This is a genomic window from Xanthomonas campestris pv. asclepiadis (genome assembly GCF_020784175.1).
Lineage (GTDB): Bacteria > Pseudomonadota > Gammaproteobacteria > Xanthomonadales > Xanthomonadaceae > Xanthomonas > Xanthomonas campestris_D.
Map to the genome: position 1 here is coordinate 1 of NZ_JAJGQM010000014.1, position 91,425 is coordinate 91,425.

A 91,425-nucleotide genomic window follows, 5' to 3' on the forward strand; every position below is an offset into this window, starting at 1 on the left:
CGGGCAAGGGCCAGTCAAGATGATCGGTGTGCTTGGTTTTTATAAGGTAGCCGAACAACCGTCTGGTGCGGTGTCCTCGCCGATTGCGGGACCGTGTGGCGGCATGGATGCCGCCACCGAGCCCCAAGGGACCGGTTCACGGCGTGTCCCGCAAGCGGTGAGGACACTGCGCCCTAGACCAATCGGCTTTTCAAGTTCATCCGCTACATCAGTCGCACGACGCCTCAATGACCGCCCCCATCCAGCGCCTTCAGCTCGCTGACCAGCGCGCCGGCCGCTTCCGCGCCATCGCCGTACAACATGCGGGTGTTGTCGGCGTAGAACAGCGCGTTTTCGATGCCGGCAAAGCCGGTGCCCTTGCCGCGCTTGATCACCACCGTGTTCCTCGAATTGACCACGTCCAGAATCGGCATGCCGTAGATCGGGCTGGCCGGGTCGGTCCTGGCCACCGGGTTGACCACGTCGTTGGCGCCGATCACCAGCGACACATCGGTGCTGGCGAACTCGGGGTTGATGTCGTCCATGTCGGCGATCAGGTCGTAAGGCACGCCGGCTTCGGCCAGCAGCACGTTCATGTGTCCGGGCATGCGTCCGGCGACCGGGTGGATCGCGAACTTCACCTTGACCCCGCGCACAATCAGCCGCTGCGCCAGCTCCCAGATCTTGTGCTGCGCCTGCGCCACCGCCATCCCGTAGCCGGGCACGATCACCACCCGCTCGGCAAACGCCATCATCGCCGCCACGTTGCCGGCCTCGATCGGCTTCTGCGCGCCGCTGATTTCCTGCGCCTGCCCGCCGCCGCCGAAGTTGGAGAACAACACCCCGCTGATCGGCCGGTTCATCGCCTTGGCCATCAAGCGCGTCAGCAGGATGCCGGCCGCGCCGACCATCATGCCGGCGATGATCAGCCCCTCGTTGCCCAAGACATAGCCTTCGAACGCGACCGCCAGGCCGGTGAACGCGTTGTACAGCGAGATCACCACCGGCATGTCGGCGCCGCCGATCGGCAGGGTCATCAACACGCCCAGCGCCAGCGCGACCAGGAAGAAGGCGATGATCGCCAACGGCTGCAGACTGCTGGCCGCCCAGATGCCAAGCACCAGCACCGCCAGTGCCACCACCAGATTGAACGCTTGCTGGCCAGGAAAGCTCACCCGGCGGTCGAGCCGGCCATCCAGCTTGGCCCAGGCCACGATCGAGCCGGACAGCGACACCGCGCCGATTGCCGAGCCGACCACCGCCAGCACCACGGTGGTGGTATCCGGCCGCCGCGCCGCCAGTTCGGCGATGGCCTGTGCGCTCCAGTGGGTGGTGTCGCGGTTGGCGAAGAAGGCAAAGCGCAGCAACTCCACCGCCCCGATCGCCGCCGCCGAGCCGCCGCCCATGCCGTTGTACAAGGCCACCATCTGCGGCATGTCGGTGATGGCGACCTTCCTGGCCGACCACCACGCCACCCCGGTGCCGATCGCCAGCGCGGCCAGGATCAACGGCATGTTATGCAGCTCGGGCAGGAAGAACGTCGCCACCGTGGCGATCAGCATGCCCAGCCCGGCCCAGCGGATGCCGCTGCGCGCGGTCAGCGGCGAGGCCATGCGCTGCAGCCCGAGCAGAAACAAGGTCGCCGCGACCAGGTAGCTGGACTTCACCAGCCACGCCAGCAACTCGGCGGTGGAGACGTTCATGGCGCGTCCCCGCCCGGCGGCTTCTTGCTGGACTTGAACATGTCCAGCATCCGCTCGGTCACCACGTAACCGCCGGCCGCGTTGCCCGCCCCCAGCATCACCGCGACACATCCCAGCGCTTTTTCCAGCGTGGTATCGGCATGCCCGAGCACCACCATCGCGCCGATCAGCACGATGCCATGGATGAAGTTGGAGCCGGACATCAGCGGGGTATGCAGGATCACCGGCACCCGCGAGATGATCACGTGGCCGGCGATGGCCGCCAGCATGAAGATGTACAGCGCTACGAATCCGTCGCTCATCGTCGTTCGCTCCACTGGCCGGTGCGGCCCGCCGATCATACCCACGCCGTACGCGCTCGGGCGCGTGTCAACCGAATCGGCGCTCGCCCGTTGACGTCGTATCGTCTCCGCGGAGCTACGCTGTGCTGGTGGGAACCCCTTTCGATCCGCAACCTGCCGCACCGGCCGCCACCGCGCCCGTTTCGCTGGACGCCTTCCTGGCCGGCATCGGCCCGCGTGCGTTCCGGTTTGCCGAGGCCGGCCTGCGGCACCGCGAGGATGCGCTGGACGCGGTGCAGGACGCCATGGTGAAGCTGCTCGGCTATCGCGAGCGCCCGGCCGCCGAATGGACGCCGCTGTTCTGGAGCATCCTGCGCAGCCGCATCATCGACCTGCAGCGCCGGCGCAGCTTCCGCCTGAAATTCTGGGCGCCGGCCGAGCGCTCCGACGACGAAGGCACCATCGACTGGGCCGACCCCGGCACCGGGCCGGTGGATGAACAACAGCATCAACAGGCCTACCAACGGCTGGTCGAGGCCTTGCGCAGCCTGCCGGCGCGCCAGCGCGAAGCGTTCACGCTGCGGGTGCTGGAAGACCTGGACGTGGCCACCACCGCCAAGGCGATGGGCTGCTCGGAAGGCTCGGTCAAAACCCACCTGTCGCGTGCGCGCGACGCGTTGCAAACACAGTTCGAGGATTTCCTGTGAACCGCTCTCCTAACCCGGCCGAGCTGGATGCGCGACTGCGCCAGCTGCATGCCACCGCACTCACCAGCCTGCCGCCGCAGACCCTGGCGCGCCTGCGCCAGGCTCGGCATGCGACCGCTCCCTCGCGCGCCCGACGCGGCTACTGGTTGCTGGCGACCGCGTGTTCCGGGCTGCTGGCGGTCGGCATCGGCCTGCAGCTGCGTCCGGGCGAGCGCGCCTCGCTGGACCGCGCTCCGACCCAGCTGGTCGCCGGCACCACCACCGATACCGACGACATGCTGACCCAGAATCCGGACCTGTACGTCTGGCTGGGGTCCGACACCGCCCTGGCCATGGAATAAGCACGATGACCCGCACCACCCGCCTGTTGTTGACCCTGCTGCTGTGCGCCGCGCCCTGCGCCTCCTTGCTGGCCCAGGCCCATTCCCCGGGACCGCCGGGACCGCCACCGCCCGATGGCCCCGGCCCGCGAGGACCCGGACCGCGCGAGGCAGACACGCCGATGCCCGAGTGGGACAAGCTCACCCCGCAGCAGCGGCAGGTGCTGATCGATGCGCTGCGCGAGCGCTGGAACGATGTGCCGGAAGAACGCCCGCGCATGTATCGCCATGCGCGCCGCTGGCTGGACATGACCCCGGAGCAGCGCAAACAGGCCAAGGCCGGCATGGACCGCTTCCGCAACATGAGCCCCGAGCAACGTCGCGAGGCCAAGGCCTTGTTCGAACGCATGCGCACGCTCAACCAGCAACAACGCAATGAGCTGCAGCAACGCTGGCAGAAGATGAGCCCGGCCGAGCGCAGCACGTGGCTGCGCGAGCATCCGCCAACCGACGATTGACGGCAGCGCCGCCGCGGCGAGCGCGACACGCCATCGCACGGGTGCGCCCCGGTCGCAGGCGGACGTGCGTGCGGCCACTGTAGGAGCGCGCTGGCGCGCGATGGAGCTTTATCGGTAACGCTCCATCGCGCGCCAGCGCGCTCCTACCCAGAACATCAACGCTCAAGGCTCAGCGGCTCAGCGGCTCAGCGGAGCTATGCAGCCGATGTCGCCGACCAGCGGGTTTTCGCCAGCAGTTCGTCGTCCCAGTCGAACGACAGCGCGCCATTCTTGATCAGCAATGCGGCGAACGCGTAGACATTGCGCGCGAACATCTCGCTGGCATGCACCGCGCCCTGGCTGGCCAGATCGAGCGGGCCGGCGATCACCACGCCGTCCAGCTCATAGGTATCGCCGGGCCGGGTGGCGGCACAGTTGCCGCCGGTTTCCGCGGCCAGGTCGACGATCACGCTGCCGGCGCGCATGCCGTGCAGCATCTCCCTGCTCAGGATCTTGGGCGCCGGCCGGCCGGGCACGGCGGCGGTGCAGACCACCACGTCCACGCCCTTGAGATGGTCGGCCAGACGGCGTTGCTGTTCGGCACGCTCCTCGTCGGTGAGCTGGCGCGCATAACCGCCCTCGCCGGCCGCGCTCACGCCAAGATCCAGGAAGCGCGCGCCCAGCGAGGCGATCTGCTCGCGCGTTTCCGGGCGCACATCGAAGCCTTCGACCTGCGCGCCCAGTCGTTTGGCGGTGGCGATCGCCTGCAGCCCGGCCACGCCCGCACCGATCACCAGCACCTTGCACGGGCGCATGGTGCCGGCGGCGGTGGTCAGCATCGGAAAGAAGCGTGGTGCCAGTTGCGCGGCGATCAGCATCGCCTTGTAGCCGGCCATGCCGGCCTGCGAACTCAAGACGTCCATCGATTGCGCACGCGTGGTGCGCGGCAGGCGCTCCAGCGGAAACGCCACCAGCTCACCGGTGGCAATCGCCTGCGCACGTGCCGGGTCGGCGTCCGGTGCCAGCATGCCGATCAGCACGGTGTGGGGCTTGCACTGCTGCAGCGCCTCGGTCGGCGGTGCCTGCACGCTCAGCAGCACCTCGGCCTGGGCCAGCGTCTGTGCCGTGGCAAGCTGCGCCCCGGCCTGCAGGTACGCCGCGTCGGCCATGCTGCTGGCGCCACCGGCGCCCGGCTCGATCCACACGCTGGCGCCAAGCGCGACCAGTTTCTTGACCGTTTCCGGCGTGGCGGCGACACGCCGCTCGCCTGCCGCGTGTTCTTTCAGCACCAGCACCTGCACAGCCATGCGTTGCTCCAGTCGCGCGCCTATCGTCGCGGCGATGCTAGCAGAGCACGCGCGGCTGCCACGCTCAGGGCGTCAGCAAGGCCGGCAGCATCGGGGCGAGCAACTGCTCGGGCGGCGCCAGCGCCACCGCGTCGGTGCGGTGGTCGATGGCCAGACACGCATAGCCATGTGCCGCGCTCCAGGCCAGCAACACCCGCTGATGCAGCAATTGCGCATCCGGCGCGCTGCCGTGCCGGGCCAGCCAGGCCGCATGCAAGGCATCGCGCAGACAGGCCATCGCCGCGTCGGTGGCCGCCAGCAGGCGCGGCAGGCTGCGCCGCTGCGGCTGCAGGCTCTGCATCAGGCGAAACTGCTGCGGGTAGGCGATGGCGAACCGGACGTAGCCCAGGCCGCCGCCCAGCAATGGGTCGACCTCGCGCTGGGCCTGGACGATCCACTCGACCATGCATTCGTAACCGTCGGCGACCAGTTCCACCACCAGGCCTTCCAACGAGCCGAAATGATGTGCCGGCGCGGCGTGCGAAACGCCCGCACGGCGGGCGCACTCGCGCAGGCTCAGCCCGCGCGGGCCCGATTCGCCGACGATCTCCCAGGCAGCCCGGCGCAGGGCGGCGGGCAGATCGCCGTGGTGATACGTCGCTGGCTTGGACGCGCGGGACATGGCGGCTTCGCAATTCGGGATTTCATTGGAGCAGGGAATCTTGACGCTGACAAGATTGGCGGTGCAGACTCGCCTCCGCATCTTGCCAGCGTCAAGATTTGGCGGCGGATGCAGCCCTTCCCCCAGCGAGTGTTCCCATGGCTAAGGCATCCTCCCGCTGGCGCATGCGCCTGACCCGCGCGCTGTTCGGGTTGGCCAGCCGCCTGGCCCCCGGCCCGACCGGTCGCCTGCTGGCGCGCCGCTTCGTGACGCCGGATGCGGCATCGCGCCGGCACGCCGCCTCCACCCTGGCCACGCTGTCCGACGTCGGCCGCGACAGCCTGTCCATCGATGGCATCGACATCGCGGTGTATGTCTGGGGCGATCCGGCGCGGCAACCCTATGTCCTGCTCTCCCATGGCTGGTCCAGCTATGGCCTGCGCTTCGCCGCCTGGGTGCCACGGCTGCAGGCGCTGGGCTATGCGGTGGTGGCCTTCGACCAGGCCGGGCACGGGTTGAGCGGTGGACGCATCAGCTACATGCCGCACTTTGTCGAGGTGCTGCGCCAGATCGGGCGGCAGTTCGGCCAACCGGCCGCCTTCATCGGCCATTCGCTGGGCTCGGCATCGATCGTGTTCGCCGACGAAGCCGCCTGGCAGCCGGCGCGCTACGTCCTGATCGCGCCATTGCTGGCCCCGGCCGACGCTGCGCACCGCCAGTTCCGCGCCTTCGGCATCGCGGCCAGGACCTTCGTCCCGTTCGAGAATCTGCTGCACAAAATCACCGGCAAACGCTTTGCCGATTTCGATGCGTCCCCGCATCTGCCGCGCTTCCAGCGCCCGGCCCTGATCATCCACGACCGCCGCGACCGCGAGACGCCCTGGGAAGAAGGCGCGCGCTTCGCGGCGCTTTGGCCGCAGGCGCAGTTGGTGACCACCGACGGCCTGGGGCACAACCGCATGGTCGACCATGCCTCGGTCATCGAGGCAGCACTGCGCTTTATCGGCCCGGCACAGGCCTGAACGCGCGGCGATGCGTCGGGCGCATCGCCCCCGCTAATGCACGGTGCTGTTGTGCAGCGGATCCAGGCGGTCGATGACACCCTGCATGGCGCTGTCGAAGGCACCGTCGTTGATGTGTTCGCGCAGCCGGCCCAGGCGCACCATCACCGCCAGTTCCTCCGGCGAGGCGACGCAGAAACGCACGCCGCGGCGATTGACGAACAGCAGCCGCTGCGAGATCGGACTCACCCACGACAGCTTGCCCGCCTGCACCTTGCCGTCCTTGTCGACAAAATCCAGCCAGGTGCCGATATCCATCGCGCGAAAACGCTCGGCATCGGCGCTGTCGATGCTCTGCGCCACCGCCTCGGCGCCGAGCACCACGCTGACGCTTTCGGCAGCCGGCGGCGGCAGGTTGACCTGCGGCAGCTCCGGCAAGGCCTTTTCCAGCTCGGGACGCGCTTCGGCAATCGCCTGCAGGGTGTCGTGCAGTGCGCCGATCGCCACCACCACCGCATCGCCGTGCAGGCCGATGCTGGCAAACACGCGATGCAGGGCCGGCTGCCAGACCTGCAGCCACGGCTTGCCGACGATATGGCGACGCGCTTCTGCCAGTTCTTCCAGCACGCCATCGGCCAGGGCCAGGGCCTCGACCGTGCCGGGACCTTCGTCGCCGTCGCGCAGGATCGCCATGGTCAGGTGGTGCAGCCACGGCTGACGCAGGAAGTCCTCCACGGCCTTGGGCAGCGGCGTGGCGGCCTGGGCGCGCTGTTCTAGCTCCGACAGCGCGCGGCTGCGTGCCAGCTCGAGCTTTTCCTGGCCGCGCTGGGTTTCGGTGGCGCGGCGCTCGGCGATCTCCACCCGGCGCCGGTGCTGGGACAGAAAATCGCGGAATTCCTCTTCCAGGGTCAGGAAGATCGCCAGGTTCTCGTTGAATTCGGCCACCAGGCGGTCGACAATTTCCTCGACCTTGCCCATCAGCACGCGCTCGGCGGCGCTGTCGCCGTTGTTGCCTTCGCAGGCCTCGGCCAGCGAATTGAGCAGGCGCCGCGCGGGATGGGTCTTCTGCACGAACATCTTGCGGTCCAGCAACGCGACCTTGACGAAAGGCACCACCAGGCGGCCGATCATTTCGCGCGAGCGGTTTTCCAGGTCGCGTTCGTCCAGCATCACGTCGAACAGCATGCCGACCAGATCGATCGCATCCTCGTCCATCGGGTCCAGGCGCGCGGTCGCCGGGTCCACGCCCAGCCGCGTGGCGCTGGACAGCACTTCGTTCTTCAGCCGCTGGGCCAGCGACTCGGTGTCGTCGCCGATCGCCGCCTGCAGCGTCGCGCTCGGCGTGGCCTGCAGCAACGACAGCACAGACATCATTTCGCGCTGGCTCAGCGGGCGTTGCTGGCCCACCGCCACCGACGCGGCAGAGGCGGTGTTGTCGCGCACGCTGCGGGTCTGCTGCAGCAATTCGTGCAGCGCTTCCAGCAGCATGCCCTGGCTGCCGCCGGGATGATCGGCCTCGCCACTGTCCGTGCCGCCCGCACCGTTGCCGCCGTCGGCCTGGCCACGCTGGGTGGCCGCCTGCATGCGGCCGCGGCTATGCGCCCAGCGGTCCAGAAAACGGTTGGCCCAGGCCGGTGCGTATTGGTCGTTGAGATCGTCACCGCCCATCTGGGCCGCCGCGCCCTGGGCCTCGACCTGCGCGCGCTCTTCGGGCGTCTCGCCGCGGGGCTGCGCGCGCGGTGGCGGGCGCTTGGGCTGGGAGATTTCCGGCATGACGCCGGCCTTGGCCAGCGTCTCGTCCAGACGCGCATACAACTTACCGATCGGCTCGGCCAGGTCGCGTTCGCACAGCTTGATCAGCACCAGGCGCACTTCCGGCGCCAGGTCGCAGGTGGCGAAGGCTTCGTGGATCGCCACGCCCAGATGTTCCGGACCCAGCGGATTGGTGTCGGCCACCAGCTCCAGGCCGCCGGCGATCCAGCCCAGGCGGCGGTTCACCCGCGCCAGCACCTGCTTGAAGTCGCGCAGCAGCACGGTGGCCAGATTGCGCACCGCCAGCCGCGATTCGAGTACGTGTTCGGGCACCAGACTCAGCGGGCCGGTGCCGATGTCGCCTGCCAGGACCACCTCGGCCGACAAGGGCTCGCCCAGCAGCAGCGCCTGCCAGCCGTCGTCCAGCTGCTGGCGGAACTGCGTGGCCACCTCATCGCGCTTGCGGCGCAATTCGCGCATGCCATCGAGAAACAGCAACTGTGATGCGCCCGCGGATTCGGCGCGATCGAACAGCACATCGTCAAAGTGTGCGACTGCAGCTGCGAACACCTGCGCCAGTGGGGGCACGAACACGGCGTGCGCCTGTTCGAGCAAGCGTTGGTCACGGCCCGGATGTCCCGACGGACTGGGCTGAAAAGTCATGCGCAAAGGCTCCCCGCCCCTGCAGGCGTGAAAATATTCAAACGAGAAAAAACAGACGCGGCCCCAAATTCCGCCATCGCATGGTAGGCGTTTCGCTCGTTTGTTAAGTGTGACAAAGTTCGCACTTTACTCGTGACCGCCCAAGGTTTGCGTGTCAAGCCAACATCCTAGCTGCATCGTTGCGGTGGCGCTTGCCAACGCACGTTCATCGCCTGCGGGGGTTAAGCCTTCAGCCGCTGACGCCGGCTCGGCGCATCGACCACGTCCTGCATCGCGCTGCCAGGCATTGGCCAGATGCACAAGAAACCGTGCAGTGATCGGCTTACGCTGCTGCCGCGCCGCCTGGACGACTTCCAGAAGGTCGTTCTGTGCCGCGCCGGCATCGGCCGCCAGTCGGAACAGCGCCTCGGCCAAGGCGTCCTGGAAGTGGACGCCTGCATCGGCCAGCGGCACCAGCACGCTCTCGCGCACCTGATCAAGCAGGTGCGGATTGCGGCTGGACAACACGGGTGTGGACACGAACTGGGTCATCGGGCGGCGCACAGGACGAACACGGAAGGGAGTCACGGTTGGGCCGGCATCGGCCGGCCGGCCATGATGCGGCGGGCGTTGGGAAGGGCCCGTCTATAATTGCCCGCATCCTCGCCTCGACCCGAAATTATGCCCGCACCGTATTCGCTCCAGGCGCTGGACGCGCGCCGCTCGGTCCCCTCCAAACAGTTGGGCGAACCCGGCCCGGATGAAGACACCCTGCTGCGCATGCTCGCCTCGGCAGTGCGCGTGCCCGACCACGGCAAGCTGGTGCCGTTCCGCTTTCTGCGTATCAGCGGCGACGCACGCCAGGCACTGGGCGATTTCCTGGCCGAGCGCACCCAGGCCGCCGACCCGCTGGCGCCGCCCGCAGCAGTCGAAAAAGACCGCAACCGTTTCAATGATGCGCCGCTGGTGATCGTGGTGATCGCCGCGCTGCGCCCCGGGCACAAGGTGCCCGAGCAGGAACAGCTGCTCACCGCCGGCTGCGTGTGTTTCGCGCTGCTGCAGGCCGCGCAGGCACATGGTTTCGGCGCGCAGTGGCTGACCGCATGGATGGCCTACGACCCGGCGGTGACCGGCTACCTGGGCCTGGAGCAGAACGAGCGCATCGCCGGTTTCATCCATATCGGCACCCCGCGCATGCAGGTGCCAGAGCGCGAGCGCCCGGACCCGCGTGCGCTGCTGCGCGACTGGACCCCGTGACCACGCCCCCCCCCACGCTTGCGGGCGCGCCGCTGGCGATCAGTCGCCCGACCCCGCTGTATCTGGTCGACGCCAGCCTGTACGTGTTCCGCGCCTGGCATTCGATCCCGGATGAATTCCAGGATGCGCAGGACTGGCCGACCAATGCCGTGCACGGCTTTGCGCGGTTCCTGCTCGACCTGCTCGAGCGCGAGGACCCCGCGCACATCACCATCGCCTTCGACGAGGCCCTGGACAGCTGTTTTCGGCATGCGATCTACCCGGCCTACAAGGGCAATCGCACCCCGGCACCGGATGCGTTGCGGCGCCAGTTCGCGCATTGCAAGGCGCTGTGCGCCGCGCTGGGCCTGAGCGTGTTGGCGCACCGCGATTACGAGGCCGACGATCTGATCGGCAGTGCCTTGCACAGCGTGCGCGCGCATGGCCTGCGCGGGGTGATCGTGTCGGCCGACAAGGATCTGTCGCAGTTGCTGCTCGAGCACGACGAGCAGTGGGATTACGCGCGCAACCTGCGGTGGGGCATGGACGGGGTCAAGGCGCGCCACGGCGTGCATGCGCATCAGATCGCCGACTACCTGGCGCTGTGCGGCGATGCGATCGACAACATTCCCGGCGTCACCGGCATCGGCGCCAAGTCGGCGGCGGTCCTGCTGTCGCATTTCGGCAGCCTGGATGCCTTGCTGGAACGCATCGACGAGATCCCGTTCCTGCGCCTGCGCGGCGCGGCGCAGATGGCCGCGCGCCTGCGCGAGCAACGCGAACACGCACTGCTGTGGCGTCAGCTCACCACCATCGCACTTGACGCGCCGTTGGCGCTGACCGATGCCGGCTTCACGCGCGCGCAAGCCGATGCGGACATGCTGGGTGGATTGTGCGAGAGCCTGCGCTTCGGCCCGCTCACCCGGCGCCGGTTGCTGGCCGCGTGCAGCGGCGCGCCGGCACCGCGCACTCCCGTTTCCCTGGAACAAGGTCTGCATCCATGAACCGACACGACACCCCGCCCACCGTGGTCTACGAAGGCAAGTACCAGCGCATGGTCGTGCGCGGCACCTGGGAATATTCCGAGCGCGTGCATGCCGGCGGCCTGGCCGCGATCATCGTGGCGGTGACTCCGGACGATGCGATGTTGTTCGTCGAACAGTTCCGCGTGCCGCTGCAGGCACGCACCATCGAAATGCCGGCCGGCCTGGTCGGCGACGTGCATGCCGACGAGTCGATCGAACTATCGGCCATTCGCGAGCTGGAAGAAGAAACCGGCTGGACCGCCGAACACGCCGAAGTGCTGATGATCGGTCCCACCTCGGCCGGCGCCAGCAGCGAGAAGATCGCCTTCGTGCGCGCCACCGGCCTGCGCAAGGTCGGCGCAGGCGGCGGCGACGCCAGCGAGGACATCACCGTGCACGAGGTCCCGCGCGCGCAGGTCGGCGCCTGGCTGGTGCAGAAGATGGCCGAGGGCTACCAGATGGATCCCAAGCTGTGGGCCGGGCTGTATCTGGTCGATCACGCACTGGACGGCACCCCGCGTGGCTGAAGCGACCGCTGCCCGCCTGCTGGGTGCCGGCGATCCCGCAGCATTCAGCGTACACAACCCGCAGGCCGCCTCGCCGTGGCTGTTGATTGCCGACCACGCCGGTCAGCGCGTGCCGGCGCGGCTAGCCAATCTCGGCTTGCCGCAGCACGAACTGGACCGCCATATCGGCTGGGATATCGGCATTGCCGAGGTCACCCGCCTGCTGGCCGATGCGCTGGATGCCATCGCCATCGCGCAGACCTATTCGCGCCTGGTGATCGACTGCAATCGTCCGCATGGTTCGGCCACGCTGATACCCGAAGTCAGCGACGGCACATCGATTCCCGGCAACCTGCAGCTGTCGGCCGACGCGCGGCAGCAACGCATCGACGAGATCTTCGCGCCCTACCACGCGCGCATCGCGGCGGAACTGGATGCACGTGCGCAGCGCGAGCAGCCGACCTTGCTGGTGTCGATGCACAGCTTCACCCCGGTCATGGCCGGCAATGCAAGGCCCTGGCATGCAGGCGTGCTGTACCACCGCGACACCCGGCTGGCGCACCGGCTGCTGCAGGCCTTGCGCGAGGAGCCGGATCTGGTGGTCGGCGACAACCAGCCCTACGCGATCAGCGACACCAGCGACTACGCGATTCCGGTCTACGGCGAAGGCCGCGGGCTGCTGCATGTGGAACTGGAACTGCGCCAGGACCTGATTGCCGATGCCACCGGGCAACGCGCCTGGGCGCAGCGCCTGGCACGCATCCTGCCGCCGCTGGCGCAGGCACTGCTGCCGCACTCAAATCGGCAATCACCGTAGGAGCGCGCCTGCGCGCGATGGGGCGTTATCGGTAACGCCTCATCGCGCGCAAGCGCGCTCCTACGGGGCATGCGGCGGCCGCGCTGATCCGCAGCCTCGGTGACGACGGTTACCTCGTAGGAGCGCACCCGGGCGCGACAGGCCGTCCCGTTACCCTACGTCGCGCCCAGGTGCGCTCCTACCGCTGGCACGCGAGCGCTGCTGCAGCTTCCCGTGCACGCTCCCGGTTGCGCTCAGGCAAACCCATCGGTCGCGCGCACCAGCGCATCGATATTTTCCGGCTCGAATGCCGAATGACCGGCGGCCGGGCTGACCTGCAGCTGCGCCTTCGGCCAGGCCTTGTGTAGATCCCAGGCGCTTTGCATCGGGCATACCACGTCGTAACGCCCCTGCACGATCACGCCGGGGATATCGGCGATGCGGTGCGCGTCGCGCAGCAGCTGGTCTTCGACCTCGAAGAAACCGCCGTTGACGAAGTAGTGGTTCTCGATGCGCGCGAACGCCAGTGCAAAGTGCGCGTCCTCATGCCCTGTGACGAAATCGTCGTCCACATGCAGGAAGCTGGTGGCACCTTCCCATACGCTCCACGCCTTGGCTGCGGCCAGGCGCGTGGCTTCGTCGTCGCTGGTGAGGCGGCGATGGAAGGCAGAGATCAGATCGGCGCGCTCCACCAGCGGAATCGCGTTGATGTAGTGCTCCCAGGCATCCGGGAACAGCCGGCTGGCGCCTTGCTGATAGAACCATTCCAGCTCGAAGCGGCGCAGCAGGAAGATGCCGCGCAGCACCAGCTCGGTGACCTGCTGCGGATGGGTCTGCGCGTAGGCCAGCGCCAGCGTCGAGCCCCAGCTGCCGCCGAACACCTGCCAGCGCGCGATACCCAGGTGTTCGCGCAAACGCTCGATATCGGCGACCAGGTCCCAGGTGGTGTTGTTCACCAGATCGGCATGCGGGGTGGAGCGGCCCGCGCCACGCTGATCGAACAGCACGATGCGGTACCTGGCCGGGTCGTGGAAGCGCCGCATCTTGGTGTTGCAACCGCCGCCGGGGCCGCCATGCAACATCACCACCGGCTTGCCCTGCGGATTGCCGCACTGCTCGAAATACAGGGTGTGGCGGTCGTCGACCTGGAGGGTGCCGTGGTCGTACGGCGTGATCTCGGGATAGAGCGTGCGCATGCGTCGGTCCTGCGGGAAACCGCTAGTGTATCGGCAGCCGGCGCACCCACGCCGGGCGCACCCACGCGATCGACCAGGGCCAGGTGCGGGGCGGTACACGAAGGCCTGGTGCAGCTCACCAAGACGCCCGCACACGCCGCCAGGCAGGCGCGGTTGCCGCCCGGAACGGACTGCCCCATGCGCCTGGCCCGGGGCAGAGCGTGCCGTCTGCACCCACCTGACGACCGCTTTTAACTGTGGCTAGCCTAACTGTGGCTAGCCGCCTAGTCCGTCCGCAGCGCGCGACCAGCGCCCGAGCGTCACCCGGTCGCGCTGTTCCAGGTCCTGATGGGTTGCCACCGCATCGAAGCCGCGCGCCCGCAGCAGCTCGGCCACCGCCGCGCCCTGGTCCCAGCCGTGTTCGAGCAGCAGCCAGCCGCCCGGCAGCAGATGCGCAGGCGCATCGGCGACGATCAGGCGGATGTCGTCCAGGCCATCGGGGCCGGACGCCAGCGCACTGGCCGGCTCGTAGCGCAGATCGCCCTCACCCAGATGCGGATCCTGCGCGGCGATATACGGCGGGTTGCTGGCGATCAGATCGAAGCGCTCGCCAGCCAGCGGCGCGAACCAGCTGCCCTGCCGGCAGTCGACATTGCGCAGCCGGTGGCTGTCGGCATTGCGCTGGGCAACCGCCAGCGCCGCCGCACTGGCGTCGGTGGCGATCACCTGTGCCTGCGGCCGCTCGCTGGCGATGGCCAGCGCGATCGCGCCGCTGCCGGTGCCCAGATCGGCGACACGGCGGCCAGGCAAGGCGTCCAGGCGCTCGAGTGCCAGCTCGACCAGCAGCTCGGTGTCGGCGCGCGGGATCAGCGTGGCAGCGGAGACCGCCAGCTCCAGCGTCCAGAACCCACGCGTGCCGGTCAGATACGCCACCGGTTCGCCGGCCTGGCGCCGCTGCACCAGCGCTTCGAACGCCCGGGCCACAGACGGGTCGACCGGATCGCGGCCATGCGCGAACAACCAGGCGCGGTCGCGGCCCAGCGCGTGCAGCAGCAGCGGCTCGGCGTCACTGCGGTCGATCCGCTCGACTGCCCGCCGCAACAACTGCTCGGCGGCAAGACCGGCTGGGTCCTCGCTCATACGGATCATTCACTCATGCGCAACATCGGCCGCCCATTATCGGAGATGGAATCTGCCCCTGCAGCGGCAGACGCCGTCTGCGCACTCGATAGCCACAGCCTATCTATACAATTCCATCAATCGATTTTAGAAATCTATCGATCCTGTCTACCATGGCGACTGTTCCATCCCCCGTCCCCTTCACCGCACGAGGAAACTCAATGTCTCTCATCAACACCCAGGTCCAGCCGTTCAAGGCGAATGCGTACCACAACGGCAACTTCATCGAAGTCACCGAGGCCAGCCTGAAGGGCAAGTGGTCGGTGCTGATCTTCATGCCGGCCGCCTTCACCTTCAACTGCCCGACCGAAGTGGAAGACGCCGCCGACAACTATGCCGCGTTCCAGAAGGCAGGCGCCGAGGTCTACATCGTCACCACCGATACGCACTTCTCGCACAAGGTGTGGCACGAAACCTCGCCGGCCGTGGGCAAGGCGCAGTTCCCGCTGATCGGCGACCCGACCCACAAGCTGACCCGCGCGTTCGGTGTGCACATTGAAGAAGAAGGCCTGGCCCTGCGCGGCACCTTCATCATCAATCCGGAAGGCGTCATCAAGACCCTGGAAATCCACGACAACTCCATCGCCCGCGACGTCACCGAGACGCTGCGCAAGCTGACCGCTGCCCAGTTCGTCGCCAACAACCCTGGCCAGGTCTGCCCGGCCAAGTGGAAGGAAGGCGCCAAGACCCTGGCTCCGTCGCTGGACCTGGTCGGCAAGATCTAAATCGACCATCCCTTGCGGCCTGTCCCCAGGCCGCAAGGACATCTCCGGCCCAGCACTGGGCCGGGGGTGAACCGGAGCCGGTGCCGGGCTGCCCGCCAGCCATCGCCAGCACGCATTCCCGACATCGCGCCGGCTGCGGTTCATCCCCTCCTCCCCGGCGACCTGCCCCACCGCAGCGACGCCACGCCCTCCCCTTGCCCATTCCCAGGAGTTCTCCATGTTGGATGCCAACCTCAAGACCCAGCTGACCGCCTACCTGGAACGGGTCACGCGGCCGATCCAGATCAATGCCTCGATCGACGACAGCGCCGGCTCGCGCGAAATGCTCGACCTGCTCGAGGACCTGGTGCTGCTATCGGACAAGATCAGCCTGGACATCCACCGCGACGACAACCAGCGCAAGCCTTCGTTCGCGCTGACCACGCCCAGCCAGGACATCTCGCTGCGCTTTGCCGGCCTGCCGATGGGCCACGAGTTCACCTCGCTGGTGCTGGCGCTGCTTCAGGTGGGCGGGCACCCGTCCAAGGCTGCCGCCGACGTGATCGAGCAGGTGCAGCATCTGGATGGCGACTACCAGTTCGAGACCTATTTCTCGCTGTCGTGCCAGAACTGCCCGGACGTGGTGCAGGCGCTGAATCTTGCCGCCGTGCTCAACCCGCGCATCAAGCACGTGGCCATCGATGGTGCGTGGTTCCAGGACGAGGTCGAGACCCGCCAGATCATGTCGGTGCCCACCGTGTACTTGAACGGCGAGCTGTTCGACCAGGGCCGCATGACGCTGGAGCAGATCGTCGCCAAGCTCGATACCAATGCGGCAAAGCGCGACGCCGCCAAGATCGCGGCCAAGGACGCCTTTGACGTGCTGGTGGTCGGCGGTGGCCCGGCCGGCTCGGCAGCGGCCGTGTACGCCGCACGCAAGGGCATCCGCACTGGCGTGGCCGCCGAGCGCTTCGGTGGCCAGGTGCTGGACACCATGTCGATCGAAAACTTCATCTCGGTGCCGGAGACCGAAGGCCCGAAGATGGCTGCCGCGCTCGAGCAGCATGTGCGCCAGTACGACGTGGACATCATGAACCTGCAGCGCGCCGAGCAGCTGATCCCGGCCGGTGCCGATGGCCTGATCGAGATCAAGCTGGCCAATGGCGCCTCGCTGAAGAGCAAGACCGTGATCCTGTCCACCGGCGCGCGCTGGAGGCAGATGAACGTGCCGGGCGAAGACCAGTACAAGAACAAGGGCGTGGCCTATTGCCCGCATTGCGACGGCCCGCTGTTCAAGGGCAAGCGCGTGGCGGTGATCGGCGGCGGCAATTCGGGTGTCGAGGCCGCGATCGATCTGGCCGGTATCGTGGCGCATGTCACGCTGGTGGAGTTCGACGACAAGCTGCGTGCCGACGAAGTACTGCAACGCAAGCTGCGCAGCCTGCACAACGTGCGCATCATCACCAGCGCGCAGACCACCGAGGTGCTTGGCGATGGGCAGAAGGTCACCGGCCTGGTCTACAAGGACCGCACCGGCGGCGACATCCAGCACATGGATCTGGAAGGCGTGTTCGTGCAGATCGGCCTGCTGCCCAACACCGAATTCCTCAAGGGCTCGGTGGCGTTGTCGCCACGCGGCGAGATCATCGTCGACGACCGTGGTCAGACCAATGTTCCGGGCGTATTCGCTGCCGGCGACGCCACCACGGTGCCGTACAAGCAGATCGTGATCGCGATGGGCGAAGGTTCCAAGGCTGCGTTGAGCGCGTTCGATCACCTGATCCGCTCCAGCGCACCGGTCAGCGCCGACAACGTCGCCCAGGCTGCGTAAGCGTACTCAAGCCAGCGCCCGGCCAGGCCGGGCGCTAAGCTCCAGGCGTACCCCGTCACCGCAATGAGGGCTGCTGCACATGAATCTGCGTGACCTGAAATATCTGGTCGCCCTGGCCGACCACAAGCATTTTGGCCGTGCCGCGACGGCGTGCTTCGTCAGTCAACCGACGCTGTCCACACAGATCAAGAAACTCGAAGACGAGCTTGGCGTGCCGCTGGTGGAACGTGCACCGCGCAAGGTGATGCTGACCCCCGCCGGCCGCGAAGCGGCGATGCGCGCACGCGGCATCGTGGCCGAAGTGGAACAGATGAAGGAAGCCGCGCGGCGCAGCCAGGATCCGGAAGCCGGCACCGTGCGGCTGGGCATCTTTCCCACCCTGGCGCCGTATCTGTTGCCGCATGTGGTGCCGCGGATCCGCGAGCGCTTCCCGCGCCTGGAACTGCTGCTGATCGAGGAAAAGAGCGATCAGTTGGTGCACCAGCTGCGCGAGGGCCGTCTGGATGCGGCGCTGCTCGCACTGCCGTTGCAGGATGAACAGCTGCATGCCGAATTCCTGTTCGAGGAACCCTTCGTGCTGGCGGTGCCGGAAGGTCATCCGCTCTCCCGCCATGACAGCATGACGCTGGACGATCTGTCAGAGCAGCGGCTGTTGCTGCTGGAAGACGGTCACTGCCTGCGCGAGCAGGCGCTGGATGTCTGCCATCTTGCCGGCGCCCTGGAAAAATCCGAATTCCAGGCCACCAGCCTGGAGACGCTGCGCCAGATGGTGGCTGCCAATGTCGGTGTGACCTTGCTGCCGCTGCTGGCGGTCAAGCCGCCGGTTGCACGCTCGGAGAACATCCGCCTGATCCGTTTCCGCGAAGACAAGCAACCCAGCCGCCGCATCGCCATGGCCTGGCGCCGCAGCTCGGCCATGACCGCGTTCCTGGAGCAGCTGGCGCAGTTGTTCAAGGAGCTGCCGGAGAGCCTGTTTACGCTGGACCAGCCGGCAACTGGGCCTAAGGCGGTTGCGGCCTGAGGAATCGGGAATCGGGAATCGGGAATCGGGAATCGGGAATCGGGAATCGGGAATCGGGAATCGGGAATCGGGAATCGCAAGATCGTTTCATGGCTGCGGTTGCTTGACGTCATGTTTTTTCACCTGTTCTCGGACATAAGCGACGCGCAAGCGTCGTTTTTTGTTTGCCCGCTGGTGACGATGCGATGCATCTGGACACGGCCGGCGGCTGCGGCGTCATTGACGCGCGACGGACTCCATCCCCGTCGCAGGGCGCTGATGCGCGCGTCGGTGTGCTGATGTATTGCCGCGCTTGCCGGATCCCTGGCCACGGCCCACGACGCGCGGTGCCGCGCCGGCCTCAACCGGTGCCATAGGCTGCGCCCATCTCGCCATGCATTGCGATCGAGCAACGGCGCCCTCATCTGGTGAGTGACGCTTGCCATGTCGGCGAGCGGTAGTCATCAAGGAGATTGCCATGACTTCGCAGCACCACAGCGGCTTGCCGCCGTCCATCCTGGTTTCCAGCCATGACCTCGCCCGGCTTGAGGCCCTGCTCGATTCCCCCGCGTTCAACAAGCACCCGGCCGCCACCGCGCTGAGTGACGAACTGGGCCGCGCACGCGTCGTGCCGCCCGACCAGATTCCCGGCGATGTCGTCACCATGCACTCCCGCATCGATTGCGAAGATGAGCTGCATGGCGAACGGCATACGCTCACCCTCGCGTATATCCGCACGAAGCCGATGTGCAGCACGGCCGCATCTCGGTGCTGGCGCCGGTCGGCAGTGCGCTGCTTGGCCTGTCGGTCGGTCAGAGCATCGACTGGCGCACGCCCGACGGGCGCGACCTGCGTCTGCGTGTCAGCGCCGTGCACGATCAACATGCCCTGGCCGGCGCCTGACTTCCCACGCCAGGCGCGCTACCGTAGCGCGCTGCGTCCTATCCACGACCCGTTCCACGATTCGAGAGAACCCGCATGACTGCATCTCCCTCCAAGCTTGCCCAGTTGCGTGACCTGTCCGTCGTCGTTGCCGACACCGGCGACTACGACGCCATCAAGCGTCTGAAGCCGGTCGACTGCACCACCAATCCCACCCTGTTCAAGAAAGCATTGGATCTGCCGGTGTATGCCGACCTGATCGAGCGCGAACTGGCCTGGGGCCGCGAACACGGTGGCGAAGACCGCACCGCCACCGTCAACGAAGTGGCCGACCGCCTCACCATCGGTGTCGGCGTCAGGCTGGCCGAACTGGTGCCGGGACGTGTCTCCACCGAAGTCGATGCCGACCTGGCGCACGACACCGAGGCGACCATCGCCAAGGCGCGCAAGTTCATCGCGATGTATGCCGAGCGTGGCGTGTCCAAGGACAAGATCCTGATCAAGGTCGCGGCCACCTGGGAAGGCATCGAAGCCGCCCGCCAGCTGCAGCGCGAAGGCATCGACTGCAATCTGACCCTGATCTTCAACCGCTCGCAGGCACTGGCCTGTGCCGAGGCCGGCGTGTTCCTGATCTCGCCCTTCGTCGGGCGGATCCTGGACTACTACGTCGCCCAGGGGCAGACCCCGGCCAGCATCGACGAAGACCCGGGCGTGGTGTTCGTGCGCACGGTCTACAACGAGTTCAAGCAGCGCGGCTCGTCCACCGTAGTGATGGGCGCCTCGTTCCGCTCTACCGCGCAGATCGAAGCCCTGGCCGGTTGCGACCGGCTGACCATCTCGCCGGAGCTGCTGGAAAAGCTCGACGCCGAATATGGCGAACTGCCGCGCAAGCTCTCGCCTGCGCAGGCCGACAACGCGCAGATCACCCCGATCGACAGCGACAGCTTCGCCACCGATCTGGCGGCCGACCCGATGGCCACCGAAAAGCTGGCCAGCGGCATCGATGCCTTCGCCAAGGATCTGCAGGCACTGCGCAAGACCATCACCGACAAGCTCGCCGGCTGATTGCAGCGCCACAGTTCGCGCCAACGACGCCTGCAGCCTCCTGGCTGCAGGCGTTTTGATTTGCATCGTCTGGCTGGGCGACATGCTGCAGCCACCACGCGTGGCGATGCCGGCCGATCGATGACTTTCTCGAAGGCGAATACACCCGTTCACCGCGGCCACTTTCGCCCAGCTCGGCGTGCGAGGCTGGCGCGGGAACTGCGGCTGGCCAAGGGTGGCCTTGCCGGGCATCGGTGAGCGTGTGGGCACGTTGACGCCTGCGCAGCCGCCACCGGGCTGCCACGCGATTGTGTTGGTTTGATCGGTGCGCGCATCAACGTCGCTCTCCACACGTCGCTTACACCCGCCGGACCCGCACTGCCTAGAATCCGGGTTCCTCAACTGGCGTAGCGGACAATGGCAAACATTGCAGTGGTGATGGTCGACGGCGTGGCAGACTGGGAAATTGGCGTCGTGCTGCCGGCGGCGCGCGAATGGTTCGGCGACCAGGTCGCCATCGCCAGCATCGATGGCCAGCCGGTGCAGTCGATCGGCGGGCTGCGCATCACCCCGGACTTCGCCCTCTCCGATCTGGCGCCACTGGACGCCGATCTGTGGATCCTGCCCGGCAGCGAGCGTTGGCAAGCCGGCGAAATTCCCGGCCTGAGCGGCCTGTTGGTCGAGCGCGTGCAGCATCAGCGCCCGGTCGCCGCGATCTGCGGTGCCACCATCGCCCTGGCCTATGCCGGCCTGCTCGACGAACGCGCGCATACCAGCAACGCGCTGGCCTTCCTGCAGGAACACGTGGTGCCCTACGCCGGTGCTGCGCAATACCGGCACGAAAAGGTGGTGACCGCCGACGGCGTGATCACCGCGCCCGGCACCAGCCCGGTCGGCTTCGCGCTTGCCTGCATGCGACTGCTGCATCCCGAACGCACCGACATGCTGGCCCAGCTGCGCGGCATGTTCGCCGGTGAGTTCGTCTGATTCCACGGATTCAGGCACGCCTGGCGCATTGGCTGCACTGACTGGATGCAGTGGGTCGCCGCACCGATTCATTGCACCGATTGGCTGTCGTGATTGACCGCAATGATCCGCCGGGCCGGTTCGCCTCTCAGCCACCGGCGGCGGTATCGGCGCGTCTTGGCCACGCCGCAAAAAAAAAGATGGCCACGTCGTCTCCGACGTAGCCATTCAAGTTGCCTGGCATGCACTCGCATGCGCTGCCTGATCGTGATAACGCTGCCGGTCACTGTTGGCCATCGGCACGCCGCCACGATCACGTGGATGACAGCGCTTCAATCCGGCCCGCCTTTCCGTCAGGCATCCAGCCCGATCGGGCAGCTCACTCCCGTTCCGCCAAGCCCGCAATAGCCATTGGGATGCTTGGCGAGATACTGCTGGTGATCGTCTTCGGCGTAATAGAACGTGGGCGCCGGGAAACGGATCTCCGTGGTGATCGCGCCATACCCGGCGGCGTCCAGTTGCTGCTGGTACGCATCGCGGCTGGCAAGCGCAGCGTCGTATTGCGCCTGTGTCGTGCAATAGATCGCCGAGCGGTACTGCGTGCCGACGTCGTTGCCCTGCTGCATGCCCTGGGTGGGGTCGTGGCTTTCCCAGAACGTGCGCAGCAACTGTGCGAACGACACCGACGCTTCGTCGTACACCACCAACACCGCTTCGGTATGGCCGGTCTGCCCGGAACACACTTCGCCGTAGGTGGCGTTGGGTGTTTCGCCGCCGGCGTAACCCACCGCCGTGGTGTACACCCCTGGCAGGTTCCAGAACTTGCGTTCTGCACCCCAGAAGCAGCCAAGCCCGAATTGCACCTGGGCCAGGCCGGTGAACTCCCCGCGCAACGGATGGCCGTTGATCAGGTGGGTGTTATGGAGCGGTAGTGCCTGCTCGCGTCCGGGTAACGCCTCGCCCGGACGTGGCATGCGTTGTTTGAAAGCGCCGATTCCCAGCATGGTGCAACTCCGCAATCGTGAGGATTGCCTGCTGGATGGCGCCGGCCGTAGCGGCTTTCAAGCCACTACGGCCGATGCGACATCACTTCTTGGTCAACGAGGCGGTGGCGGTGTCCACTTCCGGCATCGCCGAGCTGTGGTGGTTGATGATCAGCCACTTGTCGTTGCGCTTTTCGTACACGAAGGTGTAACGCGCCTGCACCTTGCTCTTCTTGCCGTCCTTGTCGGTCAGCGTGAAGGTGTAGACGCCGGCATCCACCGCGCTGTCGTCATCGAGCACACGCACGGTGCGGTAGTTGACGACGCCCTGCGGCTTCTTGGTCAGGAACATCTCGAAGTACTTTTCGATCTGCTCGCGCGAAGCGCGGACTTCGTTGGAAACGGTCGGCAGCAGCACACCGTCCGGGGCATACAGATCGGCCACCTTGTCGGGATTGCCGGTCGCCAGTGCCGCGTTCCAGGTGTCGAACAGCGCGGCGACTTCGCGTTCCTCGCCGCCTGGCGGCAACGTGGCCTTGTCGGTGTAATGCATCACGCCGCCAGCCAGCGCCGGGGTGGCAGCCAGAGCCAGAACCAGAGAGAACAGAGTGCGACGCATGGGAAATCTCCGTGTGGTAGATGGGGGGTGCCTCAGCGGGCAAGCTCAGCATCGAAATCAAGCGGCCCCAACAATTCTGCCGAGTGGCATATACTCAAATATGCTGATCGGCCTAGAGCGAACTCATGGAAACCCCTACCAATGCTGGCGATTGGCGCCTGACGCTACGACGCGAGGCGTCCGACAGCGCGCGCTGGCAGGCACTCTGGGAGGCCGCGGTGGCACTGCGCCAGGCACAGACGCCGGAACAGGCCTGCGACGCGGTGCTGGGCCGGGTGCTGCTGTTGCTTGGACTGGAACATGGCGCGGTGCTGGCACAGCGCGGGCCGCGCGCGCAGGTGCTGGCCAGCCGTGGCCGCGCATTGCCGCCCGGAGCCAGCGCAGCCGGCGACAGCCATGAGGCGGCCTGGCTGATGCCACCGCGCCCGGCCGATATCCGCGAGGCCAAGGTGCCGATCCATGCGCTGGGCAGCACCCTCGGCATGCTGTGCGTCGCCTGGAGCGACAACCGCCCCGCCCCCGGCAACGATGACGTCCAGGCGCTGCAGGCCTTCGCACTGCTGCTGCCGGCAATGGTGGCCGAACCGGCCAGGCCACTCGCCACGCGTCGGCGCAAGCCGGTGCAGGACGACCGCCTCGGCACGCTCAGCAAGCGCGAGAAGCAGGTGTTGTCATTGCTGCCGCGCGGCCTCACCAATGCCACCCTGGCAGCTGAACTGGGGATTTCTCCCGGCACGGTCAAAGTGCATGTGGAGCGAATCCTGCAGAAACTTGAGGTAAAAGATCGCACCCAGGCCGCGGTGTACGCGGTCCAAGCCGGACTCGCGCTATGAATGCATTGGCGGTGCGTTGGAACGATTGGCCGATCACCCGCAAGAGCCTGGCGGTGGTGACCCTGCCCTTGCTGCTGCTGGCGGTCGCCTTGATGGCGATCTACAGCGTGGAGCGGCAGAACATCGCCGCCGAAAACGATGTGCGGCAGACGCTGGAAGTATTGAGCGATCTGTACGAAGCACATGCGCTATTGGCCGAAACCGCAGCCGGCGTGCGCGGCTATCGGCTGGTGCGCCGCGACGAATTCCTCACCCCGTACCGCGATGCCGAGCCGCGCCTGCAACGGGTGGCCGAGCGGCTGTCGCAACGCATCACCGACCCGGGGCAGGCGCAGCGGTTTGCGCGCATCAAGCCGTTGTTTGCGGAAAAGATGCAGGGCTGGCGCCGTCTGCTGGCGCCGGATCTGAGCCGCGAGGAAGAGATCCGCCAGCTGTGGGATGGCAAGTACAAGCTCGACATCCTGCGTGCCGAACTGCGCGAACTGCGCAATTACGAAACCGCGCAATTGCAGGTACGTACCGCCAAGGCGCAAGGGCTGCGTCAGCGCAACCTGATCATCACCCTGAGTGCGGCAATGCTCGGCGGCCTGGGCGCGGTGTTTGCGGTGGCATGGTTTGCCTCGGCGCTCTCCGGGCGCCTGCGCACCCTGGCCGCCAACGCCGATCGGCTGGGCGAAGGCCTGCCGCTGGCGCCGCAGCCACGTGCCGGCGACGAGCTGGGCCAGGTCGGTCAGCGCCTGGCCCAGGCCAGCGAGCTGCTCGCCGCACGTGCGGCCGAAGCGCAACTGGCGCGGCGCGAGGCAGAAACCGCCAACCGCGCAAAGACCGAATTCCTGTCGCGCAGCAGCCACGAATTGCGCACGCCGCTCAATGCGATCCTGGGCTATGCGCAGGTGCTGGAAATGGATCTGCCCGAGCCCGGGCATCGCCGTCATCTGCAGCATATTCTCGGCGCCGGGCGGCACCTGCTGGGGCTGATCACCGAGCTGCTGGACATCGCGCGGATCGAAGCCGACCAACTGGACCTGAGCCCGGAGCCGATCTCGGTGCGCGCGGCCGTCCACGAGGCGCTGGGCCTGATCGCGCCGGACGCGGACAAGCATGGCATCGCGTTGCAACCGGCGGTCATCGATGGGCCGTGGACAGTGCGTGCCGATGCGCAGCGGCTGCGCCAGGTACTGCTCAACCTGCTGTCGAACGCGGTCAAGTTCAATCGCACCGGCGGCCAGGTGCAGGTGAGCGCGCAGCCGGATGGCGAGCAGGTACGCGTCACGGTCGCCGACCAGGGCGCAGGCCTGACGCCGGCGCAGATCGAGCGGCTGTTCACGCCGTTCGAGCGGCTGGGTGCAGAGCGCTCGGCGGTGGAAGGCACCGGCTTGGGCCTGGCATTGAGCAAGCGGCTGATCGAAGCGATGGGCGGGCGCATCGGCGTGGACAGCAGCCGCGATGGCGCACGCTTCTGGATCTCGTTGCCGCAGGGCGAACCGCAACGCAGCGAGCCGGCGCGCACCAGCGTGCCGACGAGCAATCCGGGCAGCGGCGTGTGCCGGTTGCTGAGCATCGAGGACAACCCGTCCAACCAGGCCCTGATCCGCACCCTCAGCGAACGTCGCCCGCAATGGCAGCTGCTGGAAGCGGCCAGCCTGGCACAGGCGCGCGCGCTGCTGCAGCACGGTGTACCGGACCTGATCCTGCTGGATCTGCATCTGAGCGACGGCAGCGGCGAAGACCTGCTGCGCGAGTTGCAGGAACAGTCGGCCACGGCCGGCGTGCCGGTGGTGGTGATCAGTGCAGACGCCACCACCGCCACCCTGGCGCGCGTCGGCAATCAGGGCGTGCGCGCGTATCTGACCAAGCCGCTCGATGTGGCGGAATTCTTCACTGTGATCGATGGGCTGCTGGCATGACACGCGACGAAATCCTGGGTTCCCGCATCCTCATCGTCGACGACGAGCCGGCCAACGTACGGTTGCTCGAAGACCTGCTGCAGCGCGAAGGCTTCCAGCAGGTCATCGCCACCACCGACCCGCTACGGGTGATGGGGCTGGTGTCGGCATTCGCGCCGGACCTGATCCTGCTGGATCTAAAGATGCCGGAGCTCGACGGCTACGCGCTGCTGGAACAACTGGCGCGGCTGTCCGACCCCGGCCACTTTTTGCCGGTGATCGTGCTCACCGCCGACCCCAGCCGCAGCGCGCGCCATCGCGCCCTGGGCCTGGGCGCCAAGGACTTTTTGACCAAGCCCCTGGACACCTTCGAGGTCGCGCTGCGGGTCTGGAACGTGGCCGAAACTACGGTGCTGTTCAAACGCCTGCGGGCGCTGGCGGCGCCGGAGGCCGCGCCGCCCGGGTGGCGTCAGCCGGGATGATGGGTGCACGTCGTAGGAGCGCACCGGGGCGCGAGGTGGCGTTTACCGGCAAAGCCCTGGTCGCGCCCGGGTGCGCTCCTACGACTGTTGCTGCGCTACAGCGCGCGGGTGACCTCGCCGCACAATCCGATCTCCGCCAGCACCGCCTGCGCCTGGCTAAGGTGAAGGTCGGCCACGCAGACCTGCAGCACGCCGAAAGCGGGCAGCTCGCCCGCACCGCCCAATAGCGATTCGCCGAACACGAAGGCGGTGATGCCGGCATCATCCAGCGCGTGCTTGGCCAGATGCGCGTCGATGATGTGGCTGGCGCGGTACGCGATCTGCATGTCAGCCGCGCTCCAGGCGTTCGCGCTCGGCGCCCTGCTTCCACTCGCGCAGTGCCGGCAGCGCATCCAGTGCGGCCAGGTAATCGCCGGCAGCCTCGAACAGCGGTACGCCGTAGCTGGCAAAGCGCAATGCGACCGGCGCGAACATGGCATCGACGATGCCGAAGTCGCCGCACAGGAACTGCCCGGCATGGCCGTGCTCGGCGCGCAGGCTGGCCCATAGCGCCTGGATGCGGGTGATGTCGCGCTCGGCAGCCGCGTCCCAGTGGGCGGGGCCCGGGGCGCGGGCCAGGTTCATCGGTAGCTGGGTGCGCAAGTCCGCAAAGCCCGAATGCATTTCCGCCGCCGCGGCGCGTGCCTGCGCGCGCACGGACAGCTCGGCCGGCCAGCCGCGACCGTCCAGCCAACGCTCGTTGACGTACTCGCAGATCGCCAGCGAGTCCCACACGTGCAGGGCATCGTCCCAGAGCACCGGCACCTTGCGGGTAGGCGAATACCCGGCAATACGCGCCTGAAACTCGGGCGTATCCAGCGGCAGACAAACTTCCTCGAATGGCACCTGGAAATGCCGCAGCAGCAGCCACGGGCGCAGCGACCAGGAGGACAGGGTCTTGTCGCCGATCACCAGGCGGGGCAAAGGCATGCGCTGCTCGCTGCAGAGGGTCGGCGCAGCGTACGCGTCGGGGCCGGCGACCGCCAGCAGTGGCCGATCGGGCGCTCCCGGCATGCCTTTACCCACCGGCGCGACCACCCCACCGACAGTCACATGTTGCAGCCAATAGCGGCCTTGAGGGATGCCATGGCAGCACTGGATGGCGTTGGCGGCACTGGCCAACGGGCCTGCTGGCGCTTCACGCCGCAGCGGAAAGCACCAGCCCACCACGCAACATCCCCCGCCGCCTACCCCTAAACCGGTGCCACCGCCTAAACTTGCGGTTTACCTATTGCTGATGCGCGCATGTCCGAGACCCTAGCCACCGACGCCACCGCCCCGGCGGAGAAGAAAGACTTCATCCGCCAGATCGTCCGCGAGGATCTGGCCAGCGGCAAGCACACGGTCATCCGCACCCGCTTCCCGCCCGAGCCCAACGGCTATCTGCATATCGGCCACGCCAAGGCGATCTGCCTGGATTTCGGCCTGGCGGCCGAATTCGGCGGGCTGTGCAACCTGCGCCTGGACGACACCAACCCGGCCAAGGAAGACCCCGAGTTCGTGGTGGCCATCCAGGACGACGTGCGCTGGCTGGGGTTCGAATGGGCGCAGCTGCGCCATGCATCGGATTATTTCGAGGTGTACTACCTGGCTGCGGAAAAACTGATCCGCGACGGCCATGCCTTCGTCTGCGACCTGTCCGCCGAACAGGTGCGCGAGTACCGCGGCACGCTGACCGAGCCCGGCCGCAATTCGCCGTTTCGCGAGCGCAGCGTCGAGGAAAACCTGGACCTGTTCCGGCGCATGCGGGCCGGCGAATTCCCCGATGGCGCGCGCACCCTGCGCGCCAGGATCGACATGGCCAGCGGCAACATCAACCTGCGCGACCCGGCGCTGTACCGCATCAAGCATGTCGAGCACCAGAACACCGGCAACGCCTGGCCGATCTACCCGATGTACGACTTCGCGCATTCGCTGGGCGATGCGGTGGAAGGCATCACCCATTCGCTGTGCACGCTGGAATTCGAAGACCACCGCCCGCTCTACGACTGGTGCGTGGACAAGGTGGACCTGGCCGGCCATCCGGAGCTGCTGCAGCCGCTGCTGGACAAGGGCCTGCCGCGCGAGGCCGCCAAGCCGCGCCAGATCGAGTTCTCGCGCCTGAACATCAACTACACCGTGATGAGCAAGCGCAAGCTCACCGCGCTGGTGGAAGAACAGCTGGTGGATGGCTGGGACGACCCGCGCATGTACACGCTGCAGGGCCTGCGCCGGCGCGGCTATACGCCGGCGGCGATGCGCCTGTTCGTGGACCGGGTCGGCATCAGCAAGCAGAACTCGCTGATCGATTTCTCGGTGCTGGAAGGCTGCCTGCGCGAGGATCTGGATGCGGCCGCGGCGCGCCGCATGGCGGTGGTCGACCCGCTCAAGCTGGTGCTGACCAATCTGCCGGAAGGCCACAGCGAGACGCTGGGCTTTTCCAATCATCCCAAGGACGAGAGCTTCGGTACCCGCGAAGTGCCGTTCGCGCGCGAGCTGTGGATCGAGCGCGAGGATTTTGCCGAAGTTCCGCCCAAGGGCTGGAAGCGCCTGGTGCCCGGTGGCGAGATTCGCCTGCGCGGCGCCGGCATCGCGCGCGTGGATGAGGTGATCAAGAACGACGCGGGCGAGATCGTCGAGCTGCGCGGCTGGCTGGATCCGGAATCGCGTCCGGGCATGGCAGGTGCCAACCGCAAGGTCAAGGGCACCATCCATTGGGTCAGCGCCGCGCATGCGGTGGAAGCGGAAATCCGCCTGTACGACCGCCTGTTCTCGGTGGAAAAGCCGGACGACGAGTCCGAGGGCAAGACCTACCGCGATTATCTCAACCCCGCCTCCAAGCGCAGCGTGCGCGGCTATGTGGAGCCGAGTGCGGCACAGGCTGCGCCAGAGCAGTCGTTCCAGTTCGAGCGCACCGGCTACTTCGTGGCCGATCGCCGCGACCACAGCGCCGCCACGCCGGTGTTCAACCGCAGCGTGACCCTGCGCGACACTTGGACCAAGTGAGTCGCGACCGCGCCGGATGCCTGACATCCGGCGCGGTCTTGGCAGCGGGCAACCTCAGCGAGGCCTGGCCTGCGGCGATCGGCGCGCCGACTGGTTGTCACCGCGCGTAATGCACACCAGCGGACCTCGCCTCAGAGCGTTGTCTTCTGAACTAATGAACAAGCGCAATGGAGACTGCGTGCCGCACTTCATTGCATGCTGCATGACATGAAGGAGCAGCACGATGCGTGAGCGCTTGATGGTCGGTGTTGCCTGCGGCATCGGTGCAGGCGCGTTATGGGGACTGGTGTTTCTGGCGCCGCAGTTGCTGGCGGCATTCACGCCGTTGCAACTGGCCGTTGCCCGTTATCTGTCCTATGGCGCGGTCGCCGCCTTGGTACTGGCACCGCGCGCGCGGCAGACCGCTGCACGGCTGGGGCGCGCCGAATGGTGGGCGCTGATGCGTCTGAGCCTGCTGGGCAACCTGATCTATTACGTGCTGCTCGGCAGCGCGGTGCAGTGGGCCGGCAGCGCGGCGACCGCGCTGATCATCGGCCTGTTGCCGGTGGTGGTCACCGTGATCGGCACGCGTGCCGCAGGCGCGGTGCAACTGCGGCGCCTGGCTGCGCCATGCGTGTTGTGCGTCATCGGCGTGGCGCTGGTCGCCCTGGACACCTTGCAACACGATGCCGGTCACCACGCCAGCGATCGTGCCACCCGCATCGCCGGCCTGCTCTGCGCGTTCGGTGCGCTGGCGTCGTGGTCGGCCTATTCCATCGGCAATGCGCGCTGGCTGCGGCGGCGTCCGGACCTGTCCGGAGGCGATTGGTCACTGCTGACCGGCGTGGTCACCGGCGCATTGGCCCTGTTGATGGCGCCGGCCGCACTGCTCGGCAGCGCGCCACATGCGCCGCTCGACTGGGCAAGTTTCTGGGGTATCTCGCTATTGCTGGGCATCCTGGCCTCGGTGATCGGCAACGCCTTGTGGAACCGGGCCAGCCGCGTGCTGCCGCTGACCCTGGTCGGCCAGATGATCGTGTTCGAAACGGTCTTTGCGCTGCTGTACGGCTTTGCCTGGGAAATGCGCCTGCCCACGCCATTGGAGCTGGCCGCCATCGCCTGCCTGCTGGTCGGCGTGCTGTGGTGCGCAGCACTGCATGCGGAAGCGAAATGACGCCGGCAGCTGACGCACGCATCGGCCTAGATTGCGGGCTGTGTCCGCCAACAACGCCGCCATGTGCCTCCCACGACCACGTTCACACCCACCTTCAAACACGCTGCGCAGCGCGGTGTTTTCGCTGTCGATCGGCCTGGCGGCCTGCTCGCCGCAGCCACCCGTCTCAACCGCGGTGACCCCGGCCGAGGTGTTCTGCACGCTGCTTCCGGGTCGGTCAGATGACGAACTGCCCAGCGATCGCCGCGACGAAAGCATGCAGCAACTGGACCTTGCCACGCGCTGCCACTGGGCACTGCGCAGACCGCGTTGACTGCAGTGAAGCTGCAGGCGTGCTTCGCTCACACGCCGGGCCCTGGCCAGCGCCATCAGCCGCAACGCACCCAGGAGCCGGACCCCCTGCGTTTCCGCGGCTGATCCAGCGCTCGCCACATTCCGCGCATCCGGGGCTTACCATGGCCGCTCACCTGTCCTGATCGGAGCGGCCGCATGTCCCGTCTTTTGTCCCGGTGTCTGAGCTCGATGTTGTTGCTGGCCTGTCTGGTGTCGGTCGGCTGCGCCGCACCGCCGGCCGATACGGCCACGCCGCCTCCGGCGACCGGCTCGGCAACCAGCCCGTCAAAAGGCAAGCCGATCACCGTGACCACCACCTGCCGCACCGACGCCGATTGCACGGTGAAGAACGTCGGTAACTGCTGCGGCGCATTCCCGGCCTGTGTCAACGTCAACAGTGCCACCGACCCCAAGGGCGTGCAGGCGCAATGCCAGGCCAGCGGCATGATGAGCGTGTGCGGCTTCCGCGAGATCAGCGCCTGCCAGTGCGTGGCCGGGCAATGTGCCGCAAAGGACGCCCAGGCCGATACACTGCGCCCCGCTCCCCCCTCTACAGAAATGGTCCACTGATGCTTTACGCGCAAGTCCACCTCACCCTGCCCGACTGGATCCACGCGCATGTCGACGACAGCCGCGCCTATCCCAGTGACGAGGACAAGGTGGCGCTGGCAATCGACCTGTCGCGGATGAACGTGCAGGAGCGCAGCGGCGGCCCGTTCGGTGCGGTCGTGTTCGGCCCGGATCACCGCATCATCGCCGCAGCGGTGAACCGCGTGGTGCCGCAGACCACCTCGCTGGCGCATGCCGAAAACATGGCGTACATGCTCGCCCAGCAACGCCTGCAGACGCCGCGCCTGAACGATGTGCTGTCGCCGGTGACGCTGGCCACCTCGGCGCAGCCGTGCTGCCAGTGCTACGGCGCCACGGTATGGGCCGGCATCGACCGCCTGTTGATCGGTGCACGCGCCGAAGACGTGATGGCCTTGACCGAATTCGACGAAGGCCCGCTGCCTGCCGACTGGGTGGGCGAGCTCACCCGCCGCGGCATCGAGGTGGTGCGCGACGTGCATCGCGACCAGGCCTGCGCGGTACTGCGCAACTATGGCGAGGGCGGCGGTGACCATTATTGACCTGCCCCGCAGCGATCGCGCACGCCAGGCACTGCGATGAGCGGCCTGCTGTGTTACTGCCGCCAGGGCTTCGAGCCGGAGCTGGCCGCCGAGTTGAGCGCGCGCGCCGCCTTCGTCGGCATCGCCGGCTATGCGCGTACCCAGCGCAACGACGGCTATGTGCTGTTCGTCTGCGATGAGGCCGCACAACTGGCTGCAAAGCTGCACTGGCGCGAGCTGATCTTCGCGCGGCAGAAGCTGGTGGTGATTGCCGAACTCAAGGGCATCGACCCGAAGGATCGCATCACGCCGATCCTGGCCGCACTGGAAGGCCAGCCGCGTTTTGGCGATCTGTGGGTGGAACACCCCGATTCGGACGCGGGCAAGCCGCTGGCAGGGCTGGCACGCAGCTTCGGCAACGCCTTGCGTCCGGCCTTGCGCAAGGCCGGCCTGCTCACCGACAAACCCCAGCCGCGCCTGGCGCGGTTGCATGTCTGTTTTCTCGATGGCGACCACGCCTTGCTGGCGGTGGCCGACAGTGCCGACAGCGCGCCCTGGCCTCTGGGCATTCCACGTTTGAAGCTATTGCCGGAGGCGCCATCGCGCTCGGCGCTCAAGCTGGACGAAGCCCTGCTCACCCTGCTCGCGCCGGACGAACGCGAGGCGCTGGCCAAGCCCGGCATGCGCGCCGCCGACCTGGGCGCGGCTCCCGGCGGCTGGACCTGGGTGCTCACCCGCCAGCATTTGCATGTCACCAGCGTCGACAACGGCCCGCTACGCGAGCATGTGCTGGAGACCGGCCTGGTCGAGCATCTGCGTGCCGACGGCTTTCATTGGAAGCCTGCGCAGGCGCTGGACTGGATGGTCTGCGACATGGTCGAGCAACCGCGCCGCGTGGCCGAACGCATGGCCACCTGGATCCGCGAAGGCTGGTGCCGCAACACCATCTTCAACCTCAAGTTGCCGATGAAAAAGCGCTGGGACGAGACCCGGCTATGCCTGGACCTGTTCGAGCAGCAGGCCGAGAAATCGCTGATCGTGCGTGCCAAGCAGCTGTATCACGATCGTGAGGAGATCACGGTGCTGGCGATGCGGGGCTAAGAGCCGGGATTCGGGATTCGGGAATCGTAAAAGCGGTGATTGGCGGCCGAATTGCTGTGGGTACTGGCCAGTGGCAGCGTGCTGATGTGCATGACACCACTCCAGGGGGCCCATGCAGAGCACCTGAGTAGGCGTACGGCTCGCAGCAGGCGCTGGTCCCGCGCGGTGGCACGGCATGTGCTCCAGCGTCGGATTGAAAGGCCTCCTCGTACGCGAAGGCCTTTTTAGCCCTGGATGGCGGCAAGCTGGCTTGAGCCAGTCTGCTGTCTCAGATCAGGCCCTGCCCGCTCCGTCGCTCGACGGAGCGGGCCGCGATTACAGCACGATCCGCTTGCTGCCCTCGCGGGCCGAGCGGTAGATCGCATCGACGATGCGGATGTCGCGCAGGCCTTCTTCGCCCGGCGCACGCAGCGGGGTGCCGTTGATGATCGCCAGCGCGTCCTCGTCCATCTGCAGTGCCTGCTGGTGCGGCACCTTGGCGTCGAACACGCGCCCGTCGCTGGCCTTGCCGGTCACGCCCTGGTAGCTCTGGAACGGCGACAACTCGTACCAGCCGCGCTCGCACTCGGCGCGCAGCACATTCATGTTCTTCCCGAAGCTGGTCTTGCACTCGGCACGCACCGCATTCGGGAATTCCAGCGTGAAGTCCATATGCTCGTCGACTTCGTCGAACAGCTCCGGGCGGTCGGTCCAGCGCTTGGCGGTCACGGCCAACGGCTCGCTGCCCACTGTGTAGCGCGCGGCATTGAGTGGATACACGCCCATGTCGTACATCGCCCCGCCACCGAACTGGGAACGCAAGCGCCACGGACGATCGGCCTTGGTCGCATCGTGATAGCCGTTGTACCCGGCCTCGGCACGCGCGCGTTGCATCGCGCCGAAGGGCTTCTCGCTGGCCATCGCGATCAGGCGGCGCGTATTGGGTTCGTGCTGCATGCGGTAACCGATCGCCAGCGCCACCTTGTTGCGCCTGCACGCCGCGATCATGGCCTCGCATTCGCCGGCATGCATCGCCATCGGCTTTTCGCACCACACATGCTTGCCGGCCGCCGCCGCGCGCAGGGTCAGCGGCGCATGCAGGTGGGTGGGCGTGACGATGTACACCACGTCGATGTCGTCGTTGTCGGCGATCCGGTCGAAGTTTTCGTAGTTGTAGACGTTGCGATCGGCGATGCCGTATTTGGCCTGCCACTGCGGAATCTTCGAGGGCGTACCGGTGACGATGCCGGCCAGTCTGCAATGCTTGGTCAGTGCCAGGCCCGGCGCGAGCTGTTCGCTGGCATAACTGCCCAGGCCGGCCAACGCCACGTTGAGCGGTTTGCCAGGCTTTTTCTTCGGCAATGCCCAGCCGGGCGCGGCAAGCAGGATGCCTGCACCGCCGAACGCGGCGAGCAAACGGCGACGTGTGATCGATTCCACGGACATGCAAACCTCCTTGGCAAGATTGAGAGCGGCTGACACCATCGCATGCAGTCGTCAGCCGACGACGCACTCGCACCGGAGTGTCAGTGGGTACATGCCGCACCGCGTCCCAATCGCCCTGCCCGCAGGTGGGCGCAATCGTGCTGCTGGTCGCTGGTCGGCCAATGCTGCCCGGGCACCTTACTTGATCGTGCGTGATCACCGCCATGGCCGCTGCGCACGTTCTGGCACACTGGCAACGATCCCATCTGGAGCATGCCGCATGATCGCTGTCGCCCGCCGTCGTTTCCTGCCCCTGGCATTGCTGTTGTCCAGCTCGCTGGCAATCGCTGACGATGCGCCCTTCGTTGCGCGCGACCTGATCGGCGATGGCGCCTTTACCCACAATGCCGAAGGTCCTGCGGCCGGACCGGATGGTGCGCTGTATGCGGTGAATCTGGGCAAGGACGACACCATCGCGCGCATCGCCCTGCACCCCGATGGCACTGCAAAGGCTGAGGTCTTTGTAACCTTGCCCGATGGCAGCACCGGTAATGGCATCCGCTTCCGCGACGGGACGATGTACGTGGCCGATTACACCGGCCACAAAATCCTGCAGGTGAACCTGCGCACGCGTGCGGTCAGCACCTTCGCCTCGCTGCCCGATGCCGATGGTCCCAACGATCTGGCGATTGCGCCCGATGGCAGCTTCTATGCAAGCGACCCGAACTGGAAGGACAACAGCGGGCGCCTGTGGCATATCAGTCGCGAGGGCGTCGTCCAGTTGATGGAATCGGGCATGACCACGCCCAACGGCCTGGACGTCAGTCCGGATGGCAAGCATCTCTACGTCAACGAAAGCATGTCGCGAAAAGTGTGGGTGTACGACCGCGTCGATGGCGGGTTGCGCAACAAACGCCTGCTGATCAGCTTCCCCGATTTCGGCATGGATGGCATGCGTTGCGATGCCGACGGCAATCTCTTCATCGCTCGCTACGATGCCGGGCAGATCGCGGTGGTCTCGCCGCAAGGCACGTTGCTGCGCACGGTCGCGTTGAAAGGACGCAAGGCCAGCAACGTCGCGTTCGGCGGCACCGATGGCAAGCAGGTGTTCGTCACCTTGCAGGATCGTGGCGCAGTTGAAACGTTCAGGTCCGATCGCCCGGGGCGCGAAACCGGACGCTGAAACTGCTGCGCACGTCGCAACGGTTCTCAGGTCGCGCAACAGCGTCCTGGCATCCTGCAGGTCACCCGTGGAGGACTCCCCATGCAACCGATCGAACTCAAGGACGCGGCCGCCTTCGGCAACGAATTCCTGCGCCTGACCCTGCTGCAGGGATTCCAATCGCTGACCAAGCGCGATCTGGAATTGCTGATCTTCGTGCTGCTCGAACGCGATGGCGCCATCTCGCGCAACAGCTCCAACGCGATGGTCGCGCTGCAGCTGCGGGTGACCTCGGCCAAGGTCAAGGCATTGCGTCGCGACGGCTATGCGCGCTGGCGCTCGTTGGTGCCTGAAGAAGGCGACGCGGCGATGCAGCGCATCGTCGCCAACGTGCTCACCGAAGACAATCTGCGCTCCGGTGCCAAGCACGTCAGCGAACGTAGCCGCAAGGAAGGCTTTCTTGCGGTGCGCATCGAACACCCCGATGACGCGCAGCAATTCGAGCAGGCCATTCTCGATGTCGGCGCCTTGCCGGTGTACGAACGCAATCGCGAAGTGGTCGCGGTGCGCTTCGACACGCTGCTGAAAGTCGCCGAACGCTGGGGCTATCTGCAGCCGGATCCGCAGGCCGCCGTGCGCGAACTGCAAAAGCTCACGCCCACGGCAGAAGAAGTGGCGGATCTGCTGAAGAAGGACATCGCGCAACTGCGTTGGGAAGACGTCCGCCGCGCACTCAACAGCCTCGGTGCCAAGGCCGTGGCCAGCACTGCCGAGGGCGGTCTAAAGGGCTTGTTGAAGATCGTGTTTCCGTTCATCCCCGGCTGAGCGGCGGAGCCGGGTGCAACATGCGAGGCCGCGGTGCGGCGGTGGGTTCCGGCTCCAGTCCCGGTTAGCCGATGCCGCATCTCGTGCCGCACCGACGGTCGCCCCGGCGCACGCAGACGCTGTCGCCGTACGCCGTACGCCGTACGCCGTACGCCGAGCGCCGGGCGCCGGGCGCCATACGCCGGGTGCAACGTGCACGCACCTCAACACGCCCGCCAGCCTCTATGCTTGCGGGCTGTTCCACATCAGGGGGATCTGATGACCACCGTTCGTATCGTCTCGTTTTCCGTCTCGCTGCTGCTCGGCGGCCACGCGCTCGCGCAGCAGGCACCGACCCCGGCCAGCAGCATGCCGTTGATCGAGGTTCCCAATGTGATTCGCACCCAACCGCTGTCCAGCGGCGAGGTCACCCATCAGGCCCAGCTGGAGCGTCCGCGCGGCGAGTCCAGCGTGATCGTGCGCTCAATCCAGCCCAATAGCGTGGTCGGCAGCTACCGCATCGACTTCCAGGCCCTGGATACCGATGGCGACGGCAGCATCAGTCGCGCCGAGGCACAGGCCAACCCGGCACTGGCAGAGGAATTTGACGCGCTCGACACCCATCACAGCGGCCACCTGAGCCGCGAACAGTTGGCCGGCTGGCTGATTCAGTAAGGTATTGGCCAGCATCGTGCGCGCCTGCGCTATGCAGGCACGCACGGCCCTTCGTTTGTGACCGCCACAACCTCTTGCAGTGCCCGCTTCGGTCGGCTAGATTGTATTTAACGGATACAATTTGGACGGATCGATGACTGCTCGCCTGGCCCTTGCCGCAGACCTTGGCTATCAATTGCAACTGGCGACGCTGGCCTCCAGCCACGCCGCGCGCCAGGAACTGGCCAAACTGCATCTGACCCCGGCGCGCGTCACCGCCTTGATCCATATCCGCGACCAACCCGGCTGCGACCAGACCGAACTGGGCAACCGCCTGCTGGTCAATCGCGCTGCCGGCATGAAGATCGCCAATGCACTGGCCGAGCAGGGCCTGATCGAGCGCCTGGCCGGCCGCGACCGACGCAGCAAGGGCCTGTACCTCACCTCGCTTGGCGAGCGCACGCTCGCCACTGCCCAGGGCTGCCTGGCGCGGGCAGTCGCGCGTACCTGCACCGGCCTGCAAGCCAGCGAGCAGCAGACCCTGCTGCGCCTGCTGTGCAAATTGAACGCCAGCGCCACGCTGGAGCGGGCAAACGTGCCGGACACCGCGCTCGCCGAAGAACTGTGATTTCCACTCTGTACCGACTCGAAGGAGACGCCGCTTGAACGAGCATGACGTGGTATCGGTCCGCATCGAAAACCGCATTGCCTGGGTGAAGTTCGCACGCCCCGACAAACGCAACGCGATGAGCCCGGCGCTCAACCGTCGCATGATGGACGTGCTGGACGAGCTGGAATTCGACGACAACGTCGGCGTGCTGGTGCTCGGTGGCGAAGGCACCGCCTGGTCGGCCGGCATGGATCTGAAGGAATACTTCCGCGAGACCGAGGCCCAGGGCCTGCGCGGCGTGCGTCGCTCGCAGCGCGAGTCCTACGGCTGGTTCCGCCGCCTGCGCTGGTACCAGAAACCCACCATCGCGATGGTCAATGGCTGGTGTTTCGGCGGCGGCTTCGGGCCGTTGTTCGCCTGCGACCTGGCGATCGCCGCCGACGAGGCGCAGTTCGGCCTGTCGGAAATCAACTGGGGCATCCTGCCCGGCGGTGGCGTCACCAAGGTCGCGGTGGAACTGCTTTCCATGCGCGATGCGATGTGGATGACGCTGACCGGCGAAATGGTCGACGGCAAGAAGGCCGCCGAATGGCGTTTGGTCAACGAAAGCGTGCCGCTGGAACGGCTGGAAGCACGAACCCGCGAAGTGGCCCAGTTGCTGCTCAAGAAGAACCCGGTCGCGCTGAAGTATGCAAAGGATGCCGTGCGTCGCGTCGGCACCATGACCTACGACGAAGCCGAAGATTATCTGGTGCGCATGCAGGAAGCGGCCAATTCGTTCGACAACAACGCCCGCAAGGAAGGCATCCGTCAGTTCATCGACGAGAAGAGCTACAAGCCTGGCCTGGGCGAATACGACCTGACCAAAAACAGCGCCTGAGCAGTTCCCAGGGCGCCTGAAGCGATGCGTGCACCCCACGCATCGCTGGCGCTGCCAGTGGTTTTCTGCACCGAGGAGGGAGTATGGAAGCCTTGTCCGCAACCCTGCGCGGGATCGCTGCGCGTGGGCCATTGGGCCTGTTCATCGACGGCCAATGGCGCGCAAGCAGCGGCGATCGCGACGTCAATGTGATTGCCCCGCACACCGAAGAACGCCTGCTGCGCTACACCGAGCCCGCGCCTGCCGACACCGAGGCGGCCATCGCCGCCGCGCGTGCCGCGTTCGACACCGGCCCCTGGCCACGGCAATCGCCGGCCGAACGTGGCGCTGTGCTCAAGCGCGTTGCCGCGCAGTTGCGTGCGCGCATGCCGGAACTGGCCGAGGCCTGGACCGGACAGGTCGGCGCCACCATCGGCTTCAGTCGCCGCGCCTCGCAGCAGGCGCCCGGCCTGTTCGACTATTACGGCGACCTGATCGCGACCCACCCGTTCGTGGAGCCGCGTGCACGCGCCAACGGCGGCCACGTGCACATCGTGCAGGAGCCGGTGGGCGTGGTCGCCACGATCACCCCCTGGAACGCCCCGCTGGTGCTGCTCTGCTACAAGGTCGCTGCCGCCCTGGCGGCCGGTTGCACGGTGGTGGCCAAGCCCTCGCCGGAAACGCCGATCGATGCCTACATCCTGGCCGAGTGCATCAGCGCCGCTGGTGTGCCCGATGGCGTGTTCAATCTGCTGCCGGGCGGTCGCGAGGTCGGCGAACACCTGATCCGCCATCCGCAGGTGGACAAGGTGAGTTTTACCGGTTCCACCCAGGCCGGGCGGCTGATCGGGGTTGCCTGCGCCGAGCGTCTGGCGCGGGTCGGGCTGGAGCTGGGCGGCAAGTCCGCCGCGATCGTGCTGGACGATGCAGACATCGCCAAGGTGTTGCCCAGCCTGGTGCCCTACTCGATGCCGATCACCGGCCAGGTGTGCTTTGCGCTCACCCGCGTGCTGGTGCCGGCGCCGCGACGCGACGAAATCCTGCAGGCGTATTGCGCGGCCATCGGCGCGCTCAAGCTCGGCGATCCGTTCGCTGCCGAGACCGGCATGGGTCCGTTGGCGCTTGGCCGCCAGCTCGAACGCGTGCAGTCCTATATCGCACAAGGCAGCGCCGAGGGCGCACGCCTGGTCATGGGTGGCGGCCGGCCGACGCATCTGCCGCGCGGCTTCTTCCTCGAACCGACGGTGTTTGCCGGGGTGACCCCGGACATGACCATCGCCCGCGAAGAGATCTTCGGCCCGGTGGTGAGCTTTATCGATTATCACGACGAGGCCGACCTGATCACCAAGGTCAACGCCAGCGACTTCGGCCTGCACGGCACGGTCTACAGCGAGGATCCCGATCGCGCCTACCGCATCGCCCGCCGCGTGCGCAGCGGCAGTCATGCGATCAATGGCATGTGGGTGGACTTCGACATGCCGTTCGGCGGGGTCAAGCACTCCGGGATCGGCCGCGAAGGCGGCATCGAAGGGCTGCACGCCTTCCTCGAAACCAGGACCATCTATCTCAGCTAAGTCTCCAGCACACCCATCACGCGGCCACCAGAGAGGCGCGGTTGTAATGCGATGCGACAGGCACTGCGTCGTCCATCGTTTCCTGCGGTGCATCCGCACTCTCTGGTGAACGTTCGCCAGATGGTTTTGGCGCACGCATCAACCTTCAGCCGTAGCCGTCGCACTCACGCCAGTCACTCCCCCATCTGCATTCGGAAGACAGCGCCATGACCATGCCGACCGACTCGATCTCCTTCCACGCCCGCCTCACCCCGCACCGGCTTGCCGCCCGCGACCTGCTGCTGGACCAGCAGTGGACGTACGCAGAACTGGACGCCTTGATCGGCCGTCTGGCCGCGTTGCTGCAGAGGCGCGGCTGCATCGATGGCGAACGGCTCGCCGTGCTGGCACGCAACTCGGTCTGGCAGGTGGCGCTGCATTTCGCCTGCGCACGTGTCGGCGCGATTTACGTGCCGCTCAACTGGCGGCTGAGTGCAACCGAACTGGATGCATTGCTGCAACGCGCAGAGCCGCGCCTGCTGTTGGGCGATGACGTTGCTGCGGGGCGGGCCGATGTCGAGGCGCTGGCCGACTTCGTCGATACGGCGAACACGCTGGAACCGGCAGACACGGCATCAATTCCTCCCGAGCGCGTCAGCCTGATCCTGTTCACCTCAGGCACCTCCGGCCAGCCCAAAGGCGTGATGTTGAGCGAGCAGAACCTGCAGCAGGTGGCGCACAACTTCGGTGTCACCACGCGCGTGGATGCGGGCAGCAGCTTCCTGTGCGAAGCGCCGATGTTCCACATCATCGGCCTGGCCACCAACGTGCGCCCGGTGCTGGCGGTGGGCGGCTCGATCCAGGTCTCCAACGGCTTTGAGCCCAAACGGACCCTGGGCTGGCTGAGCAATCAGTCGCTAGGGATCACCCATTACGTCGGCGTGCCGCAGATGATGCAGGCCTTCCGCAGCCAGCCCGGTTTCGATGCGGCGGCGCTGCGGCATCTCACCGCGCTGGTCAGCGGTGGCGCGCCGCATGCCAGCGATGACCTGCTCGGCTGGCTGGACGATGGCATCCCGATGGTCAGCGGCTTCGGCATGAGCGAGGCCGGCACGGTATTCGGCATGTCGGTGGACTGCGCGGTGATCCGCGACAAGCTGGGCGCAGTCGGCATTTCGGCACCGTCGGTGCAGACGCGCGTGGTCGATGGCGACGGCAACGACTGCCCGGTCGGCGTGCCCGGCGAGCTGTTGTTGCGCGGCCCCAACCTCAGCCCCGGCTACTGGCGCGATCCGCAGGCAAGCGCCGACGCACGCGACGCCCACGGCTGGTTCCGCACCGGCGACATCGTGCGGCGCGATGCCGATGGGTTTTTCTGGATCGTCGATCGCAAGAAGGACATGTTCATTTCCGGCGGCGAGAACGTGTATCCGGCCGAGATCGAAGCAGTGCTTGCGGATCATCCGCAGGTGCGCGAATGCGCGGTGGTGGGGATCGCCGACCCGCAATGGGGAGAAGTCGGCTACCTGGCGATCGTGCCGGTAGACGACGCGCCGGATCTGGAGCAGATCCGCGCCTATCTGATCGAACGACTGGCCAAGTACAAGGTGCCCAAGCATTTGCGCGTAGTCCAGGCGCTGCCGCGCACCGCGACCGGCAAGCTGCAGAAAGCGCGCCTGAAAGATGCCCTGGCCAGCGAGGCGTGATGCATGCCGGGTGGATCGCGCCGGGCGCATCTGCCAGCGACCCGCAGCTTCGCTGCCCAGACAGGGCAGCGACCAGTGCCCCGACAGCACAACGGGCAGCCTGAGCTGCCCGTTGTGTGCATGCCTCGCTGCAGCGTCATTCCGACGCAGCCGCAGCTTGCGCCGCGCATACAGCGCTCAATCGATCACGCGGACTCGTCCAGCAACAGGTTGTCCTCGCTGATCTGCTCGTCCACCCACACCGCACCCTGCTCGGCCATGACCGCCAACTGGCGTTCCAGCTCGCGCATTAGCAAGCGCACGCCGGGCTTGTGGATGGCACTGCCATCGCGATAGATCACCCCGCCTGCACGCGCCTGCGACGGCTGCTGCAGCTGGAAGGCCCGCAGCTCGCCACGTGCGATATCCCCGGCCACCATCATGCTCGGCATCACGGCAACGCTGTCGGTGCCAAGCAGGATCTCGCGGGTAAAACTGGCCGAACTGGAACGCAGTTGATCGCGCGTGGCCAGGCCGTGCTCGCGCATCACCTGCGCCACGTCGCGCTCGACATGCTGGCTCAGCGTCGGCAGCACCTGGCGATACGCGGCGGCTTCGCCGATACGCACCTGGCCGTTGGCAAACAGGGGGTGATCGCTGCGCGCCACCAGTGCGATCGGATCCTGGTACAGCACCTTTCGGATCAAGGTGTCATAGCGGGCCAGCGGATACAGCCGGCCCACCACCAAGTCGATCTCGTTGCCGGCCAGCTTGGGCAGCAGCTCGTCGGTACGCCCATGCAGCAGGCGCACCCGCAGCGTGGGTTCGGCGCGATACAAGGCCGCCAGCACGGCCGGTAACAGGCCGCTGGCCGCGACCGGCAACGCACCCACGGTGATGGTGAGCGCGTCATCCTGCAGCAGACCCTCGAAGGTGTCCTGCGCGCGGCGCAACTGACCAAGCACGACATGCGCGGTCTGTACCAGCACCTCGCCCATCGCGTTGGGGCGCACGCCGCGCGAATGACGCTCGAACAGCGGCGCGCCGACGATCTCTTCGATCTCCTGCAGTGCACGCGTCAATGCGGGCTGGGTGACGTTCAATACGCGTGAGGCGCGGAGCAGGCTTTTCTGCCGGTCCAGCGCCTCGATGACACGTAGATGCCGGACCTTGATGCGGTGTTCGAAGAACACGGAGGACATGGTCATGGGGGGGACCTTACGTTGGGAAGTCGGGTAATGCGGCGGGACGGCACCTGGCCCCCGCCTGCAGATCAGCGTGCATCGGGCACACGCCGCGTCTGCATGAAGTCCTCGAAGGACTCGCCACGCATGATGGCGTAGACCTGCAGATTGGTCATGCGCACCACACGGGCGAATTTTTCGATGACGAAGAAGTTGGCGCCGTACTGCACCAGGCCGAGCCAGTCGCGTGCACGGATCAGCGCCTTTTCATGCTCGGTGAGGCCGGCTTCCTGCATCAGGGTTTCGGAATCTTCAACAAAGCGATCGCGCCACGGGGCGCGGATCATATGCCAGAAGAATCGGTTGAGGCGCAATGCGCGGTTGCTGGTACGCAGATCGAACAGGTAGGTCCCGCCGATCTGGTCCATGCCCTGTACTTGCGGATTCATAGGCCGGCCCTCATGCCGCGTTTGCGGTATGCGTGGTGCGCGCGAGCAACTGCGCCGAAGACGGTGCGTCAGCGGCTTCGACGCCCGGCTCGTACAGCACCACCGTCATCGCGGTGGTGGTCATCAGATAGTAGTTCTGATGCAGCTTGCGGATCGGCCCGCCCAGCGCGCCACGCATCGCCAGCCACATGATCTGCTCCACGCTTTCGGCTCCACCCAGGCGCACGTAATCGGTGTGGGTGAGATCGGTCAGTGTTTCCGGCGCATGCTGGAAGCGGTCCAGAAATTCCATGTCCCACTCGGTGTTGTTGAAGCCGGTGCGCTCGCCGTGGATCTGATGCGACAGCCCGCCGGTGCCTACCACCACCACCTTGAGATCCTCCGGATAGGATTCAATCGCCCGCCGCACCGCCTGGCCCAGGCGATAGCAGCGGCGCGCGGTCGGCAGCGGGTACTGCAGCACGTTGATCGCGATCGGCACCACCGTGCCCGGCCAGTCCGGCACGTGCGGCCACAGCAACGGCAGCGGCGCCGCGCAGCCATGGTCGATCGGCTTGTCCTGGAACACGGTCAGATCGAATTCGTCGTTGACCAGGCATTCGGCGATATGCGCCTGCAGCTGCACATCGCCGCGGATCGGCGGCAGATTGCGCAGCCCTGCGCCTTCATCGGCCACCGGAAAACGCTCGCCGATGCCCAAGGCAAAGGTCGGATACAGGTCGAAGAAGAACGTCGTGCAATGGTCGTTGTAGAAGAACACCAGCACGTCTGCCTGCTGCTCGGCCAACCAGGCAGCCACCGGCGTGTAACCGTCGAACAACGGCTTCCACAACGGATCCTGCTGTTTGCCCTTGTCGTAGGCCACCCCGATGGTGGGAACGTGCGAGGTTCCGATGCCGCCGATGATGCTTGCCATGCTGCACTCCTGCGATGCGTGCCGGCCCCTCACGGTGGCCTCTTGCGCATCATTGATTGAGTCGAAATCCGTCCCGCCATGGGATCCCAACAACGCCGAGTAACCACTCCGGACCGCCAAAACGGTATCCTTGGGATCCAAAGTGCCACCAAGCGATCTCGTCTGCAAGGTTTTTATACCGGTATTGCGAGTTTTCCCCCTCGAAGGAACGTGCGCTGCAGTACGGCGCGAGAGAATGGAGCCAATGGCGAACAACCACCGATTGCAAGCGGTCCAACAGCTACGCGAACTGATCCTGTGCGGTACCTTCGCCCCGGGTGAGCGCATCACCGAGGCCGCGCTGGCCGAGCGACTGGCCATCTCGCGCACTCCCATCCGTCAGGCCCTGCCGGCGCTGTGCCAGGAAGGCCTGCTGGTGCAGGCAGGCAACCGCGGCTATGCGGTGCGACGTTTCAGCCAACAGGAAAGCCTGGACGCACTGGCGGTGCGCGCCTTGATGGAAGGCATGGCCGCACGCGCCGTCGCCGAACAGGGCGCCTCCGCTGCACTGCTGGCCACGCTGCATGCCTGTCTTGGCGAAGGCGACCGGATTCTGGCCACGCGCAGCTTGAATCCCGACGACGAGCAGGCCTATGGCGCGATGAATGCCCGCTTCCACCGCGCCATCGTGGTGGCCGCCGACAAACCGATCCTGACCGAGACCGTGGACCGGTGCACCGTGGTGCCCTTCGTCAGCCCGGTCAATGTGGTATTCGGCCAGCGCTCGCCCACCCTGGCCTACGACGATCTGTACTACGGACATCGGCAACACGGCGCCATCGTCTCGGCGATCGAACAACGCGATGGCGCGCGTGCGGAACTGTTGTTTCGCGAACATGCCAATACCCAACGCCACAGCATGGGTCTGTGACGCGCGCACCTGCCTGGCGCGGCAGCCTGCACGGCTTCGGACCTCGGCAGCCGGGTGGCCCGGCCTTGCGCTGCATGCCTCGTTGTCTGCATCAGCGCGATGCATCCGCCTCCGCAGCGCACGCAGACGTGTCAGCGCGCGTTGCGGATCCTGACGCGTTTCCACGCTAGAGAGAGTGCACAAACATCAGGTTGACGCTGGTGCCGGCCACCGAGTTTTTCACTTCCACCGGCAGATAGACATTGAAATTCAGCAGATTATTGGCATCCAGCCGCCAGGACAGCCCCGGCCCAAGATAGAACTGCATGCGCTTGCTGTCCGGTACACGCTGCCCATTGGTGCGATTGTCCTGCAGCTGCTGCAGGTAATACCCGTTGATGCCTAGCCGCAGTTTTTCGCTAACCTTCACCGAGCTGGCCAGATTGGCCCACACCAGGTCGCCGGCCTGACCATTGCGAAAGCGGAACCCCGGGATCGGCGGTACGCCGCCGGCGCGATCGGTGCGGAAATTGTAGAGATAGTTGACCCGCATGCTGATCTCCCAGGTGTCGCTGGGTTGCACGGTGAACGCCCAATGCGGCGCTACCGACCAAAATCCGTTGCTCTGGTTGATGGCGGCATCGCGATCGAACTTGCCCACGGGAGCGAACGCATCGATCGCGAACCGCTGGAAGAACAGGACGCGCCCGTTGCGCATCACCGGGTCGAATTGCAGCGCCGGCCCGAAGGAGATATCGCCCATCCCGAACCCGTTGCTGCGCAACTGCACGGGGCTGTCTGCAGCGAAGGACGTGTCGTAGTTGACCAGTGGCACGATCGTATTGAAGCTCAGCGACGCGCGCTTCCAGCGATAGGGCGTGACGTAGATCAGCTGGGTCAGCAGGACGCTGACACCGACCTTGGGATCGCGAAATGCGGCCGCATCGTCGCCGCGCGCGTTCTTGATCGCGTCGAAGTCGTAATGGCGCAGATACTCGATCACCGTCCAGCCCGGCGTCGACGAGCCGAAGCCATCGAGAAAACTCGTTCCGCCCAGATTGATGCCCTGCGGCGGTGCGGCGGTTTCCGGCACCGCCTGTGCGGATGCCGCAATGGCAGGCCGGCACCCAGCAGCGTTGCCAGGGTCAGGACACGCTGCCGGTACGACGACAACCGTGGCAGTGCAACAGCACAACGGGCAGATGAGCTCACGCGTTCCACTAGGCGATTCTCCAATGCGATGGATGGATGACTGCGGGCGCGACGTGGGGGAGGAAAGCGGTGCTGCGGCAGGCGGCGGCGACGCCATCCGCCTGTGTGTCCAGGAACGGATTCGAGGCAGCCGATCAATCGGCGCCGATGCGCATCAGCAAGGCGCCAAGCCGCTGCTTGAACAGCCAGCGCTCCTGCTCCCGCACCAGCACGTCGTCGAAACTGCCGAGCAACGCAGGCGACTGGGCCGTCCAGGGCAGTGCTGTGGAGGTGTCCGCGGCGGTATAGAGCAGGACCTTGCTGTGCGCGTGCGCCACGGTCGGCGATTGGATGCTGACCAGGGTGTTGAGCATCAGATGGCAAGTGGTGCGCGGCGGGCGCGCGCGGAAGGAGTGCAGGATCGCCTCGCGGCCGTGCACCGGCAGCTCCGGTGCGCTGGGCCGGGCGAACACGCCGTCGGCAGTGAACAATGCGGCAAGGCCTTCATGGTCATGCCGGTCGTTGAGCAATGCGAATTGGCGAATCACCTGCTCGCAGGCAATGATGATCGATGCATCGTCGTGCATGCAGCCTCCTCAAGTCGCTGCTGATAAAGCGGCAAGCCTGGTCAACGACAGCGCACGCGTCGCCGGCCGGACCGGATCGCCATCACGCCTCCTGCAACCAGTCGCGCATTGCTGCGCTGACGGCGGCGGGGGCTTCCAGCGGCGCCATATGCCCGCTGTTTTCGAAGACCACCAGCCGTGCGTGCGGGATCTGCTGCGCCATCTGCTGGTGCTGGGCCAGGGGACTCCAGGCGTCCTGCCGGCCCACGCCCAGCAGGGTCGGGCAGCGAATCTGCGCCAGCACCGGCGCGGCGTCGGGGCGCTCCAGCAACGCGTGGATCTGCCCGGCGTAGGCCTGCACGCTGTGCCGCTGCACCATCGCGATCAGGGGATTCATCAACCCGGCATCGTCGTGCCGGTCCGGATGCAGCATCGGTGGCAGCCATTGCCGTGCGAGCGCCTGCATGCCCTGCGTGTGGGCAAGCTGCACCAGTGCAGCGCGCTGTTCACGCTCGCCATCGCGGCGTGGTGCAATGCCGGTGTCCAGCAAGGCCAGGCGCTGCACGCGTTGCGGCGCCTGGCGCATGATCTCCAGCGCCACCCGCCCGCCCATCGAATGGCCGGCCACGGCGAACTGCGGCGGGGCGACGGTCAGCACGTGTGCGGCCATCCGCGCGATGCTGTCGAAGCCGGCGAAGTCCAGCACCTGCACCGCGGCGAGATCGCTCAGCGCCTCGCGTTGCGGCTGCCAGATGGTGGCATCGCAGAGCAAACCGCAGAGCAGCAGCACGTTGGGCCTGGACGAACGGGTGGCGAAAGATGACATGGCTCGACTGTAGCCACGCCGGCTGCGCCCGTCGTATGGAACATGCTGCCTGCGCTATAAGCGCATCAACATACAAAGACGGGGCCGACGACGGTGGCGTCGGCCGGCATGTCGGTCACGCGCTGCCGGAGGCGCGCTTCCACAGCACATCCACCAGCGGCGGCAACCTGCCGGCCAGCCCGAGGACCGATCCGCGCAACAGCGTCAGATGCATCTCGTCGTTGGAGAACACCGTGTTGATCGCATCGAAGCCATAAGCGGCTACGGTGTTCTCGCTGCGGCGGGTACGTGCCCAGCGCTGCAGCCGATGCGGGGCGGCCCAGTCCGCGCGCTTCGCCTGCGCATTGCGCACCTCGTCGCGCAACGCAGCGACATCGCGCAGGCCCAGGTTGACGCCCTGCCCGGCCAGCGGATGCACCACGTGCGCGGCATCGCCCAGGGTCAGCACGCGGCCGCTGACGTATTGCTCCACCAACTGCCGCTGCAGCGGAAACGCTGCACGTGCAGACACCACGCGCACCTGCCCCAACCGCGCCGCGAAGGCCTGGGTCAGCTCGCGCGCGAAGTCGGCATCGTCCAGTGCCAGCACGCGCCCGGCCTCGGCATCCGGCAAGGTCCATACGATCGAACTGCGGCCATCGGCGAACGGCAGGAATGCCAGCGGGCCGGTGGTCAGAAAGCGCTGCCAGGCAGTGGCCTGATGCGGCTGCTCGGTCTCCACGAAGGCAACCACGCCACGCTGCGCGTAGGCATGCCGCGACACCGGCAGGCCGGCGAGCTCGCGCAAGGTCGATGCGGCGCCATCGGCAGCGATGGCGACCGCCGCTTCCAGGCGGCTGCCATCGTCCAGGCGCAGGCGCACGCCGTGTGCATCCTGTTCCAGCTCGACCACGCGTGCCGGGCAATGCACCTGGATCCCTGCCGCATGCACAGCGGCCCACAGGCGATCGACCAGCACCGCGTGTTCGATGATCCAGCCCAGTTGTTCGCGGCCCAGGGTATCCGCGTCGAAGCGCAGTTCGCCGCCACCGCCGGCGTCCCAGACCCGCATCCGCCGGTACGGCTGCACGCGGGCAGCGCGCACGGCGGCCCATACGCCCAGGCTGTCGAGCAGCGCGGCATTATCGGCAGCGAAGGCATACACGCGCAGATCGGGCTGGTCGGCCCGCCAGCGCGCGGGCTCGCGGCCTTCGACCAGGGCCACGCTCAGGCCGGCATCGGCCAGGGCCAGCGCGCAGGCGGCCCCGACCACGCCGCCACCGACGATCAACGCATCGCGGCTACCACGGCGGCTCATGCCACGCCCCTGCACAACTGCGGCACATCGCCACGGAACCCCATCGCCCCGCCGACCAGCATCGACTGCAGCGGTGCCGCCTGCGAGGTCGCAAGCAGGCCGAGGCTGCGCAGCGGCCGCAACAACGGCGCCGGATTGCCGGTGAGACGCGCCAGCCCGCTGGAAAAGCCGATGGTCTGTTCGCGGTCCACGCGTCGGCGTGCCAGGTACTCGGCCAGCAACGCGCCCGCACCGGCATCGCGGCGATCGTGCTCGATCAATTCGGCCAGTGTCAGCGCATCGCGCAAGCCGAGGTTGAAGCCTTGCGCGCCGATCGGATGCAGCGTCTGCGCGGCGTTGCCCAGCAGCACCACGCGCTCGGCGACCAGCGCGTTGGCCAGCACCTGCACCAATGGATATGCGCTGCGCTCGCCGCTGGCGACAAAACGCCCGGCGCGCCATCCGGCCGCCCGCTGCAACCGGGCAAGCCAGCCGGTCTCGTCGAGCGCGGCCACTACCTCGGCATCGGCACGCGCCACGCAATGGATTGCGCCGTAGTGGCGGTCGCCGCGCGGCAACAGCGCAGTCGGCCCATGCGCGCCGAAGCGCTCCCATGCGGTGCCGTCCGGTGGGCGGGAGGCACGTACCCGCGCCACGAACAAGGTCTGCAGGAAATCGTGCGCATCGCTGCCGATATGCAGCAGCTCGCGTACTGCGCTATGGGTGCCGTCGGCGCCGACCACCAGCCGTGCCTGCACGCGCTGCTCGCCGTCATCGGTGGCGATCCGCAGCGTGAGCAGACCGTCCTGTACCGGCTCGACCCCGATGCAGCGTGCCGGGCGATAGCGGCGCAGCCGGGTCAGCTCGTCCAGGCGGGCCTGCAACGCCTCGCCGAAATCGCGCGCCACCACCACCTGGCCGAAGCTGTCGCGGCCGTAATCGGCCGCGTCCAGCTGCACGCGGCCAAAGTCGCCGGCGCGGCTGACGTGGATGCGCCGGATCGGGCCGGGGGCGCTGCGCAGCTTGGCCATCACCCCCAGCACGCCCAGCGCATTGACGGTGGCGGCGGCAAAACTCAGGTTGCGCTGGTCGAAGACCGCTGGCGGCGTGCCGGCCGGGGTGGCTTCCACCAGCCCGACATCCAGGCCGATGCGGTCCAGCGCAATCGCCAGGCTGGAGCCGACCAGGCCGCCGCCGACGATCAGAACGTCATGTGGATGTGTCATCGCCACATGATAAGCCTTCGCCCATGACCCGTTGCCGCGTCCGGGTGGGACAGCTTGCCGCGCCCGGGCCGGCGTAGCGCGGCCGGCGGCTCACCCAGGTCGCGCTGCCCGACCCTTGCCACTGCAGGGCGCACCCAGGCGCCCACCGGTCTGTATCGGCGGTGAGCGGCGGCAACGGCAGCACTGCCTCGGTCGCTTGCGCCAGGCCGCTCCCGCAAGACCACCAAGGCGCGGGCGTGCCGGGTTCCACGCTACACTCGCCAGCCTGTGATCCGGCCACCTCCGCGCATGACTCCTCGCTCGCACGACACCCTGATTTTGAGCCTGCTCGCCGTGCTGATGGCAGCCACGCGGATCAATCACTTCGCGCCGGTCCCGGACGCGTCCTGGGCGGTGTTCTTCATCGGCGGCTTCCATCTGGCCGCCCGCACCAGGCTGGCCTTCCCGCTGCTGATGCTGCTGGCGGTGGCGGTGGACTGGCTGGTGATCACCAACCAGGGCCTGAGCTTCTGGCAGCACTACTGCGTGTCGCCGGCGTACTGGTGCCTGGTGCCGGCGTACTTCGCGCTGTGGGCCGGTGGGGTGTGGCTGCGCCAGCAGTACCACGGCGCGCAGTGGAGCGCGCTGGCCCGGCTGGTGCCGGCGCTGTTGCTCTCCGTGGCGCTGTGCCAGTTGATCGCCCAGGGCAGTTTCTACTGGATCAGCGCCAGCGTGGCCGAGCCGACGGTGGCCGGCTGGTTCAAGAACTACAGCGACTGGCTGGGCCCGTATCTGCGCAGTGCCGCGCTGTATGTGGCGGCTGCCGCGGCGATCCAGCTGGCCGCCGAGCGCCTGACCAGCGCACACGGCCAGACCCAGGCCGGCTGAGATGGGCAACCGACTGTCACGGATCTATACGCGTACCGGCGACGATGGCAGCACCGGCCTGGGCGACGGCAGCCGTACCGGCAAGGACGCGTTGCGCGTCAACGCCTATGGCACCGTGGACGAGGCCAATTCGGCCATCGGCGTGCTGCTGGCCGCCCCCGGCGTGCCGGAACCGGTTGCCGAGCTGCTGACCACCCTCCAGCACCAGTTGTTCGATCTGGGCGGCGAGCTGTGCATCCCGGGCCATGCGGCGATCGATAGCGCCGATATCGATGCGCTGGAGCGCCACCTGGATCATTTTAACGACACGCTTCCCCCGCTGAAGGAGTTCATCCTGCCGGCCGGTGGCGAGGCCGCCGCGCGCTGCCACCTGGCCCGCACCATCGTGCGCCGGGCCGAGCGCGAGACCGTTGCGCTGTCGCGACAGGAGACCGTGCGCAGCGAGGCGATAGGCTATCTGAACCGGTTGTCCGACCTGCTGTTCGTGCTGGCGCGCGTGCTGGCGCGTGCCGATGGCCAGCAGGAAGTGCTGTGGCGGCACGACCGCCGGCGCGGCTGACCTGCACACGGCACGGCGGACAGGCTAGATTTGCCCCATGTTGGTCTTTACCCATCCCGCCTGCCTCGGTCACGACGCCGGCCCCGAGCATCCCGAGCGCCCCGCCCGTCTGGAAGCGGTAGTGGAGGCGCTGCGCGACGCATTCCCGGACCTGGACTGGCGCGAGGCGCCGCTGGCCAAGCTCGGCGACCTGTGCCGGGTGCACGAGCGCGAACAGGTGGATGCGGTGCTGGAAACCGCCTTCGACGGCCACCATCGGCTCGACGTGGACACCGTGATGTCGCCCGGCTCGCGCGCGGCGGCATTGCGCGCGGCCGGTGCCGGCATCGCCGCGGTGGACGCGGTCATGCAGGACGCCACCCGCACCGCCTTCTGCGCAGTGCGCCCACCCGGCCACCACGCCACCGCGCAGGTGTCGATGGGCTTTTGCCTGTTCAACAACATCGCCGTGGCCGCCGCGCATGCGCGCGACCGGCATGGGCTGGAGCGCATCACCATCGTGGATTTCGACGTCCACCACGGCAACGGCACGCAGGCGATCTTCGAGCGCGACCCGGCCGTGCAGTATCTCAGCACCCACCAGTCCGGGCTCTATCCGCACTCGGGCAGCGTTTACGAGCGCGGCATCGGCAACATCCACAATCTGCTGCTGCAACCAGGCAGCGATGGGCTGCGCTTCCGCAATGTGTGGGAGGACGAGATGCTGCCGCTGATCGATGCCTTCCGCCCGCAGCTGATCCTGATCTCTGCCGGCTTCGATGCGCATCTGCGCGATCCGCTGGCCGATCTGATGCTCGATGCCGACGATTTCGCCTGGCTGACCGGCGCGCTGCGCGCCCTGGCCGAGCGGCATGCCCGTGGCCGGGTGGTGTCCATGCTGGAAGGCGGCTACGACCTGCAGGCCTTGCGCGAAAGCAGCGTGGCGCACGTGGCCGCGCTGCGTTGAACCCCGACGGCGCGTTGCTCGCGCCCCCCATTGCGATGAACCTCGCCCTCCCGACCAGGGAGCTCTTCATTGCCCCTATGCGGGGTATACGGCAAGCTAGTCGCCATTTTATTGGTTGAATCACGCGTGCGCCGAGTTCTCCGCCTGCTGCCCCTGCCTTTGAGCATCGCCATCTGCCTTCCGGCCATGGCTGCCGACAAGCCGTTGAACTGGGGACTGTGCCCGGCCGTGGATCCGCTGCCAGGCTTCGACGGCGCGCCCGCCGCCGATGCCAAGGCCGCCGAGATGCGCCAGCAGTTGCCCACCGACATCGAAGGCGACCAGCTGTCCGGCACCAGCACTACCCCGCAGTACCAGGGCAACGTGGCGCTCAAGCGCGGCGACCAGTTCCTCGGCGCCGACAACCTGCGCATGGACACCGAGACCGGCAACTACATCGCCGAAGGCAATGTCCGCTACCAGGACACCTCCTTCCGCATGGTCGCCGACCGCGCCGAGGGCAATCAGGACACCGACGCCCACAAGGTCAGCAACATCCAGTACCAGCTGGTGGACCGGCGCGGCAATGGTGCGGCCGAGTCGGTGGATCTGCAGGGCCAGGTCGGGCAGATGCACCGCTCGACCTATACCACCTGCGATCCCTCGCAGCCGATCTGGCGCGTGCGCGCGCCGGAGATCGACGTCGACAACGAAGAGGGCTTCGGCACCGCACGCAACGCCGTGCTGCAGATCGGCAAGCTGCCGGTGCTGTATTTCCCGTGGTTCAAGTTTCCGATCGACGACCGTCGCATGACCGGCCTGCTGTTTCCGCAGTTCGGCCTGTCTGGCCGCAACGGCTTCGACTACCTGCAACCGATCTACCTGAACCTGGCGCCGAATTACGATGCCACGCTGCTGCCGCGCTACATGAGCAAGCGCGGTTTCATGTTCGGCACCGAATTCCGCTACCTGTACGAGGGCGGTCGCGGCGAGATCACCGGTAATTACCTACCCAACGACAATCTGCGGAAAAAAGACCGCGGCAGCGTCTTCTATAGCGGCTATCACAACATCAATGATCACTGGCAGGCACGCAGCAGCATTTCCTGGGTCAGCGATACGCGCTATGTGGAAGACTTCACCAGCCGCCTGAACGGCATGGGCTCGGCCTCCAGCCTGCAGAGCACCATCGGCATCTACGGTACCGGCGAGACCTGGACCGCCGGCCTGATGGCCGACCGTTGGCAGCTCACCGACTACACGCTGGACGAGCGGTCTCTGCCCTACAACCGGCAGCCGCGCGCGTATTTCACTTGGGAAAAGCCGTTTGGCATTTTCGAGGCGGGCGTCTACGCCGAAGCCGTGCGTTTCACCCATGACGACTCCTACTTCGTTCAGCCTCCGAGCCCCAGCGCTTCAGGCGAAACAAACAACCGCGACGATAACGACGAGTACGTCCGCACCAACATCCGTAACCAGGAATATGGCAGCGGTTCGCGCTTTGACATCAAGCCCTATATCTCGATGCCATTGTCCGGCGCAGCCTGGTTCTTTACTCCGACCGTGGCATGGCGCTACACCACGTATCAGCTGGATTCGACGCTGGCCAACACCGCGCCGCTGACCGGCGACCGTTCCCCCTCGCGCAGCCTGCCGATCGCATCCGTGGATGCCGGCCTGTATTTCGACCGCGAGACCTCGCTGTTCGGTACCAACTATCTCAATACGCTGGAACCGCGCCTGTATTACCTGTACGTGCCGTACCGCGATCAGGACGACCTGCCGGTCTTCGATACGCGCCCGTTCACGTTCAGCTACGGGCAACTGTTTCGCGATTCGCGCTACACCGGCGCCGACCGCCAGAACGATGCCAACCAGCTGACCCTGGCGGTGACCTCGCGCTGGCTGCGCCAGGAAGATGGCCGCGAGAAGCTGTCGCTGAGTGCCGGCCAGATCCTGTACTTCAACGATTCGCTGGTCACCATCAACAACAGCACCAATTCGGCAGCCGGCAGCGAACAACCCATCGAACAGGGCAAGTCCGCCTGGGTGGCCGATGCCAACTACATGATCAACGATCGCTGGTCGATGGGCGCCACCTACCAGTGGAACCCCAACTCGCGCAAGGAAGACCTGGCCAGCCTGCGTACGCGCTATCTGCTCAACAACGACGGCATCGTCAATCTGGCCTATCGCTACCGCCGCAATCCGACCAACAACACCGACCAGCTCGAGCAGGCCGATTTCTCGTTCCTGTACCCGATCAACCCCACCTGGAGTGCGGTCGGCCGTTACTACTACTCGCTGCTGGACCGCAAGCCGTTGGAAATGATCGGTGGCGTGCAGTGGGACAGCTGCTGCCTGGCGGTGCGCGCGCTGGTGCGCCGGTTCGTGCGCAACCGCGATGGCGAGATGGACAACTCCATCCAGTTCGAGTTCGTGCTGAAGGGCTTGAGCTCGTTCGGGCAGAACACGGACCGCACTTTGCGCCGTGCTATTCTCGGCTATTACCGCGACGACCTCTACCTGGTCCCGCCCAGCAACACCACGACTAATCCGGACGATTACGATCCGAACTTGATTCCATGACCAAGCCTTTCTCTGTTGTTCTCGCCTCGCTGCTGGTAATTACCAGCACGCTCTCGCCGTTGGCCTCGGCGCAGCAATCCCAGCCGCTGGATCGCATTGCCGCCATCGTCGACGAAGACGTGGTGCTGCAGAGCGAGCTCGATCGTGCCGTGCGCAACGTCAAGTCGCAGTACGCCGGCCGGGAAAACCAGCTGCCGCCGGACGATGTCCTGCAGCGTCAGGTGCTGGAGCGTCTGGTCCTGGTCAAATTGCAGGTCGGCCGCGCTGATGGCAGCGGTATCCGCGTCAGCGACGAGGAACTCAACCGCGCCATTGCCAGCATTGCCCAGCAGAACGGCACCACCGTGGATGGCTTGCGTCAGAAGCTGGCGGCCGATGGCATGGGCTATGGTGATTTCCGCGCCTCGGTGCGCGACGAAATCATCGTGCAGCGCCTGCGTCAGAGCTTCGCGCAGAGCCGCATCAGCGTGAGCGAAGGTGAAGTGGACACCGCGCTGGCGCAGCAGGCCACCACCGGCAGTCAATATCATCTGGCACACATCCTGGTTGGCCTGCCGGAAGGCACAACGGCCGACCAGATCGCCACCGGCCAGAAGAAGGTCGATGGCGTGAAGGCATTGATCGACAAGGGCGAGCTGGATTTCTCGGCAGCCGCAGTGCGGTATTCCGACAGCCCGAATGCGCTGGAAGGCGGCGATCTGGGCTGGCGCAGCCTGGACGAAATCCCGAACGCATTCGCCCAGCTGATCCGCGACATGCAGCCTGGCCAGGTGGCCGGACCGCTGCGTGGCCCGAGCGGTTTCCAGCTGCTCAAGCTGGTGGAAATGCGCGACGCCAATGCCGGCGGCGAAAAGAAGCTGGTCACCGAATACAACGCACGCCATATCCTGGTGCGCATCGGAGACAACCAGACCGAGGCGCAGGCAAAGGCCAAGATCGACACGCTGCGTGCGCGCATCACCGGCGGCGCCGACTTCCAGGCCACCGCGAAGGAGTCTTCCGAAGACACCAACAGCCGTGGCCAGGGTGGCGATCTGGGCTGGTTCCCGGCCGATGCGTTTGGCCCGGACTTCGGCAAGCAGGTCGAAGGCCTGGCCGATGGCGCGGTGTCCGAGCCGTTCCGCACTCAGGCGGGCTGGCACATCGTGCAGCGCGTAGGTAGCCGTCAGACTGATGTCAGTGCCGAAAGCCAGCGTGCGCAGATCCGTGAAACGATCGGCCGCCGCAAGCTGGAAGAAGAGTACAACCGCTACCTGCAGGAGCTGCGCGGCGAAGCCTACGTGAGCTTCCGCACCGGCGACCGCGCCGATGGCGATGCCAGCGCCGCACCAGCCAAGCTGGCCGACCCTGCGGCGCCTGCCGCACCGACGCCGCCGCCGGCACAGCCGACGCGCTGATTCGATGCCCCCGTCGCTCGCGCTGGTGCCAGGCGAGCCGGCCGGGATCGGGCCGGAACTGTGCGTCCGGCTCGCCCAACGGCCGCGCTCGGACGCCCACCTGATCGTCTACGCCGATCCGGATACCCTGCACAGCGCCGCAAAGGCGCTGTCTTTGTCTGTGCGGCTGCTCGATCCGGATCAGCGCGCGCGTGCGCCCGGCGACCTGCCGCTGCATCCGATCCGCCAGGCCGTGGCGACCCGCTTCGGTACGCCAGACCCCGCCAATGCCGCAGCGGTGATTGCCGGCCTGCGTGGCGCTGCCGGCGACTGCCTGTCCGGCAAGCTGCAGGGCATCATCACCGGCCCGGTACACAAGGCGGTGATCAATGCCGGCGGCATCCCCTACACCGGCACCACCGAGCTGCTGGCCGAACAGGCGGGCTGCCCGGTGGTGATGATGTTGGCCAATGCCATCGTGCGCGTCGCCCTGGTGACCACCCATTTGCCATTGCGCGCAGTGGCCGATGCCATCACCGCCGAGGCCGTCACGCGCTGCCTGCGCATCACCGACGCCGCGCTGCGACGCGACTTCGGCCTGGAACGCCCGCGCATCGCGGTGCTGGGCCTCAACCCGCATGCCGGCGAAGACGGGCACCTGGGCCGCGAGGAACTGGACATCATCATTCCGGTGCTGGAGCAGCTGCGCGGCGACGGCATGCAGCTGATCGGCCCGTTGCCGGCCGATACCGCATTTTTACCGCAGAAGCTCACCGGCTTCGATGCGGTGATGGCGATGTATCACGACCAGGGCCTGCCGGTGCTCAAGTACAGCGGCTTCGAGCAGGCGGTCAACATCACGCTCGGCCTGCCCTATCCGCGCGTGGCGGTCGATCACGGCACCGCGCTGGAACTGGCCGGGCGCGGTATCGCCGGCCCGTCCAGCCTGATGGCGGCCACCGACCTGTGCGCGCGTCTGGCGGCACGCGGCTGAGCAAGGGCGATTGCCGCGCTGAACGGTGCGCCAAGTGCACGTAGCCCATCTGCCGTGTCTTCCAGGCGCGTAACCGGCACCGCGTGCAGGCGCTGCCACGTTAAACTGCGCGCATGAATCATTCTTTCAGCGCACCGGCCAAGAAGTCGCTTGGCCAGCACTTTCTTGCCGACCGGTATTACATCGACCGCATCGTGCAGGCAGTGGACCCGCGCGCCGGCCAGCACCTGGTCGAAATCGGTCCTGGCCAGGGCGCGATCACCTTTCCTCTGCTGCGCAAGCACGGCGCACTGACCGTGATCGAATTCGACCGCGACCTGATCGCACCATTGACCGAGGCGGCCGCACCGATCGGTGCGCTGAGCATCATCCATCGCGATGTGCTCAGTGTGGATTTCACTGCGCTGGCCGATGGCACGCCGATCCGGTTGGTCGGCAACCTGCCCTACAACATCTCCTCGCCGATCCTGTTCCATGCGCTGGACCATGCAGCAGCGGTGGCCGACATGCACTTCATGCTGCAAAAGGAAGTGGTCGACCGCATGGCCGCCGGCCCCGGCAGCAAGGTGTACGGGCGGTTGAGCGTGATGCTGCAGGCGTACTGCGAGGTGACCGCGCTGTTCGTGGTGCCGCCGGGCGCGTTCCGGCCGCCACCGAAGGTGGACTCGGCGGTGGTGAGGCTGGTGCCGCGCGATCCGGCCACGGTGCTGATCAGGGATCGGCGGCGGTTTGCCGACGTGGTGCGCGCCGGCTTCGGCCAGCGTCGCAAGACCCTGCGCAATGCCTTGTCCAGCGTCTGCGAGCCCGCCCATTTCGAGGCCGCGCAGGTGCGCCCGGATGCACGCGCCGAACAACTCGAGGTCGCGGATTTCATCCGCCTGGCCAATGTCGAGCTGGCTTGAGCGCCGCTCCCACACGGTTTTCTTTAGACTTTCCGCATGCACGATGATCCGCGCTACCGGGTTGAGGTCGAGGTGTCGCCCCGCTTCCTCGCCCATCAATCGACCCCCGACGAAGGCCGCTATGCCTTCGCCTACAGCATCCGCATCCAGAACGCGGGCGCCGTGCCCGCGCGCCTGATCGCGCGTCACTGGCAGATCACCGACGCCAACGGCCGCACCGAACGGGTGGATGGCGAAGGCGTGGTCGGCGAGCAACCCTGGCTGCGTCCCGGCGAAGCGTTCAGTTACACCTCCGGTGTGCTGCTGGAGACCGAGCAGGGACAGATGCAAGGTGACTACGACATGGTGGCCGACGATGGCACCGAATTCACCGCCCCGATCGCCGCCTTCGTGCTGAGCGTACCCAGGACGCTGCACTGATGGATGCTGGACTGATGGAGCGCACGCGATGAGCGTCTGGGCAATTGGCGATCTGCAGGGGTGTTACGACATCACCCAGCGGTTGCTGGAAAAAATCAACTTCGATCCCGCGCAGGACACCTTGTGGTTCTGCGGCGATCTGGTCAACCGCGGCGGTCAATCGCTGGAAACGCTGCGCCTGGTGCATTCGCTGCGCGCGCATAGCGTGGTGGTGCTGGGCAACCATGATCTGTCGCTGCTGGCGATCGGCGCACGTTCGGAAGAAGAACAGCGCAAGGTCAATCCGGATCTGCTGCGCATCGTGCTGGCCGAAGACCGCGACCTGCTGCTCGACTGGCTGCGGATGCAGAAGCTGGCGCATGTGGACCGCGAACTGGGCTGGATGATGATCCATGCCGGGCTCGCACCGAAGTGGACCACGCAGATGGCCGAAAAACATGCACGCGAGGTCGAGCAGCAACTGCAGGGCGGCGGCTATCGCAAACTGCTACGCAACATGTATGGCGATCAGCCGGGCTGGTCGCCGGGCCTGAGCGGGTACGACCGCAGCCGCGCGATCATCAACCTGTTCACGCGTATGCGCTATTGCACCCCACGCGGGCGCATCGCCACCGACGACAAGGGCACGCCGGGTACCCAGGCGCAAGGCCTGTATCCCTGGTTCGAAGTGCCGGGCCGGGTCGAGCGCGACCTGAAGATCGTCTGCGGGCATTGGTCCGCGCTTGGACTGACCATCACCCAGGGCGTGCACGCCATCGATACCGGCGCCGTGTGGGGCGGCAAACTCACCGCCCTGCAGCTGGATACCGACGAACTGCGCGTGGTGCAGGTGCCGGGAATCCCGATCACGCAACCGACGCAGACCGCACAGCGCAACCGTCCGCCGCGCCGGCGTCAACGCCAGCGCGGCGGCGGCGACAACCCGAACGCGAACGCCAGCACTCCCACTGCTCCGAATACGGCGCCGCCCGCTCCCGCTGCAGACTGAGCAGCGCGGCCTGGTCGGCGTACGGGTAGCAACACGCGAGGCAGTGCCTCGGCGAGCGCACCTCAACGTTGACGCGCATTCGCTACGCGACTGGCACGCCCGCACGTTCGGCTTCCAGCGCGCGTACGCGCGGCAGGACTTCGCGGCCGAAGTATTCGACTTCCTCGATGAAGTGCAGGAAGCCGCACAGCACCAGATCCACGCCCACGTCCTGCAGGGCGAGGATGCGTTCGGCGATCTGCTGCGGGGTACCGATCAGATTGGTGCGAAAGCCGTCGTTGTACTGCACCAGATCCTCGAACGTGGAGGTGGCCCAATTGCCTTGGCCTTCCGGAGACGCCTGCCCGGCCTGACGCGCGGCATCCCCGAACGCATTGACCGCATCGACATGCGCATGCGCGATGATCTCCTGCAGCACGGCCTGAGCCTGCGCTTCCGTGTCGCGCGCGATGACGAACGCATTGACGCCGACTCTGACGGTGTGACCGTTGGCTGCCGCCTTGGTCTGGATGTCGTCGATCTGCAGCCGTAACTGCTCGGGCGTATTGCCATTGGTGAAGTACCAGTCCGACACGCTGGCTGCATTGTCGCGCGCCGCGCGCGAACTGCCGCCCTGGAAGATCTCCGGATGCGGTTTCTGCAGCGGTTTGGGACTGAGCGTGTAATCGTTGAAACGATAGAAATCGCCGTGGAAACTGAAACTATCCTGGGTCCATATTCCTTTGAGCACCTGGATGAATTCCTTGGAACGGCGATAGCGTTCGTCGTGTTCCAGCCAGGGCTCGCCGATGGCCACGAACTCGCCCTTGAACCAGCCGCTGACCACGTTGATGGCGATGCGGCCGTTGCTGATGTGATCGATGGTGGCGATCTGCTTGGCCACCACCACCGGCGTCCACGGCCCGGGCAGAATCGCGGCCAGCACCTTCAACCGCGTGGTGGCGTGCAGCAAGGCCTGGCTGAAAGACACCGACTCGTGTTGATGCTCAGCGCCATAACCGGTGGTGAAACGGATCTGGGTGAGCGCGTAGTCGAAACCCGCATGCTCGGCCGCCTGCGCCAGGCGCACGTTGTAGTCCAGACGCCAGTCGGTGCGCTGCGGGATCGTGCTGACGACCAGCCCACCACTGACATTGGGCACCCAGTAGGCAAACGTCAGCGGATTGGTTTTGCTCGAATGGCTCATTGCGAATTCCTCAGAAAGAGACATGGGATCGGGCAGTAAACGTAAGGTGGCGTCGCGCATGACGCGCTGGACCGGACTGCCATGCCGAAACCGCAGCGATCGCGAAAAAGCGATGAATCAGTGCCGACGTTCCAAGCGCATTGGAAGGCATTGCGCTGCGGCCACACTGCACGCACATCGCGTGCCATCGCTGGCGAGACACGAAATCAGCGCACGCAGGTCGTGGGGCGTCGGTAAAACCCACTGAACCCAGCACACTCTTTGCAATTTTCTGCAAAAAACTGCTGATTCGATGTTTCTGCACAAACATTTTTTGTGCCGTTATATCTGCACGCACTTTCGTCATGACATAAACGCCATGTGCTGCGATGGCGAAATTTAAGAACAAGGCGAATTACCGGATTTTTCATCAAGTCATTCTCAAATCTGATAAGCCTTGCGTGCATTTGACGGCTGTGCACCATTGCCATGTCCGGCGACGTGCAGTCAGATGGAATGCCCCGCTGTCGATGCAGAGACAGTGTCGAGGCATCGTTTTTTGTTTCTGCAGCAACACTGTAGCTATCCGGATGGCACGGACATTACGTGACCACCAGACACCGCAACCACAGGACCCACGCATGCGTACTCCGTTGAATGTCGTTGCCGTTTCCGGCGGCACCTCGCGCCCCTCTCGCAGCCTTGCCTTGGCTGAGGCAACGCTTGCCGAACTTGCGCAACGACTGGCGATCAAATCCAGCATCCTGCAGCTCGGCGATATCGCCCGGCCGCTGGGTGCGGCACTGTGGCGCAGCGAGTTGGACGAAACGTCGGAGCAGGCATTGCGCCAGATCGAATCTGCCGACCTGCTATTGGTCGTTGCGCCGGTATATCGCGGCTCCTATCCCGGACTGCTCAAGCACGTGTTCGATCTGATCGACATCAATGCGCTGATCGACACGCCGGTGCTGCTCGCGGCGACAGGCGGCAGCGAGCGGCACGCGCTGGTGATCGATCACCAACTGCGCCCGCTGTTCGCCTTCTTCCAGGCATTGACCTTGCCGATCGGCATCTATGCCACCGAAGCCGATTTCCAGGATTACCGCGTGGTCAGCCCAGCGCTGCACCAACGCATCGCACTGGCTGCCGAGCGCGCCGCCGGCCTGCTCGGCGCCCGCCGCGACGCGCTGCGTCGCATCGCCTGATCACCACAGGCAGCACTCACCGAGACCACCCATGGACATGTTCTGGTTCATTCCCACCCACGGCGACAGCCGCTATCTGGGCACCAGCGAGGGCGCACGCCAGGTCAGCGCCGAGTACGTTACCCAGGTGGCCGTTGCGGCCGACACGCTGGGCTACGACGGTGTGCTGATTCCTACCGGGCGTTCCTGCGAAGACCCCTGGGTGATCGCATCCAGCCTGATCAATGCCACACGCCGGCTGAAGTTTCTGGTCGCACTGCGTCCCGGCCTGATGGCGCCGGCGCTGGCCGCACGCATGGCCGCCAGCTTCGACCGGCTGTCGGGCGGACGCCTGCTGGTGAACCTGGTCACCGGCGGCGACCGCGGCGAACTGGAAGGCGATGGCGTGTTCCTCGACCATGCCGAGCGCTATGAAGCCTCGGCAGAATTCATCCGCATCTGGCGCGAGATCATCGCCCACAGCCACGCCGGCGACAGCTACGACTTCGACGGCAGACATCTGCAGGTCAAGGCGGCCAAGCTGCTGTACCCCACGGTGCAGCAGCCGTATCCGCCGGTGTGGTTCGGTGGCTCTTCCGACGCGGCACACGAGTTGGCGGCCGAGCAGGTGGATACCTACCTGACCTGGGGCGAGCCGCCGCAGGCGGTGGCGGAAAAGATCGCCTCGGTACGCAGCAAGGCCGCCGCGCTCGGGCGCACGCTCACCTTCGGCATCCGCCTGCACGTGATCGTGCGCGAAACCGATGCGCAGGCCTGGGCGGCAGCGGAGTCGTTGATCAGTCACCTCGACGATGACACCGTGGAGCGCGCACAGAGTGCGTTTGCGCGCATGGATTCGGTGGGCCAGCGTCGCATGGCCGCATTGCATAGCCGCGGTCAGCGCCGCACCCACGCCGATCTGGAAGTCAGCCCCAACCTATGGGCCGGGGTCGGCCTGGTGCGCGGCGGTGCCGGCACCGCACTGGTCGGCGACCCGCAGACCGTGGCTGCGCGTATCGAGGAATACGCTGCGCTCGGCATCGATACCTTCATCTTCTCCGGCTATCCGCATCTGGAGGAGGCCTATCGCTTCGCCGAACTGGTGTTCCCGCTGCTGCCGCGCGCGGTCAAACAGAAGCTGCCCGGACAGGCCCTGAGCGGTCCCTTCGGCGAGGTCATCGCCAACACCATCGTGCCACGCGCCTCGGCGCGCTGACTGGAGCACTCATGAAACGCCGCAACCTGCTCAAATTCGGAACCCTCGCCGGCGTCGCGCTCGGCGCCTCGCCGCTGCTGCCCGGCGCCGCCTTCGCGCAAGCCAGGCCCGCCGTTCCCAAGCAATTGCGCCTGGACTACGCCTACTACTCGCCGACCTCGCTGGTGCTCAAGCACTTCGGCTGGCTGGAAGAAGCGCTCAAGGCGCAGGGCACGCAGGTCAAGTGGGTGCTGTCAGCCGGCAGCAATCGCGCACTCGAATACCTGGGCGGCAACAGCATCGACTTCGGCAGCACCGCCGGCCTGGCCTCGCTGCTGGCGCGCGCCAACGGCAATCCGATCAAGGCCGTGTACATCTACTCGCGGCCGGAATGGATCGCGCTGGCGGTGGGCAAGCACTCGCCCATCCGGCAGCTGACCGAACTCAAAGGCAAACGCATCGCCGCCACCAAGGGCACCGACGCCTACCTGTTCCTGCTGCGCGCGCTGCGGCAGGCCGGATTGAGCAAGAACGCCGTGGAGATCGTCCATCTGCAGCATCCCGACGGGCGCACCGCGCTCGAACGCGGCGATGTGGACGCCTGGTCCGGCCTGGACCCGCACCTCGCCGCGAGCCAGATCGAGGCCGGCACGCGCTTGATCTACCGCAACGTCGCCTTCAATTCCCGTGGCTTCTTGAATGTCAGCGAGACGTTCGCTGCTGCTTATCCCGATCAGATTCCGCTGGTGATCCAGGCCTACGAAAAAGCGCGCAAATGGGCGATCGCGCACCCCGACGACCTTGCCGCGCTGATCGCCGCCGAGGCCCGGTTGTCGCTGCAGGTCGCTACGCTACAGCTGCAGCGCACCGACCTGCGCAATCCGGTGATTGGTCCCGAAGAGCGCGCGGCGCTGCACAGCGCGGCGCCCATCCTGCTGGAAGAAGGCCTGGTCCGGCCCGGCACCGATCTGACCAAGGTGCTGGCCGCACTGATCGATCCCGACTACGCCAAACGCGCACGCGTGGCGCAGGGCTGAGCATGGCAATGAACGACACCTCCTTGCACGTCGCGCGCAGCTTGGCGACCACTCCGCGCTCGCGACTCAGACTGCCGGCCAGCAGCCTTGGTTGGCTGTTGCCACTGAGCTTCTTCGGCGCACTCGAAATCGCCTCGGCGCTGGGCTGGACACCGCGCTACCTGCTGCCGCCGCCCAGCCAGGTCCTGACCACGCTGGCAGACGAGGCAGGCCGCGGGCTGGCCAGCCATATCGGCGCCAGCCTGTTGCGGGTGCTGGCCGGCTTCGCCATCGGTGCCGGCCTGGGCTTGCTGATCGGCGTGGGGGTCGGCCTGAGCCGCTGGCTGGAACAGCTGATCGACCCCAGCTTCCAGGCGCTGCGCGCGGTGCCCAGCCTGGCCTGGGTGCCTTTGCTGTTGCTGTGGATGGGCATCGACGAGGCGCCGAAGATCACCCTGATCGCCATCGGTGCTTTTTTTCCGGTGTATCTGGGCGTGGTCAGCGGCCTGCGCCAGGTCGACCGCACGCTGGTGGAACTGGGCGAAAGCTACGGCCTGTCCAAACCGCGTCTGGTGCGGCGGATCCTGCTGCCGGCGGCGCTGCCGTCGATTTTCACCGGGCTGCGCACCAGCCTGAGTCTGGCCTGGATGTTTCTGGTGGCCGCCGAACTGATCGCCGCCACGCGCGGGCTGGGCTATCTGCTCAGCGACGGGCGCGAGACCTCGCGGCCGGACATCGTGATCGGCGCGATCGTGCTGCTGGCCCTGCTCGGCAAGCTCAGCGATGGCGTGCTCAAGGCGATCGAATCGCGCACCTTGCGCTGGCGCGACAACCTGCAGAATCGCAGCATGCCCGCTCACGCAGGAGCCCACACGTGAGCGGCACCGGCCTGCAGCTGCGTATCGCCGCAAAGCAGTTCGGCGCGCGCCATGTGCTGCGCGACATCGACCTGCAATTGGTGCCGGGCGAGATCGTCAGCCTGATCGGTGCCAGCGGCTGCGGCAAGAGCACCCTGCTACGCATCGTGGCCGGCCTGGAACGCGATTACACCGGCGAGGTGGTGCTGGATGGTGCGCGTGTGTGCGGTGTCGACCGGCGCATCGGCTTCATCTTCCAGGAACCGCGCCTGCTGCCGTGGCTGGACGTGGCCGCCAATGTCGCCTTCGCCGACGAAAGCGATCTATCGCCAGCTGCGGCGCGGCAATCTCCACGCGTACGGCAGTTGCTCAGCGAGGTCGGGCTGCTCGACTACGCAAGCGCGCTGCCCAAGCAGCTGTCCGGCGGCCAGGCGCAACGCGTGGCGCTGGCCCGTGGGCTGTACCGGCAACCGCGCGTGCTGCTGCTCGACGAACCCTTCAGTGCGGTGGATGCCTTCACCCGTATCAAATTGCAGGAGTTGCTGCTGCGTCTGGCCAACGAACACGACTTCAGCGTGCTGCTGGTGACCCATGACATCGACGAAGCGGTGTATCTGAGCGACCGTGCGATCGTCATCGGCGGCCAGCCCGGATCGATCGCGCACGCATTGCGGCTGGACACGCCACGTCCGCGCGATCGCCAGGCCGACGAACCGGCGCTGCGTCAGGCCCGTCAGACCCTGCTCGCAGCGCTGCACGACATCCATGTGTTTTGACCGGCGTTCCGGGCTGGAATTCGTGCCCAGGGCGGCGCGCGTCAGCGGCCGCGATCATCTGCAGTCGCGCTGATGATTGCTTCGGCCAGCACTCCTCCTTTCGTATTAGGACAAGGCCATCGCGTATGACCAGCCGTCAACCGCAACCGACTCTGCTCAATCCATTGCAGGCCGCCCAGCGCCTGGCCGCCGACTTCGCCGACACCGCCGTCGAGCGCGATGCACGCGGCGGCACGCCCAAGGCCGAGCGCGACGCGCTGCGTGCCAGCGGCCTGCTCGGCCTCAGCATTCCGCTGCAGTACGGCGGCCTTGGTGCCAGCTGGAGCGAGGTGCTGCAGATCGTGCGCGCATTCGCCAAGGTCGATAGCTCCATCGCGCATGTCTTCGGCTTCCATCATTTGATGCTGGCCACCGTGCGCCTGTTCGGCCAGCCAGCGCAGTGGCAGCCGTGGCTGGAGCAGACTGCGCGCAAGCAATGGTTCTGGGGCAACGCGCTCAATCCGCTGGATACCCGCACCATCGCCGTGCAATGCGAAGGATGGCGCGAGTTCTCCGGCAGGAAAAGCTTCTGTTCCGGCGCGATCGACTCGCAGATGCTGATCGCCTCCGCATTGGACGAACGCAGCGGCAAGCTGTTGATCGGTGCCATTCCCACCGCGCGCAGCGGCATCACGCTGGGACATGACTGGGACAACATCGGCCAACGCCAGACCGACAGCGGCAGCACCACCTTCGAACGCGTGCGCGTGGAAGAAAGCGAGCTGCTGCTCGACCCCGGCCCTTTGAGCACGCCGTTCGCCTGTCTACGCCCCTTGATCGCGCAGTTGCTGTTCGCGCATCTGTTCCTGGGCATCGCCGAAGGCGCATTCGAGCAAGCGCGCACCTACACCCTGACCGAGGCCCGCGCCTGGCACCGCTCCGGGGTCGAGCAGGCCAGTGACGACCCTTACATCCTGGCTCATTACGGCGAGTTCTGGCTGGGCCTGGAAAGTGCCCGGCTGCTCACCGGCCGCGCCGCCGAATTGCTGGACACCGCCTGGCGTAAAGAACACGCACTAAGCAGCGACGAACGCGCGCAGGTCGCGTTGGCGGTGGCTGCCGCCAAGGTCGCCACTACCCGGGTCGGGCTGGAGGTGTGCAGCAAGCTGTTCGAGGTCACCGGCGCGCGCGCCACGCACGCCGCGCTGCGGCTGGACCGCTACTGGCGCAACCTGCGCACCCAGACGCTGCACGACCCGGTCGATTACAAGCTGCGCGAACTCGGCGAATGGGCGCTGCGCCAGCAGCCGCCCACGCCCAGTTTCTACTCTTGAGCCTGCCGATGCTTGGCCTGCACCTGCAATTCGGACCTCGCGTCCCGCCGTGTTGAACCGACGCCGCCTCGCGCCCGTCCTTCCCCCATGCACGAGCCCGTCCCATGTCCGATCTCCGCTTGCTGAGCTTGCCTGCCGCGCAACAGCGCGCGCCTGCCAACCACCCCGTACGCGCCAGCGCGCACGTGTTCGAAGACCCGTCCTCGCAGGCATTGCTGGCACACCTCGAACGCGTGGCGCCGAGCGAAGCCAGCGTGCTGATCGTCGGCGAATCGGGCACCGGGAAAGAACTGGTCGCACGCCACCTCCACAACTGCAGCGCGCGTGCGCGCCATCCGTTCGTGGCAGTCAATTGCGGCGCTTTCAGCGAATCGCTGGTGGATGCGGAACTGTTCGGGCACGAGAAAGGCGCCTTCACCGGCGCGCTCAGCGCCAAGGCCGGCTGGTTCGAGGAAGCCAACGGTGGCACCCTGTTTCTCGACGAAATCGGCAACCTGCCGATGCCGATTCAGGTCAAGCTGCTGCGCGTGCTGCAGGAGCGCGAAGTGGTGCGGCTGGGCTCGCGCCGTAGCGTGCCGATCGACGTGCGCGTTCTGGCCGCCACCAACGTGCCGCTGGATCAGGTGATCGGGCAAGGGCATTTTCGCCAGGACCTGTTCTACCGCCTCAACGTGGTCGGTGTGGAACTCAAGCCGCTGCGCGACCGGCCTGGCGACATTCCGCCGCTGATCCGCCACTTCGTCGACATCTACAGCCAGCGGCTGGGCCACGGCCAGGTGACGATCAGCGCGGACGCCGAACGCCTGCTGGTGGAATATCCCTGGCCGGGCAATATCCGCGAACTGGAAAACGTCATCCACCACACCTTGCTGATCCATCGCGATGGTGTCGTGCATGCTCAGGACATCCGCCTGTCGCAACTGCGACTTCCGGCGCAGGCAGGCGGCGATGCGCATGAAGATGGCCAGGCCTTGCTCGAACGCGCCTTCGACCGCTTGTTCGAAAGTGCCGGCGCCGCACTGCATGCAACGGTGGAAGATCAACTGTTCCGCGCCGCCTATCGCCACTGTCACCGCAATCAGGTCAGAACTGCCGCCTTACTGGGATTGAGCCGCAACATCGTGCGTGCGCGCCTGATCGCGTTGGGCGAGCTGGTGGTGAACAAGCGTATCGGATGATCACGCGCCACTGTTTGCACGTGATCTGCGGACAACGCCGAACAGCTCAGGCACCGCACGCCTTGCCGCAACCGCTGAGCCACCCTCTTCAGTCGAACAAAAGCCTCAGCGCCGCCGATAGTCCACATAGTCGAACGCGAAGGCATGACGGGCATCGGCTGCGTGCTGTTCGCGCTGCACGGCCTCCCACACGGCCGGGTCGATCGGCGGAAAGTAGGTGTCGGTCCGCTCCACGCTGGTGTCCACTTCGGTGACGGCCAGCAGGTCGGCACGTTCCATGGTCAGCCGATACACCTCGCCGCCACCGATGACGCACAGCTCCTGTGCACCGGCCGCCTCGGCCTGCGCAATCGCGGCATCGACCGACGCCACCGCCCGCATGTCCGCAAACGGCACCTGCCCCGAACGCGTCAGCACCAGGTTCAAACGCCCCGGCAAGGCACGTCCCAACGATTGCGCAGTCTTGCGCCCCATCAGGATCGGCTTGCCCAAGGTCAGCGCCTTGAAACGCTTCAGGTCGTCCGGCAGCTTCCACGGCAATTCGTTATCACGGCCAATGGCGTTGTTGCGGTCGAACGCGACGATCAAGGTGATTTTCATGCAGCAGACGATATCCCTTCGAACATCCAATCAATGTGCGGCATCACTCAGCCAGCGAAGCCACGCTTACACCGCCACCGGCGCCTTGATCGCCGGATGCGGGTCGTAACCCTCGATGGCGATGTCCTCGAAGCGGAATGCGAACAGGTCGGTCACGGCTGGATTCAGGCGCAGGCGCGGCAGCGCGCGCGGCGTGCGTGTCAATTGCTCGCGTGCCTGCTCGAAGTGATTCGAGTACAGGTGCGCATCACCGAGGGTATGCACGAAATCACCCACGCCCAGGCCGGTTGCCTGCGCCACCATATGCGTCAGCAACGCATAGCTGGCGATATTGAATGGCACACCCAGAAAGATGTCGCCGCTGCGCTGATAGAGCTGGCAGCTGAGCTTGCCGTTCACCACATAGAACTGGAACAGGCTGTGGCACGGCATCAGGGCCATCTGTGGCAGCTCGCCGACGTTCCAGGCACTGATCACCAGCCGGCGCGAATCCGGGTTGCGCTTGATCTCGTCCACCAGCCATTGCATCTGGTCGATCTCGACGCCGTCCGGGCCGGTCCAGCGCCGCCACTGCTTGCCGTAGACCGGGCCGAGATTGCCATCGGCGTCGGCCCATTCGTCCCAGATGCGAACCTGGTGGTCCTTGAGATAGCCGATGTTGGTGTCGCCCTGCAGGAACCACAGCAGCTCGTGGATGATCGAGCGCAGGTGCAGCTTCTTGGTGGTGACCAGCGGAAAGCCGTGGTTGAGGTCGAAGCGCATCTGCCAGCCGAACACGCTGCGCGTGCCGGTACCGGTGCGATCGGACTTCTCGGCGCCGTGTTCCAGCACATGCTGCAGCAGGTCCAGATAGGGCTTCACTTGGCCGCCTCCACACCCGCGGCCTGCACCCGCACCGGCTGCAGCACCGGCGCGCGGCGCGACATCGCCAGCAACACCAGGCCGCCGATGATCAACGGCAGGCTCAGGATCTGCCCCATCGTCAGCCAGTTGAAGGCCAGGTAGCCGATCGGTGCGTCCGGCACGCGCACGAATTCCACGATGAAACGGAACACGCCGTACAGCAGCGCGAACATCCCCGACACCGCATAGCGTGCACGCGGCTTCATCGAGAAGGTCCACAGCACAACGAACATCACCACGCCTTCCAGCGCCGCCTCGTAGAGCTGCGACGGATGCCGCGCAAACTGGTTCAACGCACCGGTGGCGTACTGCGCCCGGAGTTCTGCCGGCAACTTGCCGGCCAGTTCCGGCGCAAGCGGGAAGATCACGCCCCAGCCGGCATCGGTGAACTTGCCCCACAACTCACCGCCGACGAAATTGCCGAGCCTCCCGAAGCCCAAGCCCAACGGCACCAGCGGTGCCACGAAGTCCATCACGTCGAAGAAGTGCAACCGGTGCTTGCGCGCCCACAGTCCGCAGGCGATCAACACACCCAACAGGCCGCCGTGGAAGCTCATGCCGCCCTGCCACACCTTGAACAGGATCAACGGGTTGGCCAGCAAGCTGTCGAACGCATAGAACAGCATGTAGCCGATGCGCCCACCCAGCACCACACCGAGCATGCCGTAGAACAACAGGTCGGAAAATCCGTCCATGTCCACGCCCGGCAGGCGGCCGCGCAGGATGCGCGAGCGCCCCAGTGCCCAGGCGGAGAAGAACGCAGCCAGATACATCAACCCGTACCAGTGCACCTGCACCGGTCCAAGCGAGAAGGCGATGGGGTCGATGGCGTGCAAATAGATCATGCGGACCGCGGATCACAAAAAAGCGAGGCGTCTATTCTGACACCTCGAACGCGCTCAGCCTAAGAGCTGGGGACGATCGGGCAGCTCGTCTTCATGCTGGGCGCCGGGGGCGGCAGGGAAATGCGCGGTCAACAGCTCGGTCACCGCCTCGATCCCGGCCAGCACCGCCGCCTCGTATTCGCCATCGCGCAGGAACTGCTGCATGCGCCGACACACCTCGGCCCACTGCGCCTCCGGCACCCGGCTGCGCAGGCCGCGGTCGGCGACCACTTCGATGGCGTGGTCGGCCAGCAGCAGGTAGAGCAGTACTCCGTTATTGGCCTCGGTGTCCCAGGTGCGCAATTGCGCGAAGGCCTGTTCGGCGTGCTGGCGTGCGGTCTGCCCGCGCCATAGCGCGCCCAGCGGCAGGTCGGCTTCCACCGCCACCATGATCTGCCCGGTATGGGTGCGCTCGCTGGCAGCAACTGCCGCGGCGATCGCATCCATGCAACTGGCCGGGAAACTGCGCTGCGCCGAGGGCGCGAAAATGTGTCTGAGCCAACGCATCACCAGCTCCCCGAGGCGCCACCGCCTCCCGATGATCCGCCACCACCACCCCAGCCGCCGCCACCGAAACCGCCGCGGCCACCGCCTCCAAAGCCACCGAATCCACCACCGCCCCAGCCACCGCCCCAGCCACCGCCGCCGACAAAGCGCCCCGACGAACCGGACGCCAGGCCTGCCAGCAACCCGATCACCGCAGCGCCGGCACTGGCGAACAGCAGCGAGGTAAACAGCAAGGCCGCGCCACCGGCAGCGACGCCGGTCAGCAACGCACGCAGCGGCCGCGGCAGGGCGCCGAGGATGCCACGCGCCACCATCGCGACCACAAAGCCGATGAACAAGGCCATGATCCAGTCACCGCCTCCGCCCGAACCATTGCCAGTGCCGGCATCGGCGTGCCCGCTGACCGGCGCCGGCAAGGCCTCGCCCTCGATCAGCCCGGCCAGCGTTGCGGTCGCAGCGCTGATGCCGCCTGCGTAGTCGCCCTCACGAAAACGCGGTGCCAGGTACTCCTGGATGATGCGGTTGGCGGTGATGTCGGGGATTGCGCCTTCCAGGCCGTAACCGGGCTGGATCCGCACCCGGCGATCGTCCTTAGCCACCAGCAGCAACACACCATCGTCCACGCCCTTGCGGCCGATCTTCCACTGGTCGAACACGCGCTGGGTGTACTGCTCGATCGCCTCCGGCTGCGTGGTGGGCACGATCAGAATCTGCAACTGCGCGCCCTTGCGCTGCTGCAAGGCCAGCGCCTGCTGCTCGAGTTGCTGGATCTGCGTGGCATCCAAGGTGCCGGTGGTATCGACCACGGGCGAGCGCAGTGGCGGAATGGCTGCAAGATCCTGCGCCAGGAGCGAAGCCGGCAGCAAGAAGAGCGCCATCATCCACAACATCCAGCTGTGCGTTTGCCGCATTGCCTGACTCCTGCCTGGTAAGCGCTGTTACTGCGCAGGTTGCGGCTGCTGCGTAGGCTGCTGCGACGGCGCCTGCTGATTGCCGAAATCCACCTGCGGTGCGCGCGAAATCTGCGCTTCGTTTTCCACGCTGAAGTTGGGCTTGGGCTGATAGCCGAAGATCTTGGCGGTGATCACCTGCGGGAACGAACGGATGTAGGTGTTGTACTCCTGCACCGTCTGGATATAGCGACCACGCGCCACGGTGATGCGGTTCTCGGTGCCTTCCAGCTGTACCTGCAGGTCGCGGAACGACTGGTCGGATTTGAGCTGCGGATAGTTTTCGCTGACCACCAACAGGCGCGACAGCGCGCTGCCGAGCTCGCCCTGCGCCTGCTGGAACTGCTTCAGCGAGGCTTCGTCATCGGCATTGACCTGGATCTGTCCGACCCGCGAGCGCGCATTGGTCACCTCGGTCAGTACCTGACGCTCCTGCTGGGCATAGCCCTGCACGGTGCGCACCAGATTGGGAATCAGGTCGGCACGACGCTGATATTGATTCAGCACCTCCGACCAACCTGCCTTGACCCCTTCTTCCTTCTGCTGGATCGCGTTGTAGCCGCAACCGGACAGCGAGACGGTCAGCATCAGCAACACCAGGGCGCGAATCAGGACGGGCATGCAGGCGATTCCGTTGAAAGAGAGCCGCAGCATGCCACGTGGCCAGTCAAGCCGGCATGCACATGCGCCCGCCTGGCAGGTGATTCCGGCCAGGCGCGAAGAGCCTGGCAACAGGCAGAAGCAGTCACCGCACGCTGTGTGGCCGGCTGACACGACCGCTGGCGCGTTCTGGTGCGTCGCATCGCCACGGACGTGTCCACGCATCCGCCTATCCCATCACCTGCAGAAACCGATCAACGGCTGCGGCTTGCGCAGACGCGCTGCCCTTCAGAACCACCGCGGCAGCAGTATCAGTCCCCAGCAGAGCAGCACATTGATCAGCAGCAGGAACACCGCCGCCGAGCCCATGTCTTTGGCACGGCCGGCCAGCACGTGGTGCTCGGGGCCGTAGCGCTCGATCACCGCCTCGATCGCCGAATTCAGCAATTCGGCCGCCAGTACGATCAGCAGTGGCGCGATCAGCGCGATGCGTTCCAGGCCGGACTGACCGAGCCACAGCCCCAGCGGTAGCAGCACTAACGCCAGGCACACCTCCAAGCGAAACGAGGATTCATGCAGCCATGCCGCGCGCAATCCTTGCCACGACCAGATCGCCGCCTTGAGCATGCGGCGCGGGCCGCGCGGCACGTGTCCCAGTTGATCGGCCATGCGGTCAGTGCTTCCGGCCGCAAGGGCGTGTCTGGGGACGGCTCGAACGCATGGCATGGTCACTGCTGAGGAAAGTGCGAATCTTGCACCGTCGTGCAGCGCGCCGCCAGGGCACTGCCACGCAGTCGAACAGCTGGCGTTGGGCCGGCCGGGCCGTCAGATGCTGCCGCACGGCGCAATCTCTGCCACCTCGTCGGTGCAGGCCGAAGAAGGCGATCTGCGCGCAAGGCGATCGCAGCCGCTGGAGACCCACGGGTTTGCCCTGCGCTTCCAGCCTGTCGCACCATGCTGGTCCGCTCCACTGTCACAGGTTCATTCGCATGAGCAAACACCCCTTGCGCACGCTGCTATGCGCCCTTGTATTGTTGTCCGGCCACCTACACGCCGCCACCCCGCACACCACACCGCAGATACCGGCGCAGGTGTCCAATGCCGCCTGGGAAGCCGACATGCAGCGCTTCGCCACCAGCGACGCGCAAACACCGCCGCCCAGGCACGGCATCGTCTTCGTCGGCAGTTCGTCGATCCGTTTCTGGGACACGCTGGCACAGGATTTCCCCGCCATGCCGGTGATCAATCGGGGTTTCGGCGGTTCGGAAGTGCGCGACAGCACCTGGTACGCCGACCGCATCGTGATCCCGTATGCGCCGCGCCAGGTGGTGCTGTATGCCGGCGACAACGATCTCAACAGCGGCCGCACGCCGCAGCAGGTACGCGACGACGTGCTGGCATTCGTGAAGCGCATCCGCCGCGATCTGCCCAGCACACGCATCAGCTATCTGTCGGTCAAACCCAGCCCCTCGCGCGCCCGTCTGCTGCCTGCGATCGTCACCGCCAACCGCCTGATCCAGGATGCACTCGCGCCGCTGCCGCAGGTGGACTACGTGGACGTCTACACGCCGATGCTCGATGCCGACGGCAAACCGCGCGCCGAGCTGTTTCGCCAGGACATGCTGCATATGACCGCCGATGGCTATGCCATCTGGCGCAAGGCGGTGGCCCCGGTGCTGGAGCAGAAGTAACGCATGGCGGGTCGCTCTGGCGTCGCACTCGCAAGATCGATCGATTGCGCCCCCGATCCCGCAGCTGCATCTGGCGTCTACGGGATATCGGCAAGGCGCGCAGCCTCATTGCCACGTGGCGGAAAACAGCATCATCGGCAACCGCGAACTGCGCCCTGGGCGCGTGCGGTGCATCTCCCTCGTCAGTGGCCGATTCCAGGCAACCACATGCCGCTACGGCCACTGCTCCCTCAGGCCACCACCACCGCAACCGAGGTACCGACACCGGACTCGCTATGCAGTTCGATCCGCCAGCCGAAGCGATCGCACAGCCGGCGCACGATCGACAGGCCCAGGCCGGTGCCCTGCGGGCGGGTGGGATCGGCGCGGAAGAACGGCTCGAACGCGCGCGCGCGCGCTTCTTCGCTCATGCCGATCCCGGTATCGCGCACGATGATGCGGTCCTGGGTGACTTCCACTTCGATGCTGCCGGTGTCGGTATAGGCGCAGGCATTGCGCAGCAGGTTGCTGAGCACCACGCGCATCACCCGCGGCGGGGCGAACATCTGCAGGCTGCGGTCGCCGACCATCGTCAGGGATACCGGCTTGTCGCCCAGCAGTTGGCGGGCGCTATCGACTTCCTCGCTGGCCAGTTCGGCGGCATCGAAGGTTTCGCTTTGCGGGTCGATTTCGGCTTCGCGCGCCAGAATCAGGAAGGCGTCGATCACCGCCTCCATGTCGCGGCCTGCGCGCTGGATCCGGCGCAGGCTGCGCTGGGTGCGTTGCGACAATTCGTCGTCGGCCAGCGCCATGTCGCTGGCCACCCGGATCACCGTCAACGGTGTGCGCAGCTCGTGGCTGGCATCGCGGGTGAAGTTGCGCTCCCGCGCGACATGGTCGCTGACCTTCTGCCCGAGCGCATGCAGGGCGGCAGCCAATTGCCGGGTTTCACCCTGCAGGTCAGCGGGCAGCCGCTCCGGTGCCAGTTCGTCGACATCGGGGTTGCGCGGGTCCCACTGCGACACGCGCCGCGCCAGCCAGCTGATGGGCGAGACCAGCCGCTTGGAAATCCGGTAGGTCACCCAGAACACGCCATAGATCGCCAGCAGCACCAGCATCGCCGGCACCACCCCGAACCAGAGCGTCAGATGGGCCGCACGCGAGCGCGGGAACACCAGATACAAACGCCCTTCCGGACGTTGATCGACATACACCAGGGCGTCGGCGGCAGCCACTTCGCTAAAGCCCGGCGACAATCGCTGCAACGCCGCTGGTGCGGCATCGCGGCCTTGGCCGGCGGGCGAAAAATAGCCCTGGATATTGCGTGTATTGGGCGGCGGGCTGTTCGCTGCGCTCTTGTGCACGCGCCAGAAATGCACCGCCTCGTCGGCCAGCACGGTCCGCACCAGGCTGTACTTGATCACGAAGGACAGCAGATAGCCGCCAAGCACGATCGCCAGGCTCGCCAGGGCGACCTGCAGGAGAAAGGCCAGACGTATTTTTCGTGGAAGCCCGTGCGGCATTGCTGCATCCAGGGGAGAGCGCCGGATTATAGGCAACGCTTCCGTAAGCCCGTCGTGCAGCCAGACGGCAGCGCGCGGAAACGAGCGGCGCGTGGGCGCCTACAGGGGTGGCCGACCGCCAGAACGGCGGCCGGCCGGTGACATCAGGCCATCGGCTGGGCGATGTCGGCAATGCGATAGCCGGCGCTCTGCACGGTGTGCAGCAGCGGGCGGTCGAACGGCTTGTCGATGATCTTGCGCAGGTTGTAGAGATGGCTGCGCAGGGTGTCCGAATCCGGCAACCCGTTGCCCCAGATCTCGCGCTCGATTTCCTGGCGGGTCACTACCCGAGGCGACTCGCGCATCAGGATGGTGAGCAGGCGCAGGCCGATCGGCGAGAGCTGCAGCTCGGTGCCGGCACGGGTGGCGCGCATGCTGACCGGATCGAGCACCAGGTTGGCGACCTTGAGCACTTCCGAGCCCACCTGGCGGCGCTCGCGGCGGATCAGTGCACGCAGGCGCGCTTCCAGTTCCTGAATCGCAAACGGCTTGGTCAGGTAGTCGTCGGCGCCGAAACCCAGGCCGGTGAGCTTGTCGTCCAGCGTGTCGCGGGCGGTCAGCATCAGCACCGGGGTGGACTTGCGTGCGTCGTTACGCAGCCGGCGACACACTTCGATGCCGTCCAGGCGTGGCAGCATGAGATCCAGCACGACCACGTCGTAGCTGTTCTCGGCGGCCAGACGGTAGCCGTCGAGTCCGTCCTGCGCATAGTCGACCTCGAAGCCACGGCCTTCCAGGTACTCGCCGATCATTTCAGAGATATTGCGGTTGTCTTCAACGACCAGCACGAGGCCGGACGTTTCCTTGGTCTGACGCATGGACTTTCCTCGGTCTTCAGCTTTGTGAAACATGCCGGATCGGCAGTGGAAAGGGCGTGAAGACCAACTAACGTTTTGTGACAGAAGGCAGTCGCCGCCGGCTGTCAGCGCCCGAGCAGGGGGCGCAGCGCGGGCCATACCGTTTCCAGCACCCTGGGCTGGGCCGCGGCGGTGGGATGCAGGCCGTCCGCCTGCATCAGGCCAGGCTGCAGCGCGACCTTTTCCAGGAAGAACGGCACCAATGCGGTCTTGTACTGGCTGGACAGGTCGGCATAGGTCGCCTTCAGGCGGTCGCGATAGGCGGGGCCATAGTTGGGCGGCACATCGATGCCGAGCAGCAGCACCTTCGCGCCGGCCTGCTGGCTGAGCTGGATCATCTTTTCCAGGTTGCCCTTCAGCTGGGCCGGGGTCAGGCCGCGCAGCGCATCGTTGCCGCCGAGTTCGATCACCACCACGCCGGGGCGGTGCTTCTGCAGCAGGCCGGGCAGCCGCGTCAATGCACCGGAGGTGGTCTCACCGCTGATGCTGGCATTGACGACCGCCGGTGGCGTCGCCATGTCACGCTTGAGGCGTTGGTCCAGCAAGGTGACCCAACCGGACTGCACCGGGATGTTGTGCGCAGCGCTCAGGCTGTCGCCGACGACCAGGATCGGGGCCGTCGCCACCGGACTTTTGGCAGAGGCAATTCCCGGCGCGAGCAGGGACAGTGTCAGCAGCCACAGGACCAGCGCGCCATACCTCAGTGTTCTTTCACGCATTCGGAGATTCCTCATCGACAGTCTGGCCCCCCGCTCCAGCACCCGCACCGCCATCGACGTCCGCGACGTCGGCAAGTCCGTCAGTGGACCGGAGGGAACACTCCACATCCTCGACAAGGTCAGCTTGACGGTCAGTGAAGGCGACAGTATCGCCATCGTCGGCGCGTCCGGCTCGGGCAAGACCACCCTGCTCGGCCTGCTGGCCGGTCTGGACCTGCCCAGCCGCGGCAGCATTGCGCTGTCCGGCCAGGAGTTGGGCCAGTTGGACGAAGAGGCACGCGCCGCCTTGCGCGCGCGCGAGGTGGGCTTCGTGTTCCAGAGCTTCCATCTGCTGCCGGCGCTGACCGCCGAAGAAAACATCGCGCTGCCGCTGGAACTGGCAGGGCGCGAGGATCCGGCGCGGGTGCGCGAGGTACTGGAGGCGGTCGGCCTGAGCGCGCGTGCGCGCCACTACCCGCGCCAGCTGTCCGGCGGCGAGCAGCAACGCGTGGCGCTGGCACGCGCATTCGTGGCCAGACCGCGCATCCTGTTTGCCGACGAGCCCACCGGCAGCCTGGACCAGACCACCGGCGCGCAGATCAGCGACCTGCTGTTCGCGCTCAATGCCACCAGCGACACCACCCTGGTGCTGGTGACCCACGACATGACGCTGGCGCAGCGTTGCAAGCACATCTACCGCATCGACAGCGGCCGCCTGCACGCCCAGACCGGTCCGGCCGCATGAACGTGCTGCGACAGGCCGCGCGCGCCGTGCGCCGCGAGTTCCTGGCCGGCGATCTGCTGACCGTATTCGCCGCGCTGGTGCTGGGCGTGGCGGTGATGACGGCGGTCGGCACGCTGGTCGATCGGGTGACCCTGGCGCTGACCTCCAGCGCGGCCGAAGTGCTCGGTGGCGATCTGGGCGTGACCGGCCGCCAGGAGATCCCGGCCGACTTCGCCGAAGAAGCGCAACGGCGCGGCCTGCAGAGCACGCGCATGGTCAGCTTCCCCAGCGTTCTGTTTCACGGCGATGCCAGCCAGATGGCCAATATCCGCGGAGTTGGTGCGGGCTATCCGCTGCGTGGGCAGTTGCTGGTGTCCACGGACAGCGCCGGCATGGAAGGCACGCCTGCGGGCGCACCGCCGCCGGGTCAGGCCTATGCCGATCCCCGCCTGCTGGAGGCCCTGGGCCTGCGCGTGGGCGAACAGCTGGAATTCGGCGCCGGCCATCTGACCATCACCGGCGTGCTGCGTGCCGAACCGGATGCGTCCGGCGAGCTGATGCAGCTGTCGCCGCCGCTGCTGGTCAATCGCGCCGATATTGAGGATGCCGGCCTGCTCGGCCCGGGCAGTCGCGCTTCGTACCGGCTGATGTTCTCCGGTGCGCCGGAGGCCATCGCCGAGCTGCGCGCCTGGCTGAAACCGCGCGCCAGTGAATTCCGCCTGGTCGGCATCGAGGACACCCAGCGCGGCATGCGCGCGGCGTTCGATCGCGCGGGGCGCTTTTTGGCCTTGTCGGCCTTGCTGGCAGTGCTGTTGTCCGGTGTAGCGACCGCGTTGGCAGCGAACCGCTTTGCGATGCGCCGGATCGACACGGTCGCGGTGCTGCGCTGCCTGGGCGCACGCCAGCGCGACATCCTGGCGATGCTGTCGCTGCAATTGCTGCTGACCGCGATTCCGGCCTGCCTGGTCGGGATCGGGCTGGGCATGCTGGCGCAGGAAGGCCTGGTGCAGGCGCTGGGAAGCCTGATTCCGAATCGGCTGCCGTTGCCGCAGGCCACCCCGGCCCTGGCCGGTGCAGGCATCGGCCTGGTGCTGTTGCTGGGCTTCGGCCTGCCGCCGCTGCTGCGGCTGCGCAACGTGCCGCCGATGCGCGTGCTCAACCGCAGCTTTGCCGCGGTGCCACCGAGTTCCCTGCTGGTCTATGCAGCGGCATTGGCGGCCACGCTGGCGCTGACCGTGTACGCAACGGGCAACCTGGTGCTGGCCGGCTGGGTGCTGGGCGGCCTGGCCGCATTGGCGCTGGTGGCGATGGCGCTGGGGCTGGGCCTGCTGGCCCTGTTGCGGCCAATCCAGCATCGCCTGCGCGGCGCCTGGAAGCTGGGCCTGGCCTCGCTGACGCGGCGCCGCGGGCTGAGCGTGGTGCAGTTGGTCGGCCTGTCGCTGTCGCTATGCGCGCTGTTGCTGCTGGCAGTGGTCGGCCCCGGCCTGCTTGGGCAATGGCGCGATCGGCTGCCAGTGGAGACGCCCAACTATTTCCTGATGAACATCCAGCCCGAGCAGACCGAACCGGTATTGCAGACGCTGCGCGGCCTGGGCGTCGACGATGCGGCCGTGGAGCCGTTTTCGACCGGGCGTCTGGTGGCGATCAACGACAAGCCGCCGCTGCGCGGCGACCGCGATCCGGCCGACGATGGCGACGGTGACAACCGGCCGGTCAATTTCTCCTGGCGGCATGCATTCCCGCCGGCAAACACCCTGCTGGAAGGCAGGTTCTGGGCGGCCGACAGCACCGCGCCGGAGGCCTCGGTGGAAGAAGGTTGGGCGCAGCGGTATCAGCTCAAACTCGGCGATCGCATCACCTTGTTGCTGGGCGAGCAGCAGCGCAGTTTCACCGTCTCCAGCATCCGCAAGGCCGACTGGGATTCATTCCGGGTCAATTTCTTCCTGCTGCTCAACCAGGGCGCGGTCGGCGATGCGCCGTACAACCTGATTTCCAGCTTCCACCTGCCGCCCGGCAATGCACCCAAGCTGGCGTCGCTGAGCCGCGACTACCCCAACATTTCGGTGCTGGACATCGATGCGATCCTCGGCCGCGTGCGCGAGGTGATCGACCAGGTGGCGCAGGCGGTGCAACTGGTGATGGGTTTCAGCCTGCTGGCCGGCGTGCTGGTGCTGCTGGCGGCCTTGCAGGCCACCGCCGGCGAGCGTCGCTATGACAGCGCGGTGCTGCGCACGCTGGGCGCACGACGCGGCCAGCTGCGTGGCGCGGTACTGGTGGAGTTCGGCGCGCTCGGCCTGCTGGCGGCGACGCTGGCGGTGACCGCCGCCGCGGTGATCGGGGCGGTGGTCGGGCAGAAGGCGTTCGAGATCGCGTTGACGCCGGACTGGCCGCGCCTGCTGCTCGGCGGCGCGTTTGGCCTTGCGCTGAGTCTGCTGGCCGGCTGGTCGGGCACGCGACGCATCCTGTCCACGCCGCCGGCGTTGGCACTGCGGACCGACTAAGGCCGGGTCGGTTGAACCGCGAACGGGCGGCGCGCAGGCGTCGCCCGTTCGCGTTCCGTCACACCGCTGCATATACCGGCAGCGCATAAGCACCTTGCCAATCGTACGTTCGCAGCGGCGACCGGACTGCCTACAGTGGTGTGTCCGGCCGCCGGCCCAGGCGGCCATCCGTTGCCGTCGAGGTGCCACCGTCATGGCCAGCGTCACTTCCGCTGCGCGTGCGCAGCCGCCGCGCGATGCGGTTTCCCCACAGCACTCTTCCAGTGTCCGGATCGTGCCGTTCGATGCCCCGCTGGGCGCCGAAGTGATCGGCCTGGATCTGTCGCAACCACTGGATGCGGAAACCTTCGCGCGCATCCACCAGGCGCATCTGGACTACCACGTGCTGGTGTTCCGCGAGCAGCGCATCACGCCGGCGCAGCAGGTCGCTTTCAGCCGTCGCTTCGGCCCGCTGCAGATCCATGTGCTGCGCAATTTCCAGTTGCGCGGGCATCCGGAGGTGCTGGTGGTCTCCAACATCAAGGAGAACGGCGAGCCGATCGGCCTGGGCGATGCCGGCCACTACTGGCACTCGGACCTGTCGTACAAGGACACCCCCAGCCTGGGCTCGCTGTTGCATGCGCAGGAATTGCCCAGCGAAGGCGGCGACACCTTGTTCGCCAACCAGCACCTGGCTTGGCAGACCCTGCCCGACGCGCTCAAGCAGACGGTGCAGGACCTGCGTGCCGAGCACAGCTATCTGGCCAAGTACGAAGAACTGCGTGCGCGCAATCCGTGGCGCCCGGCGCTGACGCCGGAGCAGATCGCCGAAGTAAAACCCGTGCAGCATCCGATCGTGCGCACCCATCCGGAAACCGGCCAGAAAGCACTGTTTGTCAGCGAGCATTTCACCACACGCATCGTCGGCTTGCCCGACGACGAAAGTGCTGCACTGCTGCAGGCCTTGTTTGAACACAGCACCGGCGATGCGCTGGTGTATCGGCATCGCTGGCAGCCGCACGACATGGTGTTCTGGGACAACCGCTCGGTCATGCATCTGGCCGCCGGCACGCCCGATCACCTGCGTCGTCGGCTCAACCGCACCACCATCGAAGGCGATGCGCCGTTCTAGCCAAGGTGCTGCCTCGCGCGCGTTTGGCAGCACTTAGCTCGCCGGGAAATGCGCCTTCTTCCTCCCCCCTCGACTGGAGCGCCGCATGCGTTTGACCGTCACCTCTCACGCACGTCCGCAGCGCCGACGTTTTTCCCGACGTGTCGCGCTGCTGCTCCTGGCCGCATTGCCGTTGCTGCACAGCGCGCATGCGCAGGCCGAAGGAAAGCTGCGCATCGCCAAACAGTTCGGCATCGTCTATCTGTTGCTGGACGTGGCACAGGATCAGAAGCTGATCGAGCAGCAGGGCAAGGCGGCCGGCGTGGACATCGACGTGCAGTTCCTGCAGTTGTCCGGTGGCGCGGCCGTCAACGATGCCCTGCTGACCGGGTCGATCGATATCGCCGGTGCCGATGTCGGGCCGTTGTTCACCATCTGGGACCGCACCCATGGCCGCCAGAACGTGCGCGGCGTGGCATCGCTGGGCAACTTCCCCTACTACTTGATCAGCAACAATCCGCGCATCAAGTCCATCGGCGATTTCACCCCGCAGGACCGCATTGCGGTGCCGGCCACCGGCGTGTCGGTGCAGTCGCGTTTCCTGCAGCATGCCTCGCAACAGCGCTGGGGCGACAAGGGCACCCATCAGCTGGATCCGCTGCAGGTCGCCTTGCCGCACCCGGACGCGGCCGCCGCGATCATCCGCGGCCGCACCGAGATCACCGCCCACTTCGCCAGCCCGCCATTCCAGGAGCAGGAACTGGCGCGCAATCCGGCCGCGCACATCGTGACCAGCTCCTACGAGATCGAAGGCGGCCCCTCCTCGGCCACCGTGCTGTATGCCACCGAAAAATTCCGCCGCGACAATCCCAAGACCTACCGCGCCTTCGTCGCGGCGCTGGATCAGGCTGCGCGCTTTGTCACCGCCCATCCGGAGCAGGCGGCAGATATCTTCCTGCGTCGCAACGGCTCGAGCATCGATCGCGCGCTGGTGCTGCAGATCCTCAAGGACCCGAAGGTACAGTTCACTGTGGTGCCGCAGAACACGCTGGAACTGGGCAAGTTCATGCAGCACAGCGGCGCGATCAAGCAGACCCCGGGCAAGCTGGGCGACTACTTCTTCGACGATCCGCTGATTGCGGGCGGGAGCTGAGCGATGAGTTCGTCAACACCATTGCTGCAGGTTGATCACGTCAGCCTGGAATACGCCTCGGCGCAACGCGTGGTGCGCGCCACCCATCGCGTGCGTTTCGACGTGCATGAGGCCGATCGCTTCGTGCTGCTGGGGCCGTCGGGTTGCGGCAAATCCACCTTGCTCAAGGCGGTGGCCGGCTTCGTCGCCCCGCGCGAGGGGCAGATCCGCCTGGATGGCAACGCGGTCACCGGGCCGGGACCGGACCGGGTGGTGGTGTTCCAGGAATTCGACCAGTTGGCGCCCTGGAAGACAGTGCGCGAGAACGTGGTGTTCGGCCTGCGCGCGGCACGCAAGCTGTCGCGCGCCGAAGCGCGCGAACGTGCCGACGACAGCCTGGCGCAGGTCGGGCTGAGCGCGTTTGCGCAGGCGTATCCGCACACCTTGTCCGGCGGCATGAAGCAACGCGTGGCGATCGCGCGCGCGTTGGCGATGCGGCCGCGCGTGTTGTTGATGGACGAGCCGTTCGCCGCGCTCGATGCGCTGACGCGTTCGCGCATGCAGGAACAGGTACTGGAGCTGTGGGAGCAGTCGCGCTTCACCCTGTTGTTCGTCACCCATTCGATCGAGGAGGCGCTGGTGGTCGGTAACCGCGTGCTGTTGTTGTCGCCACATCCGGGCCAGGTACGCGCCGAGCTCAACGCGCATGCGTTCGGCCCGCACAGCGCCGGCAGCGTGGCGTTCCAGCAGACCGCGCAGCGGATCCATCGGCTGCTGTTCGACCTGCCCGACGATGCCCTGGATGATGCCAAGGTGGCGCCGCTGCGTCGCCCGGCCGAGCGCCAACGCGAGGCGCTGCCATGAACCGCAGCACCGCCACCGCGCTGCCGCCACTGCCACCGGTGCGGGCCGAGTACGAAGTCGCCCTGCAGCCGCTGGATCCCGCACTGGTTGCCGCCGCCGCGCCGACGCGCTGGCAGGCACCGCCATGGCTGCGCAAGGCGCTGGTGCTGCTGGTGCTGATCGCGGTGTGGGAGATCGCCGCGCGCGTAGTTGGCGACGATCTGATGCTGCCCAGCGCGCTGCAGACCGCACGCGCGTTCTCCGACGGGCTGCTGTCGGGCGAGTTGTTGCGCCGCGTGGGCGCTTCGCTGCGCGTGCTGGCGCAGGGCTACGCGCTGGGCGTGGTGCTGGCGTTCGTGCTGACCGCGCTGGCCGCCTCCACGCGCTGGGGCCGCGACGTGCTCGGCACGCTGACGGCCATGTTCAATCCACTGCCGGCCATCGCGCTACTGCCGCTGGCCCTGCTGTGGTTCGGCCTGGGCACCGGCAGCCTGGTGTTCGTGCTGGTGCATTCGGTGCTGTGGCCGCTGGCGCTGACCACTTATGCCGGCTTCCAGGCGGTGCCGGAGACCCTGCGCATGGCCGGGCGCAATTACGGATTGCGTGGGCCGCGCTACGTGGCGCAGTTGCTGATTCCCGCCGCGCTACCGGCGATCCTGTCCGGGCTGAAGATCGGCTGGGCCTTCGCCTGGCGCACCCTGATCGCCGCCGAGCTAGTGTTCGGCGCCACCTCCGGCCAGGGCGGCCTGGGGTGGTATATCTTCCAGAACCGCAACGAGCTGTATACAGACCGCGTGTTCGCCGGCCTGGCGATGGTGATCGTGCTGGGCCTGCTGGTGGAAGGGGTGGTGTTCCAGGCAATCGAGCGGCTGACCGTGCGCCGCTGGGGCATGCAGCGCTAGCGGGATGACCGCGGGAGCCCCGGGCGCCGCGATGCGTGGTCAGGCGCTTTGCCTGGCCACGCTGCAGATGAACGTATCGCGCCGGCCACCAATGGCCTGAACCCGCGTGCCGGGCTCATCGGCACGGTCGCGTGCGCTTAACGGGGCTGGCTTATGCTGCCGGCCCCTTACCTGCCGTCTGCCGTCATGCCTACTGCCCCCTTCACTGCCTATCTGTATCCGGTGCTGTTGTTGCTCGCCAGCAATGTGTTCATGACCTTCGCCTGGTACGGGCATCTGAAGTACAAGAGCACGCCGCTGATGATCGCGATCCTGGTCAGCTGGGGCATCGCGTTCTTCGAATACTGCCTGCAGGTACCGGGCAATCGCCTGGGAAGCGCAGTGTATTCGGCGCCGCAGCTCAAGGGCATGCAGGAGGTGATCACGCTGCTGGTGTTCGCTGGCTTCTCCACGTTCTACCTGGGCCAGTCGTTGAAGTGGAATCACTGGGCCGCGTTCGGCTTGATCCTGGTCGCGGCGTTTTTGATGTTCAAGGAATAACGGCCTCTTGAAGGGCTAACCGCCGTCTTACCCGTAGGAGCGCACCAGGGCGCGACCTCGCAGGAGCGTCCCGGGGCGCGGCGCGACGGGCGCGATGGGCATGTTGGGCCATGTCGGGCGTGTCGGGAATGCCCGTCGCGCCCTGGTGCGCTCCTACGGCATCGGGGTGGCTAGTTCGCCGGTTCGACCCACTGCGCGAACACCGCGTCCAGCTGCGCGTCCTTGACCCGCTTGCCGTCCTGCGCCGCCTCGGCCTGCTGGAACATCGGCATGATCATCGCCATGCCGTCAGGCTTGGTCTTCAGATGCACGCCCGGCGGCGTGTCGAGGAACCTGGCCCAGCGCGTGCGCACCTTGGCCCAGTAGCCCTGGGTGCCCTTCCAGTACGCATAGGCCGGGGCGAAGTCGACCTCGGTGGTCTTGCGGTAATCGTTGAAACCGAACTCGCGCGCGATCGCTTCCTGGCTGCCGTCGGGCTTGCGCAGCACCTTGGTGTTGAACTGTTCGTGGGTCCAGCCGTTGGGCGTGAGCGTGTGGCGATTGATCACCGCGAGCGCGTTGTAGTCGCTGCGCTTGGTGTACTCGCGGCGCGGCAACGGGCGCCAGCTCATCAGATCGCTGGTCCAGGTGGGATGGCCGTCGGCATAGTCCCAGCGACCGGTGCCGCAATAGCGCGGCGCGTCGCTGACCTCGTAGACGCACTGGGTCCAGGCGCCGGTGGTGACTGCCGGCGGTAGCGCATGCACCGTCCAGGTCTGATCTGCGCTGAATTCGAAACGCTGCGGCGCCTCGTAGATCCAGTCCTGCCGCCAGTGCTTGGTCACGTGCTTGCTTTTTTCATCCACCAGCAAATGCTGCAGCACCAGCTTGCGCGGTGAATCCTCCACCACGATCACCACTTCGCTGGCGCCGCTGCGCATGGCCGATGCACGCTCGTAACCGGGCTTGAGCAGTACCGTCTCGTCAAAGGCAAAGTCCACCGCGTATTCGCCCTGCATCGCCAGGATGCTCTGCCGATCGCGCTGGGCGTCGGCGGCGGCGATCAACGGCAACAGGCTCAGCGTCACTGCGATACAACGGGAAAACGTTCGGCTCATCGGAACTCTCGGGAGTGGTTGGAGACGTCAGCGGCGCAGGCGCACCAGCGACGTCGTCATGTCGGATGGATCAGTATTGCTTGATGAGGTGGAGTCAGCGCGCAAGGCCGCAGCGCGTGCGCAGCAGCAATCATCCACCGCCACGCGTCCGTCGATGCCCTCCTCGCGCTCCAGGCGTGCGGCCACTTCCGCACCCAGTGCCGAGACTGTCGCCAGGCTGGCGACAAACGGTTGTTCGCGAGTGGCGGCGGTCTGCAGACGCAGCGCGCTCAATCGCCACGCCTCACCGCGCATACGGCCGGCCAGACGACGCCACAGCCGCTCGCCGACGCCCAGCTCATGGGTGTCCATCGGCAGCGGCGGCAGGCGCGAGACCAGGCGATCCCAGATCAAAAAATCGCTGTCCGGCAACAGGCAGATCCGCCAGCAGCACTGCCCTTCGGCATCGAAGAACCAGATGCTTTCGCGCACGCCGTCGCTGTCGACCTGCCGGCATGCCGCCGCATCCACCGCGTGCTGCCAGCCATCCAGCTCGTTGCCCAGCGCGGGCCGATACAGACATAGCACCGTGCCCAGGGCCGCCAGCTGCTGCGGACGCGGCAGCGCGGCGCGGGTGGCACGTGCATGCGACAACGACGGCAGCGGGCGGGCGATGGGCATGGCCGCTACCAGCTCACGGCCAGGCTGACCGAGGCGGTGCGCCCGGCGCCGGTGAAGCGGTCGAGCACCGTGCTGCTGGCCAGCGTGCCGTTGGGGAGCGCGTTCCAGTCCACATAGCGGCGGTCGGCCAGATTGAAGATGCCGGCGGTGACCTTGGCGCCGGGTGCAAATTCCCAATGCCCCATCAGATCCAGCGTGGCGTAGCCGGCCGGCGTGTAATAGCTGTCCAGCTGCGGGCGGCGTTTGCGTGCAACCAAGGTGCCGATCAACTCTGCGCCCCAGCTGTCGCTGTCGAAGGCCACCCCGAAGGTGCCACGCAGCGGGTCGACCGAATTGAGCGGCGTGTCATCGGTGAGATTGTCGCCTTCCGAATAGGCGACGGCGCTGTTGAGCGACCAGCCCTGCCAACCCGCCAGCGCGCCCAGATCGACACCGGCACGTGCTTCGGCGCCCTTGATCACCACATCGTCCACGTTGCGCGACTGGAACAGCATCAGCCCATCGGCGTTGAAGCCGGCCGGCGCATACGATTCGATGAAGTTGCGGTAGTCGGTGTAGTACACGGCGACGCCCAGATACCCGATCGCGTCGTTGAAGCGCAGACCCAATTCGCCACCACGGCTGGTCTCCGATTTCAGGTCCGGATTGGCGATGGCGGTGTAGCGCGCCTGCAGATTGGTGAAGCCGATATTGACGTCGTTGTACGGCGGGGCGCGGAAGCCGTGCGCGTAGTTGGCATACGCCGACCACGCATCCGAGAAACGCCACACCGCACCGAACTTGGGCGAGACCTGGGTTTCGTCGATGGTCGCAGCGGCAACGCCGGGATTGTCTTCGCGGAAGATATCGTCCACCTGCGGTGAGAGGCGGAAATAATCCACGCGCACGCCGGGTGTCAGCGACAGCTTGCCGTCGAACAGGCGGATCTCGTCCTGCGCGTATAACCCGAGCTTGGTGGTTTCGCTGTTGGGGAAATCGCGCACCGGGAACACGTCCTGACCGACCCGGCTGGTCACCACGCCATTGGCGAGATTCACCGAATACCCGTCGCGCTTGGCGCGGGTGTCGGTCCAGGTGCCATCCAGACCGTAAGTGATGTCGTGGCTGAGCGTGCCGGTGTCGATGGACTTGTGCGCGTTGATCAGCAGCCCGTACACGCGCTGATCGAAATTGTGTTCGTTGTGGCGGCGCGTGTTGTTGCCGCGCAACTCATCGGTACGCTGCAGGCTCTCGCTATCCTGGCGATACAACTGCCACTGCAGATCGTCGGCGAGCGCCCAATCCAGTGCATCCAGCTCGTGCCGCAGCGAGACGCGCGCACGGGTCTGATGGTCGCGCCCTTCCTGCGACAGAATGCGCAGCGAGGCCATCGCGTTGCGCGGGTCGATACCGGTCAGGGCATCGATGCTGCCGTAGTCTTCGTTGCCTTCCACAGTGAGCTTGAAGCGCTGCTGCGCGCTGGGCGCGTAGACGAGTTTGGCGAGCACGCTGCGGCCGTCGATGCGCTGCGGATTGGCTGCGGTGCGGGTGAAATCGCGGCTACGGTTGTCGCCCTGGTTCTGCGCTTCCTGACCCTGGCGATGACTCACCGCCACCATGCCGCTCCAGCGTTCGCCGCCGAATGCGCCGGTGGCACCGGCGAACAGGCCGTTCCAGTCGCCTTCGTAGCCGAACTTCAGGCCGACGTAGCTGTGCTTGTCGGCGCTGAGATAATCGGATGGATCCTTGGTAACGAAGGCCACCACGCCACCCAGCGCGTCGGAGCCGTACAGCGAGCTGGCCGGCCCGCGCACCACTTCGACGCGCTTGAGCGTTTCCAGATCGACGAAGTTGCGGTTGGCGTTGAGGTAGCTGCCGAAGCTGAAGGTGTCCGACACCGGGACGTTGTCGACCAGGATCGCCACACGGTTGCCGTCCAGCCCGCGGATGCGGATGCCGTTGGCGCCGGTGAAGCGGCCGCTGGTGCTGGTCACCGACACCCCGGGCGTGTAGCGGAACAGATCCTTGAGCTCGCGCACCAGTTGGTTGTCCAGTTGCTCGCGATCGATCACATCCACCGTGCTCGGCACATCGACCAGGGCACGCTGGGTACGCGTGGCGGTGACCTGCAACCGGTCGAAGTCATGGACCTCACGCGCGGCGTCACCACTGGCGGCGAGGTCGGCAGCGTGGGCACACAACGGAAGAGCAGGCAGCGCAAGCGACAGCGCGACCACCAGCGGATGCAGGCGAATCATCGGGAACCTTTGAAGGGAAGTTCCCGGCAGCGTGTGCTGCAGACAAGGCCGCGACCGGCCGCCGGGGAAGAGCGTGGGATGCGCGGACGGCGGCGGCAACGCCCGCGAAAGACGGTCCGATCCTGCGCGAGGCGCGGATCGGAGCAAGGCGCTTACTTGGTCAGGATGAGCTTGTCGTTGCTGGTATGGCGCAGGCGATAGACGCGGTCGCCATGCTGGATCAGCACTTCGCGACGGCCCTTGAGCAGCGCCTCGCTGCTGATGAGGTCTTCTGCGGGAACGGCACGCGGAGCAGCGCGGTCGCGCAGGTTGACCGGTTCGGAGCGGAGCAGCACGGGATGAGCGGTCATGATCTGGATCTCCAGTCGGTTGGCCAGACAAATAATAACCATTCTCATTTAATGATCAAGAGCCATTCTCATCTTCTCGACACGACCTTTGCATGGGTTGAACGATTTCGATTCACCATGTCTATTGAAAAGATCCGGCCGCGATCTCTGTCAGTGGGTTTTAAGTGTGGAAATCGTGGTCTTGCTGATCACATCGTTGGTGAGGACTGCGCTGGGCAATCGCGAGAACTGAGAGGACGGCAGCACCTTGCGATGCATAGATTTGGCTGGCGTGCACGACCGGTCAGATGCGGCTTCTCGCTTGTTTTGAGAGCCGACAAAAAAGCGTCGCAGCCAACCGTCCCCGCACTTGAGCCCACCGCATGGGGCATTCCTCAGCGGGTCGCTGCCTCCACCCGTTCCCAACCGTCGGCATCGACCTGGGTCAGGGTCTCCAGCGCGCCGAGATTTTCTTCCAACTGCGCGACCCGGCTGGCCCCTAGGATCACCGTGGACACATGCGGATTGCGCAGGCACCAGGCGATGGCCAGGCGTGCGGGCGACTGGCCCAGCTCGGCGGCCAGTGCACAGAACGCGCGGGCGCGTTCCAGGCGGCGCGCTTCCGGTGCGCCCAGCACGTCGTCCTGCATCCATTGATTGCCCGGCTGGCCGAGGCGGCTATCGGCGCCGACACCGGCGTTGTACTTGCCGGTCAGCAGGCCCGACGCCAGCGGCGACCAGATCGTGGTGCCCAGCCCGCCCTCGCACAGCGGCGCGTATTCGCGCTCCAGCCGGTCGCGGTGCAACAGGTTGTACTGCGGTTGCTCCATCGACGGAGCGTGCAGATGTTCCTGCTCGGCGATGCTGATGGCCTCGTGCAATTGCTCGGCGCTCCACTCGGAGGTCCCCCAGTACAGCACCTTGCCCTGGCGGATCAGGGCATCCATGCTGCGCACGGTTTCCCGAATCGGCGTGTCCGGATCGGGCCGGTGGCAGAAGTACAGGTCCAGATAGTCCACGCGCAGGCGCTTGAGCGCGGCATGGCAGGCGTCGGTGACATGCTTGCGCGAGAGTCCGCGCTGGGTCGGGCGCGGGCTGTCCACCGCGCCGAAGAACACCTTGCTCGACACGCAGTACCCATCGCGCGGCAGGCGCAGGTCGGCGATCACATCGCCCATCACCTCTTCGGCGCGGCCGCGTGCGTAGACCTCGGCGTTGTCGAAGAAATTGACGCCGTTGTCCCAGGCGGCAGCGATCAGGTTGCGCGCTTCGCTGCGCCCGATCTGCTTGCCGAAGGTGACCCAGGCCCCGAACGACAGGGCCGACAGCTGCAGCCCGGTGGACCCCAGACGACGGTAATGCATTGGCAGACTCCAACAACCTCCGCGGCGCCCTGCCCCGGATCGGCGTGCGCAGTGTAGGACGTGGTACTGCCGGCGCGACAGGGTTACGCGGCATCGATGCCGCTCAAGGTCCCATGCCGGCACGCGCGCAAGTACCACCAGTTGCTATCGGTTGCGAAAAGAAATGCCGAGGGCCCGCTGGTCTGCAGGTCTGCAGGTCCTTCGGAGCCTGCGTTCCTGGCGAAGAGACAGCAAATTGATGGCCTACCGATTACATCGGCACGGAGTCCACAGGCATCAACGCTTGTTTGAAAGCACTGCTTGCCGATCAGCACTAGCCATATTGGGGGCGTGGTGCCGCGTCCGGTGGCGGGACCGTGTGGCGGCATGGATGCCGCTACCGAGCCTCCACGGACGGATTCACGGCGTGTCCCGACACTGGATGCGGCGCCGCGCCGCCGACCAACTCCGCACACCGACCAACCCTGCGCATGAGATCTGCCGGTGCTACGTAGAAGCTTCGGTCTACGGCGGGCGCTTGC

General features: G+C 66.5%; 89 protein-coding genes and 2 pseudogenes. 54 read left to right on the plus strand and 37 right to left on the minus strand.

Features of this window, described 5'->3' with window-relative positions; all coding sequences use genetic code 11:
* Nucleotides 1-224 precede the first annotated feature (224 nt).
* Nucleotides 225-1,682 carry an NAD(P)(+) transhydrogenase (Re/Si-specific) subunit beta gene (locus tag LL972_RS08650; RefSeq protein WP_228327240.1) on the minus strand — a complete coding sequence of 486 codons (1,458 nt, stop codon included), beginning with the start codon at nt 1,680-1,682 and terminating at the stop codon, nt 225-227.
* Complete coding sequence (locus LL972_RS08655) at nt 1,679-1,984, minus strand: NAD(P) transhydrogenase subunit alpha (RefSeq protein ID WP_228327241.1); 306 nt, start codon at nt 1,982-1,984, stop codon at nt 1,679-1,681. The genes LL972_RS08650 and LL972_RS08655 overlap by 4 nt, the downstream gene beginning before the upstream one ends.
* Nucleotides 1,985-2,106: 122 nt before the next feature.
* Here LL972_RS08655 and LL972_RS08660 point away from each other — a divergent pair, with 122 nt between their 5' ends.
* The 3 genes from LL972_RS08660 to LL972_RS08670 are packed head-to-tail and all read left to right on the plus strand — an operon-like array spanning nt 2,107 to nt 3,508.
* A complete protein-coding gene (locus LL972_RS08660) occupies nt 2,107-2,670 on the plus strand; it encodes an RNA polymerase sigma factor (protein ID WP_228327242.1) in 564 nt (187 codons plus the stop codon).
* Nucleotides 2,667-3,011, plus strand: a complete 345-nt coding sequence (locus tag LL972_RS08665) for a hypothetical protein (RefSeq protein ID WP_228327243.1) — start codon at nt 2,667-2,669, stop codon at nt 3,009-3,011. Before LL972_RS08660 ends, LL972_RS08665 begins: the two co-directional genes overlap by 4 nt.
* Nucleotides 3,012-3,016: 5 nt before the next feature.
* Nucleotides 3,017-3,508, plus strand: coding sequence for a DUF3106 domain-containing protein (locus tag LL972_RS08670; protein ID WP_228327244.1), 492 nt, complete (start codon nt 3,017-3,019; stop codon nt 3,506-3,508).
* A 194-nt stretch (nt 3,509-3,702) separates the two neighbouring features.
* Here LL972_RS08670 and LL972_RS08675 read toward each other — a convergent pair whose 3' ends face one another.
* Both LL972_RS08675 and LL972_RS08680 read right to left on the minus strand, forming a co-directional pair.
* A complete protein-coding gene (locus LL972_RS08675; RefSeq protein ID WP_228327245.1) occupies nt 3,703-4,794 on the minus strand; it encodes an NAD(P) transhydrogenase subunit alpha in 1,092 nt (363 codons plus the stop codon).
* Nucleotides 4,795-4,858: 64 nt separating this feature from the next.
* Nucleotides 4,859-5,455 carry a TetR/AcrR family transcriptional regulator gene (locus LL972_RS08680; RefSeq protein WP_228327246.1) on the minus strand — a complete coding sequence of 199 codons (597 nt, stop codon included), beginning with the start codon at nt 5,453-5,455 and terminating at the stop codon, nt 4,859-4,861.
* 137 nt (nt 5,456-5,592) lie between these two features.
* Between LL972_RS08680 and LL972_RS08685 the strand changes: the two genes are divergently transcribed.
* On the plus strand, nt 5,593-6,456 hold the full coding sequence (locus LL972_RS08685) for an alpha/beta hydrolase (RefSeq protein ID WP_228327247.1): 864 nt from the start codon (nt 5,593-5,595) through the stop codon (nt 6,454-6,456).
* A gap of 33 nt (nt 6,457-6,489) precedes the next feature.
* Here LL972_RS08685 and LL972_RS08690 read toward each other — a convergent pair whose 3' ends face one another.
* Nucleotides 6,490-8,850, minus strand: coding sequence for a DUF1631 domain-containing protein (locus LL972_RS08690; protein ID WP_228327248.1), 2,361 nt, complete (start codon nt 8,848-8,850; stop codon nt 6,490-6,492).
* 126 nt (nt 8,851-8,976) lie between these two features.
* On the minus strand, nt 8,977-9,381 hold the full coding sequence (locus tag LL972_RS08695; RefSeq protein WP_228327249.1) for a DUF1631 family protein: 405 nt from the start codon (nt 9,379-9,381) through the stop codon (nt 8,977-8,979).
* A gap of 129 nt (nt 9,382-9,510) precedes the next feature.
* Between LL972_RS08695 and LL972_RS08700 the strand changes: the two genes are divergently transcribed.
* Genes LL972_RS08700 through LL972_RS08715 form a run of 4 tightly spaced genes read left to right on the plus strand, consistent with a single transcriptional unit; the run spans nt 9,511 to nt 12,413 of the window.
* Nucleotides 9,511-10,086 (plus strand): nitroreductase family protein, encoded by a 576-nt coding sequence (locus tag LL972_RS08700; protein ID WP_228327250.1) that lies wholly within the window; start codon nt 9,511-9,513, stop codon nt 10,084-10,086.
* Nucleotides 10,083-11,069 carry a 5'-3' exonuclease gene (locus LL972_RS08705; RefSeq protein ID WP_228327251.1) on the plus strand — a complete coding sequence of 329 codons (987 nt, stop codon included), beginning with the start codon at nt 10,083-10,085 and terminating at the stop codon, nt 11,067-11,069. The genes LL972_RS08700 and LL972_RS08705 overlap by 4 nt, the downstream gene beginning before the upstream one ends.
* On the plus strand, nt 11,066-11,617 hold the full coding sequence (locus LL972_RS08710; protein ID WP_228327252.1) for an NUDIX hydrolase: 552 nt from the start codon (nt 11,066-11,068) through the stop codon (nt 11,615-11,617). The genes LL972_RS08705 and LL972_RS08710 overlap by 4 nt, the downstream gene beginning before the upstream one ends.
* Nucleotides 11,610-12,413: an N-formylglutamate amidohydrolase gene (locus LL972_RS08715; protein WP_228327253.1), complete on the plus strand. Its 804-nt coding sequence runs from the start codon at nt 11,610-11,612 to the stop codon at nt 12,411-12,413. The genes LL972_RS08710 and LL972_RS08715 overlap by 8 nt, the downstream gene beginning before the upstream one ends.
* A 233-nt stretch (nt 12,414-12,646) precedes the next feature.
* Here LL972_RS08715 and pip read toward each other — a convergent pair whose 3' ends face one another.
* Nucleotides 12,647-13,588, minus strand: coding sequence for a prolyl aminopeptidase (pip, locus tag LL972_RS08720; protein ID WP_228327254.1), 942 nt, complete (start codon nt 13,586-13,588; stop codon nt 12,647-12,649).
* A gap of 255 nt (nt 13,589-13,843) precedes the next feature.
* Entirely contained in the window at nt 13,844-14,707 is an 864-nt protein-coding gene (prmC, locus tag LL972_RS08725) for a peptide chain release factor N(5)-glutamine methyltransferase (RefSeq protein WP_228327255.1), read from the minus strand.
* 200 nt (nt 14,708-14,907) lie between these two features.
* Between prmC and ahpC the strand changes: the two genes are divergently transcribed.
* The 6 genes and pseudogenes from ahpC (at nt 14,908) to LL972_RS08755 (ending at nt 21,194) form a co-directional block, all read left to right on the plus strand.
* On the plus strand, nt 14,908-15,471 hold the full coding sequence (gene ahpC, locus LL972_RS08730; RefSeq protein ID WP_003488826.1) for an alkyl hydroperoxide reductase subunit C: 564 nt from the start codon (nt 14,908-14,910) through the stop codon (nt 15,469-15,471).
* Between the two features lie 217 nt (nt 15,472-15,688).
* Complete coding sequence (ahpF, locus tag LL972_RS08735; RefSeq protein ID WP_228327256.1) at nt 15,689-17,281, plus strand: alkyl hydroperoxide reductase subunit F; 1,593 nt, start codon at nt 15,689-15,691, stop codon at nt 17,279-17,281.
* 79 nt (nt 17,282-17,360) lie between these two features.
* Nucleotides 17,361-18,302, plus strand: coding sequence for a LysR substrate-binding domain-containing protein (locus LL972_RS08740; RefSeq protein ID WP_024940621.1), 942 nt, complete (start codon nt 17,361-17,363; stop codon nt 18,300-18,302).
* Between the two features lie 457 nt (nt 18,303-18,759).
* A pseudogene (gene rnk / locus LL972_RS08745) lies at nt 18,760-19,184 on the plus strand (nucleoside diphosphate kinase regulator).
* 75 nt (nt 19,185-19,259) lie between these two features.
* Complete coding sequence (locus LL972_RS08750) at nt 19,260-20,228, plus strand: transaldolase (RefSeq protein ID WP_228327257.1); 969 nt, start codon at nt 19,260-19,262, stop codon at nt 20,226-20,228.
* Nucleotides 20,229-20,624: 396 nt separating this feature from the next.
* Nucleotides 20,625-21,194 carry a type 1 glutamine amidotransferase family protein gene (locus LL972_RS08755; protein ID WP_104532961.1) on the plus strand — a complete coding sequence of 190 codons (570 nt, stop codon included), beginning with the start codon at nt 20,625-20,627 and terminating at the stop codon, nt 21,192-21,194.
* A gap of 332 nt (nt 21,195-21,526) precedes the next feature.
* Here the strand turns inward: LL972_RS08755 and msrA are convergent, their stop codons facing one another.
* Nucleotides 21,527-22,177 (minus strand): peptide-methionine (S)-S-oxide reductase MsrA, encoded by a 651-nt coding sequence (gene msrA / locus LL972_RS08760; protein WP_024938252.1) that lies wholly within the window; start codon nt 22,175-22,177, stop codon nt 21,527-21,529.
* Nucleotides 22,178-22,259: 82 nt separating this feature from the next.
* On the minus strand, nt 22,260-22,775 hold the full coding sequence (locus LL972_RS08765) for an SgcJ/EcaC family oxidoreductase (RefSeq protein ID WP_228327258.1): 516 nt from the start codon (nt 22,773-22,775) through the stop codon (nt 22,260-22,262).
* Between the two features lie 125 nt (nt 22,776-22,900).
* Between LL972_RS08765 and LL972_RS08770 the strand changes: the two genes are divergently transcribed.
* Genes LL972_RS08770 through LL972_RS08780 form a run of 3 tightly spaced genes read left to right on the plus strand, consistent with a single transcriptional unit; the run spans nt 22,901 to nt 25,976 of the window.
* The gene (locus tag LL972_RS08770; RefSeq protein ID WP_228327259.1) at nt 22,901-23,608 is read left to right on the plus strand and encodes a helix-turn-helix transcriptional regulator; all 708 of its coding nucleotides are present in this window, start codon (nt 22,901-22,903) and stop codon (nt 23,606-23,608) included.
* Nucleotides 23,605-25,515 carry an ATP-binding protein gene (locus tag LL972_RS08775; protein WP_228327260.1) on the plus strand — a complete coding sequence of 637 codons (1,911 nt, stop codon included), beginning with the start codon at nt 23,605-23,607 and terminating at the stop codon, nt 25,513-25,515. The genes LL972_RS08770 and LL972_RS08775 overlap by 4 nt, the downstream gene beginning before the upstream one ends.
* Entirely contained in the window at nt 25,512-25,976 is a 465-nt protein-coding gene (locus LL972_RS08780) for a response regulator (protein ID WP_104585035.1), read from the plus strand. Before LL972_RS08775 ends, LL972_RS08780 begins: the two co-directional genes overlap by 4 nt.
* Before the next feature lie 95 nt (nt 25,977-26,071).
* Here the strand turns inward: LL972_RS08780 and LL972_RS08785 are convergent, their stop codons facing one another.
* A complete protein-coding gene (locus LL972_RS08785) occupies nt 26,072-26,302 on the minus strand; it encodes a DUF2007 domain-containing protein (protein ID WP_228327261.1) in 231 nt (76 codons plus the stop codon).
* 1 nt (nt 26,303) lies between these two features.
* Nucleotides 26,304-26,945 (minus strand): glutathione S-transferase family protein, encoded by a 642-nt coding sequence (locus LL972_RS08790; RefSeq protein WP_228327262.1) that lies wholly within the window; start codon nt 26,943-26,945, stop codon nt 26,304-26,306.
* A gap of 315 nt (nt 26,946-27,260) precedes the next feature.
* Between LL972_RS08790 and LL972_RS08795 the strand changes: the two genes are divergently transcribed.
* The 5 genes from LL972_RS08795 to rlmM all read left to right on the plus strand — a co-directional run bounded on the left by LL972_RS08795 (nt 27,261) and on the right by rlmM (nt 32,696).
* Nucleotides 27,261-29,000 (plus strand): glutamine--tRNA ligase/YqeY domain fusion protein, encoded by a 1,740-nt coding sequence (locus LL972_RS08795; RefSeq protein WP_228327263.1) that lies wholly within the window; start codon nt 27,261-27,263, stop codon nt 28,998-29,000.
* A gap of 223 nt (nt 29,001-29,223) precedes the next feature.
* Nucleotides 29,224-30,153: a DMT family transporter gene (locus tag LL972_RS08800; RefSeq protein ID WP_228327264.1), complete on the plus strand. Its 930-nt coding sequence runs from the start codon at nt 29,224-29,226 to the stop codon at nt 30,151-30,153.
* Between the two features lie 489 nt (nt 30,154-30,642).
* Nucleotides 30,643-31,056, plus strand: a complete 414-nt coding sequence (locus LL972_RS08805) for a hypothetical protein (RefSeq protein WP_166766233.1) — start codon at nt 30,643-30,645, stop codon at nt 31,054-31,056.
* Entirely contained in the window at nt 31,056-31,616 is a 561-nt protein-coding gene (locus tag LL972_RS08810) for a nucleoside deaminase (protein WP_228327265.1), read from the plus strand. Before LL972_RS08805 ends, LL972_RS08810 begins: the two co-directional genes overlap by 1 nt.
* 36 nt (nt 31,617-31,652) lie before the next feature.
* Nucleotides 31,653-32,696, plus strand: a complete 1,044-nt coding sequence (gene rlmM, locus LL972_RS08815; RefSeq protein ID WP_228327266.1) for a 23S rRNA (cytidine(2498)-2'-O)-methyltransferase RlmM — start codon at nt 31,653-31,655, stop codon at nt 32,694-32,696.
* A 315-nt stretch (nt 32,697-33,011) separates the two neighbouring features.
* Here rlmM and LL972_RS08820 read toward each other — a convergent pair whose 3' ends face one another.
* Nucleotides 33,012-34,121, minus strand: a complete 1,110-nt coding sequence (locus LL972_RS08820) for a Gfo/Idh/MocA family protein (RefSeq protein ID WP_228327267.1) — start codon at nt 34,119-34,121, stop codon at nt 33,012-33,014.
* Between the two features lie 259 nt (nt 34,122-34,380).
* Between LL972_RS08820 and LL972_RS08825 the strand changes: the two genes are divergently transcribed.
* The 7 genes from LL972_RS08825 (at nt 34,381) to LL972_RS08855 (ending at nt 41,448) form a co-directional block, all read left to right on the plus strand.
* Complete coding sequence (locus LL972_RS08825) at nt 34,381-35,283, plus strand: SMP-30/gluconolactonase/LRE family protein (protein WP_228327268.1); 903 nt, start codon at nt 34,381-34,383, stop codon at nt 35,281-35,283.
* A gap of 81 nt (nt 35,284-35,364) precedes the next feature.
* A complete protein-coding gene (locus LL972_RS08830; protein ID WP_228327269.1) occupies nt 35,365-36,087 on the plus strand; it encodes a hypothetical protein in 723 nt (240 codons plus the stop codon).
* Nucleotides 36,088-36,345: 258 nt separating this feature from the next.
* Nucleotides 36,346-36,741 (plus strand): EF-hand domain-containing protein, encoded by a 396-nt coding sequence (locus LL972_RS08835; RefSeq protein WP_228327270.1) that lies wholly within the window; start codon nt 36,346-36,348, stop codon nt 36,739-36,741.
* Nucleotides 36,742-36,874: 133 nt separating this feature from the next.
* Entirely contained in the window at nt 36,875-37,348 is a 474-nt protein-coding gene (locus tag LL972_RS08840; protein WP_228327271.1) for a MarR family winged helix-turn-helix transcriptional regulator, read from the plus strand.
* Between the two features lie 34 nt (nt 37,349-37,382).
* The gene (locus tag LL972_RS08845; protein ID WP_016900748.1) at nt 37,383-38,210 is read left to right on the plus strand and encodes a p-hydroxycinnamoyl CoA hydratase/lyase; all 828 of its coding nucleotides are present in this window, start codon (nt 37,383-37,385) and stop codon (nt 38,208-38,210) included.
* Nucleotides 38,211-38,293: 83 nt separating this feature from the next.
* A complete protein-coding gene (locus tag LL972_RS08850) occupies nt 38,294-39,763 on the plus strand; it encodes an aldehyde dehydrogenase (protein WP_228327272.1) in 1,470 nt (489 codons plus the stop codon).
* Nucleotides 39,764-39,969: 206 nt separating this feature from the next.
* Nucleotides 39,970-41,448, plus strand: a complete 1,479-nt coding sequence (locus LL972_RS08855) for an AMP-binding protein (protein WP_228327273.1) — start codon at nt 39,970-39,972, stop codon at nt 41,446-41,448.
* A gap of 185 nt (nt 41,449-41,633) precedes the next feature.
* On the opposite strand, the gene LL972_RS08860 is transcribed toward LL972_RS08855, so the two are convergent.
* The 3 genes from LL972_RS08860 to LL972_RS08870 form a co-directional block, all read right to left on the minus strand.
* Nucleotides 41,634-42,635, minus strand: a complete 1,002-nt coding sequence (locus LL972_RS08860; protein WP_228327274.1) for a LysR substrate-binding domain-containing protein — start codon at nt 42,633-42,635, stop codon at nt 41,634-41,636.
* 65 nt (nt 42,636-42,700) lie between these two features.
* Nucleotides 42,701-43,060 (minus strand): protocatechuate 3,4-dioxygenase, encoded by a 360-nt coding sequence (locus LL972_RS08865; protein WP_228327275.1) that lies wholly within the window; start codon nt 43,058-43,060, stop codon nt 42,701-42,703.
* A gap of 10 nt (nt 43,061-43,070) precedes the next feature.
* On the minus strand, nt 43,071-43,976 hold the full coding sequence (locus tag LL972_RS08870) for a gallate dioxygenase (protein ID WP_228327276.1): 906 nt from the start codon (nt 43,974-43,976) through the stop codon (nt 43,071-43,073).
* Between the two features lie 235 nt (nt 43,977-44,211).
* Here LL972_RS08870 and LL972_RS08875 point away from each other — a divergent pair, with 235 nt between their 5' ends.
* Complete coding sequence (locus tag LL972_RS08875; protein ID WP_228327277.1) at nt 44,212-44,886, plus strand: GntR family transcriptional regulator; 675 nt, start codon at nt 44,212-44,214, stop codon at nt 44,884-44,886.
* A 166-nt stretch (nt 44,887-45,052) separates the two neighbouring features.
* Here LL972_RS08875 and LL972_RS08880 read toward each other — a convergent pair.
* The 5 genes and pseudogenes from LL972_RS08880 to ubiH form a co-directional block, all read right to left on the minus strand.
* Nucleotides 45,053-46,086: pseudogene (locus LL972_RS08880) on the minus strand (SphA family protein).
* 125 nt (nt 46,087-46,211) lie between these two features.
* Nucleotides 46,212-46,643 (minus strand): nuclear transport factor 2 family protein, encoded by a 432-nt coding sequence (locus LL972_RS08885; RefSeq protein WP_228327278.1) that lies wholly within the window; start codon nt 46,641-46,643, stop codon nt 46,212-46,214.
* A gap of 82 nt (nt 46,644-46,725) precedes the next feature.
* A complete protein-coding gene (locus tag LL972_RS08890; protein ID WP_228327279.1) occupies nt 46,726-47,448 on the minus strand; it encodes an alpha/beta fold hydrolase in 723 nt (240 codons plus the stop codon).
* Nucleotides 47,449-47,563: 115 nt separating this feature from the next.
* Nucleotides 47,564-48,745 (minus strand): UbiH/UbiF family hydroxylase, encoded by a 1,182-nt coding sequence (locus LL972_RS08895; RefSeq protein ID WP_228327280.1) that lies wholly within the window; start codon nt 48,743-48,745, stop codon nt 47,564-47,566.
* Entirely contained in the window at nt 48,742-49,950 is a 1,209-nt protein-coding gene (ubiH, locus tag LL972_RS08900; RefSeq protein WP_228327281.1) for a 2-octaprenyl-6-methoxyphenyl hydroxylase, read from the minus strand. Before ubiH ends, LL972_RS08895 begins: the two co-directional genes overlap by 4 nt.
* A 288-nt stretch (nt 49,951-50,238) precedes the next feature.
* Between ubiH and LL972_RS08905 the strand changes: the two genes are divergently transcribed.
* The 9 genes from LL972_RS08905 to LL972_RS08945 all read left to right on the plus strand — a co-directional run bounded on the left by LL972_RS08905 (nt 50,239) and on the right by LL972_RS08945 (nt 59,570).
* Nucleotides 50,239-50,817 carry a hypothetical protein gene (locus LL972_RS08905; protein ID WP_228327282.1) on the plus strand — a complete coding sequence of 193 codons (579 nt, stop codon included), beginning with the start codon at nt 50,239-50,241 and terminating at the stop codon, nt 50,815-50,817.
* Nucleotide 50,818: 1 nt separating this feature from the next.
* Entirely contained in the window at nt 50,819-51,376 is a 558-nt protein-coding gene (locus LL972_RS08910; RefSeq protein WP_228327283.1) for a cob(I)yrinic acid a,c-diamide adenosyltransferase, read from the plus strand.
* Between the two features lie 37 nt (nt 51,377-51,413).
* Complete coding sequence (locus LL972_RS08915) at nt 51,414-52,322, plus strand: histone deacetylase family protein (protein ID WP_228327284.1); 909 nt, start codon at nt 51,414-51,416, stop codon at nt 52,320-52,322.
* A 126-nt stretch (nt 52,323-52,448) separates the two neighbouring features.
* Nucleotides 52,449-54,890: an LPS-assembly protein LptD gene (lptD, locus tag LL972_RS08920; RefSeq protein WP_228327285.1), complete on the plus strand. Its 2,442-nt coding sequence runs from the start codon at nt 52,449-52,451 to the stop codon at nt 54,888-54,890.
* Entirely contained in the window at nt 54,887-56,287 is a 1,401-nt protein-coding gene (locus LL972_RS08925) for a peptidylprolyl isomerase (protein WP_228327286.1), read from the plus strand. The genes lptD and LL972_RS08925 overlap by 4 nt, the downstream gene beginning before the upstream one ends.
* A 4-nt stretch (nt 56,288-56,291) precedes the next feature.
* Entirely contained in the window at nt 56,292-57,260 is a 969-nt protein-coding gene (gene pdxA, locus LL972_RS08930) for a 4-hydroxythreonine-4-phosphate dehydrogenase PdxA (protein WP_228327287.1), read from the plus strand.
* A gap of 113 nt (nt 57,261-57,373) precedes the next feature.
* The gene (gene rsmA / locus LL972_RS08935; protein ID WP_228327288.1) at nt 57,374-58,162 is read left to right on the plus strand and encodes a 16S rRNA (adenine(1518)-N(6)/adenine(1519)-N(6))-dimethyltransferase RsmA; all 789 of its coding nucleotides are present in this window, start codon (nt 57,374-57,376) and stop codon (nt 58,160-58,162) included.
* Between the two features lie 36 nt (nt 58,163-58,198).
* A complete protein-coding gene (apaG, locus tag LL972_RS08940; protein ID WP_228327289.1) occupies nt 58,199-58,582 on the plus strand; it encodes a Co2+/Mg2+ efflux protein ApaG in 384 nt (127 codons plus the stop codon).
* A gap of 28 nt (nt 58,583-58,610) precedes the next feature.
* On the plus strand, nt 58,611-59,570 hold the full coding sequence (locus tag LL972_RS08945; protein ID WP_228327290.1) for a symmetrical bis(5'-nucleosyl)-tetraphosphatase: 960 nt from the start codon (nt 58,611-58,613) through the stop codon (nt 59,568-59,570).
* Between the two features lie 82 nt (nt 59,571-59,652).
* Here LL972_RS08945 and sfnG read toward each other — a convergent pair whose 3' ends face one another.
* Nucleotides 59,653-60,756 carry a dimethylsulfone monooxygenase SfnG gene (sfnG, locus tag LL972_RS08950; protein ID WP_228327291.1) on the minus strand — a complete coding sequence of 368 codons (1,104 nt, stop codon included), beginning with the start codon at nt 60,754-60,756 and terminating at the stop codon, nt 59,653-59,655.
* A gap of 620 nt (nt 60,757-61,376) precedes the next feature.
* Between sfnG and msuE the strand changes: the two genes are divergently transcribed.
* The 7 genes from msuE to LL972_RS08985 all read left to right on the plus strand — a co-directional run bounded on the left by msuE (nt 61,377) and on the right by LL972_RS08985 (nt 68,254).
* Nucleotides 61,377-61,940: an FMN reductase gene (gene msuE / locus LL972_RS08955; RefSeq protein WP_228327317.1), complete on the plus strand. Its 564-nt coding sequence runs from the start codon at nt 61,377-61,379 to the stop codon at nt 61,938-61,940.
* A gap of 31 nt (nt 61,941-61,971) precedes the next feature.
* On the plus strand, nt 61,972-63,135 hold the full coding sequence (gene ssuD, locus LL972_RS08960; protein WP_228327292.1) for an FMNH2-dependent alkanesulfonate monooxygenase: 1,164 nt from the start codon (nt 61,972-61,974) through the stop codon (nt 63,133-63,135).
* Nucleotides 63,136-63,146: 11 nt separating this feature from the next.
* Nucleotides 63,147-64,151, plus strand: a complete 1,005-nt coding sequence (locus tag LL972_RS08965) for an aliphatic sulfonate ABC transporter substrate-binding protein (protein ID WP_228327293.1) — start codon at nt 63,147-63,149, stop codon at nt 64,149-64,151.
* 8 nt (nt 64,152-64,159) lie between these two features.
* The gene (locus LL972_RS08970; protein ID WP_228327294.1) at nt 64,160-65,008 is read left to right on the plus strand and encodes an ABC transporter permease; all 849 of its coding nucleotides are present in this window, start codon (nt 64,160-64,162) and stop codon (nt 65,006-65,008) included.
* Nucleotides 65,005-65,763: an ABC transporter ATP-binding protein gene (locus tag LL972_RS08975; RefSeq protein WP_228327295.1), complete on the plus strand. Its 759-nt coding sequence runs from the start codon at nt 65,005-65,007 to the stop codon at nt 65,761-65,763. Before LL972_RS08970 ends, LL972_RS08975 begins: the two co-directional genes overlap by 4 nt.
* 125 nt (nt 65,764-65,888) lie before the next feature.
* On the plus strand, nt 65,889-67,076 hold the full coding sequence (locus LL972_RS08980; protein ID WP_228327296.1) for an acyl-CoA dehydrogenase family protein: 1,188 nt from the start codon (nt 65,889-65,891) through the stop codon (nt 67,074-67,076).
* Nucleotides 67,077-67,180: 104 nt separating this feature from the next.
* On the plus strand, nt 67,181-68,254 hold the full coding sequence (locus LL972_RS08985) for a sigma-54 interaction domain-containing protein (RefSeq protein WP_228327297.1): 1,074 nt from the start codon (nt 67,181-67,183) through the stop codon (nt 68,252-68,254).
* Nucleotides 68,255-68,359: 105 nt separating this feature from the next.
* Here LL972_RS08985 and LL972_RS08990 read toward each other — a convergent pair whose 3' ends face one another.
* From LL972_RS08990 to LL972_RS09020, 7 genes are all read right to left on the minus strand, one after another.
* Nucleotides 68,360-68,854, minus strand: coding sequence for a dihydrofolate reductase (locus tag LL972_RS08990; RefSeq protein ID WP_228327298.1), 495 nt, complete (start codon nt 68,852-68,854; stop codon nt 68,360-68,362).
* 66 nt (nt 68,855-68,920) lie between these two features.
* Nucleotides 68,921-69,715 carry a thymidylate synthase gene (locus LL972_RS08995; RefSeq protein WP_228327299.1) on the minus strand — a complete coding sequence of 265 codons (795 nt, stop codon included), beginning with the start codon at nt 69,713-69,715 and terminating at the stop codon, nt 68,921-68,923.
* Nucleotides 69,712-70,602: a prolipoprotein diacylglyceryl transferase gene (lgt, locus tag LL972_RS09000; protein WP_228327300.1), complete on the minus strand. Its 891-nt coding sequence runs from the start codon at nt 70,600-70,602 to the stop codon at nt 69,712-69,714. The genes LL972_RS08995 and lgt overlap by 4 nt, the downstream gene beginning before the upstream one ends.
* Nucleotides 70,603-70,656: 54 nt before the next feature.
* A complete protein-coding gene (locus LL972_RS09005) occupies nt 70,657-71,148 on the minus strand; it encodes a TPM domain-containing protein (RefSeq protein ID WP_228327301.1) in 492 nt (163 codons plus the stop codon).
* Nucleotides 71,148-72,059 carry a TPM domain-containing protein gene (locus LL972_RS09010; protein ID WP_228327302.1) on the minus strand — a complete coding sequence of 304 codons (912 nt, stop codon included), beginning with the start codon at nt 72,057-72,059 and terminating at the stop codon, nt 71,148-71,150. The genes LL972_RS09005 and LL972_RS09010 overlap by 1 nt, the downstream gene beginning before the upstream one ends.
* A gap of 27 nt (nt 72,060-72,086) precedes the next feature.
* The gene (locus LL972_RS09015; protein WP_228327303.1) at nt 72,087-72,719 is read right to left on the minus strand and encodes a LemA family protein; all 633 of its coding nucleotides are present in this window, start codon (nt 72,717-72,719) and stop codon (nt 72,087-72,089) included.
* Between the two features lie 267 nt (nt 72,720-72,986).
* Complete coding sequence (locus LL972_RS09020) at nt 72,987-73,367, minus strand: diacylglycerol kinase (RefSeq protein ID WP_228327304.1); 381 nt, start codon at nt 73,365-73,367, stop codon at nt 72,987-72,989.
* Nucleotides 73,368-73,687: 320 nt separating this feature from the next.
* Here LL972_RS09020 and LL972_RS09025 point away from each other — a divergent pair, with 320 nt between their 5' ends.
* Nucleotides 73,688-74,389 (plus strand): SGNH/GDSL hydrolase family protein, encoded by a 702-nt coding sequence (locus LL972_RS09025; protein ID WP_228327305.1) that lies wholly within the window; start codon nt 73,688-73,690, stop codon nt 74,387-74,389.
* Nucleotides 74,390-74,619: 230 nt separating this feature from the next.
* On the opposite strand, the gene LL972_RS09030 is transcribed toward LL972_RS09025, so the two are convergent.
* From LL972_RS09030 to LL972_RS09040, 3 genes are all read right to left on the minus strand, one after another.
* Nucleotides 74,620-75,891: a sensor histidine kinase gene (locus tag LL972_RS09030; protein WP_228327306.1), complete on the minus strand. Its 1,272-nt coding sequence runs from the start codon at nt 75,889-75,891 to the stop codon at nt 74,620-74,622.
* 143 nt (nt 75,892-76,034) lie between these two features.
* Nucleotides 76,035-76,748, minus strand: a complete 714-nt coding sequence (locus LL972_RS09035) for a response regulator transcription factor (protein WP_228327307.1) — start codon at nt 76,746-76,748, stop codon at nt 76,035-76,037.
* A 104-nt stretch (nt 76,749-76,852) separates the two neighbouring features.
* Nucleotides 76,853-77,521: an arylesterase gene (locus LL972_RS09040; protein WP_228327318.1), complete on the minus strand. Its 669-nt coding sequence runs from the start codon at nt 77,519-77,521 to the stop codon at nt 76,853-76,855.
* Between the two features lie 91 nt (nt 77,522-77,612).
* On the opposite strand from LL972_RS09040, the gene LL972_RS09045 reads away from it, so the two are divergent.
* The 7 genes from LL972_RS09045 to LL972_RS09075 all read left to right on the plus strand — a co-directional run bounded on the left by LL972_RS09045 (nt 77,613) and on the right by LL972_RS09075 (nt 85,217).
* Nucleotides 77,613-78,230 carry an ABC transporter ATP-binding protein gene (locus LL972_RS09045; protein ID WP_256359910.1) on the plus strand — a complete coding sequence of 206 codons (618 nt, stop codon included), beginning with the start codon at nt 77,613-77,615 and terminating at the stop codon, nt 78,228-78,230.
* A complete protein-coding gene (locus tag LL972_RS09050) occupies nt 78,227-80,710 on the plus strand; it encodes an ABC transporter permease (protein ID WP_228327308.1) in 2,484 nt (827 codons plus the stop codon). The genes LL972_RS09045 and LL972_RS09050 overlap by 4 nt, the downstream gene beginning before the upstream one ends.
* Nucleotides 80,711-80,903: 193 nt before the next feature.
* A complete protein-coding gene (locus tag LL972_RS09055; RefSeq protein ID WP_228327309.1) occupies nt 80,904-81,821 on the plus strand; it encodes a TauD/TfdA dioxygenase family protein in 918 nt (305 codons plus the stop codon).
* A gap of 85 nt (nt 81,822-81,906) precedes the next feature.
* Nucleotides 81,907-82,953 carry an ABC transporter substrate-binding protein gene (locus LL972_RS09060; RefSeq protein ID WP_228327310.1) on the plus strand — a complete coding sequence of 349 codons (1,047 nt, stop codon included), beginning with the start codon at nt 81,907-81,909 and terminating at the stop codon, nt 82,951-82,953.
* Between the two features lie 3 nt (nt 82,954-82,956).
* The gene (locus LL972_RS09065; protein ID WP_228327311.1) at nt 82,957-83,796 is read left to right on the plus strand and encodes an ABC transporter ATP-binding protein; all 840 of its coding nucleotides are present in this window, start codon (nt 82,957-82,959) and stop codon (nt 83,794-83,796) included.
* Nucleotides 83,793-84,677: an ABC transporter permease gene (locus tag LL972_RS09070; protein ID WP_228327312.1), complete on the plus strand. Its 885-nt coding sequence runs from the start codon at nt 83,793-83,795 to the stop codon at nt 84,675-84,677. Before LL972_RS09065 ends, LL972_RS09070 begins: the two co-directional genes overlap by 4 nt.
* A gap of 186 nt (nt 84,678-84,863) precedes the next feature.
* The gene (locus LL972_RS09075; RefSeq protein WP_064630977.1) at nt 84,864-85,217 is read left to right on the plus strand and encodes a DMT family protein; all 354 of its coding nucleotides are present in this window, start codon (nt 84,864-84,866) and stop codon (nt 85,215-85,217) included.
* 170 nt (nt 85,218-85,387) lie between these two features.
* Here the strand turns inward: LL972_RS09075 and LL972_RS09080 are convergent, their stop codons facing one another.
* The 5 genes from LL972_RS09080 to LL972_RS09100 form a co-directional block, all read right to left on the minus strand.
* Entirely contained in the window at nt 85,388-86,314 is a 927-nt protein-coding gene (locus LL972_RS09080; protein ID WP_228327313.1) for a DUF6607 family protein, read from the minus strand.
* 27 nt (nt 86,315-86,341) lie between these two features.
* Nucleotides 86,342-86,974 (minus strand): Hemin transport protein, encoded by a 633-nt coding sequence (locus LL972_RS09085; RefSeq protein ID WP_228327314.1) that lies wholly within the window; start codon nt 86,972-86,974, stop codon nt 86,342-86,344.
* Nucleotides 86,975-86,979: 5 nt separating this feature from the next.
* Nucleotides 86,980-89,211 carry a TonB-dependent hemoglobin/transferrin/lactoferrin family receptor gene (locus LL972_RS09090; protein WP_228327315.1) on the minus strand — a complete coding sequence of 744 codons (2,232 nt, stop codon included), beginning with the start codon at nt 89,209-89,211 and terminating at the stop codon, nt 86,980-86,982.
* Nucleotides 89,212-89,363: 152 nt separating this feature from the next.
* Nucleotides 89,364-89,603: a hemin uptake protein HemP gene (hemP, locus tag LL972_RS09095; protein WP_024938306.1), complete on the minus strand. Its 240-nt coding sequence runs from the start codon at nt 89,601-89,603 to the stop codon at nt 89,364-89,366.
* 332 nt (nt 89,604-89,935) lie between these two features.
* Nucleotides 89,936-90,904 (minus strand): potassium channel beta subunit family protein, encoded by a 969-nt coding sequence (locus LL972_RS09100; protein ID WP_228327316.1) that lies wholly within the window; start codon nt 90,902-90,904, stop codon nt 89,936-89,938.
* Nucleotides 90,905-91,425: the final 521 nt, after the last annotated feature.

What these genes read in the sequence shown, in the direction of transcription:
- LL972_RS08700 (WP_228327250.1), top strand. Translation starts at nt 9,511, where the DNA reads ATGCCCGCACCGTATTCGCTCCAGGCGCTGGACGCGCGCCGCTCGGTC.
- pip (WP_228327254.1), bottom strand. Translation starts at nt 13,588, where the DNA reads ATGCGCACGCTCTATCCCGAGATCACGCCGTACGACCACGGCACCCTC.
- LL972_RS09010 (WP_228327302.1), bottom strand. Translation starts at nt 72,059, where the DNA reads ATGCGGCAAACGCACAGCTGGATGTTGTGGATGATGGCGCTCTTCTTG.
- LL972_RS08785 (WP_228327261.1), bottom strand. Translation starts at nt 26,302, where the DNA reads ATGCAGATCGCGTACCGCGCCAGCCACATCATCGACGCGCATCTGGCC.
- LL972_RS09005 (WP_228327301.1), bottom strand. Translation starts at nt 71,148, where the DNA reads ATGCGTTGGCTCAGACACATTTTCGCGCCCTCGGCGCAGCGCAGTTTC.
- LL972_RS08830 (WP_228327269.1), top strand. Translation starts at nt 35,365, where the DNA reads ATGCAACCGATCGAACTCAAGGACGCGGCCGCCTTCGGCAACGAATTC.
- LL972_RS08840 (WP_228327271.1), top strand. Translation starts at nt 36,875, where the DNA reads ATGACTGCTCGCCTGGCCCTTGCCGCAGACCTTGGCTATCAATTGCAA.
- ubiH (WP_228327281.1), bottom strand. Translation starts at nt 49,950, where the DNA reads ATGACACATCCACATGACGTTCTGATCGTCGGCGGCGGCCTGGTCGGC.
- LL972_RS09015 (WP_228327303.1), bottom strand. Translation starts at nt 72,719, where the DNA reads ATGCCCGTCCTGATTCGCGCCCTGGTGTTGCTGATGCTGACCGTCTCG.
- LL972_RS08990 (WP_228327298.1), bottom strand. Translation starts at nt 68,854, where the DNA reads ATGAAAATCACCTTGATCGTCGCGTTCGACCGCAACAACGCCATTGGC.
- LL972_RS08970 (WP_228327294.1), top strand. Translation starts at nt 64,160, where the DNA reads ATGAACGACACCTCCTTGCACGTCGCGCGCAGCTTGGCGACCACTCCG.
- LL972_RS09060 (WP_228327310.1), top strand. Translation starts at nt 81,907, where the DNA reads ATGCGTTTGACCGTCACCTCTCACGCACGTCCGCAGCGCCGACGTTTT.
- LL972_RS08710 (WP_228327252.1), top strand. Translation starts at nt 11,066, where the DNA reads ATGAACCGACACGACACCCCGCCCACCGTGGTCTACGAAGGCAAGTAC.
- LL972_RS09040 (WP_228327318.1), bottom strand. Translation starts at nt 77,521, where the DNA reads ATGAGGAATCTCCGAATGCGTGAAAGAACACTGAGGTATGGCGCGCTG.
- LL972_RS08675 (WP_228327245.1), bottom strand. Translation starts at nt 4,794, where the DNA reads ATGGCTGTGCAGGTGCTGGTGCTGAAAGAACACGCGGCAGGCGAGCGG.
- LL972_RS08795 (WP_228327263.1), top strand. Translation starts at nt 27,261, where the DNA reads ATGTCCGAGACCCTAGCCACCGACGCCACCGCCCCGGCGGAGAAGAAA.
- LL972_RS08750 (WP_228327257.1), top strand. Translation starts at nt 19,260, where the DNA reads ATGACTGCATCTCCCTCCAAGCTTGCCCAGTTGCGTGACCTGTCCGTC.
- LL972_RS08790 (WP_228327262.1), bottom strand. Translation starts at nt 26,945, where the DNA reads ATGCCTTTGCCCCGCCTGGTGATCGGCGACAAGACCCTGTCCTCCTGG.
- LL972_RS08945 (WP_228327290.1), top strand. Translation starts at nt 58,611, where the DNA reads ATGAGCGTCTGGGCAATTGGCGATCTGCAGGGGTGTTACGACATCACC.
- LL972_RS08820 (WP_228327267.1), bottom strand. Translation starts at nt 34,121, where the DNA reads ATGTCCGTGGAATCGATCACACGTCGCCGTTTGCTCGCCGCGTTCGGC.
- LL972_RS08690 (WP_228327248.1), bottom strand. Translation starts at nt 8,850, where the DNA reads ATGACTTTTCAGCCCAGTCCGTCGGGACATCCGGGCCGTGACCAACGC.
- LL972_RS08775 (WP_228327260.1), top strand. Translation starts at nt 23,605, where the DNA reads ATGAATGCATTGGCGGTGCGTTGGAACGATTGGCCGATCACCCGCAAG.
- LL972_RS09100 (WP_228327316.1), bottom strand. Translation starts at nt 90,904, where the DNA reads ATGCATTACCGTCGTCTGGGGTCCACCGGGCTGCAGCTGTCGGCCCTG.
- LL972_RS08910 (WP_228327283.1), top strand. Translation starts at nt 50,819, where the DNA reads ATGGGCAACCGACTGTCACGGATCTATACGCGTACCGGCGACGATGGC.
- LL972_RS08670 (WP_228327244.1), top strand. Translation starts at nt 3,017, where the DNA reads ATGACCCGCACCACCCGCCTGTTGTTGACCCTGCTGCTGTGCGCCGCG.
- LL972_RS09085 (WP_228327314.1), bottom strand. Translation starts at nt 86,974, where the DNA reads ATGCCCATCGCCCGCCCGCTGCCGTCGTTGTCGCATGCACGTGCCACC.
- rlmM (WP_228327266.1), top strand. Translation starts at nt 31,653, where the DNA reads ATGAGCGGCCTGCTGTGTTACTGCCGCCAGGGCTTCGAGCCGGAGCTG.
- LL972_RS09055 (WP_228327309.1), top strand. Translation starts at nt 80,904, where the DNA reads ATGGCCAGCGTCACTTCCGCTGCGCGTGCGCAGCCGCCGCGCGATGCG.
- LL972_RS08810 (WP_228327265.1), top strand. Translation starts at nt 31,056, where the DNA reads ATGCTTTACGCGCAAGTCCACCTCACCCTGCCCGACTGGATCCACGCG.
- LL972_RS09075 (WP_064630977.1), top strand. Translation starts at nt 84,864, where the DNA reads ATGCCTACTGCCCCCTTCACTGCCTATCTGTATCCGGTGCTGTTGTTG.
- apaG (WP_228327289.1), top strand. Translation starts at nt 58,199, where the DNA reads ATGCACGATGATCCGCGCTACCGGGTTGAGGTCGAGGTGTCGCCCCGC.
- LL972_RS08925 (WP_228327286.1), top strand. Translation starts at nt 54,887, where the DNA reads ATGACCAAGCCTTTCTCTGTTGTTCTCGCCTCGCTGCTGGTAATTACC.
- LL972_RS08980 (WP_228327296.1), top strand. Translation starts at nt 65,889, where the DNA reads ATGACCAGCCGTCAACCGCAACCGACTCTGCTCAATCCATTGCAGGCC.
- LL972_RS08865 (WP_228327275.1), bottom strand. Translation starts at nt 43,060, where the DNA reads ATGAATCCGCAAGTACAGGGCATGGACCAGATCGGCGGGACCTACCTG.
- LL972_RS08740 (WP_024940621.1), top strand. Translation starts at nt 17,361, where the DNA reads ATGAATCTGCGTGACCTGAAATATCTGGTCGCCCTGGCCGACCACAAG.
- LL972_RS09090 (WP_228327315.1), bottom strand. Translation starts at nt 89,211, where the DNA reads ATGATTCGCCTGCATCCGCTGGTGGTCGCGCTGTCGCTTGCGCTGCCT.
- LL972_RS08655 (WP_228327241.1), bottom strand. Translation starts at nt 1,984, where the DNA reads ATGAGCGACGGATTCGTAGCGCTGTACATCTTCATGCTGGCGGCCATC.
- LL972_RS08695 (WP_228327249.1), bottom strand. Translation starts at nt 9,381, where the DNA reads ATGACCCAGTTCGTGTCCACACCCGTGTTGTCCAGCCGCAATCCGCAC.
- prmC (WP_228327255.1), bottom strand. Translation starts at nt 14,707, where the DNA reads ATGAGCGAGGACCCAGCCGGTCTTGCCGCCGAGCAGTTGTTGCGGCGG.
- LL972_RS09025 (WP_228327305.1), top strand. Translation starts at nt 73,688, where the DNA reads ATGAGCAAACACCCCTTGCGCACGCTGCTATGCGCCCTTGTATTGTTG.
- LL972_RS09065 (WP_228327311.1), top strand. Translation starts at nt 82,957, where the DNA reads ATGAGTTCGTCAACACCATTGCTGCAGGTTGATCACGTCAGCCTGGAA.
- LL972_RS08755 (WP_104532961.1), top strand. Translation starts at nt 20,625, where the DNA reads ATGGCAAACATTGCAGTGGTGATGGTCGACGGCGTGGCAGACTGGGAA.
- msrA (WP_024938252.1), bottom strand. Translation starts at nt 22,177, where the DNA reads ATGCTGGGAATCGGCGCTTTCAAACAACGCATGCCACGTCCGGGCGAG.
- LL972_RS08805 (WP_166766233.1), top strand. Translation starts at nt 30,643, where the DNA reads ATGTCCCGTCTTTTGTCCCGGTGTCTGAGCTCGATGTTGTTGCTGGCC.
- LL972_RS09080 (WP_228327313.1), bottom strand. Translation starts at nt 86,314, where the DNA reads ATGAGCCGAACGTTTTCCCGTTGTATCGCAGTGACGCTGAGCCTGTTG.
- LL972_RS08650 (WP_228327240.1), bottom strand. Translation starts at nt 1,682, where the DNA reads ATGAACGTCTCCACCGCCGAGTTGCTGGCGTGGCTGGTGAAGTCCAGC.
- LL972_RS09050 (WP_228327308.1), top strand. Translation starts at nt 78,227, where the DNA reads ATGAACGTGCTGCGACAGGCCGCGCGCGCCGTGCGCCGCGAGTTCCTG.
- LL972_RS08885 (WP_228327278.1), bottom strand. Translation starts at nt 46,643, where the DNA reads ATGCACGACGATGCATCGATCATCATTGCCTGCGAGCAGGTGATTCGC.
- LL972_RS08870 (WP_228327276.1), bottom strand. Translation starts at nt 43,976, where the DNA reads ATGGCAAGCATCATCGGCGGCATCGGAACCTCGCACGTTCCCACCATC.
- LL972_RS08915 (WP_228327284.1), top strand. Translation starts at nt 51,414, where the DNA reads ATGTTGGTCTTTACCCATCCCGCCTGCCTCGGTCACGACGCCGGCCCC.
- LL972_RS08835 (WP_228327270.1), top strand. Translation starts at nt 36,346, where the DNA reads ATGACCACCGTTCGTATCGTCTCGTTTTCCGTCTCGCTGCTGCTCGGC.
- LL972_RS08985 (WP_228327297.1), top strand. Translation starts at nt 67,181, where the DNA reads ATGTCCGATCTCCGCTTGCTGAGCTTGCCTGCCGCGCAACAGCGCGCG.
- LL972_RS08855 (WP_228327273.1), top strand. Translation starts at nt 39,970, where the DNA reads ATGACCATGCCGACCGACTCGATCTCCTTCCACGCCCGCCTCACCCCG.
- LL972_RS08850 (WP_228327272.1), top strand. Translation starts at nt 38,294, where the DNA reads ATGGAAGCCTTGTCCGCAACCCTGCGCGGGATCGCTGCGCGTGGGCCA.
- LL972_RS08685 (WP_228327247.1), top strand. Translation starts at nt 5,593, where the DNA reads ATGGCTAAGGCATCCTCCCGCTGGCGCATGCGCCTGACCCGCGCGCTG.
- LL972_RS08770 (WP_228327259.1), top strand. Translation starts at nt 22,901, where the DNA reads ATGGAAACCCCTACCAATGCTGGCGATTGGCGCCTGACGCTACGACGC.
- LL972_RS09020 (WP_228327304.1), bottom strand. Translation starts at nt 73,367, where the DNA reads ATGGCCGATCAACTGGGACACGTGCCGCGCGGCCCGCGCCGCATGCTC.
- LL972_RS09030 (WP_228327306.1), bottom strand. Translation starts at nt 75,891, where the DNA reads ATGCCGCACGGGCTTCCACGAAAAATACGTCTGGCCTTTCTCCTGCAG.
- rsmA (WP_228327288.1), top strand. Translation starts at nt 57,374, where the DNA reads ATGAATCATTCTTTCAGCGCACCGGCCAAGAAGTCGCTTGGCCAGCAC.
- msuE (WP_228327317.1), top strand. Translation starts at nt 61,377, where the DNA reads ATGCGTACTCCGTTGAATGTCGTTGCCGTTTCCGGCGGCACCTCGCGC.
- pdxA (WP_228327287.1), top strand. Translation starts at nt 56,292, where the DNA reads ATGCCCCCGTCGCTCGCGCTGGTGCCAGGCGAGCCGGCCGGGATCGGG.
- LL972_RS08680 (WP_228327246.1), bottom strand. Translation starts at nt 5,455, where the DNA reads ATGTCCCGCGCGTCCAAGCCAGCGACGTATCACCACGGCGATCTGCCC.
- LL972_RS08800 (WP_228327264.1), top strand. Translation starts at nt 29,224, where the DNA reads ATGCGTGAGCGCTTGATGGTCGGTGTTGCCTGCGGCATCGGTGCAGGC.
- LL972_RS08875 (WP_228327277.1), top strand. Translation starts at nt 44,212, where the DNA reads ATGGAGCCAATGGCGAACAACCACCGATTGCAAGCGGTCCAACAGCTA.
- LL972_RS08825 (WP_228327268.1), top strand. Translation starts at nt 34,381, where the DNA reads ATGATCGCTGTCGCCCGCCGTCGTTTCCTGCCCCTGGCATTGCTGTTG.
- sfnG (WP_228327291.1), bottom strand. Translation starts at nt 60,756, where the DNA reads ATGAGCCATTCGAGCAAAACCAATCCGCTGACGTTTGCCTACTGGGTG.
- LL972_RS08780 (WP_104585035.1), top strand. Translation starts at nt 25,512, where the DNA reads ATGACACGCGACGAAATCCTGGGTTCCCGCATCCTCATCGTCGACGAC.
- ssuD (WP_228327292.1), top strand. Translation starts at nt 61,972, where the DNA reads ATGGACATGTTCTGGTTCATTCCCACCCACGGCGACAGCCGCTATCTG.
- ahpF (WP_228327256.1), top strand. Translation starts at nt 15,689, where the DNA reads ATGTTGGATGCCAACCTCAAGACCCAGCTGACCGCCTACCTGGAACGG.
- LL972_RS08860 (WP_228327274.1), bottom strand. Translation starts at nt 42,635, where the DNA reads ATGACCATGTCCTCCGTGTTCTTCGAACACCGCATCAAGGTCCGGCAT.
- lgt (WP_228327300.1), bottom strand. Translation starts at nt 70,602, where the DNA reads ATGATCTATTTGCACGCCATCGACCCCATCGCCTTCTCGCTTGGACCG.
- LL972_RS08965 (WP_228327293.1), top strand. Translation starts at nt 63,147, where the DNA reads ATGAAACGCCGCAACCTGCTCAAATTCGGAACCCTCGCCGGCGTCGCG.
- LL972_RS08765 (WP_228327258.1), bottom strand. Translation starts at nt 22,775, where the DNA reads ATGCGTCGCACTCTGTTCTCTCTGGTTCTGGCTCTGGCTGCCACCCCG.
- LL972_RS09070 (WP_228327312.1), top strand. Translation starts at nt 83,793, where the DNA reads ATGAACCGCAGCACCGCCACCGCGCTGCCGCCACTGCCACCGGTGCGG.
- LL972_RS08895 (WP_228327280.1), bottom strand. Translation starts at nt 48,745, where the DNA reads ATGAGCCGCCGTGGTAGCCGCGATGCGTTGATCGTCGGTGGCGGCGTG.
- ahpC (WP_003488826.1), top strand. Translation starts at nt 14,908, where the DNA reads ATGTCTCTCATCAACACCCAGGTCCAGCCGTTCAAGGCGAATGCGTAC.
- LL972_RS08905 (WP_228327282.1), top strand. Translation starts at nt 50,239, where the DNA reads ATGACTCCTCGCTCGCACGACACCCTGATTTTGAGCCTGCTCGCCGTG.
- LL972_RS09035 (WP_228327307.1), bottom strand. Translation starts at nt 76,748, where the DNA reads ATGCGTCAGACCAAGGAAACGTCCGGCCTCGTGCTGGTCGTTGAAGAC.
- LL972_RS08890 (WP_228327279.1), bottom strand. Translation starts at nt 47,448, where the DNA reads ATGTCATCTTTCGCCACCCGTTCGTCCAGGCCCAACGTGCTGCTGCTC.
- hemP (WP_024938306.1), bottom strand. Translation starts at nt 89,603, where the DNA reads ATGGTTATTATTTGTCTGGCCAACCGACTGGAGATCCAGATCATGACC.